This is a genomic window from Coprococcus sp. RTP21204st1_G4_RTP21204_210225 (genome assembly GCF_040915385.1).
Taxonomy (GTDB): Bacteria; Bacillota; Clostridia; order Lachnospirales; family Lachnospiraceae; genus Allocoprococcus; species Allocoprococcus comes.
The window spans coordinates 1-115,343 of sequence record NZ_JBCPDP010000009.1; the positions used below are offsets into that span (position 1 = coordinate 1).

At 42.1% G+C, this 115,343-nt stretch carries 102 protein-coding genes, 7 tRNA genes, 5 pseudogenes and 1 other annotated feature (1 of these 115 running past the window's edge); of the genes and pseudogenes, 95 read left to right on the forward strand and 19 right to left on the reverse strand.

From position 1 onward, the window contains the following. Window positions 1-293: 293 nt before the first annotated feature. The gene (locus AB5213_RS09830; RefSeq protein ID WP_055156012.1) at window positions 294-812 is read right to left on the reverse strand and encodes a response regulator transcription factor; all 519 of its coding nucleotides are present in this window, start codon (window positions 810-812) and stop codon (window positions 294-296) included. Then, window positions 797-1,885 carry a DUF4118 domain-containing protein gene (locus AB5213_RS09835; protein WP_215634257.1) on the reverse strand — a complete coding sequence of 363 codons (1,089 nt, stop codon included), beginning with the start codon at window positions 1,883-1,885 and terminating at the stop codon, window positions 797-799. Before AB5213_RS09835 ends, AB5213_RS09830 begins: the two co-directional genes overlap by 16 nt. A gap of 195 nt (window positions 1,886-2,080) precedes the next feature. On the opposite strand from AB5213_RS09835, the gene AB5213_RS09840 reads away from it, so the two are divergent. Next, window positions 2,081-2,539 (forward strand): Rrf2 family transcriptional regulator, encoded by a 459-nt coding sequence (locus tag AB5213_RS09840; RefSeq protein ID WP_055247597.1) that lies wholly within the window; start codon window positions 2,081-2,083, stop codon window positions 2,537-2,539. Further along, entirely contained in the window at window positions 2,530-2,838 is a 309-nt protein-coding gene (trxA, locus tag AB5213_RS09845; protein WP_055247598.1) for a thioredoxin, read from the forward strand. The genes AB5213_RS09840 and trxA overlap by 10 nt, the downstream gene beginning before the upstream one ends. 726 nt (window positions 2,839-3,564) lie before the next feature. Here the strand turns inward: trxA and AB5213_RS09850 are convergent. The 3 genes and pseudogenes from AB5213_RS09850 to AB5213_RS09860 all read right to left on the reverse strand — a co-directional run. Beyond that, window positions 3,565-3,897, reverse strand: coding sequence for a DUF3784 domain-containing protein (locus AB5213_RS09850; protein ID WP_005330997.1), 333 nt, complete (start codon window positions 3,895-3,897; stop codon window positions 3,565-3,567). Between the two features lie 50 nt (window positions 3,898-3,947). Continuing rightward, on the reverse strand, window positions 3,948-4,439 hold the full coding sequence (locus AB5213_RS09855; RefSeq protein WP_005330996.1) for a hypothetical protein: 492 nt from the start codon (window positions 4,437-4,439) through the stop codon (window positions 3,948-3,950). A gap of 124 nt (window positions 4,440-4,563) precedes the next feature. Then, window positions 4,564-4,662: pseudogene (locus AB5213_RS09860) on the reverse strand (helix-turn-helix domain-containing protein); the annotation flags it as partial. A 31-nt stretch (window positions 4,663-4,693) separates the two neighbouring features. Here AB5213_RS09860 and AB5213_RS09865 point away from each other — a divergent pair. Next, the gene (locus AB5213_RS09865) at window positions 4,694-5,002 is read left to right on the forward strand and encodes a tyrosine-type recombinase/integrase (protein WP_083804889.1); all 309 of its coding nucleotides are present in this window, start codon (window positions 4,694-4,696) and stop codon (window positions 5,000-5,002) included. Between the two features lie 83 nt (window positions 5,003-5,085). On the opposite strand, the gene AB5213_RS09870 is transcribed toward AB5213_RS09865, so the two are convergent. The 6 genes from AB5213_RS09870 to AB5213_RS09895 all read right to left on the reverse strand — a co-directional run bounded on the left by AB5213_RS09870 (window position 5,086) and on the right by AB5213_RS09895 (window position 5,668). Beyond that, window positions 5,086-5,171, reverse strand: a tRNA-Leu gene (locus AB5213_RS09870). Window positions 5,172-5,197: 26 nt separating this feature from the next. Then, window positions 5,198-5,270, reverse strand: a tRNA-Val gene (locus tag AB5213_RS09875). Between the two features lie 22 nt (window positions 5,271-5,292). Further along, window positions 5,293-5,366: transfer RNA gene (locus tag AB5213_RS09880), tRNA-Asp, on the reverse strand. 20 nt (window positions 5,367-5,386) lie between these two features. Further along, window positions 5,387-5,460, reverse strand: a tRNA-Ile gene (locus tag AB5213_RS09885). A gap of 28 nt (window positions 5,461-5,488) precedes the next feature. Beyond that, window positions 5,489-5,561: transfer RNA gene (locus AB5213_RS09890), tRNA-Thr, on the reverse strand. A gap of 35 nt (window positions 5,562-5,596) precedes the next feature. Beyond that, window positions 5,597-5,668 (reverse strand) — tRNA-Glu (locus AB5213_RS09895). 505 nt (window positions 5,669-6,173) lie between these two features. Between AB5213_RS09895 and AB5213_RS09900 the strand changes: the two genes are divergently transcribed. The 5 genes from AB5213_RS09900 (at window position 6,174) to AB5213_RS09920 (ending at window position 11,724) form a co-directional block, all read left to right on the forward strand. Continuing rightward, a complete protein-coding gene (locus AB5213_RS09900; RefSeq protein ID WP_117824244.1) occupies window positions 6,174-6,515 on the forward strand; it encodes a PadR family transcriptional regulator in 342 nt (113 codons plus the stop codon). After that, entirely contained in the window at window positions 6,502-7,848 is a 1,347-nt protein-coding gene (locus AB5213_RS09905; protein ID WP_173692584.1) for an FtsW/RodA/SpoVE family cell cycle protein, read from the forward strand. Before AB5213_RS09900 ends, AB5213_RS09905 begins: the two co-directional genes overlap by 14 nt. A gap of 27 nt (window positions 7,849-7,875) precedes the next feature. Further along, the gene (locus AB5213_RS09910) at window positions 7,876-8,049 is read left to right on the forward strand and encodes a hypothetical protein (protein ID WP_055247602.1); all 174 of its coding nucleotides are present in this window, start codon (window positions 7,876-7,878) and stop codon (window positions 8,047-8,049) included. 158 nt (window positions 8,050-8,207) lie between these two features. Next, a complete protein-coding gene (locus AB5213_RS09915; RefSeq protein ID WP_055247604.1) occupies window positions 8,208-9,164 on the forward strand; it encodes a glycosyltransferase family 2 protein in 957 nt (318 codons plus the stop codon). Next, window positions 9,151-11,724, forward strand: a complete 2,574-nt coding sequence (locus tag AB5213_RS09920; RefSeq protein WP_215634258.1) for a YfhO family protein — start codon at window positions 9,151-9,153, stop codon at window positions 11,722-11,724. The genes AB5213_RS09915 and AB5213_RS09920 overlap by 14 nt, the downstream gene beginning before the upstream one ends. A 116-nt stretch (window positions 11,725-11,840) precedes the next feature. Here AB5213_RS09920 and AB5213_RS09925 read toward each other — a convergent pair whose 3' ends face one another. Next, complete coding sequence (locus AB5213_RS09925) at window positions 11,841-12,935, reverse strand: DUF4352 domain-containing protein (protein WP_215634667.1); 1,095 nt, start codon at window positions 12,933-12,935, stop codon at window positions 11,841-11,843. A 179-nt stretch (window positions 12,936-13,114) separates the two neighbouring features. Here AB5213_RS09925 and AB5213_RS09930 point away from each other — a divergent pair, with 179 nt between their 5' ends. From AB5213_RS09930 to AB5213_RS09950, 5 genes are all read left to right on the forward strand, one after another. After that, complete coding sequence (locus AB5213_RS09930; RefSeq protein WP_055156020.1) at window positions 13,115-14,140, forward strand: alpha-hydroxy-acid oxidizing protein; 1,026 nt, start codon at window positions 13,115-13,117, stop codon at window positions 14,138-14,140. A 26-nt stretch (window positions 14,141-14,166) separates the two neighbouring features. Next, window positions 14,167-15,198, forward strand: a complete 1,032-nt coding sequence (locus AB5213_RS09935) for a 3-deoxy-7-phosphoheptulonate synthase (protein ID WP_055156021.1) — start codon at window positions 14,167-14,169, stop codon at window positions 15,196-15,198. Window positions 15,199-15,449: 251 nt separating this feature from the next. Beyond that, window positions 15,450-16,049: a DUF3793 family protein gene (locus AB5213_RS09940; RefSeq protein WP_055247610.1), complete on the forward strand. Its 600-nt coding sequence runs from the start codon at window positions 15,450-15,452 to the stop codon at window positions 16,047-16,049. Between the two features lie 53 nt (window positions 16,050-16,102). After that, on the forward strand, window positions 16,103-16,534 hold the full coding sequence (locus AB5213_RS09945) for a flavodoxin (protein ID WP_173687132.1): 432 nt from the start codon (window positions 16,103-16,105) through the stop codon (window positions 16,532-16,534). A 198-nt stretch (window positions 16,535-16,732) separates the two neighbouring features. Beyond that, complete coding sequence (locus AB5213_RS09950; RefSeq protein WP_008369822.1) at window positions 16,733-17,023, forward strand: DUF2325 domain-containing protein; 291 nt, start codon at window positions 16,733-16,735, stop codon at window positions 17,021-17,023. A gap of 200 nt (window positions 17,024-17,223) precedes the next feature. Here AB5213_RS09950 and AB5213_RS09955 read toward each other — a convergent pair. Next, window positions 17,224-17,297 (reverse strand) — tRNA-Arg (locus tag AB5213_RS09955). A 147-nt stretch (window positions 17,298-17,444) separates the two neighbouring features. Then, window positions 17,445-17,945: a DNA-deoxyinosine glycosylase gene (locus tag AB5213_RS09960; RefSeq protein ID WP_008369823.1), complete on the reverse strand. Its 501-nt coding sequence runs from the start codon at window positions 17,943-17,945 to the stop codon at window positions 17,445-17,447. Window positions 17,946-17,997: 52 nt separating this feature from the next. Here AB5213_RS09960 and AB5213_RS09965 point away from each other — a divergent pair, with 52 nt between their 5' ends. Continuing rightward, on the forward strand, window positions 17,998-18,249 hold the full coding sequence (locus tag AB5213_RS09965; RefSeq protein WP_195371376.1) for a hypothetical protein: 252 nt from the start codon (window positions 17,998-18,000) through the stop codon (window positions 18,247-18,249). Between the two features lie 268 nt (window positions 18,250-18,517). Beyond that, window positions 18,518-20,068, forward strand: a complete 1,551-nt coding sequence (locus tag AB5213_RS09970; RefSeq protein WP_368276641.1) for a hypothetical protein — start codon at window positions 18,518-18,520, stop codon at window positions 20,066-20,068. 250 nt (window positions 20,069-20,318) lie between these two features. Here AB5213_RS09970 and AB5213_RS09975 read toward each other — a convergent pair whose 3' ends face one another. Further along, complete coding sequence (locus tag AB5213_RS09975) at window positions 20,319-21,539, reverse strand: 6-phosphofructokinase (protein ID WP_368276643.1); 1,221 nt, start codon at window positions 21,537-21,539, stop codon at window positions 20,319-20,321. A 143-nt stretch (window positions 21,540-21,682) separates the two neighbouring features. Between AB5213_RS09975 and AB5213_RS09980 the strand changes: the two genes are divergently transcribed. The 14 genes from AB5213_RS09980 to AB5213_RS10045 all read left to right on the forward strand — a co-directional run bounded on the left by AB5213_RS09980 (window position 21,683) and on the right by AB5213_RS10045 (window position 37,047). Further along, window positions 21,683-22,699, forward strand: a complete 1,017-nt coding sequence (locus AB5213_RS09980; protein ID WP_173692579.1) for a glycosyltransferase family A protein — start codon at window positions 21,683-21,685, stop codon at window positions 22,697-22,699. 62 nt (window positions 22,700-22,761) lie between these two features. Next, window positions 22,762-23,007, forward strand: a binding site (T-box leader). 122 nt (window positions 23,008-23,129) lie between these two features. Further along, complete coding sequence (locus AB5213_RS09985) at window positions 23,130-24,164, forward strand: bile acid:sodium symporter family protein (RefSeq protein ID WP_008369831.1); 1,035 nt, start codon at window positions 23,130-23,132, stop codon at window positions 24,162-24,164. 67 nt (window positions 24,165-24,231) lie between these two features. Continuing rightward, entirely contained in the window at window positions 24,232-25,986 is a 1,755-nt protein-coding gene (locus tag AB5213_RS09990) for a S8 family peptidase (RefSeq protein ID WP_368276644.1), read from the forward strand. A gap of 159 nt (window positions 25,987-26,145) precedes the next feature. Beyond that, window positions 26,146-26,334 (forward strand): hypothetical protein, encoded by a 189-nt coding sequence (locus AB5213_RS09995; RefSeq protein WP_173685791.1) that lies wholly within the window; start codon window positions 26,146-26,148, stop codon window positions 26,332-26,334. A 50-nt stretch (window positions 26,335-26,384) separates the two neighbouring features. Next, window positions 26,385-27,455 (forward strand): 16S rRNA (cytosine(1402)-N(4))-methyltransferase RsmH, encoded by a 1,071-nt coding sequence (gene rsmH / locus AB5213_RS10000; RefSeq protein WP_055156036.1) that lies wholly within the window; start codon window positions 26,385-26,387, stop codon window positions 27,453-27,455. Between the two features lie 75 nt (window positions 27,456-27,530). Then, entirely contained in the window at window positions 27,531-27,752 is a 222-nt protein-coding gene (locus AB5213_RS10005) for a LacI family transcriptional regulator (RefSeq protein WP_055156037.1), read from the forward strand. A gap of 253 nt (window positions 27,753-28,005) precedes the next feature. Then, on the forward strand, window positions 28,006-28,881 hold the full coding sequence (locus tag AB5213_RS10010; RefSeq protein ID WP_368276645.1) for a YitT family protein: 876 nt from the start codon (window positions 28,006-28,008) through the stop codon (window positions 28,879-28,881). Between the two features lie 15 nt (window positions 28,882-28,896). Then, window positions 28,897-29,568: a response regulator transcription factor gene (locus AB5213_RS10015; protein WP_173700016.1), complete on the forward strand. Its 672-nt coding sequence runs from the start codon at window positions 28,897-28,899 to the stop codon at window positions 29,566-29,568. Further along, on the forward strand, window positions 29,565-30,587 hold the full coding sequence (locus AB5213_RS10020; RefSeq protein WP_173692577.1) for a HAMP domain-containing sensor histidine kinase: 1,023 nt from the start codon (window positions 29,565-29,567) through the stop codon (window positions 30,585-30,587). The genes AB5213_RS10015 and AB5213_RS10020 overlap by 4 nt, the downstream gene beginning before the upstream one ends. A 420-nt stretch (window positions 30,588-31,007) precedes the next feature. Beyond that, the gene (locus AB5213_RS10025; RefSeq protein ID WP_195367959.1) at window positions 31,008-31,775 is read left to right on the forward strand and encodes an ABC transporter ATP-binding protein; all 768 of its coding nucleotides are present in this window, start codon (window positions 31,008-31,010) and stop codon (window positions 31,773-31,775) included. Further along, the gene (locus AB5213_RS10030) at window positions 31,768-33,732 is read left to right on the forward strand and encodes an FtsX-like permease family protein (protein WP_368276646.1); all 1,965 of its coding nucleotides are present in this window, start codon (window positions 31,768-31,770) and stop codon (window positions 33,730-33,732) included. The genes AB5213_RS10025 and AB5213_RS10030 overlap by 8 nt, the downstream gene beginning before the upstream one ends. 217 nt (window positions 33,733-33,949) lie before the next feature. After that, the gene (locus AB5213_RS10035) at window positions 33,950-34,501 is read left to right on the forward strand and encodes a nicotinate-nucleotide adenylyltransferase (protein WP_195255642.1); all 552 of its coding nucleotides are present in this window, start codon (window positions 33,950-33,952) and stop codon (window positions 34,499-34,501) included. Window positions 34,502-34,515: 14 nt separating this feature from the next. After that, window positions 34,516-35,892, forward strand: coding sequence for a 5-bromo-4-chloroindolyl phosphate hydrolysis family protein (locus tag AB5213_RS10040; RefSeq protein WP_070098903.1), 1,377 nt, complete (start codon window positions 34,516-34,518; stop codon window positions 35,890-35,892). Window positions 35,893-35,913: 21 nt separating this feature from the next. Beyond that, complete coding sequence (locus tag AB5213_RS10045) at window positions 35,914-37,047, forward strand: toxic anion resistance protein (RefSeq protein WP_022220821.1); 1,134 nt, start codon at window positions 35,914-35,916, stop codon at window positions 37,045-37,047. Window positions 37,048-37,700: 653 nt separating this feature from the next. On the opposite strand, the gene arcC is transcribed toward AB5213_RS10045, so the two are convergent. Continuing rightward, a complete protein-coding gene (gene arcC / locus AB5213_RS10050; RefSeq protein ID WP_215633596.1) occupies window positions 37,701-38,630 on the reverse strand; it encodes a carbamate kinase in 930 nt (309 codons plus the stop codon). Between the two features lie 278 nt (window positions 38,631-38,908). Here arcC and AB5213_RS10055 point away from each other — a divergent pair, with 278 nt between their 5' ends. From AB5213_RS10055 to AB5213_RS10095, 9 genes are all read left to right on the forward strand, one after another. Then, window positions 38,909-39,166, forward strand: coding sequence for a PRC-barrel domain-containing protein (locus tag AB5213_RS10055; protein ID WP_055156107.1), 258 nt, complete (start codon window positions 38,909-38,911; stop codon window positions 39,164-39,166). Window positions 39,167-39,247: 81 nt separating this feature from the next. Then, window positions 39,248-39,943 carry an NUDIX hydrolase gene (locus tag AB5213_RS10060; protein ID WP_211133753.1) on the forward strand — a complete coding sequence of 232 codons (696 nt, stop codon included), beginning with the start codon at window positions 39,248-39,250 and terminating at the stop codon, window positions 39,941-39,943. 118 nt (window positions 39,944-40,061) lie between these two features. Beyond that, the gene (nrdR, locus tag AB5213_RS10065; RefSeq protein WP_022220817.1) at window positions 40,062-40,511 is read left to right on the forward strand and encodes a transcriptional regulator NrdR; all 450 of its coding nucleotides are present in this window, start codon (window positions 40,062-40,064) and stop codon (window positions 40,509-40,511) included. 14 nt (window positions 40,512-40,525) lie between these two features. Beyond that, window positions 40,526-41,725 carry a bifunctional phosphopantothenoylcysteine decarboxylase/phosphopantothenate--cysteine ligase CoaBC gene (gene coaBC / locus AB5213_RS10070; RefSeq protein WP_008371456.1) on the forward strand — a complete coding sequence of 400 codons (1,200 nt, stop codon included), beginning with the start codon at window positions 40,526-40,528 and terminating at the stop codon, window positions 41,723-41,725. Window positions 41,726-41,781: 56 nt separating this feature from the next. Further along, on the forward strand, window positions 41,782-42,447 hold the full coding sequence (locus AB5213_RS10075; RefSeq protein WP_173700001.1) for an ECF transporter S component: 666 nt from the start codon (window positions 41,782-41,784) through the stop codon (window positions 42,445-42,447). A gap of 3 nt (window positions 42,448-42,450) precedes the next feature. Beyond that, the gene (locus AB5213_RS10080) at window positions 42,451-43,215 is read left to right on the forward strand and encodes a type III pantothenate kinase (RefSeq protein WP_008371460.1); all 765 of its coding nucleotides are present in this window, start codon (window positions 42,451-42,453) and stop codon (window positions 43,213-43,215) included. Between the two features lie 54 nt (window positions 43,216-43,269). Beyond that, a complete protein-coding gene (gene truA / locus AB5213_RS10085; RefSeq protein ID WP_055247643.1) occupies window positions 43,270-44,049 on the forward strand; it encodes a tRNA pseudouridine(38-40) synthase TruA in 780 nt (259 codons plus the stop codon). Window positions 44,050-44,078: 29 nt separating this feature from the next. After that, a complete protein-coding gene (locus AB5213_RS10090) occupies window positions 44,079-44,831 on the forward strand; it encodes an exodeoxyribonuclease III (protein ID WP_055247736.1) in 753 nt (250 codons plus the stop codon). Between the two features lie 205 nt (window positions 44,832-45,036). Beyond that, on the forward strand, window positions 45,037-45,792 hold the full coding sequence (locus AB5213_RS10095; protein WP_368276647.1) for a hypothetical protein: 756 nt from the start codon (window positions 45,037-45,039) through the stop codon (window positions 45,790-45,792). Between the two features lie 3 nt (window positions 45,793-45,795). Here AB5213_RS10095 and fabG read toward each other — a convergent pair whose 3' ends face one another. Then, the gene (gene fabG, locus AB5213_RS10100) at window positions 45,796-46,530 is read right to left on the reverse strand and encodes a 3-oxoacyl-ACP reductase FabG (protein WP_055262155.1); all 735 of its coding nucleotides are present in this window, start codon (window positions 46,528-46,530) and stop codon (window positions 45,796-45,798) included. 156 nt (window positions 46,531-46,686) lie between these two features. On the opposite strand from fabG, the gene AB5213_RS10105 reads away from it, so the two are divergent. Further along, on the forward strand, window positions 46,687-47,223 hold the full coding sequence (locus AB5213_RS10105; RefSeq protein WP_368276648.1) for an HD domain-containing protein: 537 nt from the start codon (window positions 46,687-46,689) through the stop codon (window positions 47,221-47,223). Between the two features lie 29 nt (window positions 47,224-47,252). Then, window positions 47,253-48,254: an asparaginase gene (locus AB5213_RS10110; protein ID WP_173685802.1), complete on the forward strand. Its 1,002-nt coding sequence runs from the start codon at window positions 47,253-47,255 to the stop codon at window positions 48,252-48,254. 75 nt (window positions 48,255-48,329) lie between these two features. Here the strand turns inward: AB5213_RS10110 and AB5213_RS10115 are convergent, their stop codons facing one another. Then, window positions 48,330-49,043, reverse strand: a complete 714-nt coding sequence (locus AB5213_RS10115; RefSeq protein ID WP_242860798.1) for a GTP pyrophosphokinase family protein — start codon at window positions 49,041-49,043, stop codon at window positions 48,330-48,332. 103 nt (window positions 49,044-49,146) lie between these two features. Continuing rightward, on the reverse strand, window positions 49,147-49,989 hold the full coding sequence (locus tag AB5213_RS10120) for a YitT family protein (protein WP_055247647.1): 843 nt from the start codon (window positions 49,987-49,989) through the stop codon (window positions 49,147-49,149). Window positions 49,990-50,207: 218 nt separating this feature from the next. Here AB5213_RS10120 and AB5213_RS10125 point away from each other — a divergent pair. From AB5213_RS10125 to AB5213_RS10395, 55 genes and pseudogenes are all read left to right on the forward strand, one after another. Continuing rightward, a pseudogene (locus tag AB5213_RS10125) lies at window positions 50,208-50,675 on the forward strand (enolase); the annotation flags it as partial. 295 nt (window positions 50,676-50,970) lie between these two features. Then, on the forward strand, window positions 50,971-51,756 hold the full coding sequence (locus AB5213_RS10130) for a ParA family protein (protein ID WP_118142723.1): 786 nt from the start codon (window positions 50,971-50,973) through the stop codon (window positions 51,754-51,756). Then, entirely contained in the window at window positions 51,746-52,651 is a 906-nt protein-coding gene (locus AB5213_RS10135; protein ID WP_368276649.1) for a ParB/RepB/Spo0J family partition protein, read from the forward strand. Before AB5213_RS10130 ends, AB5213_RS10135 begins: the two co-directional genes overlap by 11 nt. Continuing rightward, complete coding sequence (locus tag AB5213_RS10140) at window positions 52,648-52,782, forward strand: hypothetical protein (protein WP_349123855.1); 135 nt, start codon at window positions 52,648-52,650, stop codon at window positions 52,780-52,782. Before AB5213_RS10135 ends, AB5213_RS10140 begins: the two co-directional genes overlap by 4 nt. Before the next feature lie 4 nt (window positions 52,783-52,786). Further along, a complete protein-coding gene (locus tag AB5213_RS10145; protein ID WP_173763281.1) occupies window positions 52,787-52,954 on the forward strand; it encodes a hypothetical protein in 168 nt (55 codons plus the stop codon). Further along, window positions 52,944-53,255, forward strand: coding sequence for a DUF6050 family protein (locus tag AB5213_RS10150; RefSeq protein ID WP_147602059.1), 312 nt, complete (start codon window positions 52,944-52,946; stop codon window positions 53,253-53,255). The genes AB5213_RS10145 and AB5213_RS10150 overlap by 11 nt, the downstream gene beginning before the upstream one ends. Before the next feature lie 129 nt (window positions 53,256-53,384). Further along, the gene (locus tag AB5213_RS10155; protein WP_044921493.1) at window positions 53,385-53,783 is read left to right on the forward strand and encodes a hypothetical protein; all 399 of its coding nucleotides are present in this window, start codon (window positions 53,385-53,387) and stop codon (window positions 53,781-53,783) included. Window positions 53,784-53,796: 13 nt separating this feature from the next. Continuing rightward, window positions 53,797-54,195, forward strand: a complete 399-nt coding sequence (locus tag AB5213_RS10160) for a single-stranded DNA-binding protein (RefSeq protein WP_005344165.1) — start codon at window positions 53,797-53,799, stop codon at window positions 54,193-54,195. 13 nt (window positions 54,196-54,208) lie between these two features. After that, on the forward strand, window positions 54,209-54,601 hold the full coding sequence (locus AB5213_RS10165; protein ID WP_368276650.1) for a hypothetical protein: 393 nt from the start codon (window positions 54,209-54,211) through the stop codon (window positions 54,599-54,601). After that, window positions 54,594-55,475 (forward strand): replication initiator protein A, encoded by an 882-nt coding sequence (locus AB5213_RS10170; RefSeq protein ID WP_177961807.1) that lies wholly within the window; start codon window positions 54,594-54,596, stop codon window positions 55,473-55,475. Before AB5213_RS10165 ends, AB5213_RS10170 begins: the two co-directional genes overlap by 8 nt. A gap of 10 nt (window positions 55,476-55,485) precedes the next feature. Beyond that, a complete protein-coding gene (locus tag AB5213_RS10175) occupies window positions 55,486-56,304 on the forward strand; it encodes a replication initiator protein A (RefSeq protein WP_368276651.1) in 819 nt (272 codons plus the stop codon). After that, complete coding sequence (locus tag AB5213_RS10180; RefSeq protein ID WP_055039904.1) at window positions 56,304-57,098, forward strand: ATP-binding protein; 795 nt, start codon at window positions 56,304-56,306, stop codon at window positions 57,096-57,098. Before AB5213_RS10175 ends, AB5213_RS10180 begins: the two co-directional genes overlap by 1 nt. 82 nt (window positions 57,099-57,180) lie before the next feature. Then, window positions 57,181-57,672 (forward strand): PcfB family protein, encoded by a 492-nt coding sequence (locus AB5213_RS10185; protein ID WP_054752943.1) that lies wholly within the window; start codon window positions 57,181-57,183, stop codon window positions 57,670-57,672. Then, entirely contained in the window at window positions 57,669-58,382 is a 714-nt protein-coding gene (locus AB5213_RS10190; protein ID WP_368276652.1) for a type IV secretory system conjugative DNA transfer family protein, read from the forward strand. Before AB5213_RS10185 ends, AB5213_RS10190 begins: the two co-directional genes overlap by 4 nt. Continuing rightward, the gene (locus tag AB5213_RS10195) at window positions 58,366-60,480 is read left to right on the forward strand and encodes a recombinase family protein (protein ID WP_195656038.1); all 2,115 of its coding nucleotides are present in this window, start codon (window positions 58,366-58,368) and stop codon (window positions 60,478-60,480) included. Before AB5213_RS10190 ends, AB5213_RS10195 begins: the two co-directional genes overlap by 17 nt. 46 nt (window positions 60,481-60,526) lie before the next feature. After that, window positions 60,527-60,910 carry a TnpV protein gene (locus AB5213_RS10200; RefSeq protein ID WP_368276653.1) on the forward strand — a complete coding sequence of 128 codons (384 nt, stop codon included), beginning with the start codon at window positions 60,527-60,529 and terminating at the stop codon, window positions 60,908-60,910. Between the two features lie 9 nt (window positions 60,911-60,919). Next, window positions 60,920-61,099: a hypothetical protein gene (locus AB5213_RS10205; RefSeq protein ID WP_195656036.1), complete on the forward strand. Its 180-nt coding sequence runs from the start codon at window positions 60,920-60,922 to the stop codon at window positions 61,097-61,099. A 15-nt stretch (window positions 61,100-61,114) separates the two neighbouring features. Continuing rightward, on the forward strand, window positions 61,115-61,405 hold the full coding sequence (locus tag AB5213_RS10210) for a hypothetical protein (RefSeq protein WP_368276654.1): 291 nt from the start codon (window positions 61,115-61,117) through the stop codon (window positions 61,403-61,405). A 4-nt stretch (window positions 61,406-61,409) separates the two neighbouring features. Next, on the forward strand, window positions 61,410-61,709 hold the full coding sequence (locus AB5213_RS10215; RefSeq protein WP_195656034.1) for a hypothetical protein: 300 nt from the start codon (window positions 61,410-61,412) through the stop codon (window positions 61,707-61,709). 111 nt (window positions 61,710-61,820) lie between these two features. Further along, the gene (locus tag AB5213_RS10220) at window positions 61,821-62,015 is read left to right on the forward strand and encodes a RepB family protein (RefSeq protein ID WP_195656033.1); all 195 of its coding nucleotides are present in this window, start codon (window positions 61,821-61,823) and stop codon (window positions 62,013-62,015) included. A gap of 17 nt (window positions 62,016-62,032) precedes the next feature. After that, on the forward strand, window positions 62,033-62,485 hold the full coding sequence (locus AB5213_RS10225; protein ID WP_195656032.1) for a very short patch repair endonuclease: 453 nt from the start codon (window positions 62,033-62,035) through the stop codon (window positions 62,483-62,485). Between the two features lies 1 nt (window position 62,486). Further along, a complete protein-coding gene (dcm, locus tag AB5213_RS10230; RefSeq protein ID WP_195656031.1) occupies window positions 62,487-63,512 on the forward strand; it encodes a DNA (cytosine-5-)-methyltransferase in 1,026 nt (341 codons plus the stop codon). Then, window positions 63,493-64,566: pseudogene (locus AB5213_RS10235) on the forward strand (HpaII family restriction endonuclease). Before dcm ends, AB5213_RS10235 begins: the two are co-directional and overlap by 20 nt. A 495-nt stretch (window positions 64,567-65,061) precedes the next feature. Further along, window positions 65,062-66,483, forward strand: a complete 1,422-nt coding sequence (locus tag AB5213_RS10240; protein ID WP_368276655.1) for a serine/arginine repetitive matrix protein 2 — start codon at window positions 65,062-65,064, stop codon at window positions 66,481-66,483. 105 nt (window positions 66,484-66,588) lie between these two features. Continuing rightward, window positions 66,589-67,347 carry a CHC2 zinc finger domain-containing protein gene (locus AB5213_RS10245; RefSeq protein WP_368276656.1) on the forward strand — a complete coding sequence of 253 codons (759 nt, stop codon included), beginning with the start codon at window positions 66,589-66,591 and terminating at the stop codon, window positions 67,345-67,347. Then, window positions 67,298-68,560 carry a virulence-associated E family protein gene (locus tag AB5213_RS10250; protein ID WP_306789340.1) on the forward strand — a complete coding sequence of 421 codons (1,263 nt, stop codon included), beginning with the start codon at window positions 67,298-67,300 and terminating at the stop codon, window positions 68,558-68,560. Before AB5213_RS10245 ends, AB5213_RS10250 begins: the two co-directional genes overlap by 50 nt. A gap of 319 nt (window positions 68,561-68,879) precedes the next feature. Then, the gene (locus AB5213_RS10255; RefSeq protein ID WP_227190465.1) at window positions 68,880-69,062 is read left to right on the forward strand and encodes a transposon-encoded TnpW family protein; all 183 of its coding nucleotides are present in this window, start codon (window positions 68,880-68,882) and stop codon (window positions 69,060-69,062) included. 62 nt (window positions 69,063-69,124) lie between these two features. After that, a pseudogene (locus AB5213_RS10260) lies at window positions 69,125-70,438 on the forward strand (VirD4-like conjugal transfer protein, CD1115 family); the annotation flags it as partial. Window positions 70,439-70,559: 121 nt separating this feature from the next. Further along, a complete protein-coding gene (locus tag AB5213_RS10265; RefSeq protein WP_017144663.1) occupies window positions 70,560-70,775 on the forward strand; it encodes a Maff2 family mobile element protein in 216 nt (71 codons plus the stop codon). Window positions 70,776-70,787: 12 nt separating this feature from the next. Beyond that, window positions 70,788-71,657, forward strand: a complete 870-nt coding sequence (locus AB5213_RS10270; RefSeq protein WP_015524554.1) for a VirB6/TrbL-like conjugal transfer protein, CD1112 family — start codon at window positions 70,788-70,790, stop codon at window positions 71,655-71,657. Between the two features lie 23 nt (window positions 71,658-71,680). Next, complete coding sequence (locus tag AB5213_RS10275) at window positions 71,681-72,145, forward strand: PrgI family protein (protein WP_349123859.1); 465 nt, start codon at window positions 71,681-71,683, stop codon at window positions 72,143-72,145. Further along, window positions 72,027-74,198, forward strand: a pseudogene (locus tag AB5213_RS10280) (VirB4-like conjugal transfer ATPase, CD1110 family); the annotation flags it as partial. The gene AB5213_RS10275 and the pseudogene AB5213_RS10280, both read left to right, overlap by 119 nt. 278 nt (window positions 74,199-74,476) lie before the next feature. Beyond that, complete coding sequence (locus AB5213_RS10285; RefSeq protein WP_368276657.1) at window positions 74,477-74,821, forward strand: conjugal transfer protein TraE; 345 nt, start codon at window positions 74,477-74,479, stop codon at window positions 74,819-74,821. Window positions 74,822-74,837: 16 nt separating this feature from the next. After that, the gene (locus tag AB5213_RS10290) at window positions 74,838-74,948 is read left to right on the forward strand and encodes a hypothetical protein (RefSeq protein ID WP_008688066.1); all 111 of its coding nucleotides are present in this window, start codon (window positions 74,838-74,840) and stop codon (window positions 74,946-74,948) included. An 18-nt stretch (window positions 74,949-74,966) separates the two neighbouring features. Then, window positions 74,967-77,768, forward strand: a complete 2,802-nt coding sequence (locus AB5213_RS10295; protein WP_368276664.1) for a CD1108 family mobile element protein — start codon at window positions 74,967-74,969, stop codon at window positions 77,766-77,768. 42 nt (window positions 77,769-77,810) lie between these two features. After that, window positions 77,811-78,104 (forward strand): DUF4315 family protein, encoded by a 294-nt coding sequence (locus tag AB5213_RS10300; protein WP_055180622.1) that lies wholly within the window; start codon window positions 77,811-77,813, stop codon window positions 78,102-78,104. Then, window positions 78,067-79,488 (forward strand): CD1107 family mobile element protein, encoded by a 1,422-nt coding sequence (locus AB5213_RS10305; protein WP_368276658.1) that lies wholly within the window; start codon window positions 78,067-78,069, stop codon window positions 79,486-79,488. Before AB5213_RS10300 ends, AB5213_RS10305 begins: the two co-directional genes overlap by 38 nt. Next, a complete protein-coding gene (locus AB5213_RS10310; RefSeq protein WP_195548780.1) occupies window positions 79,489-81,561 on the forward strand; it encodes a DNA topoisomerase 3 in 2,073 nt (690 codons plus the stop codon). 69 nt (window positions 81,562-81,630) lie between these two features. Then, on the forward strand, window positions 81,631-87,924 hold the full coding sequence (locus AB5213_RS10315; protein ID WP_368276659.1) for a SpaA isopeptide-forming pilin-related protein: 6,294 nt from the start codon (window positions 81,631-81,633) through the stop codon (window positions 87,922-87,924). A gap of 96 nt (window positions 87,925-88,020) precedes the next feature. Next, complete coding sequence (locus AB5213_RS10320) at window positions 88,021-88,161, forward strand: hypothetical protein (RefSeq protein ID WP_173763164.1); 141 nt, start codon at window positions 88,021-88,023, stop codon at window positions 88,159-88,161. Between the two features lie 6 nt (window positions 88,162-88,167). Continuing rightward, entirely contained in the window at window positions 88,168-89,256 is a 1,089-nt protein-coding gene (locus tag AB5213_RS10325; protein WP_173763165.1) for a DUF5688 family protein, read from the forward strand. A 945-nt stretch (window positions 89,257-90,201) separates the two neighbouring features. Continuing rightward, window positions 90,202-90,546 (forward strand): TnpV protein, encoded by a 345-nt coding sequence (locus tag AB5213_RS10330; protein WP_070102393.1) that lies wholly within the window; start codon window positions 90,202-90,204, stop codon window positions 90,544-90,546. A 431-nt stretch (window positions 90,547-90,977) separates the two neighbouring features. Then, window positions 90,978-97,001, forward strand: coding sequence for a DEAD/DEAH box helicase family protein (locus tag AB5213_RS10335; RefSeq protein WP_368276665.1), 6,024 nt, complete (start codon window positions 90,978-90,980; stop codon window positions 96,999-97,001). 80 nt (window positions 97,002-97,081) lie between these two features. Then, window positions 97,082-99,841 carry a YodL domain-containing protein gene (locus tag AB5213_RS10340; RefSeq protein WP_368276660.1) on the forward strand — a complete coding sequence of 920 codons (2,760 nt, stop codon included), beginning with the start codon at window positions 97,082-97,084 and terminating at the stop codon, window positions 99,839-99,841. Window positions 99,842-99,868: 27 nt separating this feature from the next. Then, window positions 99,869-100,075 carry a PIN domain-containing protein gene (locus AB5213_RS10345; RefSeq protein ID WP_055059678.1) on the forward strand — a complete coding sequence of 69 codons (207 nt, stop codon included), beginning with the start codon at window positions 99,869-99,871 and terminating at the stop codon, window positions 100,073-100,075. A gap of 283 nt (window positions 100,076-100,358) precedes the next feature. Next, window positions 100,359-100,598, forward strand: a complete 240-nt coding sequence (locus AB5213_RS10350) for a helix-turn-helix transcriptional regulator (protein WP_054337273.1) — start codon at window positions 100,359-100,361, stop codon at window positions 100,596-100,598. An 87-nt stretch (window positions 100,599-100,685) separates the two neighbouring features. Beyond that, the gene (locus AB5213_RS10355; protein WP_015528430.1) at window positions 100,686-101,423 is read left to right on the forward strand and encodes a LytTR family DNA-binding domain-containing protein; all 738 of its coding nucleotides are present in this window, start codon (window positions 100,686-100,688) and stop codon (window positions 101,421-101,423) included. Next, complete coding sequence (locus AB5213_RS10360) at window positions 101,420-102,715, forward strand: sensor histidine kinase (RefSeq protein ID WP_015528431.1); 1,296 nt, start codon at window positions 101,420-101,422, stop codon at window positions 102,713-102,715. The genes AB5213_RS10355 and AB5213_RS10360 overlap by 4 nt, the downstream gene beginning before the upstream one ends. A gap of 101 nt (window positions 102,716-102,816) precedes the next feature. Further along, window positions 102,817-102,975: a cyclic lactone autoinducer peptide gene (locus tag AB5213_RS10365; protein ID WP_015528432.1), complete on the forward strand. Its 159-nt coding sequence runs from the start codon at window positions 102,817-102,819 to the stop codon at window positions 102,973-102,975. Continuing rightward, window positions 102,975-103,574 carry an accessory gene regulator ArgB-like protein gene (locus AB5213_RS10370; protein ID WP_054337272.1) on the forward strand — a complete coding sequence of 200 codons (600 nt, stop codon included), beginning with the start codon at window positions 102,975-102,977 and terminating at the stop codon, window positions 103,572-103,574. Before AB5213_RS10365 ends, AB5213_RS10370 begins: the two co-directional genes overlap by 1 nt. A gap of 89 nt (window positions 103,575-103,663) precedes the next feature. Continuing rightward, window positions 103,664-104,383, forward strand: coding sequence for a thioesterase II family protein (locus tag AB5213_RS10375; RefSeq protein WP_179961046.1), 720 nt, complete (start codon window positions 103,664-103,666; stop codon window positions 104,381-104,383). A gap of 10 nt (window positions 104,384-104,393) precedes the next feature. Beyond that, window positions 104,394-105,080 (forward strand): 4'-phosphopantetheinyl transferase superfamily protein, encoded by a 687-nt coding sequence (locus AB5213_RS10380; protein WP_015528434.1) that lies wholly within the window; start codon window positions 104,394-104,396, stop codon window positions 105,078-105,080. A 1-nt stretch (window position 105,081) separates the two neighbouring features. Beyond that, window positions 105,082-106,671, forward strand: coding sequence for a (2,3-dihydroxybenzoyl)adenylate synthase (locus tag AB5213_RS10385; protein WP_015528435.1), 1,590 nt, complete (start codon window positions 105,082-105,084; stop codon window positions 106,669-106,671). Between the two features lie 14 nt (window positions 106,672-106,685). Beyond that, window positions 106,686-114,356 (forward strand): amino acid adenylation domain-containing protein, encoded by a 7,671-nt coding sequence (locus AB5213_RS10390; protein ID WP_368276661.1) that lies wholly within the window; start codon window positions 106,686-106,688, stop codon window positions 114,354-114,356. Next, window positions 114,356-115,343, forward strand: partial view of a condensation domain-containing protein gene (locus tag AB5213_RS10395; RefSeq protein ID WP_368276662.1) — the 5' portion only. It continues 422 nt past the right edge of the window; only the first 988 of its 1,410 coding nucleotides appear in the window; its start codon is at window positions 114,356-114,358; the stop codon falls past the right edge of the window. Before AB5213_RS10390 ends, AB5213_RS10395 begins: the two co-directional genes overlap by 1 nt.

Below are 115,343 nucleotides of genomic sequence, written 5' to 3' on the forward strand. Positions count from 1 at the left end.
AATTTTACCACAAAAATAGGACCTTTCGCATGAACGAATGGTCCTATTTCTTTTAGGAACTTATTTCACAGCCCCTTCTTATTTGGAATTAGGATGTTAAACGAAACAGCTATTTCATAATCGGGATGCCTTTTGCAACCCGGCGATAAATCTTCCATATAATGGTGAATGGAAGACTGATACAAATATAAAGTGTAGAAAAAAGACCTGCAAAGCCTCCAATTATAACCAAAAGTAACATTCCAATATTCATGCCTCTCTCACTCCAGTTCTTTGTATTTCTTTTGATAAAGTCATTTTATGAGAAAATATGTAATTTGAAAAGAGATTGGAGTCAAATGAACGATATTTCCACTGATAGTCAGGGTACGTTTTTCAAAATCGAGTATTAGCTCACCACATTTGTAAGGGTGGAAGAGTTGATCTGAAGAGGTATTCATCCGGGTACTGTGTCTGAGTGAGGTGCGGATACGTGCAAGGAGTTCGGCGGAACCGAATGGCTTGGTGATATAATCATCCGCGCCAAGATCGAGAGCTTTTACCTTTTCATGTTCATTTGTACGGGCAGAGATGACGATGATTGGACAGTCGGACCATTCACGAACCTGCCGGATGATTGTCTGACCATCCATATCCGGGAGCCCAAGATCAAGGAGAATGAGATCTGGACAGATAGAATTTATCAGCTGAAGACCTTCAGTACCGGTTATGGCGGTTGTTACTTTATAATTGTGCCCATATAACAGCTTTGTAACAAAAGTAAGGATATTTTGTTCGTCTTCTATAAAAAGGATATTTACTTTTGGCTGCATGGAATGTTTTCCTCCTCTTCTTTTGGTAATGTAAACAGAAATAAAGCACCATTGGTGTGGTTTTTGGCTTCGATATAACCATTGTGTGCGTCAATGATCGTTTTGCAGATTGATAAGCCGATTCCCATACCCTTGTGGGAGTCAACGGAACCAGTATTGTGGCAGATGCCACTGAAAATATCCGGAATAACGTTCGGGTTCAGACCATGTCCGAAATCTTTGGCACAGAAGGTTACGTGGTCTGGATGATCAGTGACGGTAAGCTCCAGAGAATGGCTGCTTCCAGAATGGATCAAAGCGTTTTCAAGAAGGTTGATTAGAACCTGTTCAATCAGAATTGCGTCCATTGGAATCAGTAGATAATCGGTTGGAACATGGACAATAATACTGGCTGAAGGAAATCTTTTTTTCAGACGTTGTACAGCTTCAGCAACAACTTCTTCTACAATTTCAGGCGTTTTGTTAACCTGATGTGTAACCGTATCATTGATTCTTGTTACACTGAGAAGATTTTCAACCATATTGAGGAGCCAGCTGGAGTCATTTTCAATATTTTCAAGAAGTTCTCTTTTTTCTGCATCTGATAAGATGGAACCATCAGACAGAAGAGAGGAAGTGGTTCCAATAATGCTGGTCAGTGGTGTACGCAGATCATGGGAAACTGCACGGAGCAGGTTAGCACGAAGGGATTCCTGACGTGCAATCTGTACTTGTTTTTCCTGCTTTGCAAGAATTTCTGTCTGTTTCTTCAGACGGGAAGTGGTTGCTGTGGTGAGCAATGTAATGATCAACATTCCGATAAATGTGACCGGATAGCCGCTCAATGTGAAATTCAGTCGGAAAAACGGATAGGTAAAGAAGAAATTGATACAGATTACGGAGAAAACAGAAGAAAAGAGCCCGTGCAGGTATCCGTTCGTATATCGTGCAATCAAGATTTGGGCAATAATATAAAGTAATGCGATGTTTGCAGTATTTTCAGAAACGAACGAGAAAAAAAGAAAGGCAAGTGCGGTCGCGATGCCAAGTAGTGTGAGTGTAAAAAGTGTATTGTTATGTAATAATTTATTCATAGCAGATAATCCTCATAAATAAACAAAATTTTCACAAAAAACTATCATATTTCCTCGCAAATGTCAACAGAGATAAAAAATCATAACAAAATCCAGACAAAGAGGTTGACATGGCAAACTGTATGTGATATTGTTACAGTATAAACTGTAATTAAAAAAAATACAGTTCAATATATAAGAAATGAGGGGAGAAGCGTGACAAGTGAATTTGCAATAGCGGTTCATGCACTTGTATTTCTGGATCGCAGCAATGCTACTATCGCAAGTGAAGAACTCGCAGATAATGTATGTACAAATCCTGTATGCATACGCAGAGTGATGGGAAAACTAAAAAAAGCCGGTCTGATCGAGACAAGAGAAGGCATGGGAGGCGGTTACCGGATCGCAAAAGCAAATTCGGATATTACGCTGAGGCAGATCAGTGATGCGCTGGAGAATACGCTTGTAAAAGCATCCTGGCGTTCAGGAAACCCGGATAAAAAGTGTTTGGTTGCAAGTGGGATGTCTGTAGTTATGGACGAACTTGTAACAGGGATGAACAGGAGCTGTAATGATTATCTGGAAAGAATCACGATCCAGAAAGTAGAGGAACGGCTTACTGCCCTTAAAGAAGAAAAAGATAATGAAACAGGAGGATGTCTATCATGTCAGTAATCAATTTAACAACAGAGAATTTTGAAGAAGAAGTATTAAATGCAAAAGAACCAGTACTGGTAGATTTCTGGGCAACATGGTGTGGACCATGCCAGACAATGGGACCGGTTGTTGATGAACTCGCACAGGAGCTTACAGATGTAAAGGTAGGTAAGGTGAATGTGGATGAGCAGATGGCGCTTGCCAGAGAATATAAGGTAATGTCAATTCCGACATTTCTCGTATTCAAAGATGGAAAGGTCGCAGAGAGAACTTTAGGAGTTCAGGAAAAGAGTGAGCTGGAACAGCTGATTCGGTAAGCAGAATATAGAATAAGTTATCTAAGGATGTGCCAAGGCACATCCTTTTTGTAGTTTGCGCGCCATGGGCGCGCTCTAACGGGTGAAAGTCCCGAATACGCCTAGGTAACAAGGAAGTATATAGCTGAACAGCAGGGGTGTCCATTGTGAGGTGGAATCTGAAGGAAGCTGTAGTAAAGAACTAGATGCAAGAATTTGTTATAGGCTGCATATGTGTATCTGGAAGCAATGGAAAACCCCACAGAATTGTATAAAGAATTTGATAAAACTCGGAGTTGATAAGGATACAGCTTGGATTACGGCATACACAGGTAGTCGAATCGCTTACATGTGTCAACGAAGAGTTATGAATTTTGCAATAAACAAAGAAAGATTAACCCGATTTGGACTACTGGGACTTATGGCAATTGATTATAAGAAGCCGGTAAAAGTTATTTCAGAAGATGAGAAATTTATGAAACAGATTGAGAAATGGGCTGTTGAAGAATAAGAATGGATGAACTGAAAGATGGGAGAGCATGGGGATTTTGCGCTCCCGTTTTGTTGCGAAAAAAAGAGAAACGCTGTAAATTCAACGTTTCTCCTACTTTTTACTAATGCCGCAGACCGGAATCGAACCGTTTTAAGTAATCAAAAATACTGATAGAAAGGGGCTTTGGAGACTTCATCACGGTTGCGGTGTTCAAAAAGTGTTCAAACGTTTGTCGCATACAAACTAAAAAGTTGTTACTTTCTGCATAGTGTATTTCCTAAAATGATAATTACTACGACATCAACCAAAATAATCCCCAATGCAATATATACAAAAAATGCAGGCAAAATATTTTCAAGCAAGCCCATTGTCAATGCAAGAATTGCTATAATAGACATTCCAATTCCCATTGTTCTGCATAACTTCTTTTCATCATATTTTTCCTTTTCTTCTTTTGAAGCCGTATTATATCCGGAAATAAACCAACTCCCGTGTCCAGAAAGTAAAATAATAGAAAATACAGCAAATATCACAAAGACAATCCACACTATCCAATCAGAACCTGTTGCTAAATCTACTAATTTCATTTATAAGCACCTCCTTAAATTCCGTTTTTCTTAATTCGATAAACTGAAATTTATAACAGTCCTTCTGCTTTTACCCGAATTGCATAAAACTCTTGGAATGTATCTGGTTCGTCCATTATTGTTTCTTTCATAATTTTTAATCTCCGTTTACCAACTCGTCTATCCAATACAGCAAATATTTTTACGATTAAATTTTCACTTTTAAGGCTTGTTTCAATATCTTGATTATCAAACTCTGCAAATGCATTATAAAAACAGCGTTGGTCAAAAATTCCCAATTTTATAGCTACATCGTCCATATACGCATTTTCTACTTTTATGCGTTTCTCATATTTTTCGTCTTGGGGAAACATGCCTGCTTTCGACCAATTGTTCCAATAGCATCCTTTGATGATTTCTTTTCCATCATATCTTATTGCCGCCCGTCCCTCATGGTCGGGACTCTTACTATATGATGTTACATAATACTGAATATGACCTTGCAGACTTTGAGCCAGATATTCCGTTTCCAACTTTTTTCTTATACCACTCCATGTTGCCATTCATTATTCTCCCCAAATACCGATTTGTCTGTTTCATGTTATACACAGTATAATTCCATTTTATAAAATATTCAATTAAAAAGGTATGCGAATATTTTTTATTTTCGCATACCCTTTTATCACTTTATTCTTTTACATATCGAATTAACTCACCAATTTCACATTCAAAATAGTTGCATAGTTTACAGATTAAATTTGCGTCCAGTCTTTGAAATGGATTCCGTAAACAGTTCCTTACAGACGAAGCACTTAAAATTCTTCACAAAGCAAAGGAATTAAATCCAAATGGAATATATGTCTTTGAACCCAACGGCGAGATTATGACAACAGACAGCTTTAATCGCCGTTTGAAGAAATATTGCAAAGAAGCCGGTGTTCCTTATCATTCCAGTCATAAAATCCGCTTTTACAATGCTTCAACAGCTTTTGACGGAAATAATCTTACAACCCTTAGTTATTTAATGGGACATAGTGAGACAGCTACAACATTGCATTACTTGCGGAATGTCAATAAGAGGAAGAATGACAGGCTTGCTTTTCAGAATCTTGGTATTTCATCATAAAGTGTTCAAAGGTGTTCAAACATTTTAAAACAAAAAAATAAGAGAAACGCTGTAAATTCAACGTTTCTCCCATTTTTAACTAATGCCGCAGACCGGAATCGAACCGGTACGGGTATCACTACCCACGGGATTTTAAGTCCCGGGCGTCTGCCAGTTCCGCCACTGCGGCATATCATTATGAAATTATAATGAAAATGGGACCAATAGGGCTCGAACCTATGACCCTCTGCTTGTAAGGCAGATGCTCTCCCAGCTGAGCTATGATCCCGAAAACTGAATAATCAGTTAAGCGACCCGAATGGGACTCGAACCCACGACCTCCGCCGTGACAGGGCGGCGCTCTAACCAACTGAGCCATCGGGCCATATGAAATTGTTAAAAAAGTGGACCTTCAGGGACTCGAACCCGGGACCGATCGGTTATGAGCCGATTGCTCTAACCAGCTGAGCTAAAGGTCCAAATTAAATACGTCCCACTAAGGACAAAAGCCGATGATCGGACTCGAACCGATAACCTGCTGATTACAAATCAGCTGCTCTGCCAATTGAGCCACATCGGCATATTGCTGTGTATATACAATTGGCTTAAACCAAGTGACTCCGACGGGAATCGAACCCGTGTTACCGCCGTGAAAGGGCGATGTCTTAACCGCTTGACCACGGAGCCAAAACTATTTTGGTGAACTGTTTTATAACAGTGACCGAAAATTATAATAGCATAACTATATGATTTTGACAAGTGTTTTTTTGAAAAAAATAAAATTTTTCGGCTGAATTTTTAGCTTAAGGAGAAAATGAGGAATATCTGTGTCGGAAAGCTGAAAATTCATAAGCTGAAAAAAAGAGCCGATACAAAACTGTATCGGCAGAGTAGAGAGAAGATATATATAAAAGGTATAGGTCAAAGACATATGCCTGATTTTTTAGGCGGACATCCTGATAATCTTACAGAGTTTATATCATATAGGATTACCGGCGTCCCTTAACTTTATGCATTTAGTATAACGGGAAATTATGGAAAGAATGTGACGGGCGGATAAAGAAATCCTGAAATATCTTAAAAACTTCTGAAGAAGAGATAAATTTCAGCAAAACAGTTGACGTATATAGATTATCGATATAATATGAAGGTACAAAGTATATAGGTAATCGATATAAGGAGGGAGAAAGAAATGGCAGTTGATAAAAGTCTGATATCAGGGAGTACGACTCTTTTGATCTTAAGCCTTCTGGAAGAGAAGGATATGTATGGATATGAGATGATCGATACGTTGAAAGGAAAGTCAAACAATGTATTTGAACTAAAAGCGGGAACCTTATATCCGCTACTGCATTCTATGGAAGAAAAAGGATGGCTTAGCGTATATGAGCAGGAAGCCGGCGGAAAGATGAGGAAGTATTACCGGATTACCAGAGATGGGAAAAAGCAGTATCAGGCAAAAAAGAAAGAGTGGAAAGAGTATTCGGAGGCTATTTTACAGGTGATCGGAGGTGTGTGTTTTGGAACGGCGTGATTATCTGGAATTGATGACCGGTCAGATCCGCTGCAAGAAAATGTGTCCGGTTATTACAAAGGAAGTAGAAGATCATATTGAAGATCAAAAGCAGGCTTTTATGGCAGAAGGGATGAAGGAAGAAGAAGCTGAGAAGGCAGCTGTGGAGGAGATGGGTGATCCGGTGGAAGTCGGAGTGGAGATGGATCAGATCCACAGACCGAAGATGCCATGGAAAGCAATTTTTGTAATCGCTCTGATGCAGATTTTAAGTGGAATGTTTGCAGCTTTCTTTTTGAAACAGAATGAAAGTTATGGATATATCGCAGGAATCCGGCAGATATTCCGGCTTGCGATGGCATTTTCGGTTATGATCCTGGTGTGTTATATGGATTACAGCTGGATCGGGAAGCACGCAAGGCTTTTGGCAGGAAGTTATCTGTTGTTTATGGTTCTGATGAGACATTTTTTTGCCCTTCAGATTAACGGTGCAGTAAGATGGATTGGAGTCGGCGGCTTCATTGTAAGTCTTTCGCTGATGAGCTGGCTGTTTCTTCCATTGTATGGTGCAGTGTTGTATAGGTACCGGGGAGAAGGATATGGTGCTGTTCTTAAAGCCATAGTCTGGATGCTGCTTATCGCAGGGATCCTGATCACCTGTCCGGATCTTGTGATGGCAGGGACGGTTGGACTTTCCTGTGTCTTTATGCTGATGCTGGCACTGGAAAAGGGATGGTATCAGGTTGCGGTTACAAAGGTGATGACCGGAATAGGTATCAGTGTTGTTGGAGTTCCGGTTGGCATACTGGCATATTTTTTCTTCTTTGGTGCGGAATATCAGAAAAGCCGTATCCTGGCGATGTTTGCAGTGAATAAGTCACAAATGATGGAAGGAACAACGCTTGGGGCAGTACGGGAACTGCTGTCGAAATGTATGGCAGTTGGACGTGCCACCGGAGTAGAGGACTTTTGGACTGGGGACCGTATCAGTTCCGCGGATTATATGATGCTTGGAATTGCGGGGTATTGTGGAATTCTTGTGATGGTTCTTTGTATTGCAATAATTGCCGGTTTGCTGTGCTGGTTTTTAAGAAGCGCGCTGAAGCAGAAGAACCAGCTTGGTATGATGATGGGATTTGGCTGTGTGATGGTTCTGGCAATTCAGTTTCTGTTATCACTGCTGGCGAACATTGGGGTATCCAGGTTCGGTCAGGGAGCCTGGTGTCTGTTCTTCGGATATGGACGAAGTGGCCAGATGGTTTCAGCAGTATTGATGGGAATTTTGCTGAGTATTTACCGGCATCAGAATGTAACTCCTGAGCTTGTAGTTGAAAAAAGAGCGGTGGCGAGCTAAGATAGAAGAAAAAAGAGGAGGAACAAGATGCTGGTTTGTGATTATATTGTAGAGAGAATCGATGGAGATTATGCGATGCTGAAGCGGACCAATCTGCCGGAGGAAGAGGCAAAGATGGTAGCAAGAGCACTTCTTCCGGAAGAGATCCGGGAAGGAAGCCGCCTTCATTATGAATTACTTCAGTATACAATTGTTGAATAAAGGTATGGAAAATGTGTGTGCCCTGGGACTGGAAAATGCCGGAGCACACTTTTTTCAAAGTGTAATTTTCTGTTTAGAAATTTTTCAGAAAATATTAAGGAAAATGGATGTGCATATTTAATAAAAAGAGAGTAAACTCTACTTTCGAGGTGAAGAATATGGATAAGATTTCGGTAGTAGTACCATGTTATAACGAAGAAGAGGCATTGCCTGTTTATTATAAAGAAATGTGCCGTGTAATGGACGAGATGAAGGATGTTGTATTTGAACTGATTTTTGTAGATGATGGTTCATCAGATGCGACGCTTGGTATCATGAAAGACCTGAATGAAAAGGATAGCAGGTGCAGATATCTTTCATTTTCCAGAAACTTTGGAAAGGAAGCTGCGATTTATGCAGGACTGAAAGCATCGGAAGGCGATTATGTTGCACTTATGGATGTAGATCTTCAGGATCCACCGACGCTATTACCTGAGATGTATGAGATCTTGCAGGAGGATGGATACGACAATGTAGCGACAAAAAGGGTCACAAGAACCGGAGAGCCACGTATCCGTTCTTTCCTGTCAGAAAGCTTTTACAAATTTGTCAATGCTATTTCAAAGACAGAGATTGTAGATGGAGCGAGAGATTACCGGCTGATGAAGCGGAAGATGGTGCAGGCAGTTCTGGAAATGAGCGAGTATAATCGTTTTTCAAAGGGAATCTTCGGCTGGGTTGGATTCCGTACAAAATGGCTGCAGTACGATAATATTGAGCGCTCTGCCGGAAAAACCAAGTGGTCCATGTGGAAGCTGTTTAAATATTCGGTGGAGGGAATTACCGGATTTTCAGTGGCACCGCTCTCACTGGCGTCGGTAGTGGGTGTACTGTTCTGCGTGCTTTCCTTTATTATGATCGCAGTGATCGTAGTAAGGACGCTGGTCTGGGGAGATCCGGTATCTGGCTGGCCGTCACTTGCCTGTATTATTTTCATGGTCAGCGGAGTACAGCTTCTCTGTACCGGAATTGTAGGGGAGTATCTGTCAAAGACTTATCTTGAGACGAAGAAACGTCCGATTTTTATTTTAAAGGATTCCAGCGATGATAAGGAGCAGAAGCATGAAAGAACGTAGAAAAGGTCTGCTATGGGAAATGGCACTGATCCTGCTTACGGTTGCCGCCTGTCTGTACTCTACAGGCGCAGGAAATATTTTCGGGGCAAAGGTGGACTGGAGCAGTCAGCACAGTGTGTTCCCGGAATATTTTCGACAGCAGTTTTATCGTACAGGGCAGTTTTTTCCTGAGTTTGCATTAAATATTGGCGGTGGTCAGAATATTTACAATTTTTCTTATTATGGATTGTTTAGTCCGGTCGTTTTGATCGGTTATCTTCTGCCGAATGTGAAGATGTCGGATTATATGATGGTGGCAAGTATTGTCTGTCTGGCAGCAGCGGTTATAATTTTGTACCGGTGGCTGAAAAGCCGGGAATTTACAGCTGCGGTAAGCGGGATGACAGCGCTGATGTTTCTTTTCGCAGGACCTATGATCTATCAGTCGTCGCATCAGATTATGTTTGTAAATTATATGCCATTTCTTTGTCTGACATTTTGCGGAATCGACCGATATTTTGAACAGAAAAAATCTGGTCTGCTGATCGGCGGAACCTTTCTGATGATCATGACAAGCTTTTATTTCAGCATCGGTGGAATACTGGCGCTTGGTCTATATGGAATTTACCGGTATGCAAGGACAAAAGAGCGGGCAGAAGAGATGATTACGGTAAAAGGATTTCTAGGTGACGGACTGCGGTTTGCAGGAAGGATTCTGACGGCGATCATGCTTGCAGGAGTTCTTCTTGTGCCGACTGCGATGGCTCTTCTCGGGAGAAGCGGAAGCAAGGGAGAAAAAACAGATATCTGGCAGCTTCTGACACCGCAGATCAATTTGGAAAAATTTCTGTATGGGGCATATGGACCGGGACTTAGCTGTCTGATGCTGATTATTTTGCTGACCGGACTTTTTTATAAAAAGGCTTATGAGAAGATCCTGTCGCTTGGTTGTCTGGTGGTGCTGACAGTTCCGTTTTTTTCGTATCTGCTCAATGGTGCACTTTATATCAGACCGAAGTCGCTGATCCCGTTTTTGCCGCTTCTGTGCTATCTTACGGCAAAATATCTGGAGAAGCTGAAAAATCAGAAAATAGCGAGAATCTGGATGCTTCTTCCATGTCTGGCAATTATCATATATATTTATCTGAAGAAGGATGATGTGAAAAGCGAAGTCCTTTGGAAACTACTTTTGCTGGATGCGGTCATAACACTGTTGATCTGCGTGGCACAAGCGTATAGTGCATGGATTCGGAAGTATCTGACAGTAGCCGTTCTGGGACCGGTGATCCTGAGCCTTATTGTTACCGGAAGCTATTCCTGGGAAAAGAGTGGAAATCTGGAGAGCAGGAAAGCATATGAGGAAGATACTAGCCGGTCTATCGGGAAAGCTGTGGACAAGGCAATTACATCAGATAGTGGATTCTACCGGGTCGAGCAGGTTGGAAATGAAGAGGAAAATGCGGAAAATCTGAATCGTGTGTGGAACAGTGAACAATATATTACATCCCTGTATTCGTCTTCCTATAATGCTGATTATCAGAATTTCCGTAAAAATGATTTTCAGGTAGAGCAGCCGTACCGAAATTTTCTGATGCAGTCGGTTTCGCAGAATCCGGTATTCAGACAGCTGATGGGAGTGAAATATCTGATCTCCAGTCAGAATATACCGGGATATGAGAAAAAGTGGATGACCGGGGGAGGGGATGTGTACTGTAATGAAAATGCAGCACCGATTGCCTATGAGACGGATCAGACGATGTCGGAAGCGGAATATGACAGACTGGATTTCCCATATAATCAGCTGGTATTTACCAGATATGCTGTGACAAAGGACGGAACTGTATCGGCAGGACAGGTGAAAGAAAAACTGGCAGAAGACATAGAGAAATGTGATTTTCGGATTCCGGAAAAGAATAACGGGATTTCACTGGTTGTCCCGACTGAAAACGGATATCAGGTGAAAATGAAAAAGGAACAGGAATTCGAAGTGGCTGTCCCGGAACAGGAAGAGAAAGATGGAGTTCTGTTTGTACAGTTTCGAATCGAAAATAAAAAACCGAAAGAGGATATCGAAATATCCCTGGAAGGAGAGCGCAATAAACTTTCGTCAATCCAGCATGTGTATTATAACAGAAATACCGTATTTACCTATGCAGTAGGACTGGAAAAGGGGCAGAAAACGGTCCGTTTATCTCTTGGAAAAGGAGAGTATACGATTAAAGATATGAGTGCATATAACGGCGTATTAAATGAAGATACCGGCCTTTATCAGAGTGTATTCAGGGTGGATAAAGAGCAGACGAAAGGGAATCTGATCCAGGGGAGAATTAAAAGTCAGAAGGATGGAATGTTCATTACGTCCATTCCGTTTGATAAAGGGTTTGAAATGACGATAGATGGCGTAAAGGTGAAATGTGAAAAAGTGAATAAAGCGTTTCTGGGATTTCATCTGGAAGCAGGAAAACATAAAATCAGAATTTTGTATCATGCGCCTGGAGTGACAGCAGGAAAGATACTGACAGGTCTTGGCGTTCTGATTGTGATCGCAGGGGCAGTAAGAAAGAAAAAATGCGCGGAGTGAATCTTTAAGATTCTGAAATAAAAAAGGATACAGTCTTAGAGCTGCATCCTTTTTTTATTTGACAGAGAATTCCGAAGAAGCTTGTTTTTGTCATCCATGTATCTGCAGGTAGTAGTTTACTCCTGGCGCTTGATCTGAAAATGAACGGCATCATCAGACCAGATCTTATCGGTATATCGGATTTCGATGGTAGACCAGTTCAGTGGGACTTCCAGAGAAAGATATCCTTCCAGGGTTTCGCCGGGAGCGATCGTTCCATCGAGCTTTGGCTGGTCGCTTGTGGTTGCAAGAGCAGTAAATGCAGCTGCACTGTAGTCAAGTTTGGTATCGTTACAATAATTTTCAAAGCTTGCCATACTGCTGATGACCAGATCATCAGATGTCTGATTGACAATTGTCATATGGACAAACATAAATTCATTGCCTTCTGTCGGGACAGACCAGTCATCTCCTTCGGATTCTACGTAGCTGTCCATCGTGATCTCAATGCCATTGTATGCGGCGGTCTCATTTTGCTTATAGATCTCTTTGGTGGCATCAGCTGTCTTCTTCGGTGTTGAAGTGCCGGAAGAATTGTCAGAAGAAGTGTGCATTTTGGAAAAAAGGAATATAACCGCAATAATGATCAGGATGAGAATCAGGATGATAAACGGCAGACTTTTTTTGTGTTTCTTTTTGGGGGGTGTTAGCTGGTCTGGTGAAGTTACATCATCAGAAGATACATCGGACTTTGTGCCTGCAGTATCGTTTTTGGAAACTGGCGCTGGTTTAGCAGCAGGTTCATCTGCCTGACCGGAGCTGATAACTGGTTCTGGAACTGGAGCATGCTCCTGTACGGAGGATTCATTTCCGGAAAAGGGTTTGTCTGTAGAAACTTTTTCAGTCTCTTTTTTTTCAGTGGCTTTCTTCTGAGCTTCTGCTTCTTCTACATCCGGAACATTTTTACGCATGCTGCGCATGGCAGCAGCTGTGCTGTGGTAGATCTCCGGTCCGTTCAGGGGATCGTCGAAAAAAGCCTGCTGTCTGGCAGCCGGGCGCTTTTTTCCGGAAACAGATCCATGCTTATGAGCAGAAGATCTGGCACTTCGGGTATCTGTATCATCCGGAATTACAGCGGATGCCGGAAATCTTTTACGGCAGGTATCACAGAGATATTTGCCGGGATATTTTTTGCTGGGGCGGACTTTGTGACCGCATACAGGGCATTTCATTCTAAGTTAAGTCTCCTTTATGATTCAAGTGTTCTGTTTTTATTATAGGGGAAAATCCTGTCAAAAACAAGGAGGTATTCTTGTCGAACAGACAGAAAAGTGATATCATACTGACTAAGTAACGTGGCAGAAAGTCGAAGCTGTCAGATACAGGAAAACAAAAGAAAGCAGGGAATGATATGACATATCAGGAAATGATGGAAAACGCAAAATTATCTATGGGGCTTTACTGCAAAGCCTGTCCGGTTTGTGATGGAAGAGCATGTAAAAACCAGATACCGGGACCGGGCGCAAAAGGTGTTGGTGATACTGCGATCAGAAATTATAAAAAGTGGCAGGAGATCCGCGTGAACATGGATACGATCTGTGATGGCGGAGAGGCAGACACTTCTGTGAATTTATTTGGAAAGGAATTTAAGATGCCGTTCTTTGCAGGACCGGTTGGAGCCGTGAATCTGCACTACAGTGACAGGTATGATGATGTTTCTTATAATAATGTACTGGTATCAGCCTGTGCAGATGCCGGAATTGCCGCATTTACCGGAGATGGAGTGAATGCAAAGGTAATGGAGGCTGCAACGGAGGCAATCCGTGAAAATGATGGATGCGGGATACCTACAGTAAAGCCTTGGAATCTGGATACTGTCCGGGAGAAGATGGAACTGGTGAAGAAGTCAGGAGCATTTGCAGTAGCGATGGATATTGATGCGGCAGGACTTCCGTTTCTGAAAAATATGAATCCGCCGGCAGGAAGCAAGAATGTACAGGAGCTTTCCGAGATTGTGAAGATGGCTGGAAGACCATTTATCGTCAAAGGCGTGATGACAGCGAAAGGCGCGAGAAAAGCAAAAGAAGCAGGTGCCGATGCGATCATCGTATCTAATCACGGAGGAAGAGTGCTGGATCAGTGTCCGGCAACTGCAGAAGTGCTGGAAGAGATTGTAAAAGAAGTGAACGGTTCTATGAAGATTCTGGTTGACGGAGGGATTCGCTCCGGTACAGACATTTTCAAGGCACTTGCACTTGGTGCTGACGGTGTACTGATCTGCCGGCCGTTCGTTGTAGCGGTCTATGGCGGTGGAGAAGAAGGTGTGAAGCTTTACATTGATAAGCTGGGAGCAGAACTCAAAGATGCCATGCAGATGTGCGGTGCACATTCTGTTTCAGAAATTACAAGAGATATGGTAAGATATTATCAGGACTAGAAAAATACATGCAGGAGGATAATACAATGGGAATGAGAGTGAACGCAGAGCTGCCATTACCGGCAGACCTGAAAAACGAATATCCGTTATCGGATAAATTAAAAGCTATCAAGGCGAAGCGGGATGAGGAGATCCGTGATATTTTTACAGGGAAATCAGACAAATTCGTGGTGATCATCGGACCATGTTCGGCGGACAATGAAGATTCGGTATGTGAGTACGTGAACAGGCTTGCAAAGTTAAATGACAGAGTATCGGATAAGCTGATGATCATTCCAAGAATCTACACGAACAAGCCACGTACAACCGGAGAGGGATACAAGGGAATGCTGCATCAGCCGGATCCGGAGCAGGCACCGGATCTGCTTGCCGGAATCATTGCAATCCGTAAAATGCATATCAGAGCCATGCAGGAGACTTATCTGACAGCAGCAGATGAGATGCTTTATCCGGAGAACAGAAGTTATCTGGATGATATTCTTTCTTATGAAGCGATTGGTGCGCGTTCGGTTGAGAACCAGCAGCACCGTTTGACTGCGAGCGGAATGGATATCCCGATTGGGATGAAGAATCCGACAAGTGGAGATTTATCGGTAATGCTCAATTCTGTTGTTGCAGCACAGGGACCGCACCGCTTCATTTATCGTGGGCAAGATGTGACGACAGGTGGGAATGATCTGGCACATGTGATCCTGCGGGGCGGCGTGGATAAATATGGCACAACGATTCCAAACTACCATTATGAGGATTGCAAGAGACTTCTGGATATGTATGAGCAGAAGAATTTGAAGAATCCTGCAGCGATCATTGATGCCAATCATTCCAATTCTAACAAGCAGTACAAAGAACAGCTCAGAATCGTAAGCGAAGTGCTGCACACAAGAAATTATGATTCAAAGCTGAAAAAACTGATCAAAGGTGTAATGGTAGAAAGCTACTTGGTAGAAGGAAGACAGGATATCGGCGGAAATATGGTATACGGTAAATCGATTACGGATCCGTGTATTGGATGGGAAGATACAGTGAGACTGATTGATAAGATTGCGGAAGACTGTTAATTGTAAAAATACAGTGTATCAAGGTTGAAAAACTTTGATACACTTTTTTTTGCAGAAATGATTACAAAATTACAGTAAGATATATTTCCAGGACAGATAGAATGTATGTTGTAAAAACATAAATTACGGGTTAATGAGAAAACTTCTCAAAAATTCCTATAGACAAAATCCCACTAATATAGTAGACTATAAATAGTTAGAAAAAGCTAACTAAAATAAATTTAAACAAACTCATACAAGAGGAAAACAACATGAACTGGATGCAGAAAGATGTACAGACATCTGCTCAGATGGAAATTGCATGGCAGTGTGCTCCGGTATTGACCGGTGTAAAGCCATCCAATATTCTGACCTTGAAAAATGTAAGTGAAAAGGAAGTTGCGGAAAGTCTGAAAGAGATGGGAATTTCATACAGCATGCTTTGCGACAGCGGAGTCCGAAAAGTATGGCTGATCTACAGAGAAGAAGAGATTCTTGAAATCCTTGGAAAAAAAGAATACAGCGAATTTCTTGATACACTTGGCTATCGGGGATTTGAGTTTCCGCAGATGCTTCAGATCATGAATCTGAGATTTGAAGGATATCAGCATGGAAGTGCAGAATTTCCACATGAACTTGGAATTTTCCTCGGATATCCACTTGCAGATGTGAAAGGGTTTATTGAGCATAACGGAAAAGATTTCCTTTATCAGGGATACTGGAAAGTGTATGAGAACGTAGAAGAACGCAAGAAAATGTTTTCTATCTACAACGTTGTAAAAGAGGAATTTATCAGGGAAATGCAGGCAGGGAAGGATCTGTGGCATGCAGCAAGAAGCGTGAGACAGCCATTTGACATACAGCCTGCATAAAGGAATAAAACCTGGTAGATGATAGAAAGAAAAAAGAAAGGAAGAATTTAAAAATGAGTGATATTTGTGTAGCATACTGGAGCGGAACAGGAAATACAGAAGCAATGGCACAGGCAATTGGAGCAGGAATTACAGCAGCAGGGAAAAGTGCTGATGTAGTACCGATGGAAACTATTTCGCCTGCTGATTTAAAAGATCAGGATGTCTGGGTACTTGGATGCCCTGCAATGGGAGCTGAAGAACTGGAAGACGGAACGGTAGAACCGTTTGTATCTGAACTGGAAGGATTTGCATCAGGAAAAAAGGTTGCCCTGTTTGGATCCTATGACTGGGGAGACGGTGAATGGATGCGTACATGGGCTGAAAGAATGGAACAGGCTGGCGCACAGATCGTCGGCGGAGAAGGACTTATCTGCCACGGAACACCGGGAGCAGATGCAATAGATGAGTGTGAGTCACTCGGCAGGGAGGTGGCTGGCTTATAAGAAATACGAATACCTTTTAAATAAAACAGAAAACCGAAAAAGCTAAATAATCAAATAAAATTATAATCAAATCAAAAACAAATAAAAATCAAAAATTAAAAGCTAAATAATCATCAAAAAAGAGCCGCTCCGTTTCTGCGGGGCGGCATACAAAAAAATCACAATCGTTATTAGAATGAATTAAGGAGATGGATAAGAATGAGCGTTGTAATTGTAGGAGGTCATGACAGAATGGTCTGTCAGTATAAAAAAATATGCAAACAGTTTAAATGTAAAGCTAAAGTATTTACGCATATGTCTGCCGATCTGAATAAGCAGCTTGGACAGCCTGACCTGTTTGTACTTTTTACAAATACAGTATCGCACAAGATGGTAAAAACCGCGCTTGATGAGGCAAAAAGAAGCAATGCGAAGGTGGTTCGCAGTCATACAAGCAGTGGTGCGGCTCTGACAGAGATTTTAACACAGGAAGCAGGAGCAGCAGTTTAAAGCATGAATTTATTTACCGGGATCATGATCCCTTTTATTGGAACGACGCTGGATGTGGCACTTGGATAGAATGCAGAGTGGAAAAGCGAAAAGAAATGAAATGAATGTGTTCTGGTATGAAAATTATCTGGGCACTTTTTATATGTGCCCAGCTTGGCAAATATAAAAAAGAGGTCTTTCTCACGAAAGACCTCTTACAGCGTGCGTTAGAGGATTCGAACCCCCGACCTTTTGGTCCGTAGCCAAACGCTCTATCCAGCTGAGCTAAACGCACATTTATATCGTGTGTTGAACTGTGTTGCTCAACAACAAAATCAAGTATACATCAGAAAAAATAATATGTCAAGTATTAAAATGAAAAAAGTTCAAAAAATCTTGACCTCATTTTTGAACGGGGCGATGAAAGCCGGTTTGCTGGTTCTTATTCGAGATAAGGACAGATCTGATTCCATTTGGTAAGCAGGCGTTTCTTTGACCAGGCTGCATTTGCCGGACTTGTGGATGGCAGACAGATTGCTTTTTGCTGAGTTTGTGGAAAACAGTATTTTTTATATAAGCGGTATGCAGTGCCACCGTTGGTGAAAATCTGCCGGATGGATGCCGTCTGAAGAATCTCTGAAAGGTCATTGGGAACGACATTGTGGATACTGCTGTCACTGGAGCCTTCGATATCACAAGAGGCGATCACATCCCAGACGGCAATGTGGTGTGCAAGGAGCAGTGATTTTTTCTCTTCTATGCCGGCAGGAAGTGGTTCACCTGTAAGTGTGGCAAGAAGATCCCAGAAACGGTTTCTTGGATGCCCGTAGAAAAACTGACTTTCCCGTGATTTTACAGAAGGGAAGCTCCCAAGGATCAGAATGCGGGAGTCTGTGTTAAATACAGGATGGATTTCGTGAAGTACATGTGAAGATTGAGCCATAGGTATGCCTTCTTTCATAAATATATTCAATAAAAGGATAAGCGATACGGGAGTGAAAATCAAGTGGGAAAAAGTACAGTCCGGGTTCCTGTTCACTCCCGTGTCAATCACTACGCTGATTGGCACGGAGGATGCACGTTTTATCTTGAATGGCATCTCGCCCATCGCCAAAGGCGATTTAAAATGGCGAGATGCGTTGCTGGTCACAGGTACTGTGAACAGTAACCAGTCTGGCAGAATGCACAAGACAGGGAATCCTTGTGACTGTCAGAGGATTATAGAAAATAAAAAGATCAGTGACTGATTTTGGAACAAAAAGTTTGTGAATTATTAAAAAAAGTTCTGCTTGTAAAGTGGCAGATGTCAGTGTATAGTGAAGTCACTCTAATTCGATTCTAATTTTATTTTATAGGAAATTGCATCCGGTATAATGAAATACTCTGAAGATACACCGGGTGACATTCTCTGCTTTGCAACAGATCACAAGAAAAGTATATGATATCAGACACATGATTCGATGTGGCATTTTCAGGACAAGTTAATATGAATGAACAGACACAGGGAGGAACAGGATGGAAGAAAGAAGAGACTATGCGGTACTCCGTTTTGTGGATCAGAATGGCTGGAGTTATATGGTAAATGACTATGCAAAAGGCTGTTCTTTGATGGAGTATATCAAACAGGGGATCCGGGTGGAAAAAGAAACAGTATTTGATTGGATCAGACAGCTTTCAAAACAGCTGGAACAGTATTATCGTTGTGGAAATGAGGATGCGGCGTATGGATATGTGAACCCATATGCAGTGATCATAACCGGAGACGGAATGCTTTGTCTTCTGGATATCAATGAACCGGAAAACGAGGAACTTTTAAAGCAGATGAAGAAGAAAAAGCTTCGTATGCTTTTTGTAAGGAAAGAAAGGGTTCTTTCGCAGAAGACAGAACGGTCGGATGATCTGTATGGTCTGGCAAAGATAATGGAATTTACAGTAGAAAAATGTCTGGATCCAAAGGCATTTACACGGAAAGAAGAGCGAGTCTGGAAAAGAATGCTTGGAAAGTGTTATAGCAGTGGGAAAAATGCCATAAAAGTATTAAAAAATATGCAAAAAGAAATTGGTTTTCTGGAAAGGGAAATGGAAAGACCGAGGGATAATGTTTCGGCAAAAAAGATTTTGCTTGCAATTCTGGCGGTTTGTATCATGAGTGCAGCAATCATCGGAGGGACAGTGAAAAAGCCGGAAACAAAAGCGATTGCAGCGGATCAGGATCAGCCAGAGGCGGGAGTTCAGGAAGGAGTAAAGGAGAAAAAGGAGACAAAAGAGGTTGTGGAACAAAATGGGGACAGTCCTTATCTGGAAATGGGACTTATTTATTATGTAGCGTGGGAAGATTATGTGAATAGCCTGGATAGTCTCGATAAGGAAATGCAGGAGACAGAGTTTTCCGATGCATACCGGGTAGTCATAGCGAGTCTGGAAGAAGGGAGTATACAGCAGGAGGATGGATTAAACGCAGAAGATGCAGTAAAAAAAATATTAGATGAATTGGAGAAACGTGCAGAAAAAATACAGATGAAAGTGTATTTGTACCAATACCCGCTATTGAAGGTAAGTGTTCTGGAAGAGAGTGAAAAATGGCACAGGCTGACAAAGAGAATTGGTGAGGAGATGATTAGAAGACAGGCGTGGTACCGGTGGGATACAAATGGAGAAAAGGAGTGTGAAGTCAGAAAATATCTTGCAGAAAGCTATTTTAAACTTGGTGAGAATTTAAAAGCAGCTGAACAATATGAACAGATCAGAAAATTAGAATCGAATGAAGAAGAATTAGAAGAGATTTATGAAAAGCTGCAGTTGATTTATGAAGAAGCGCAGGAATATGAGAAAGTGTGGGAGATCAGCAGAGAGGCGGTTGAAGTATTACCGGATTCAGAAAGGTTGTGGATGAACTATCTGGAGCGTTATTGTGAGAATCCGGAAATGGAAAGAGAATTATGTGCAGAAGCAGTAAAAAAGGCCATCCAGGCAGTTCCTGAGCTTGCAGAATCAGAAGCGTTTAAACAGCTTCAGGGAAAATATAAAATTGTGATCGATGGAGAAAATATCCGGGTTGGAGAATAAAACGCTGAAAGAAATTTTTGAAAAAGTCCCATAAAAGGGAGGATGCCGGGTGACTTAAAAGCCCCCGGCATGTATTATGAAAAAGTTATTCTATTATTAACTTCTGCACGTCTTATTAAATGATTTGTTTGAAATCTTTTATCTTTTATGTTCTTCATTTGATGATTCTAGTATATAAAACACTTGTGAAGAAAGAGTGTTTAACAAATGAAGGTTTTTTGAAAGATAAATGAACAAATTGTGAACAAGACTATTTGCGGAATGCGAAGTATGGAAGTCCATCTTTCATAGGTACTTCTACACTTCCCCGGATCAGTGGACGGGCATAAGCGATGAATTCATCTCCGATGTCGGAACCGTCTTTTGTGATCCATTCTTCAGGAACAGCTTTTTCTTTATTGCAGATTTCGTTTACGTCTGCAGTTCCGAATTCAAGGATGTATGGGTCATCACTCTTACGGATAAAATTGATCATCTTTCCTGTTTCACCATCTAAAGCGGCACTTACAGCAAAACGGCCGGAAGCAGCGGCTTCGTCCAGATCTGTGGCAGATAAACAGGAGGAAGAGCATCTCTGGCAGACATTGAGTTCCACAGAGCGTACTTTGATACCAAGCTTTTCTTTTACGAGATTTTCAAGATACTTTCCGGAGCCAGTCAGCATTTTATGACCGAAAGTATCTGTGCCGACATCACTTGCAAGCTCGCAGACAAAGGTTCCGTTACCATCGTTGATTCCTTCGGAAATGCAGACAACGAGATTAGAAGTTTTAGTAAGCTTTTCTTTTACCTTTTCGATAAATGTATCCGGGGAGAAAGCAACTTCCGGAAGATAAATAAGAACCGGATTATCGCCTTCAAATTTGCGGGCAAGAACGCTTGCGGCGGTCAGCCAGCCGGCATGGCGCCCCATGATCTCGACGATGGTGACAGATGGTTTATTATCATAGACAGAGGCATCAATTGCAATTTCGCGTACTGTAGAAGCAACATATTTGGCAGCACTTCCGTAGCCCGGGGTATGATCGGTCAGAACCAGATCGTTGTCGATGGTTTTTGGAACTCCGATAATGCGGATATCACTTCCGACTGTTGCTGCGTAGCGGGATAATTTACTTACGGTATCCATAGAATCATTTCCGCCAATATAGAAGAAATAGCTGATTTCTTTTTCGGTAAATTTCTGGAAAAGTTCAGGATAAACCGGATCGGAAAGATCTTCCGGTAATTTATAACGGCAGGAACCAAGATATGAACCCGGTGTGGTGCGGATACGTTCCAGTTCGCCATTTTCTTTTAAAGGTGCCATGTCTATTGTGTGATCGGCAAGAAAACCTTCGATACCGTTGACCATACCGATGACATTATCAATCTCCGGATTTGCCAGACCTTCTGAGACAACACCATAGAGACTTCCGTTGATTACAGCAGTAGGACCACCTGATTGTCCGACCAGTAAATTGTGATTCATAGTTGAAATCCTCCTCTTTATTCATAGTAATCATATAGCTTTAACTATAGCTGAAAAATGTGAAATTTACAATATCAGTTGGAAAACAAAAAAAATTAGGCTATACTAGGAACGTGAGCTTTAAATTGAGAAGGAGAATACACATGAAATATATATCGTTTGCGATTCCGTGTTATAACTCGGCAGCTTATATGGACCGGGCAGTGGAATCTATTTTAAAAGGTGGAGAAGATGTAGAGATCATCATAGTTAATGACGGATCAAAGGATGATACTTCAAAGATTGCACATGAGTATGAAGAAAAGTATCCAACGATCGTCCGTGCAGTTGATAAGGAAAATGGTGGACACGGAGATGCGGTCAATGCAGGTCTTGACCACGCAGAGGGAAAATATTTTAAAGTTGTGGACAGTGATGACTGGGTAGATGAAGAAGCACTGTACAAGATTCTGGATGTTCTGAAAACGTTTGAAGAGGAAGAAAAGCAGGTGGATATGCTGCTTGCCAATTATGTATACGAAAAAGAAGGAATGGAGCACAAGAAAGTGATTGAGTACAAGAATGTGCTTCCACAGGAAGAGATTTTTGGCTGGAATGATGTGAAACATTTCCATCTGGGACAGTATATTCTGATGCATTCTGTTATTTACCGGACAGATTTCCTGAAATTATGTCAGCTCAGGCTGCCGAAGCATACGTTCTATGTGGACAATATTTATGTTTACTATCCACTTCCGCATGTGCGTAAGATGTATTACATGGATGTGGATTTTTATCGTTATTACATTGGAAGAGAAGATCAGTCTGTCAATGAAAAGGTGATGATCAGTCGTGTGGATCAGCAGATCTTTGTCACAAAGAGCATGATTGATATGTATGATATGCGCAAGATTTCTAATAAAAAACTGCGGACCTATATGACTAATTATCTTGCAATTATGATGACGGTGTCTTCGATTCTTCTGATTCGTTCCAAAAATGCAGAGAATCTGGAAAAGAAACGGGAGCTGTGGCAGTATCTGAAGAAGAATCACTACGGAACTTATTGGAAGATCCGTTACGGAATCCTTGGACAGACCATGAATCTTCCGGGCAGATCAGGAAGAAAGATTTCGTCTCTGGCGTACATTGTGGCGAGAAGAATTGTCGGATTTAATTAAAATTCGTTCTTGACATTTCCGAAGAGAAGACTATAATAACTGTTAAAGAAAATATGGTTCACCAAAATTCGTTGATGAGAACAAAGTCGTATCCGTCATTATTTTCAGAGAGCCTGTGGATGGTGTGAACAGGTAATAACCGGATAAGGATATCCTCTCTAAGAAGCGGGTCCAAAGCAGAAAAAGTATCTGCAAGTAGACTTTGCCGGGATCCACCGTTATATGGATAGCATATGTTGGTATGTGAAGTGCCGCAGATTATTATCTGTGGAATTAGGGTGGTAACGCGGATTTTATTCGTCCCTTTTCAGATTGATTCTGGAAAGGGACTTTTTTGTTGCTGTGTATACAAAAAAATCCTGTGAATTTTGTTATCGAAAGATTAGAAGAACAGTTTTGCGTGGACGAAAAGAAAAAGGAGGAAACTGTAATGAAAGCATTACAAAAAGCAAGCAAATTTTTATCAGACTATACATCATTGGTGGTAATCGCTATTGCAGTAGTCACATTCTTTGTACCGGCAATGATGGGATGGGTAAATAACCCATTGTTCGTTGATCCGGTATCCAACAAGTTCACCTGTCAGTCGATCATCATCGGAATCATCATGTTCAGCATGGGACTGACACTGACAACCGAAGATTTTAAGATTCTGGCACAGAGACCTTTTGATATCTGTATCGGCGCAATCGCGCAGTATCTGATCATGCCATTTCTTGCATTTGCACTGACGAAAGTACTTCAGCTTCCGGATGGAATTGCACTTGGTCTGATCCTTGTAGGCTGTTGTCCGGGTGGTGTATCCTCCAATATCATGTCTTATCTGTGTGGCGGAGATGTGGCATTTTCCGTAGGAATGACTACGGTATCCACAATCATTTCACCGGTTATGACACCGCTTATGGTTTCACTTCTTGCAAGCGGAACGCATATTACGATCAAAGGACTTCCGATGTTTGTATCTATTGTTGAGACCGTTATTGTTCCGGTAGCTTTTGGATTTTTACTGAATTATCTGTTTGGAAAGAAAAAAACATTTACAGAGCTTCAGAAAGTGATGCCTGGAGTTGCAGTACTTGGACTTGCATGTGTAGTTGGCGGAGTGGTTTCTTCGCAGGGAGACAAATTCTTTGAATCAGGAGTTGTAATTTTTGTGGCAGTATTTCTTCATAATGGACTTGGATATCTGCTGGGATACGGCGCAGGAAGACTGACTGGTATGAATACTGCAAAGAAGAGAACAATCTCCATCGAAGTTGGAATGCAGAACGCCGGACTTGCTACCAACCTTGCAACCACAACGGCACAGTTTGCGGTGGCACCGGAATCCGCAATTATCTGTGCTGTATCCTGTACATGGCATTCTATTTCAGGAACACTTCTCGCAGGATTATTTGCAGCATATGATAAGAGAAAAGCAGGAAAGCCTGCAAATAAAAAGCAGGCTGCAGAAAATGTAGCATAAAATACAGAAATAATTTCGGAATGGTCATCATAAAATATCAGGAATAACTTACAGGGCGTAAGAAGATATGGAAGATCAGAAACTGGAAAATCTTTTAAATCTGGCACTTGGAGCGACGGAAGAAGAAAGAGAAAAATCATTGAACCTGGATGTCGGGTATCATCCGATTGACAGGGAATGGGAATTGATTATTAAATATTCGGGCAATCTGGATCAGGTAAGAGCCCTGGCAATCCAGGTGGTTGAACTTCAGAATGAGTACGCGATCATTCGGATCAGCCAGTCCAGGATTGATTTACTTTCAGATATTCCTGAGGTAGAATATATAGAGAAACCGAAACGTTTATTTTTTCAAATAGCAAATGGGAAGCGGGTATCCTGTATCAATGAGGTGCAGGATACCCGCTTTCTTGATCTGCGTGGACAGGGTGTCCTTGTGGCGATAATTGATTCGGGGATTGATTATGCGAATGAAGATTTTCGGAATGCAGATGGAACGACGAGAATACGGGTGATGTGGGATCAGTCATTAAGACCGAATGCGGATGAAGAGAAGAATCCACCAAAAGGGTATCGGATGGGAGTGGAATTTACCAAGGAGCAGATTAACAGGGCACTTGAGACTGACTCGTCAGAGGAAAGGAGAAGAATGGTACCAAGTCAGGATATATCCGGTCATGGGACTGCAGTTGCAGGGATTGCTGCCGGAAATGGGCGAGGAAGCGGAAATCTGTATGCCGGTGTGGCACCGGAGAGTGAGCTGATTGTGGTAAAAATGGGGTCGCCTATGCCAGACGGATTTCCACGGACGACAGAACTGATGCAGGCGATGGATTATGTGGTGAGGAAAGCACTGGAATTTCGGATGCCGGTGGCGATCAATCTGAGTTTTGGAAATACATATGGTTCTCATGACGGCAGGAGTCTGGTAGAACGGTATATTGATGATCTGTCGAATTTCTGGAAGAGTGTGATCTGTGTGGGGACCGGAAATGAAGCAGCAAGTGCCGGGCATACTTCTGGAGTGCTGCAGAAAAGAAAAGAAGAAAGAATACAGCTCGCAGTACAGGCAGATGAACCAACATTGAATATTCAGATCTGGAAAGCGTATACGGACGAAGTGGAAATTTCATTTGTATCTCCTGCGGGGACGCGGATCGGTCCAATACAATCTGTTCTCGGTTCGCAGAGATTCCGGATCGGGGAAACGGAGATTTTATTATATTATGGAAAACCGAGCCCGTATAATGTCGCGCAGGAGATTTATATTGATATGATTCCGGTGACAGATTATATTACGTCGGGAGTCTGGCAGATCATTTTGAATCCGACAAGGGTTGTGGAAGGGCAGTATGATCTGTGGTTGCCAAGTGAGAATGTATTGAACCGGGGGACAGGATTTTTGTATCCGGATGAAGAAGTGACCTTAACGATTCCTTCGACTGCAGATAAAGTGATATCGGTTGGGGCGTATGATGCGCTTACTTTTTCCTATGCATCTTTTTCAGGAAGAGGATATACCTGGCAGGATGAAAGGACGAAACCGGATCTTGTGGCACCGGGAGTGAACGTAAGGACGACAGCAGTTGGCGGAGGGGTGACAGTGGTGAGTGGAACTTCTTTCGCAACGCCGTTTGTGACAGGAGCATCGGCACTTTTGATGGAATGGGGGATCGTAAGAGGAAATGATCCGTTTTTGTATGGGGAGAAGGTGAAGGCGTATCTCCGGCGCGGGGCGAGAGAGTTGCCGGGATTTGGAAAGTATCCGAACCGTGAGGTGGGATATGGACGACTCTGTTTGGAGAGAAGCCTGCCAGATTAAAATGTTATATTTATAATAACACCTCGAAAAACAACCTGAAAACATATCTTTATTCAGTTGTTAACCTTAAATTTGTTCAGTTAATAGGTAAAAAGAAAAATTATGCAACATGCACAACTCAAAACTGTATATGCACAAAAATAGGACGATTTGTAAAAAATGCTTTACGCTGATAGAGTGATAGAGTATAGTGAGTTTAAACAAATTAATATTTTGAAGAAAGAAGGCAAAATGGATGGTCAGTTAAAAGTAGCAGCTGTTCAAGTTACAGTCGAACAAAATAATATTAAGAAAAATGTGGAAAACGTTGAGAAAATGGCAATGAGTCAACAAAATCGATGGAGTTGACCAGAGATTCGAAAAAACCAAAAATAAATTAACAAGTAAGGAGACAATGCATGTCAGAACAGGAAAAGAACACTGAACAAGGTGTTCACAAGCGCCGCACAAGGTACAAGGGGAAATATCCACGAAAATTTGAAGAAAAATACAAAGAATTACAGCCGGAGAAATATCAGGACATGATTGCCCATGTCATTCAGAAAGGAAATACACCTGCTGGAATGCACATTTCGATCATGGTGCAGGAAATTCTTGACTTCTTGAAGATCCAGCCGGGAGAGGTGGGATTTGATGCAACGCTTGGCTATGGTGGACATACAAAAGCGATGCTGAAATGTCTGGAAGGAAAGGGGCACATTTACGCGACAGATGTAGATCCGGAAGAATCTGCAAAGACAAAAAAACGTCTGGAAGAACAGGGATTTGGGGAGGATATTTTAACAATCCGTCTTCAAAACTTTTGTACTATCGATGAGATTGCAAAAGAAGTTGGGGGATTTGATTTTATTTTGGCTGATCTGGGTGTGTCTTCCATGCAGATTGACAACCCGAAGAGAGGATTTTCTTTCAAAGTGGACGGACCTCTGGATCTGCGACTGAATCAGGAAAAAGGGATCAGTGCAGCCGAGAGACTGGATACAATTTCAAGAGAAGAACTTGCCGGGATGTTATATGAAAATTCGGATGAGCCGTACTGTGAAGAACTGGCAAAGGCAATCACCGAAGAAATCCGGAAAGGACACCGGATTGATACTACGACAAAGCTACGTCAGGTGATCGAACAGACCTTGTCTTTCCTTCCGGAAAATAAGGAGAAAAAAGATATCATCAGGAAGACCTGTCAGCGGACTTTCCAGGCACTTCGAATTGACGTGAATCATGAATTTGAAGTACTCTATGAATTTATGGAAAAACTGCCGGGCACTTTGAAACCGGGGGGAAGAGTAGCAATTCTGACATTCCATTCAGGAGAAGACAAACTGGTGAAGAAAGCTTTAAAAGCAGGATATCGCGAGGGAGTTTATTCCGAATATGCCAAAGATGTAGTCCGACCTTCGGCAGAAGAGTGTGCACAGAATGGGCGTGCAAGATCTACGAAGATGCGCTGGGCTGTGAAGGCGGAGTAAAAGTAAGTGTAGGCTGATTAGAATATTGACAAAACAAAAATCAAGGATCATAATGCGGTGCAGGAAGAAAAGTTTTTGAATGTGTTAAAATCCAGAATGGTAGATGGGATCATTTATGTCAGTTCGGATTATGCGACCAGTAACAAGCTACTTGCAGATTTATCAATCCCAGTTGTATTTATTGATCGTAAGATTGAAAAGAGTGGTAATATGGGAAGTGTGCAGATTAATAATTATCAGGCTATGAAGGAAGTCGCTGAGTATATCAGTAAAAAAGGATGCAATGGATCGGATTGAAAATATTCTTGGATTTAAGAGATTTGAGCGTCACGTTGGATAAAAAAAGAAGAGTAGAAAGATGCTGCAAAGTTATCAAAACAGATAACAGAGCGGCATCTTTTGTTATTTGAAAAATGATTAAAATATATAACAGAAAATTATAAGCCGATTTGTACTTTAGTCTACAAATTCAGATGCCGGCGTGATATACTGTATGGAAAAGTTATGAAATATCTGGTATCAAAACGGAAGCAAGGAGGAAAGAAAAAGTATGAACAATTTTTTGCCACAGAAGAGGGGAATGCAGGTTGTCTGGATCATAGTGGGCTGTCTGATCTACGCAGTTGGTCTGAATGTATTTATTATCCCTATGAATTTATACAGTGGGGGAGCAGTCGGTCTTGCACAGCTGTTAAGTTATGGAGCAGGACAGATCGGGATTAAGGAAATTGCAGGTCTGAACCTGTATGGTATCATTTATTTACTGCTCAACATTCCGATTTTATTTATTGCATGGTTTAAAATCGGAAAGACATTTTTTATAAATACAATCCTTGGAACGGTAGGAATCAGTTTATTTACTTCAATCGTACCAACTCCGGCAACAGCATTGATCGCTGATCCGGTCATTGGAATCATCATCGGTGGTGTTGTAACCGGAGCCGGAATCGGAATCATGCTGACGGCAAAAGGAAGCGGTGGTGGAATCGAGGTTATCGGTATCTGGATGGCGAAAAAATATGCGGGAATGTCCGTTGGAAAACTGGGAACCATCTTCAATCTGATACTGTATGCCATTTATCTTTTAGTTTTTGATATCTCAACGGTGATTTATTCGGTCGTCTACCTGTTCTTCTACACGGTAACTCTGGACAGGATGCATTTTCAGAACATCAATGTGAGAATGCTGATTTTCACGAAGAAGAAGGGAATCGCAGAGGCAATCATGAAAGAAACCGGACGTGGTGTTACGCAGTGGAATGGTGAAGGTGCATTTACGAGTGAACACAATTATGTTCTGGTGACGATCGTGAATAAATTTGAAGTAGAAGATATCCTGAACATGGTGTATTTACTGGATCCGGAAGCATTTACTACGGTAGATGAAGGGGTTAAGGTGTACGGAAACTTCCAGAAGAGAGTTTAGGAGAGTCAGGAATAAATGTATAAAATACTGATTGTTGAAGACGATAACACGATCGCAGAGCGGCTGGCATCGCATTTGAAAAAGTGGAATTATAAGACAGTATGTGTACGTGATTTCAAAAATGTAATGGAAGAATTTAAAAAGACAGATCCACAGCTTGTAATCCTGGATATTGGGCTTCCGTTTTACAATGGATTCTACTGGTGCCAGGAGATCCGAAAGCTGTCCAATGTGCCGATCCTCTTTCTGTCATCGATGAATGACAACATGAATATCGTGATGGCAATGAACATGGGCGGAGATGAGTTTATCGAGAAGCCGTTTGATCTGAATGTAGTGACAGCAAAGGTGCAGGCGGTGCTTAGAAGAGCATATGCACTTCAGGGAACGGCAAATATCATTGAGCATGGAGAAATGCTACTGAATCTGGGAGATGCATCACTTACAATAGCCGGGCAGAAGATTGAACTCACCAAGAATGAGTTCAAGATCTGTCAGATGTTTTTTGAGAGCGCAGGAAAATTTGTGACCAGAGATGCGATCATGACCAGACTCTGGGAAAGTGACGAATTCATCGATGATAATACACTTACAGTAAATGTGGCGAGACTTCGGAAAAAGCTGGAGGAAGCCGGAATGCATGATGTGATCCGGACCAAGAAAGGAATCGGGTACATGCTGGTATGACAGAGATTTTAAGGGCATTTTGGAAAGAAAAAAGACCGGAGAGAATAGCGGTTCTTGTTTCGGGCATTCTCTTTGCAGTCATCTTCTGGATCTATGAAATTCCGGTGGAGATTGCAGGATATGCGTTCCTTCTGGTGATTTTATGGAATGTGATCTGGTTTACACTTGTTTTCATACGATATGAAAAAAGACAAAGAATACTGGAAGAAAATCAGGGAAAAATCCGGACAGAGGCAGGAGGATTTCCGGAGGCAGAAAGCCGGGAAAGCGAAATGTACCAGGAATTGATCCGGCAGCTTTACGAAGAGAAAAAAGAGCTGGAATCCTCTGTGCAGATTGAAAAACAGGAGCTGTCTGATTATTACAGCATGTGGGTTCATCAGATCAAGACTCCAATTGCAGCACTCGGTGTCCTGATCCAGAGCGGGGAAGAACTGGAAGAAGTACAGGAAAGCCCGAAAGCACAGGAACTTACCCGAAGCATGAAAATGGAGGTGTTCCGGATTGAACAATATGTGGATATGGTACTCACCTATCTCAGAATGGGTTCCGCAACCTCCGATTACGCCTTCCGGATCTGCAGCCTGGAAGAAATCGTCCGCCAGGCAGTCCGCAAATATTCCCAGATGTTCATCATGACCAGAACAAGACTTCACCTTGAAATCCAGGATCAGAAGATCCTGACCGATGAAAAGTGGCTGACCTTCGTCATCGAACAAATTCTCTCCAATGCAGTTAAATACGCAAGAGGCGGAGAAATATCAATCTACACAGAAGACAAAACTCTGGTAATTGCTGACGATGGAATCGGAATCGCCGAAGAGGACCTCCCAAGAATCTTCGAAAAAGGCTTTACCGGTTACAATGGAAGAGCAAATAAAAAGTCCACTGGAATAGGATTATATCTCTGTAAGACAATCATAGATCGTCTCCATCATACTATCTGGATTGAATCAAAACCAGAAAAAGGAACAAAAGTATACTTAAATTTTGACCGTGAACATCGGCGGATAGAGTAAAAAATTCAATCGGTGAAAGATTTAGAAAACCTTCAACAACGGAATCAAACTATAATTTACTTTTTGGCAGGGATCGACCAATCGAAAATGCTCATCCATTTGAACTACACAGCCGCCAGAAAAAATAAATATGGAAAATTCCATGTTTGTGCAATGGAGATGAAACACAGGAATCATGGAGGCCATTGCCGAACATGATTCCCGTCCTAAGTGGTTCATCGGAATGGTTTGCACAAAGGAATTTGGAATATTTATTTTTTCTGGCGGCGTCTCTTTCACCAAAATGAGTCTTTTCCAACCCGATCCTTACAAAAATGTAAGAAACCCCACACAAATTGTCATTTACTTCGATGGAAGGAAATCCCTTACTTTTTTATAATGACTTTATCAAATAAAAAAGAAGGGCAGGTCATAAAAACCATGGCATTACTTGACGTAAAGAACGTAAAAAAGATATACACAACCCGTTTCGGAGGAAACCAGGTAGAGGCGCTGCATAACGTCAGCTTTTCCGTAGAAGCAGGCGAATATGTAGCAATTATGGGAGAAAGCGGAAGCGGCAAAACTACACTTCTGAATATCCTGGCGGCACTTGATAAGCCGACTGGTGGAAAGGTTTACTTAAAAGGGAATGATCTCGGCAAGATCCGGGAAAAAGAGATGGCAGCATTCCGGCGGCAGAATCTTGGATTCGTCTTTCAGGATTTCAACCTTTTGGATACACTGACCCTGAAGGATAATATTTTCCTTCCGCTGGTCCTGTCTGGAAAGAAATACACGGAAATGGAGAGCCGGATCGCGCCGATCGCAGAGCAGCTGGGGATCAGTAAGCTTCTGAACAAATATCCATATGAAGTATCCGGTGGGCAGAAGCAGAGAGCAGCCGTTGCACGTGCTCTAATCACACAACCGCAGCTGATCCTTGCCGATGAACCGACCGGTGCGCTGGATTCCAGATCGACGGATGAACTTCTGGGACTCTTTAATGCGATCAACGATAACGGGCAGACGATTGTCATGGTAACGCACAGTGTCAAAGCAGCGAGCACGGCAAAGAGAGTCCTCTTCATCAAGGATGGGGAAGTTTTCCATCAGCTTTACCGTGGCAATCTGACCAGTGACGAGATGTACCAGAAGATCACTGATACCTTGACGGTTCTCACAACAGGAGGTGAGCACCGTGAATAGATCGATTTACACAAAGCTTGCCATTTCCAATCTGAAAAATAACCGGAAGTCATATATTCCCTATGTATTGACGGCCATTTTAACGGTGATGATGTATTATATGATGGCAAATCTGGCGGCAAATTCGCCAATGAACCAGGAAGCATTACAGATCATTTTAAGTCTGAGTGTTCATGTAATTGAAATATTTGCACTGATCTTTCTATTTTACACCAACAGTTTTCTGATCAAAAGAAGGAAAAGAGAAATCGGAGTGTATCACATTCTCGGAATGGGGAAACCGCAGCTTGCGAAAATGCTGGTGATTGAGACGGTTGTAACCGGTGCGGTCAGTATTCTGGGTGGAATCTTTTTCGGAACTGCGCTTGCAAAGCTGATGTATGCACTTCTGAAAAGAATGATTCATTATGACGATAAACTGGCATTTCGGATGTCATGGGAGATTGCCGGAAATACCGTTCTCTTTTTCACGCTGATCTTTGCATTGACTCTGATCTATAATCTTTTGCAGATCCGGCTTGCCAATCCGATCGAGCTTTTGCATGCGGGGAGTCAGGGCGAGCGGGAGCCGAAAACCAAATGGCTTCTGACTGTGGCTGGCATCATTTTCCTTGGGATCGGTTATTACATTGCGATTACGACAAAAGAACCACTTAAGGCGCTTCAACTTTTCTTTGTCGCAGTAATCTGTGTCATTATCGGAACCTATGCACTTTTTACAGCAGGGAGTATAGCTTTTTTAAAGCTGCTTCGGAAAAACAAAAATTTCTATTATAAAACAAAGCATTTTATATCCGTATCCGGCATGCTTTACCGGATGAAACAGAATGCAGTCGGGCTGTCAAATATCTGTGTGCTCAGTACTATGGTTCTGGTGACCATTTCGTCTACCGTATCTTTGTACATCGGAAAGGAGGATGTCTTAAGAACAAGGTATCCACAGGAAGTGTATATTACAAATTCAGTATCTGATGATGCGGAAAATCAGAAGCTGCACGACATGGTGGAAAAGATCTGCCGAGATAATCAGGTAGAGATCACAGATGAGAAGAGCTGGCATCTGGCAGAGCTTGTTAAGATAAAAAACGGAGAAGAATATACCTCTGCGATGATAAAGGATTATTCGTCATTCGATGTGGTGTTTTTTGATGTGATTAGGTTGGCAGATTATAATCAGCTGACCGGCGAAAGGTTGGAGCTTGGGGATAAGGAAGCCATTCTTTTTACAAATGGGGAAAATTATGGAAAGGATACGATCCGGATTGATGAGGAAACATGGATGGTTAAGAAGGAACTGGATACTGCACCTTTTGGAAAGAAGAGTGATTCTAATACAGAAAATGTATATTATATGATCGTCAGTGATGAAAAAGAGTTTATGAAAGATTATCTGGAAAAATACCAGCTCGAGGCAGAGGACAAACCGGTAAAATGGAGGGAGTCATTCAATTTAAGGGGCAGCGAAGATCAGAAGCTGAAAGCTGTCAAAGAGCTGAAAGCACAGGCAGAAAGTGAATTTGAAAATACTGGTGTACAGGGAAGATATCTTGAAAAAGAGACTTTCTTTGGTCTGTATGGCGGTGTGTTTTTTATTGGGATGTATCTTGGAAGCCTGTTCCTGATGGCAACGGTGCTGATCATTTATTACAAACAGATTTCCGAAGGCTTTGATGACAGAGAACGCTATCAGATCATGCAGAAGGTAGGGATGAGCAAACGCGAGGTCAAAAGTTCGATACGCAGCCAGATCCTGATGGTATTCTTCTTGCCGCTTGTGATGGCGATCATTCATATTGCAGTTGCATTTCCGGTGATCACAAAGCTTTTAGCCGTATTTTATCTGAAAAATACAAAGCTGTTCTTCGGATGCACTGCCGGTACAGTGGGAATCTTTGCCGTCTTTTATGTGATCGTATTTGTGATAACAGCAAAAGAATATTATAAAATCGTTGAATAGAAGAAAAAGACAAAAAGGTGACGAAAGTCATCTTTTTGTCGTATATAGAGGTATTTCTTGCTAAGAACGACCGTTCTGTAGTAGAATACAGATAGACTAATTGAAAAGGATTGCGAGAGTGCAAAGCACGTAGCAATCTGGTATCAAAAGGGTTAAAATACCTTTTGACCTCAACATCATTGAAAAGATAAAATTACAGAAAGCAAGGGACGTATAAATGATAGAAAAAGGGCTGGTATATGGAAGATTTCAGATTCTGCATCTCAAACATGTGGAATATATTCTGGCGGCAAAGATGCGCTGCAAAAGGCTTTATATAGGAATCACTATGTCGGATGATCTGCACGTATCAGGGGGTGAGGAAGACAATTACCGGGTAAGACGGAGCGCTAATCCTCTGACTTATATTGAGCGTTATGAGATGCTTCGTGATACGTTGCTCAGTTTCGGAGTGCCAAGAGAAGAGTTTGAGATCATCCCATTTCCGATTGACAGAGTGGAATATCTGGGGCAGTATCTGCCGGAGGGGGCGGTCTGCTTTATGAGTATCTGTGATGAATGGACTGCGAACAATGAGAAACGTTTTGAGAAGCTTGGAATTCCGGTGGAAGTTCTCTGGAGAAGGACCAAAGAGGAAAAAGGGGTATCAGGTTCCCAGATCCGGCAGAGGATCCTGGCAGATGAAAAGTGGGATGATCTGGTGCCAAAGACCGTTTTTGAGTATGTTCTTTCGCACGGAATTGACGACAGAATCAAGTTTTCAAAATAAAGGAGAAGCTGAAAATGCAGGATTGGGAAAGATTTGGAGAAGAAATCAGACGAACCGTGCAGGATGCTGTAGACTCGCAGGATTACCGGAAGCTGAACCAGACGATCACAGATACGATCAACCGGGCAGTGAACGGTGCAGTAAATGGCGCGGAACAGGGCATGCGTTCTTTTGGAAATGCGTTTGATCAGGCAACGAGAAATATGGGAAGAGGTCCGGGAGGACCGCGTGGAAGATATGGACAGATGGGCGGGGCTGACAGATGGGGAAGAACGCCTGGAGGAGGTGTACCTCCGTTTGGAACTTACAGGTGGAGCGGAACGGATGGAAATGGAAGAGCATGGAATCCGGATATGCAGGACTATAAGGCGGAATCACAGGGCAGCAGCCGGTATGGATACAGCAATGCACAGCAGTCACCTGTCTTGTATGGATCGACGACGGGAACAAAGGCAGGCGGAATTGTCATGATCGCAGCAGGCGGAAGCATAGCACTTATATTTCTGATTCTGTTCCTTGCATCTTGTATTGCTTCTTTGCCGGAAAGTCCGGGGGCTTTATGGATCATGCGAGCGGTATTTGGACTGTTTACGGCAGCAAGTGGCATGATCACAGGATGGGGCATTAAGCTTCTGAAACAGGTTGGAAGATTCAAGAACTACAGCCGCAGGATTGCAGGCAGAGAGTATTGCAATATTTCGGAGATCGGAAGCAATTCCGGAAAATCCATAAAATTTGTGACAAAGGATCTGGAAAGAATGATTTCTAAAGGCTGGTTCCGTCAGGGGCACATGGATGGTGAGAAGAAATGCCTGATCCTGTCAAACCGTGCTTATGAAGAATATTTACAGATCGAAACCCGCAGACAGCAGTCGAAAGCGGAAGAGCCGGTAAAGAAAGAAGAGAAGACACAGGAAAATACAAAAGAAAAAGAAGCAAAGAATGAAAAGCTGGCACCGGAGGTGCAGAAGATCATTGACCAGGGGGATGCTTTTATCAGAAAGATCCACGAGTGTAATGAAGCCATTCCGGGAGAAGAGATTTCCGCAAAGATCAGCCGGATGGAGATGCTGGTAGACCGGATCTTCGACCGGGTGGAAGAAAATCCACAGTCAGTTTCGGATATCCGTAAGTTGATGGAATATTATCTTCCAACGACGATCAAGCTTCTGGAAGCATATGAACAGCTTGACAGACAGCCGGTTGATGGAGAAAATATCCAGACTGCAAAACGTGAGATTGAGGCAACGCTCGATACTTTAAATACGGCGTTTGAGAAGCTTTTGGATGACCTGTTTCAGGATACCATGTGGGATGTCTCATCGGATATTTCCGTATTGAATACCATGCTTGCACAGGAAGGTCTGAAAGAGGACGGAATGAAAAAATAAAGTCGCAGGAGGAAGAAGAGTATGAACGATTTTGAAGAATTTAATGTGACACCGGAGCTGACGCTGGATCCATTCCAGGAAGAAAAAAAAGAGACTCCGCAGATTTATCAGGAGACAGAACCGGAAACACCGGAGATCGTCCTGACACCGGAAGAAAAGAATATGGTCAGTGCATTTGCAGAAAAAATTGATCTCGCCAATTCGAACATGATTCTTCAGTACGGAGCCGGAACCCAGAAGAAGATCGCAGATTTTTCAGAAAAAGCACTGGAAAATGTAAAAACAAAAGATCTTGGAGAGGTTGGCACACTGTTAAGTGATGTGGTGACAGAACTGAAAGGATTTGATGAGGAAGAGGAAAAAGGATTCCTCGGAATTTTCAAAAAAGGCGGAAACAAGATCCAGGCAATGAAAGCCAAATATGCAAAAGCAGAAACCAATGTAAACAATATTGTCAAAGCACTGGAATCTCACGAAGTGCAGCTTATGAAAGACATTGCGCTTCTGGACAAGATGTATGAAGTGAACCTGACATATTATAAAGAATTGGCCATGTATGTGCTTGCCGGAAAGCAGAAGCTTGCCGAGACAAGAAACGGCGAGCTACAGGAACTGAAGAATAAAGCGATGGCAAGTGGACTTGCCGAGGATGCACAGGCAGCAAAAGATCTGGATTCCAGATGTGAACGTTTTGAGAAAAAACTGCATGATCTGGAACTGACCAAGACAATCGCCATGCAGACCGCACCACAGATCCGTCTGGTACAGGGAAACGACACAATGATGGCAGAAAAAATCCAGTCTACACTCGTCAATACGATCCCACTCTGGAAAAGTCAGATGGTACTCGCCCTTGGTGTAGAACATTCCGCACAGGCAGCCGCAGCCCAGAGAGAGGTCAACGATATGACCAATGAACTCCTGCGCAAGAACGCAGAAAAGCTGAAGATTGCTACTGTAGAGACTGCCAAAGAATCCGAGCGTGGAATCGTAGATATTGAAACCTTAAAAGCAACCAATGAATCGCTGATCGCAACTTTCGATGAAGTCATGCAGATTCAACAGGAAGGCCGCCAGAAACGTCAGCAGGCAGAGGTGGAAATGCAGCGCATCGAAGCTGAACTGAAAGCGAAGCTGTTACAGGTTCAGGGGTAAGCATTTGGTGGATGACATACAGGCCGGAACAAGTAGATTCTGTTTTTTTATGAGGAGAAAGCGGCGAAGAGTCCGTAGGTAAAAAGGCAGCCGGTAATTTTGGATACCGGACTGATTCGCTGAATAATCTTGATGATTATTCGGCTCAGCAGTCCTCTGGATTTCGTGTATGAAACACGAAACCAGATCCAAATTACCGGCTGCCTTTTTACAACGGACTCTAATCGCCGCTTTCTAACATAAAAAAACAGAATTTACTTGTCCCTGCCTTGCTGTATTCCACGGGGGGACGCCTGGAGGCTGCCCCCGTTATGGGGTGGGTGCGAGTGGAGGAGATGACAGGCGGTAGGAATAATAGGATACTTGGTGAGGAGCTTCTTAAAATTAAAAGTTTGCCAGCGCACAGACATAAAGAGCTCCGTTTTCTGTGATTAGAAACGGTGCTAGAGTCCGTTAGAAAAAATGCACCAGTAATTCGGATCTGGTTTCGTGCTACAAGCACGAAATCCAGAGGGCTGCTGAGTGGAATAATCATCAGGATTATTCCGCGAATCAGCCCGGTATCCAAATTACTGGTGCATTTTTTCTCTACGGACTCTTCACCATTTCTACCCACAGAAAACGGAGTCCTTTATGTCGTCCCTTTTGTACATTTATTCAATAACAGTTCCGGTTTTACCCTTCAGAGCATCTTTCAGAGTATCAAAAGAAGTAATCAGAGCACTTCTTCCCTCTTTCTTTTCTATGAATCCTACGGATGCCTGGAATTTTGGAAGCATATTGTAGATTCCGAAGTGTCCTTCATCCATGTACTGCTTAGCCTGTTCTACGGAGATAGTATCGAGTTCTTCTTCATCTTCTTTTCCGTGGTTTAAGCATACCTTTTCTACACTGGTCAGGATGATGAGTTCATCAGCATCAATCTGTTCAGCAAGCTTGCCGGCAGTAAGATCTTTTTCGATGACTCCGCTGGCACCTTTGAGATGATTGTTCTGCTGGAGTACCGGGATTCCGCCACCACCGCAGGCGATTACAATATGTCCTGCATCGGTAAGGGTGCGGATGGCATCAACTTCTACGATATCAACCGGGTTTGGAGAAGCAACGACACGGCGGAAGCCCTGACCAGGAACTTCTACTACATAATTGCCCTTTTTACGTTCAGCGGCAGCGTCTTCTGCGCTCATGATACGTCCGACAATCTTGGTTGGTGTATAGAATGCTTCGTCATATGGATCAACAGTTACCTGTGTGATAACGGTGCATACGCTGCGATAGATGCCGCGTCCGATCAGTTCTTCGCGAATCGCATTCTGCAGGTCGTATCCGATGTAACCCTGCGACATAGCAGAGCAGACTGACATCGGAGAAGCGGTATAATCCGGATGATTGGTGCTGAATTCGTTCATAGCAGTATGGATCATACCAACCTGAGGTCCATTACTGTGTGTGATTACTACCTGGTATCCTTCTTCAACAAGATCTGCAATGGAAACTGCAGTTTTTTTAACGGCAACCTTCTGCTCCGGAAGTGTGGTTCCGAGTGCGCGGTGTCCTAATGCAACAACAACTTTTTTCTTCATATTACATCCCTCTGTTTCTCAGAATTTGAATTGTCTGCCTATGAAAAACATATAACGCAGACAACAGCGATAAAAAATATATAAAAATTATAGTATTTTTTTATGGAAATTGCAATCATTAGTTGGCAAAAATGCACAGTATAAAAAGGAATTACTGGTGGGCAGAAGCTAAATGGCACAAGGACGGGGATTTTTAGAAAACATGCTGACAACAAGGGGAGATGTTCATATAATATAATAAGAAGTCCGATGGATGGTGCAGTATGAAAGAGGAACGGATTCGATTTTGCGGATTAAAAGAGCGTGAGGTCATCAACATATGTGACTGCAAGCGGCTCGGGTTTGTTGCAGATCTGCAGATCAATATCTGTTCAGGGTGTGTGGAGGCATTAATCGTACCGGGACCGGGAAGAATCTGTGGATTTCTTGGGTATGATGCGGAGTATATTATTCCGTTTGAGTGTATTCGCAGGATTGGAGAGGATATTATTCTTGTGGAAATTAAAGAGGACAAATGTCTGAAGCCGTGTAAATAAGAATAGTAAAAGAGGAAGAAGAGTACAGACTGCTCAGTGAAATAAATGAGAACAAGTAAAAAGACAAAGGAGAGAAGAAAAATGACAGCATTTTTTAAAGAAATCGAGCCATTCCGGGGAAACGGAAACGAAAATGAAAAGGGACAGACGCTGGAAGAATTTCTGGAAGAGTATGATCCTTATAAATATAAGAATCCTTGTGTGACAACCGATGCAGTTATATTCTCCTGCAAAAGAAAGGTAGTGGACGGAGAATGGAAAGTTCTGATGGTGAAAAGGCGGAATCATCCGAGCATTGGCTGGTGGGCGCTGCCGGGTGGGTTTATTGAACTTCATGAGAATCTGGAAGATACGGCAAGAAGAGAACTGACCGAAGAGACCGGCGTGGCGGATCTTCCGATGGAGCAGTTTGCAGTCTATGGGAATGCGACCCGTGATCCGAGGGCACGGATTATTACATCGGCATATCTTTCGGTTGTGGATGAAGGGCAGGTAAAGGTGCAGGCTGGTGACGATGCGGCGGATGCAAAGTGGATGCAGCTTCATTGTCAGACAGAATCGGTGAAGGAGGATGGAGATTGGAAGAGAACCATTTATCGACTGGCATTGGAAAATAAAGAAGCAGAGCTTACAATTTCGGCGATCGTTGAAAAAAAGGAAAGAAGTGGACTGGTAAGAGAGACTTATTATAAGGTAAAAGAATCGGACCGGATCGCCTGTGACCATGCGGCACTGATCGTACAGGCATGGAAGCTGGTGGAAAGCCGGCTTATATAGCCTTTTGATAAAGTGTGAATTTGTTGACAACCCTGTATACAGGATTTATACTATAGACATTAAAAATGTGCGTGATTCGGCAGTAGAATCAATCAAGAACCAGGCAGGAGGAAAAAAGATGAAGTGCCCATATTGTGGTAACATTGATACAAGAGTCATCGACTCAAGACCGGCAGATGACGGAACGACAATCAGAAGGAGAAGATCCTGTGATGCGTGCAACAAGCGTTTTACAACCTATGAGAAGGTGGAGACCATACCGCTGATCGTGATCAAGAAGGACAACAACCGCGAGCAGTATGACCGTACTAAGCTGGAAGGCGGAGTACTCCGGGCGTGCTATAAACGTCCGGTAGCGGCAGCAGATATTCAGGCAACGATCGACTCGATCGAGACAGCGATTTTCAGCCGGGAAGAGAAAGAAATTCCGAGCAGCCAGATCGGTGAGATTGTTATGGAAAGCCTGAAAAAGCTGGATCCGGTTGCTTATGTACGTTTTGCATCGGTATACAGGGAATTTAAAGACGTGAATACCTTCATGGATGAACTGAAGAAAATATTAGAATAAAAGGGGAAAGACAAATGGAACGGAAAAAGACAGTATTGCTCTGCGTGACCGGCGGTATCGCGGCGTACAAGATTGCAACACTGGCAAGTATGCTGGTAAAGACAGGATACGATGTGAAAGTTGTGATGACACAGAATGCAACGAATTTTATCAATCCGCTGGTATTTGAGACGCTGACACAGCATAAGTGCCTGATCGATACATTTGACCGCAATTTTGAGTACAGTGTGGAGCATGTGACACTGGCAAAATGGGCAGATATTGTGATGATCGCACCTGCCACGGCAAATGTGATCGGCAAGCTGGCACACGGGATTGCAGATGATATGCTGACTACGACTGTGATGGCATGTGCCGAATGTAAGAAGATCCTTGCACCGGCGATGAATACAAGAATGTATGAGAATCCGGTCGTACAGGATAATTTAAAACTTCTGGAGCATTATGGATATGAAGTGATCCAGCCGGCAAGTGGACATCTGGCATGCGGAGATAACGGAGCCGGGAAGATGCCGGAAGCGGAGACTTTGTATGAATATATTTACCGGGATACTGCTTATGAGAAAGATCTGACCGGAAAGAAAATTCTTGTCACAGCAGGACCGACAAGAGAAGCAATCGACCCGGTGCGCTACATTACGAATCACTCATCCGGTAAGATGGGATATGCTCTTGCACGCGTTGCTGTGGCAAGAGGAGCGGATGTTACGCTTGTCACCGGACCGACAGAGATCAAAAAGCCGATGTTTGTGAAGATTGTTCCGGTCACGACTGCAAAGGAAATGTTCGAGGCGGTAAAGGAAGAGGCAGCAGATGCAGACATTGTGTGTAAAGCAGCAGCGGTTGCAGATTACCGGCCAAAGCATATTGCGGATGAAAAGGTGAAAAAATCGGACAGTGAGATGAGTCTGGAACTGGAAAAGACAGACGATATTCTGAAATATCTCGGAGAGCACAGAAAAGACGGACAGTTCCTGTGTGGATTTTCGATGGAAACCGAGAATATGGTTGAAAATTCCAGAAAGAAGCTTGAAAAGAAGAAGCTGGATATGATCGCGGCAAATAATCTTAAAGTTGCCGGAGCAGGATTTCAGGGCGATACAAATCAGATGACGCTGATCACGAAGGAAGATGAGACTGCACTTCCAATGATCAGCAAGGAAGAGACAGCAGCTTGTATTCTTGACAAGATTCTGGAGTGTATGAATAAATAAAAAAGCCAAAATGTATTGTATCTCGTAAAGAGAATAGTAACAGGAGGAAAAGAAAAATGAATCAAGGCAATGAACGTACTACATCCATGTCCAAAACAAAAGGACTCGTACAGATGGCAATCTTCGCAGCACTTATTGTAGTGCTGGCATTCACCCCGTTTATCGGATATATCCCATTGGGATTTACAAGGGCGACGATCATCCATATCCCGGTGATCATGGGATCGCTGATGCTTGGACCGAAGAAGGGCGCAGCGCTTGGAGGCGTGTTTGGTTTTACAAGTTTTATCAATAATACGATAAATCCGACATTGACATCATTCGTATTTACCCCATTTTACAGTTTGGGTGAATACAGTGGAGGGATCGGAAGTCTGATCATCTGTTTTGTGCCACGTATTTTGATCGGTGTAGTACCGTTTTATGTTTACCGTCTGGTTAAGAAGCTTTCAAAGAATAATGGAGTATCCTCTGTTGGACTGATTGCGGCAGGACTTTCCGGAGCACTGACCAATACGCTTCTTGTCATGAATCTTATTTTTGTATTTTTCAGAAATGATTATGCGGCAGCCAATGGTATTACCGTAAAGGCGGTATATGGATTTATTCTGAGCATTATCGGAATCAATGGGATTCCGGAGGCGATCGTAGCGGCGGTGATCACGCTGGTACTTGGGAAAACACTGATGAAAAAAGGGGTACAGGAAAGATTAGGAGTGTAAAAAATGATACTTGCGATTGATATAGGAAATACAAATATTGTACTTGGATGTGTGGATGACAACAAAACCTATTTTATCGAAAGACTTTCCACGATCAAGACAAAGATGGAACTGGAATATGCGATTGATATTAAGATGGTTCTGGATATTCACGGAATCAAACCGGAGAAGCTGGAAGGAGCGATCATCAGCTCGGTAGTTCCGCAGATTACATATGTCGTAAAAGAGGCGGCAGAAAAGATTCTGAAAAAAGAGACACTGGTCATCGGACCTGGCGTGAAGAACGGACTCAATATCCTGATGGATAATCCGGCACAGCTCGGAAGTGATCTGGTGGCAAATGCAGTTGCCGGAATTGCAGAATACAAAGCACCGATGATGATTTTCGATCTGGGAACGGCGACAACAGTCAGTGTGATCGATGAAAAGAAAAATTATATCGGAGGCATGATCTATCCGGGAGTGAATATTTCACTGAACGCCCTGACGGAAAATGCATCCCAGCTTCAGGGAATCGGTCTGGAAGCACCGAAGCGGATTGTCGGAAAGAATACGATCGAATGTATGAAGAGTGGTGTTCTCTATTCCAGTGCAGCGGCAATTGATGGAATTATTGACCGGATTGAGGAAGCGATTGGACAGCCGATGACTGCAATCGCAACAGGTGGACTTTCCAAGAAGATTGTTCCGTACTGCAAGAGAGAGGTCATACTGGATGACGATCTGCTCCTGAAAGGACTTCTGATCATTTACCGGAAAAACAGATAACAGAAAGGTGACAGGGACGAGGACTTATAAAGTTTTCGCCCCTTTTATAAAAGGATGAATACTTACCGGATAACAGTTGCCTATGATGGAACGGCGTATCGTGGATGGCAGAGACAGGAGAATACGGAACTTACTGTACAGGGAATTCTGGAACGGCGGATTTCAGAAATTGCAGGGAAAAAGACGGTGGTCAGTGGTTCAGGAAGAACGGATAGTGGTGTACATGCGTTAGGGCAGGAGTGCAGTCTGTATCTGGAACAAGAAATTGATATGGACAGTTTTAAGAAGCAGTTAAATGCACTTCTCCCGGAAGATATCAGAGTGCTGGATATCAGCAGAGAAAAACGGGATTTTCATGCAAGAAAGAGTGCGGTCGGGAAATGCTATGAGTATCAGATTGATCTGCGTGACAAGATGGAAGTATTTCATCGGAAATACCGGTTTCATTTTCCACATCCGGTCGATATCGCTGCGATGGAAAAAGCAGCAGAGTATCTGATGGGAACCCACGATTTTTCCGCCTTTACGGATTTGAAAGAGGACAAAGATACGGTACGGACGATTTATGCGGTCGGGATCGTGTATGAAAAGGATACACTTACGTTATCGTGGATCGGAGATGGATTTTTATATCATATGGTCCGGATACTTACCGGAACGCTTCTGGATGTGGGAATCGGGAAAATAAAAGCGGAAGAGATACCGGAGATTCTGAAAGCGAAAGACCGAAAGAAATCTGGTTTTCCGGCACCGGCGAAGGGTCTGTTTTTAGGCCGTGTTTTTTATACAGAAGCGGAGCTTAAAAAAGCGGTACAGAAGATCAGCGAAAAATAAAAACCAAAGAAATGGAGGAAAGAGAAGAGATGAAGTTTATTTCATGGAATGTAAATGGAATCCGTGCATGTGTGCAGAAAGGATTTATGGATTTTTTTAAAGATGCAGATGCGGATATTTTCTGTCTGCAGGAGACAAAGATGCAGGAAGGGCAGCTTGTACTTGATCTGCCGGAATATCACCAGTACTGGAACTCGGCTGTGAAAAAAGGATACTCAGGGACTGCAATTTTTACAAAGAAAGAGCCGTTATCGGTTACTTACGGACTTGGGATAGAAGAACATGATCAGGAAGGGCGCGTGATCACACTGGAATTTGAGGATTTTTATTTTATTACCGTGTATACACCGAACTCCCAGAGCGAACTGGCAAGACTTGACTACCGTATGACCTGGGAAGATGCGTTTCTTGCTTATCTTAAAAAGCTGGAAGAGACAAAACCGGTGATCTTCTGTGGAGATTTGAATGTGGCACACAAAGAAATTGATCTGAAGAATCCAAAGACCAACCGGAAGAATGCCGGATTTACAGATGAAGAGCGAGCAAAATTCTCAGCACTTCTGGATGCTGGATTCATTGATACTTACCGCTATTTCTATCCGGATAAAGAAGGAATTTATTCCTGGTGGTCCTACCGGTTTAAGGCAAGAGAAAAGAATGCAGGTTGGCGTATCGATTACTTCTGTACATCAAAAGCACTGGAAAGCAGATTGGAAGATGCGAAGATTCTGACAAATGTATTTGGGTCTGACCACTGTCCGGTGGAACTGGATTTTAAGTAGGGGTGAGATCGATAAGCTGCGACATCAAATTGTAAAAAAATAAACTGATCAGATTCACTTTTGTGCGATGGAATCTGATCAGTTTATTTTTTTGAAATTTTTTGTTCAGGGATAGTGGATGATTCTGTTTGAGGGAATATATAAAATTCTGCCTGCATATAAATATACATGGGTAATTTAGCTTTTGGGATGAGGAGGGACATGTATGGAACGGATTGGAAGTATCTGGACGATGATAGTTCGGTATTTGCTGCTGGTGATGTTTGGTGGAGTGATTGTCTGGGCGTGCAATAGTGCAGGAATATCGGTTTACGCAGATGATGGGGAGACACCGGATGGAGCAGAGCTGATCCGGTTTGATTTTCACAAGTCGGTAAATCAGGAGGTTGGGATCCCTGCAGGAATACCAGGATTTTTCACTTATTTTTATGAAGGAAAAGAATACCATTACGGATTCCGGTTTGACAGAAATGGGACAGGACCAGAGACAGAAAAGTTTGGTACGGCATATGTCTGGGCACCTTATACGGTTATTTATTATGATGCTGCAGGTGGTGAGATCGAGAATTACGGTACGGCAACAGCAGGCGGAAGAGGGCTGTTTGCGACAAGGGGAAATGGTGAAGAGCTTGAAGCCGGGCAGAATAAAGGAAAGAACAAAAGAAAATTTGCGGCAGACTATACTGTGTATGGGCAGAGCCTTCGGTTAAGTGAAGGATGTATGCCAACGGCAGTGAAAGACGGATATCGATTTGAAGGATGGTATGCGTGGACTGATGCTGGAGTTGTGCAGGAAAAAGAACTGGCAGAGCTTGCAAAACAGGAGCAGTATGGGACTCTTGAAGATGAGCTGAATGAGAAATATACGGAGCAGACAAAGCTTCTGGAAAACCGGGAATCCGAAAGATACCCGGCATCCAGTATCACACTTTACGCGAAGTGGGACAAGATCTGGGAGTAGGAGTTAGATATATCCTCCGTCCATACCCAGTATCTGCCCGGTAAGATAGGCAGGGGCATTTGCAAGCTGCCATGCGAGAAGCGCGACTTCTTCTGGTGTCCCGAAACGTCCGGCAGGGATTTCTTCTGCGAGGGCAGCTTTTTCTTCCGCATCCAGAAGATCGTTCATTACGGTATCGATGACACCACAGGCGATCGCATTGACCTGGATATTGCTTGGCGCAAGTTCCTTTGCAAGTGCGCGGGTAAGACCGTTCAGACCGGATTTGGTGGCAGAATAAGCGACTTCACAGGAAGCACCGACAGTTCCCCACATCGAAGAAATATTGATGATACGTCCCGCTTTCTGATGGATCATGTAAGGAAGTGCTGCGCGGCAGCAGTAAAATGCGGAAGAAAGATTAGTGGAAATCATTCGGTTCCATTCTTCAATGCTCATATCCGTCAGAAGTCCCATCCATGCGATTCCGGCATTGTTGATGAGTACGTCAAGACCGGAGCCGGACATTTCAATCTGGTCAAAGATACGTCCGACTTCGGATGGAACACCTACATCTCCTGGGAGGATTTCGCAGGAACCGGAGGTTTCCTTTGTGATAAAATCAGCAGTAGCCTGCAATTCACTGATGGATTTGCTGCAGTTTAAAAATACATGCCATCCCTCTTTTGCAAAGTGGATAGCGCAGGCTTTTCCGATTCCACGGGAAGCGCCGGTGACAAGAATCTGTTTTCTGTTCATTTATAAAAACTCCTTTTGCTATTTATAAGAATTACTTTACAGTTATTTTTTTCTACATAATCAGACAATATTATACACTGATTTTCTTGTGATTTAAAGACGCTGGTGTTATGATAAATATTGAAAAAATGTCATACAGATGCGAGGAGGAAAAACATGGTACAGAAAGCCATTGATTTTGCCACCAAGGTACATGAAGGTCAGTATCGGAAGGGGACCGACAGACCGTATATTGTACATCCGATGGAAGTAGGAAAGATAGTATCCACGATGACACAGGATGAGGAGATCATCAGTGCAGCAATCCTGCATGATACGATCGAGGACTGTGAGGGTGTGGATGCAAATGTGTTAAAAGAGATGTTTTCAGCAAGAGTTGCGGGAATCGTATCACAGGAAAGCGAAGATAAATCCAAGACCTGGATGGAAAGAAAAAGTGCAACCATAGAAAGGCTTAAGACAGCACCAATTGAGGTTCAGATGATCGGACTTGCGGACAAGCTGTCGAATATGCGGGATATTGATCGGGATTATCCTGTATGTGGGGAGGAATTGTGGAACAGATTCCGAATGAAAGACAAAGCAACGATCGGATGGTATTATAAAGGCGTCAGAGAAGCATTACGGGAAGCATTTGCAGAGACGGAAGCATTTGAAGAATACTGTAGTCTGATTGACAAAAATTTTGGATAATAATGAGGTAGAAGAGAGGAAAATCAAAGATGAAGAAGATTTTGATGTTAGGTACAGGTGGGACGATCGCATCCCGTCAGACAAAGGATGGACTGGCACCGGGACTGACACCGGAGGATATTTTATCTTATATTCCGGCTGTAAAAAATGTATGTGAGGTTCAGACAAAGCAGGTGTGTAATCTTGACAGCACGAATGTAACACCGGAACACTGGAAAATGATGGTAAAAGCAGTGGAAGACAATTATGCATATTATGATGGGTTTGTAATCTGCCACGGCACGGATACGCTTGCATATACAGCGGCGGCACTTTCTTATATGATACAGAATTCAGCCAAGCCGATTGTTGTTACAGGCGCGCAGAAGCCAATCAATATGGATGTGACAGATGCGAAGACAAATCTGCTGGACAGCTTTATTTATGCGGCGGATGATGATTCCCAGGGGGTCAACCTTGTATTTGACGGAAAGGTAATTGTCGGAACACGTGCAAAGAAAGAGCATGCAAAGAGTTACAATGCATTTTCGAGTATTAATTTTCCGTATCTTGCAGTTATTCAGGATGGTATCCTGGTCCGGTATATTCCGGAGATCCCGTGCCGCCATGCAGTTAAGTTTTATTATGATATGAAAGACAGTGTATATGTATTAAAGCTGATCCCGGGAATGAAGCCGGATATTCTGTCTTATCTGTTTGAACACTATGACTGTCTGGTAATTGAAAGCTTTGGCGTAGGTGGTATTCCGCAGACGCTTGTTCAGGAATTCTATCAGGAGATGGAAAAATGGTCAGGTAAGGGTAAATTTGTCGTGATGACAACACAGGTTGCCAATGAGGGAAGTAATATGACAGTCTATGAAGTCGGGAAAAAAGTGAAGCAGGATTTCAATATGATCGAAGCCTATGATATGACGCTGGAAGCAGTGATCACAAAGCTGATGTGGCTGATGGGAAGAGAAGAACAGAATATGCAGAAAGCATTCTACACGCAGATCAATCACGATATCCTTTTTACAAAGAGAGGATAAAGCAGATGCAAATAAAAGAGGAAGGGTTCCGGATGAATGGAACACCTTCCTCTTTTTGAATATTTAATTTTCCGGTTAGATTTTTTCAAAGTCGCCGATCATGTCTTTGATCTCTTCCATGTGGCAGTCAGTCTCGCTTACAGTTTGTGCACATTTCAAAAGTTCGGCTTCGATAGCCTCGATATCTTTGTCAGCACCGATTGTTTTTTTGTAACGAAGCTGATGATCTACACTTGCCCAGAAATCCATTCCGATCGTGCGGATCTGGATTTCGGCGCGCATTGGAAATTTTCCCTCTGTAAAGAAAACCGGAATCTCAACGATCATATGATAGCTTCGATAACCGTTTGACTTTGGTGCTTTTATGTAGTCTTTGATCTTAAGAACAGTAATGTCATCCTGTGAAGTGAGCAGGTTGGCAATTGTATAAATGTCACTGATAAACGGGCAGATCACCCGGATTCCGGCGACATCGTCCAAATTCTTGACAATACTATCCTCTGTAAATGGCAGATCACGTCTGCGCAGCTTTTCATAGATGCTGGCAGGACTTTTTACACGGGATTTGATAGATGAGATTGGATTGCGTTTGTTTACTGCAGAAAACTCATCATCCAGGACTTCAAGCTTTGTCTGGATCTCGCGGATCGCACAGCGATACTTCATCATCAGAACATCAAAGTTCTTATTATTATTGATAAAATCAGCCGGACTAATCGCATTTAGCCACTGTGATTCCAGTGCAGTCGGATGCTCAGAAGCCGGAATCAGGTTAAGTTGTGTCTCCATATGATTACTCCTCTTTATTCTGGTTGCTTATATTATTATAGCATATCTGGGGTAAGGTGCATAGTATACAGAGTATGGAAAATGTCTTAAAAATAACAATCTTTTAAATGCTATGGAATCCTTTTCCGATAATCTCGCTGGTGTTGGAAATCAGAATAAAGGAAGAAGGATCATTTGCCTTGATAAAGTTACGGAGTTTGATTGCCTGCTGACGGTTCAGCGCTGTAAAAATAATGTATCTCTGTTCACCGGTAAAGGCTCCGTGTGCTTCACAGATTGTGGCGCCTCGACCGAGTGAGTGGACGATATAATCGCAGATCGGTTCCGGATTACTGCAGACAACGTTGAAATATTTGGAAAGGTTCAGACTTTCAATAAAGCTGTCTACAAGGAAGGAACGGATGATCAGTCCGAAACAGGAATAAAGTCCTGTTTTTACGTCGAAGATAAAGAAACCTGCAACGGTGATCGCAATGTCGGAGCAAACCAGTGCACGTCCGATGTCAACACTTGTAAATTTCTTCAGGATCATGGCAATGATATCTGTACCGCCACTGGAAGATCCGATATTGAAGAGGATTGCAGAACCGAGTGCCGGGAGTGCAATCGCAAACATTACCTCAAGCATAGGCTGATTGGTAAATGGCTGGTTCATTGGAAAGATTCGTTCAAATAAAGAAAGCGCAACAGAAAGCAGGACACTGCAGTAGGCTGTCTTTGCAACGAATTTTTTACCGAGGATCACTGCGCCAAGAATCAGAAGTGACATGTTGGCAACGAATGAAAAGTCGGCAGCAGAAATAAGTCCGGTTTTGGCAATCAGTACGGCAAGACCGGTGATTCCGCCAAATGTGAAGTTGTTTGGAAACTTAAAAAAATAAGTTCCTACTGCGATCAGCAGAGTTGCTCCGCTCATTGCAATAAAATTTTCGATTTTTTCTCTCATTTTATATTCCCCGATTGATTCATAAAGTTTTAGAAAACGGATGAAATACTGAAAAAATATCACCCGATTTCCGTTGGTATTGTAACGCCGAAAATGTATGAAGTCAACCGTTTTAGAGCATTTTCGTAATGTATACGATGATACGAAAATACGGGGATTTTCGTGCATGATTCAGCGCCCGAAAGGACATACTAAAAGACAAAAAAGGAGGATGGATTATGGAACAATATATACCGGTTACAGATATTATTGCGCGGGAAATTCTGGACTCGCGCGGAAACCCGACTGTAGAAGTAGAGGTGCTTGCAGGGAGTCATTTTACAGGAAGGGCGATGGTTCCTTCCGGGGCATCGACAGGAAAATATGAAGCAATTGAGTTAAGAGACGGGAAACACCGCTATCAGGGACTTGGTGTCAGACGCGCGGTAGAGCATGTGAATGACCGGATCATCCGGGAAATTCTGGGAATGAACGTGCTGGAGCAGGCGAAGCTTGACCGGATGCTTCTGGAGCTTGACGGGACAGACAATAAGATCAATCTGGGGGCAAATGCAATGCTTGGAGTGTCTCTTGCAGCAGCAAGGGCAGCAGCAGATGCGCTGGAGATTCCGTTGTATCAGTATCTTGGTGGTGTAAATGCAAAGCAGATGCCGGTTCCGATGATGAATATCCTAAATGGGGGTGCTTGTGTTATTATAATGACACAAGGCAGAACCCCTTATAATACAAGGGCTCTAGCGATTTAGTCCTAAATAAATTTCGCAACCAATCAACGAATTTATGAAGGAAAGGCCTCTCTTTTATAAATAACACAGTACAGAAGTAATAGAATTTCAGAACTCTGCTGAGATGTATTTACTATATCACGAAAGCGGTGATAATTGAATAAAAATATATTTTGGACTGAATTAGCTCGCATGAGATTTATATCTCAGCTGTCTGATTCAGTCTTTTTATTTAACAAGAAAGAAGGGAAAGATTATGGCAAAAGTAATTTCTATTGTAAACCAAAAAGGGGGAACGGGAAAATCAGCATGTACAGCTAATTTAGCAGTAGGATTAGCACAAAAGAATATGAAAGTGTTAATCGTTGATGCCGATCCACAGTCTGATGTATCCGCAGGATTTGGATATCGTGATTGTGATGAAAGTAATGAAACACTTACAGCTCTTATGGATACAGTAATGAAAGATGAAGATATTCCTTCAGACTGTTATATCAGGCATCAGGCAGAAGGAATAGACATTATCTGTTCTAACATTGGACTGGCAGGTACGGAAGTACAGTTGGTAAATGCAATGAGCAGGGAATATGTATTGAAACAGATTTTATATGGTATCAAGGATCAATATGATGCAATTATCATTGATTGTATGCCATCATTGGGAATGATCACAATCAATGCACTGGCTGCATCAGATGAAGTACTAATTCCGGTTGAAGCGTCTTACCTGCCAATCAAAGGATTGCAGCAGTTATTAAAAACAATCGGTAAGGTCCGTAAGCAAATCAATCCGAAGCTGCAAGTCGGTGGAATTCTGTTTACGATGGTCGATGCTCATACGAATGATGCCAGGAATAATATGGAACTTCTCAGAAATGTATATGGAAGTCAAATTCATATCTTCGATAATTATATTCCATTTTCTGTAAGAATGAAGGAAGCAGTCAGAGAAGGACAGAGTATTTTCTCTTATGATCCGAAAGGCAAAGCTACGGAAGCTTATCGGAGAGTGACGGAGGAGGTGCTGAAAGATGCCATCTAAAAAAAGAGCAACTCCCGTTTCCTTACAGCCGCTTGATGCATTGTTTGGAACAAACGAAGAGACAACCAATGGAATTAGTGAGATAGCAATAGGAAGTCTTCATCCATTTACGAATCACCCGTTTCAAGTAAGAGATGATAAGAAAATGGAAGAATTAGCAGAAAGTATTACACAATATGGCGTGTTGGTTCCTGGTATTGTGCGTTTGAGAGAGGCCGGTGGTTATGAGCTGGTAGCTGGTCATCGGCGAAAACGAGCATGTGAACTTGCTGGACTAGAGAAAATGCCGGTTATCATCAAAGATCTTACGGATGATGAAGCGACGGTGATTATGGTAGATTCCAACATTCAACGAGAAGAGCTGCTGATCAGTGAAAAGGCATTTGCTTATAAAATGAAATATGAGGCGTTAAAGCGTCAGGGAAAACGGTCTGATTTAACTTCTTGCCAAGTTGGCAAGAAGTTGGCGGCAGAAGAAGTCAGTCAGAATACAGGAGATAGTTCCAGACAGATTCTTCGATATATTCATCTGACAGAGTTAGTAGCAGAGCTATTAGAATTGGCAGACGAGAAGAAGCTTCCCTTTAACACAGCTGTTGAAGTTTCTTATTTGAGAACTGAAGAGCAGCAGATATTACTTCAGTATATGAGTAATCACAATATGGTACCCTCCATGAAGCAGGCAAAGGAATTGAAACAAATTTCAAAAGAGCGGATGTTGACGTATTCAGAGATTAACCAGATTTGCATGAATGAAAATACTGAAAAAGTTCAGGTGCAGATTCCGGCGAAGAAATTGAAACAATATTTTCCAGAGACATATACAAAGACTCAGATGGAAGAAATTATATTTATGCTTCTGGCATCGTGGGCAGAAAGAGAGGGTAAAGAATGAGCAATGAAGATATGGCAAGTAGAATACAAGTCTATATGAAAAAGATAGAAAAGATACGTGTTAAACGGATGAAAAGAGAGAAGTTTAAACATTTGTTGAAAACATTAGGATTATCAGCAGGAAGGAAGTGAAAGGATGGCTTTAAAAATTGTACGAAGATATGATGCGAATGGAAGGGAGCTTACGGAGAAAGATCTGGAAAACTTTCGATTGGATTCTCCTGTGGTTAGAGAAATATTGGCAAACCTTAATCGGGAGGTGGCGGAAGGAATCAGACAGAGGGAGAAAAAAGGTGACGATTGAAGACGTAATTAAAAAATCAATTCTGCCGCTGGCATTTATGGTATTCTGGTTTTGGATGACAAAAACAATTATGAAAGTCAGCGGACAGACGGATTGGTTCTGGTGGATATTTATTGCCGGATTACCATTTGGAATACATAAAATGCGGCTGATTCTAATCCCAAGAGGAATGGATACCACAGCAACACTTGGTATGGCTGCATTAAGTGTCATCATTGGAGCATTGATCGGAAGTATCATGATTCCAGTGTATGTGATCAGAGCGATATACGTTTTTATACGATATATCATTGAAAGGTAGAAAATTAGTTTGATAAGAGGCAGGCTTGCGAAAACAAAAATCGCAAGTCTGCCTCTTTTTTTGTGCTTAAAACCAGGCAATTCAGGGGAAGTCCCTTTTGCAAATATATATTCTTGGAGGATTTTTAATATGAGAGAGCGAATTGAAAGTAAGCATGTAACTAAGGAAATCAAAAGTCAGATGCCAGTAATTCCGGTGGAAATTGTTAAAGAAAGAGGCTGTACGTTCTGCCCGTATTATCTGGGCAATTATGAGAAACAGCCACGTTGTATGATGAAAACCTGTGCCTGGGATGATGAAAATGAACGTTTCCATCCAGTTCTTCGTGAACTGATCCCATTTTATAAAGAGAAGATGGAAAAAGCAGAAGAAAAGTTCCTTGCAATGAAAAAGATTTATACAACACTGTTAGGAATGTTTGCCGATGAAATGAAGCAAGAAGAGTTGGAAAAAGATGAATGTTACGGATGTGCCTATGGAAAATGTGGACCATGTATCGGCATCTGTTACAAATCAATGAAAGCATAGGAGGGTTAAGCCAATGAATACAACAGTTATTTCCGGGCGATTGGTAAGAAATCCCGGATACAACGAAGTGGAGAATGAAAAAGGACTTCATAAGATTGCCAAGTTTGTTCTGGCAGTCAGAAGAAATTATTCCGATGAAGTCAGTTTCATTCCGGTAAAGGCTTTTGCAAAGAAAGCAGAATTTGCCAGAGATTATCTGATGCAGGGCACGAAGGTCATGGTGGAAGGCGAGATTGTCACAGGTAATTATGAAGATAAGGATACCGGGAAAAAGATTTATACCACCGAAGTGTATGCAAACCGGATTGAATTCGCAGGTGCAAAAATGGTTGACAGACCACCGTTTCCAGAAGATGCGGAAGGGTTCTTAGAGATCCCAGAGGGCATGGAAGAAGAAATGCCGTTTAGATAGAGGAGGATAAAAGATGGTTTCAGTAGATCAGGCGTATATGGTAGGGCATATGAAAAATGCCGATGGAAGTATCAATAACAAAAATGTAGTGCTGTCAGCAGCATGTGAAGCAGCGGAACTGTTCCAGTGCATGATGTCAGTAAATCAGAAACTGGAGGACTGGCAGAGATTTAACCACACCTTGGAGCAGCATCTTAGAAGTGTGGAATGTGAGAAAATCCATGATATTTGTCAGGCAGTATATGGAATGAAACATCCGTCCGATGAACTGGAAGGATTGTATCTGGCAAGAGAGGATGAACAGATATGCCTTCTGTACTATCAGGTATTTGTAGGGATGTTGGAAATCAATATTACTTCAGCCGAAGTGCTGTACAAACAGAAGGAGGAAACAATCAATGAGTAAGATGGAGTATATGCCGGTAGATTGTCTGCAGGTGCCAAAGATGCTGTTCCAGATGGATAAATACAAGAATCTGTCAAATACAGCAAAGATTTTATACAGCTTATTTCTGGATCGTTTAAAATTTGCGGTGCAGAATGGCTGGGTAGATGGTGAAGGGGATTTGTTTGTAATCTATCCGAAAAGTGAAATGAAAAAAGACCTGAATACGACCAGATATGGAGTAGATCAGGCAGTACAGGAACTGGTTCAGATTGGTAATCTGGTGCGTATCATTCCAAACAATGGAAAGGCGAACCACTTTTATATCAATGATATTTATGAAAATGAGATGGAGGAAGAATCAATGATGACATTAGACAGAATTATGGCAAATATGCCGATGGAAGAAAGAGAAATTATCATGGACAAGATGGTGAAAGCATCCAGAGATATTCTGGGAACAATTGCAGATATGGGATATCTGGATGAATATGAGACACCACTGACTCCTATGGAAGAGCGTGGCTATTACGATGAAGAAGGTAATCTTGATATTGATGCCGTAGAAGCCGATGGCTATGAGTTTGGTATGGATCTGGCATTTGGCGTGTTATCTGTTTTTGATGGAAAGCCTGAACGTGTACTGGAAATTCAGAAATATGTAAATGAACAGTATGAGTGCTGCTCTAATAAGAAGTTTATGAAAGTTCTGGAAACGATCGCACGAATGAATGGAAACGAAGAGGTTTATATCGAGGATATGTATGCCTGCAATAAAGAAGCAAGAAATTATTATCTGAGCGAGTTAATGATGTGCTTCAACTTTGTGTTTAATGAGATGTGTCATGGAACAGGCAGTGCAGCAGGGTGTGATTTTAATAATGAGGAAGAATAGGAAATAAGCTATGGCAGATTTTGAATATTTCAGAGCAGAAGAATCTGACCAGTTTTCTTTTTTTCGGATACCAAAAGCTCTGTTCACAGAAAAAGAGTTTGCAAGCCTGTCTACAGACGCAAAGCTCCTTTACGGAATTCTGCTTGATCGAATCAGCCTATCCAAGAAAAATGGCTGGATTGACGGTGATGGTTATGTCTATATCATTTACACGATTGCAGAATTGCAGGAACTATTGCGAATGTCGCATACGACAGTGACAAAGCTTCTTTATGAGCTTGACAGTGTGCATGGGATTGGATTGATTGAACGGTATCGGCAGGGGAATAATCGTCCCTCTGTCATATACGTGAAAAATTTTGTGAAACGGATTAGAGGAAAGCCCGTAAGATACTTTGCTTCTGGAACGCCAGAAACTGGAAATCCGGACTGCAAGGAATTGGAAATCCGGATTGCAAGAAACTGGAAGTCCGGAACGCAAAAAAATAGAAGTCCGGACTGCAAGAATCTGGATGGAAGTAATACTAAGATAAATAAGACTGAAAAGAATCATACTGATAAGAGTAAGGGCAATACTCCCGCTCTGGAAGAAAAATTCAGTCAGTATGGTAGATTTAAAAATGTTGTTCTGTCGGAAGCTGAACTGCAGGAGTTGATGACAATATTTCCATGGGATTATCAGAAACGGATTGATCATCTTTCTGTTTATATGAAATCCAGTGGAAAAGAGTATCAGAATCATTTTGCAACAATCTGTCTTTGGGCAGAACGGGATGGAGGCAGGGGAGAAATGGATAAATATGAATTTCAGGAAGGAGAAAGCCTGTGATGGAAAATAAAGTAACAGCAGATTATCTGGATGAAGAGGGATGTCTTCATTGTGGTATCTGTGGAAAAAGAAAACAGATGAAAGTTAGTCTGATGGGATTTGAGCATGTAGTGTCCTGTTTGTGTGAATGCGAGGTAAAAGCCAGGCAGGAACTTGATGAAAAGATGCAGCGGGAAGAAGCACAGCGATTGCTTTATCAGAGAAAATCCGTCGGACTTCGGGAAAGAAGATTCTGGGAATGGAAATTTGAAAATGACAATGGAAGCAACCAGAAGATACTAATTGCCAGGCAGTATGTAGAAAACTGGACAGATATGAAGAGAAAAAATGTAGGATTGCTTTTGATGGGACCAGTTGGAACCGGGAAAAGTTTCTTTGCAGGCTGTATTGCAAATGCACTTTTGGAACAGGGAGAACGTGTCATGATGACGAATTTTTCCAGGATCTTAAACGAAATGACCAGCTATCAGGCAGATAAGAACCAGATTATACAAAATCTTGTGGATTATCCGCTGCTGATTATTGATGATTTAGGAATAGAACGAAATTCCGAGTTTGCTTTGGAGCAGGTCTATAATGTGATAGATAGCCGTTATTGTAAAATGCTTCCGCTGATCGTAACAACGAATCTGGGACTGAATGAAATGAAATCCACAGATTTGGATACTGCCCATCAGCGTATTTACAGCAGAATACTTGAAATGTGTGTTCCCATCTATTGTGGTGGAGAAGATAAGAGAAAAGAAGAAGGGACAGAAAAACTCGTACAGGTGCAGAACCTGATTACCGGTTAATCTGTCTTTTTTCATTAAAGGGGGTGATTGCCATGATTACAGATCTGGACAGCAGTTGAATCGCTGAAAGGAGGGAAAAGTCATGCAGGAAGAGGTAACTCAGAAAACGGTCACGTTCTGTATTCGGGCAACTAAGATTACAGCAGACCTGTTGAAAAAGGTTCTTGTTGCGTATCTGCGTCATCAGAAGCAGAAATCAGTAGAGAAGAAAGCACAGAAAAATCAGCCGAAACAGGGAAAGGTCACGGTAAAAGAGCTGGCAAAACAGAATGCCGGGATGGTCAATATCGAGATCACGGACAAAAATATCAAGTCCTTTGAACGGTATGCTAGAAAATACGGGATCAATTATGCTTTGAAAAAAGACAAGAGCAAAGAGCCTCCGGTTTATCTGGTATTTTTCAAGGGACGTGATCAGGATGCCCTCAATGCTGCTTTCCGTGAGTTTTCCCAGAAACAGATTCAAAAAGCGAATAAGCCTTCCATTCATAAGCGTCTTGCAGCTTACCGGGCAATGATGCCAAAGAAGACGAAGGACAAAGTAAAGAACCGGCATCAGGAGCAGAGTCGATGAAAAAGAAAAGCGGCAAAACTCTGATGCAGAAGTGGAAGAATAAAATCGGGGGTAAGCTGTCCGCCCTGGATAAAAAGAAACTGGTTCTTACAAATATCCCTTATGCTCTGGCTGCTTTCTATGCAGACCGGGCATTTTTTCTTTACCGGAACAGTCCGGGAGAAGATATGGGGAACAAACTTTTATATGCAATGGAACACGCAGACCGGATTTTTGCTGGTTTTGTGTTAAGCAATAACTGGAAAGATCTGCTAGCAGGTATTGTTGTTGCAGTCGTTCTGAAAGTGTTGGTCTGGCAGAAACAGGCAGACGCAAAGAAATTACGGAAAGGCATCGAGTATGGTTCAGCCAGATGGGGAACCGCAGAGGATATCAAGCCTTATATGTCGGAAGATCCATGGATGAACATTCCATTGACAGCAACAGAAGCACTGACCATGGAGAGTAGACCGAAGCAACCGAAGTATGCAAGAAATAAAAATATAGTGGTCATCGGCGGCAGTGGTTCCGGTAAGACACGTTTTTTCGTAAAACCATCGGTCATGCAGATGAACTGTTCCATGGTCATTACAGATCCGAAGGGTTTAATATATAAAGTACAGAGAAACAAACGTTGCTTCATAAACAGAAGTTGCGAAGAAACGCTTATTTGTCTGTATTTGCAGACATTTTCGCAGGAAGGAGGTGGAAAGCGTGGCACAGCGAAATAACAAGCTAACAGCTCTCTATGAGAGATTGTCAAAGGACGATGAACTGCAAGGGGAATCAAACAGTATCACGAATCAGAAGAATTATCTGGAAGAATATGCACAGGCAAAGGGACTGACGAATATCCGGCACTATACAGATGATGGATTCAGCGGAGTTACCTTTAACCGTCCTGGATTTCAGAAAATGATTGCTGATGTGGAAGCAGGACTGATTGATACCATTTGTGTAAAGGATATGAGCCGACTGGGAAGAAATTATCTGAAAGTCGGATATTATACAGAAATACTGTTTCCAGAGAAAGATGTCCGTTTCATTGCAATCAACAACAGTATTGACAGTGCAACACCAACGGATAATGATTTTACACCATTTCTGAATATCATGAATGAATGGTATGCAAAGGACACAAGCAAGAAAATCAAAGCTATTTTTCAATCCAGAATGAAATCTGGCAAGAGATGCAGTGGTGCAATTCCTTATGGGTATAAGCATGATCCAGAAGATAAAAACCATTTGCTGGTCGATGAAGAAGCAGCAAAAGTTGTAAGAAAAATATATCAGCTTGCAATCGAAGGAAATGGTCCGGCACAGGTAGCAGATATTCTCACAAAAGAGCATATCTTAATTCCTTCGGCATATCTGGAACGGCATGAGGAAGGCGAAGTGAGTAGGAATCACAGTTACCATGATCCTTATATCTGGAATGCTACCGCAGTCAGCGGGATTCTTGATAAGCGGGAATATATGGGGCATACGATTCTTGGAAAAACAATCTGTGATAACTTCAAAACAAAGAAACGAAGAAAAGCCAGACCAGAGGAATTGATTATCTTTGAAAATACACATGAAGCGATTATTGATGAAGATACTTGGAATCAGGCACAAAAGTTTAGAAAAAGAGTGACAAAGCGTGTGGCAAATGGCACGTACAAACACAGGTTATCAGGGCTTGTCTATTGTGCAGACTGTGGCAGCAGAATGTCTTACAGAAGCCCAGAAGCACAAAAGAGAAAAGATGGGAAACGCTATGATTCAGACAGTAGTTTTTCATGCTCGGCATATGGAAACAAATATAAAGAGTGTACATTCCATTTTATTACGTCATCGGCACTGGATCAGCTTGTTGATGATTCTATCCGCAGAGTTGCCAGATTTGTTCTGACGAATCAAAAAGAATTTCTGGAACAGGTGGGACAGCTGAAAGAAACTTACAGTGAAAAGTTCCTGCAAGAATCACAAAAAGAGGTCAAATCAGCTAAGAACAGGATTCAGGAGTTAGATACTTTGATAAAGAACCTGTATGAAGGAAATGTACTGGGGAAAATCCCGGACAGGCATTTTAATCGCATGATGAAAGAATATGACGATGAACAACAGGAACTGGAAGCAAAGGTGGCAGAACTGGAACAAGAACTCGGTCAGAATCAAAAATCGGAAGATGGTGGAGATCGGTTTGTCCGGCTTGTAAAGAAATATCAGGACTTTGAGGAAATTACCCCAAGAATGCTAAATGAGTTTGTAGATAAAATTATGGTTCATGAAGCGGTAGGAAAAGGTCTTGATCGGACACAGCGGATAGATATTTACTTCAATTTTATCGGACAGTTTGCAGTTCCTTTTTCGGAAGAAGAACTGAAGGCGGAAAGAAAAGCCCGACAGGAAGAAGAACAGCGTAAAGCAGAAGCCAAAAGAGAAAGACAGAGGATAGCTGCTAGGAAGTGTTCACAGAAGCGTAAAGAAGAACGTGCCAGAATCAAAGCAGCTGCGGAAGGTGGCGATGAAGAAGCAATCAGACAGTATGAAGCAATTCTGGATAAGGAGAGGGCAAGACGGGAAAGAGACCGGGCAAGCCGAAAACGGAGTTATCAGAAACAGCAGAAAAAAGCAAAAGAGATTGAAAAGGCTGCACAGGCTGGTGATCCGAAGGCTATGAAGGAGTATGAAAAGATTCTGGAAAACAGAAAGAAAGCTACTGCCAGTACACAGAAATGGAGAAACAAGCAAAAAAAGAAGGCTCTGGAGCCTACCTACCAAATAGAACCAGAGCCAACTGAACTCGAACCGGAGCAGGAATTACCTGTCACCGCTTCGGCTTGATCGTACCACAAGGACAGGAAGAAAACAAGCAGAGAGGTTATCGAATATGAAAAAATTAGCACCATTGATTCATGATACAGAGAATGGACTGGATTATATCCTTGTTGGAGAGATTTATTTACCGTTAATTGCAGTACCAGAAGAGACACGTGATATTGGATTTTATGGAAGTCTCCGCAGAAACTATCTGAGAGATTACAAGAGTGGACTGTATTCTTACTTGTCACTCAGTGGAAAACTCTGGACGCATCTTGCAGATGTAAATGAGCAATGCGTACAACGTAGAGATTTACTTATGGAGCAGATAATGAAACAGGAAGACATTACAGAAGAATTGAAAGTCAGAAATCAAATGGAATGGGTTCGCCGGGCAAATAATGTAAGAAGCCAGGTAGATGAAATGATACTGACTGAAATGGTGTACGTGTAGGAGGGGCTTATGAGATACAGGATTGAATATGCAGATGGAAGATGCTGTAATTTCGCAAACAGCAGAAAAGACCTGTTGGACTGGCTGAAACTGCTGAAACATGAAAAAATCGCAGATATCCGTAAAGTATATAAAAATGGTGTTACGGATTCTGTTCTGGATAATTACCGTAGATATTTAAAACAGTGAAAGGGGCGGACAGTCATGGCAGTTGTAAGAATTATTATAAAAATTTTGTTATTGCCGGTGCGTATATGCCTGACAATCATACAGCTGGTGGTTATGTTCATCACATGGCTGTCTGCAACGGTATTTCATATCCTGTCGGGAATCATCTGTATCACAGCTGTATTGGGGTATGGATTCGGACAGGAAACAGGCACAGAGGCATTCAGAATGCTTGCAATGGGCTTTATACTGTATGTTTTGCCTATCCTCGCAGGCTGGATTGTGGTGTGGCTGGAAGCAATCAAAATTAGACTGATGGGAGATTAAAAAGATGGAATTAACAGGAAAAATGGAAGAATTTATGAATGATCTTATCGGAGAGAGAATGGAGCAGGTCTATCAAGAAAAAGACGGACAGCAATATGATCCATTCAACGAAAAATTGGAAATGAAATTGCAAAAGATGTTTCAAAAACTTTCAGACAAACAGAGAACAATTTTATTTGATTACATGACTGAAACATCAAATAAATGCAGTGATCTGAATGAATTCTATTACCGTATGGGATTAAGAGATGGATTGATGTTGAAAGAAGTAATTCAAGTCATGCTGGATGCATTGATTGAATAAGTGGGGGCTTGAACAACTAAAAACAAACATACATTCTGTTTGGTGGGTTGAAAACGGTAGCTTTAAGTAGTATAATGTAGCTGTTTATAGCTTAGACGGAAGGAAGATAAAATGGCAAGACAAAAGAAAAATGGAACATACTTAAACGTATGTATCGATTCAGAAATATATGAACAACTTAGCCAATTTTGTGATAAGGCTGGGCAAACTAAAACAGTTGCAGTAGAAAGAGCCTTACTCGAGTACTTTGAAGAATATACAAGAAAACAACGAATGCTCGAAAAATTGGAACAAGGTAATATTTAGCGATAGAAGGAATTAAAATGGATCGTTTGACACCTGAACAAAGGCATAAAAATATGAAAAGCATAAAGTCCAAAGATACGGAAATAGAACGTATTTTGCGTAAAGCACTACGTGATAAAGGATATGGATATAGAAAAAATTATAAGGCTTTACCAGGGTGTCCAGATATAGTTTTAACGAAATATCGGATTGCAATTTTTTGCGATAGTGAGTTTTTCCACGGTAAAGATTGGGAAGTTCTTAAACCTCAATTAGAAAAAGGGAAAAATGCGGATTTTTGGATTAATAAGATAAGCAAAAATATTGAGAGAGATGATATTGTCAATAAAGAATTGCTGTATTTGAACTGGACGGTTATTAGATTTTGGGGAAAAGAAATAAAAAAACACCCTGAAATATGCATTCAAGTTATTGAAGAAACGATATTTGAAAATAAGCTAGATAGAATGGAACTTGAGGAGGAATTATAGAATGCATAAATCTATAGATTTATTTGCAGGCATTGGAGGTATCCGTAGAGGATTTGATAATGCGTTTAAAGACGATATAGAAACCACATTTGTATCGGAATGGGATGAACCAGCACAGAGAACATATAAACTTAATTATCCTGGAGCAGAAATTGCAGGAGACATTACACAAATTGATGAAAAAGATATCCCAGAATTTGATATATGTCTTGCAGGTTTTCCATGCCAGGCATTCTCTATGGCTGGAAAACATGGCGGGTTCGAAGATGATTATAAAGGACGTTGTAGAGGAACTTTATTCCAAGATGTAGTACGTATTTGCGATTACCATAAACCAAAAGTAATCTTTTGCGAAAATGTTAAAGGTCTTACTATCCATGATAGAGGGAGAACATTTAAAGTAATAAAAGGAGCATTTGAAGAAATTGGATATACGGTTTTTCATCAGATTTTGAACAGTAAGGATTTTGGTGTTCCACAAAACAGAGAAAGAATTTATTTAGTATGTTTTAGAAATGATATTGCGCCAAAAGAATTTCTCTTTCCAGAAGGAGATAAAAAAGATGTTAGCATTAGAGATATATTAGATGATGCACCAATACCTTCAAAATATTATTTATCAGATGTGTATGTAAATACTCTTAGAGCCCATAAAGCTAGACATGAAGCTGCTGGACATGGATTTGGATATGTTATCAGGGAACTCGATGGAATTGCCGGAACAATAGTGTGTGGTGGTATGGGAAGAGAAGGAAATCTTTTGATAGATCACAGGGAACATTCCATGATACCAACAACGCATATAAAAGGACATATAAACACAGAAGATATTCGTAAAATGACACCAAGAGAGTGGGCACGGTTGCAAGGATTTCCTGATGATTTTAAATGGGATCTTGCTGATACACATATGTATAAGCAATTTGGAAATAGTGTGACTGTTAATGTCATAGAGGCAATTGCTCAAAAGATAAAAGAAGTTTTGGACGAAAGTGAGGAGGAGAAACATGAAACTGTCGGGCAATAAAGGTGAGTGGAGTGAACTGTATGTGCTTCTGAAGTTATTGTCAACGGGCGAATTGTATGCTGCTGATGAAAAACTACAAAAAATCAAGGATGTGTATTATCCCATTTTAAAAATTATAAGACAGGAAGATGAAAACAAACATTTAGAGTATGTGATTGTTTCAGAAGAGCAAGGAATTGAGATACACTGGAATGCAGAAATTATAAGATCAATTACTCAAAAGGAGATGGCAAAAAGAGCAGCATACCTGTATGAAAAAATAGTAGAAGGTGGAAGTCGTGCTTTTGAGATTCCAGGGTCGGATACAATTATGAATGAATTAGCATGTACAAAAATATCTGCCCCGTCAACGGATAAGACAGATATAACGATGCAAATTCATGATATCAACACTGGATATGAGCCGATATGTGGATTTAGTATTAAATCAGAATTAGGAAGTGCGCCTACATTACTGAACGCATCAGGTGCTACAAATTTTGTTTATGAAGTTTCAGGCATATCGGATGAATTGGCTGAACAGATTAATGCAATAGATAGTAAAACAAAAATTCTCGATAGAATACAGATGATAACTGAAAATGGAACTATGAAATACAGTCATATGAAGAATAAAGTTTTTTCAGGAAATTTGATGCTGATTGATACCTACATGGAAGAAATCATAGCACACTTGTTATTGCTGTATTATCAAAATTAAGCAACTGATAGTGATAAGTTAATCCGAATCATTGAAGAACAAAATCCTTTGGGATATCCAAGAAAAGGAATTTATGCTTACAAATTTAAGAAATTTTTATGCTCGATTGCTTTAGGAATGATGCCGTCAAAAGAATGGGACGGACACGATGAAGCTAATGGCGGATACGTTATTGTAAAAGATAATGGTGAAGTACTTGCATATCATATTTACAACAGAGATGCTTTTGAAAAATATCTTTTAAATAATACAAAGTTTGAAAGAGGGTCTACAGGAAAGCATGGGTTTGCAACATTGTATATGGAAAATGGAAAAAGATATATAAATTTAAACTTACAGATTAGATTCATATAATGATTAACCCAAAGGGCATTAACCGTAAAAAGTTAGTGCCTTTTGTTTTGCTCATTATTAAAAATGGACTGTATGAGCCAGTCAGAAAAAATGAATAATGACCGATCAGGTCAAAGGATTGAGCCGATGTATTTGGACTTTTGTAAAAGTTGAAATTGCGTCGGCTTTTTTATTTTCACAAAATCCGATATAGAGGATTTTTGAAAAACAGACAGAACAGAAAATCTTGCTGAAGGGACAGCGGCAGGAGTTATGTTTTGTCTGCCGGGAGTACAGAGGGCTGGAAGTCCTTTGGGGCAGAATTGCAAAGGGTGGCAGCACCTTGCTGGGGTTAAGGGGCAAAGCCCTTAGCAGGTTAAGGGCGGCAGCCATTGCCCAGTTAAGAGGCGTTTCGCCACTTAGTACTGGGTACTGTCTGTAACGGAGACAGAGACTTTTAGCAGCTTCGCTGCAATTCCATTCGGGGAAAAACTTGAAAGAAAGGGGAAATGTGAATTGAAAGGAACAAGGCATAACGGACGATCTGGAAAAGATGGAGTTTATAATCCGCTTCACAATGATCGGAGATTTGATCCAGAACACAGTGAGCATATCGACAATGAAAGAGTCCGCCAAAATATTTACTGGGACTGCTATCAGGGATATACCACAATGGAAGACCGGGGAAAAGAGGATAATTTTTCTTTTAGCCAGATTGAAATGGCTTACTATTCGGAGCATTACAGTGACTATGTGATTAACCAAAATAAGCGACATGAGAAAGCTCGACATCCAGACAGATGCAAAGGTGTGGAAGAGATTTTGAAAAATAAAAAGACCTGCCCTGAAGAAAGTATCTATCAGCTGGGGACGATAGATGAACATGCTTCTGTAGAGACATTGATCAGGGTTTTTGATGAATTTAAAAAAGAATTTGATGAGCGGTTTGGCTCTAATGTTCATATCATTGACTGGTCACTGCATATGGACGAAGCAACTCCTCATATCCATGAGCGTCATGTATTTGATGCTACAAACCGATATGGAGAGATTGAGCCAAAACAGGAAGCAGCACTGGAAGAACTTGGCTTTGAACTTCCAAATCCAGAAAAGAAGAGATCAAAGACAAATAACCGTAAGGTCGTTTTTGATTCTGCCTGCCGGGCGATGTTTCTGGATATCTGTAAACGGCATGGATTGGAACTTGATGAAGAACCAGCTTATGGTGGGCGACAGTATCTGGAGAAACAGGATTATATCCGTATGAAGCAGAAAAAAGAGATTGCAGACCGACAGGAAACAATCCTTATGCAGATAGATAAGGTAAATGAAAATCGTCTGGAACTTGCAAAACAATCAAGTCGTGTAAATGCAAACGAAGAAATTATCCAGTCACAGGAAGAAAAAATAAAACAGCAGGACAAAGAATTTGCAAATAATTCTGATCGGATATTTAAACAAGGTGATCTGATTGAAGAACAGAAACAGGAGTTGCAACAGCTTACAGTTCGTATTGAAGATGTAGAAACTTTGCTTGATGAAGTCTCCAGTGAAGCATATGACAAGGCTGTGGAGAAAGTAGCAAAAGAAGCAATGCTGGCTACCAGAAGAGATGATATCCGTCTGGCGGAAGATTCAAAAAAGTGGATTCAAGATCCGAAGCATAAAGCTTCCAGAAGAGAAAAGGAATATGCAATAAAAAGATTGGATGGTTTGATACAGAAAATTGAAACTGCGATGGAGAAGATAGTCATAAGGATTACCAGCCAGTTGAAACAGCCGGAAAAGAAAAAAGCGGTTGTGGAGGAAATCAAAAAAGAAGTGAAGCCATCTATCAGAGAAAAACTTGCACTGAATGTAGCAAAGATTCAAAGAGAAGAGGCGGAGAGAAAACAACTGAAAAAAGGAAAATCACATTCCAGAGATTTAGAGATGTAGGGCATTTTGTTGATTCCGTAAGGATAGGACAGAGTGCTTTTTTGTTTTTATTGAAAACTTGCTTCCCAGATTTGGGAAGCAGATTTGAGAAAGTGAGGAAATGAATTGGGATTATTTGATGAAGTGAAACAGAATGTAACCGTCCGACAGGCTGCGGAGATGTATGGATTGAAGCCAAACAGGAGTGGGCTGATTCGCTGTATTTTTCATAATGATAAATCGCCCAGTATGAAAGTAGACCGAAGATATTACTGCTTCGGCTGTGGCTGCACAGGAGATGCGATTGATTTTACAGCACAGTTATTTGGACTGGGATTAAGAGATGCGGCAATGAAACTGGCAGATGATTTTGGAATTAACTACTCTGCCAGAGGAAGAGATTCCTTGGAAAGCAGAAGAAACATTTTGGTGAGAAAGCCAGAACCGACACCAGAAGAACAATGGGAAAAAGAATATATGAGATGCCTGAAAGCTTATCTGGATTATCGGATTATGTTGCTGGAATGGAAAGAAAAGTACAGACCCAAAACAAGAACAGAAGAATGGAACGATAGATTTACAACTGCCCTGAGAGAACTTGTGATTGTTAATTATTATCTGGATACCTTGCTGTTTGGAGAGCCTGCGGACAAAGAAACAATAGTGAGAGAAAAGCGAGAGGAGATAGAGAATATTGAGCGAAAATGTAAAAGATATTTCAATGAAAGAGGAAAAAGATTTGATAAAGAAAATGATTCTTATGGTGAACCCAGGGGACTGTCGGGAAATCAGAGAAACCCTGAATATGACGGAAAAAGGGACAGTCAAAAATTCAATGGAGAATTATGTGACCGTATTAAGAAAAGATCCGCTGTTAGTAGGTAGTCTTCGATATAACCGATTGACAGAGAAAATTGACGTAACAAAAGTTCTCTGGTGGAATAAAGAACCATGTGTATTAACGAACAAAGGAAGAAAAGCACTTCGGTATTTCTTTGAAAAATATTATGGTCTGTTCAATGAAAGTGTTATGGACGATGCATTGGATCTGGAAGCATACAGTAAAGAATACCACCCCATTTGTGAATATTTAGAAACTCTTGAATGGGACGGGAAAGAAAGAATCCGTAATGTATTGAAAGTGTATATGGGTGCGGACGATTCGGATATGGTTTATGAAATGCTGAAACATTTTATGATGGGAGCCTTAAACCGTATCTACTGTCCAGGGTGTAAATTTGATGAAATGTTATGTCTGGTAGGACAGCAGGGGGCGGGAAAATCCACTTTTTTCCGCTTTCTGGCACTGGACGATCAGTGGTTTTCAGACAGCTTGAAAAACCTGAATATGGAAAAACCTTATGAATTACTTCGGGGACACTGGATTTTGGAGATGTCGGAGATGACAGCTGCAATCAGTGCAAAGAGTATCGAAGAAACAAAATCTTTCTTATCAAGAATGAAGGAAACCCACAGAAATCCTTATGAAAAATATGAGGAAGACAGACCAAGGCAATGTGTGTTTGCTGGATCATCAAATAACCGGCAGTTCATTCCGTTTGATCGTACCGGGGCAAGAAGATTTCTGCCGATTGAAATTGATAGCAGCAAAGCAGAGAAGCACATTCTTGATGATGAGCCAGAAGCCAGAGAGTATTTTGACCAGCTGTGGGCAGAAGCAATGGTATTGCTTAATGCAGCTGAAAATAAATCGGAATTACTGCGGTTTGACAGTGAGATGGAATTTAATATCAATGAATATCGGAAACAGTTCATGCAGGAAGATACAATGGCAGGAATGATTCAAGGGTGGCTTGACAGCTATGACGGAAATTATGTCTGCTCTATTCAGCTTTGGAAAAATGCCTTTAACCATTATGACGGAGAGCCGAAGAAATTTGAGACAAATGAAATCTGTCAGATCATGGATACTCAGATTATCGGGTGGAAGAGAGGCGGATATCATCGCTTTACAAAGGAAGGGTATGGGAAGCAGAGATGCTGGATTCGGGGAGATACAGATGGTGGCAACAACGAAGGAGGAGAGGGATTTATTGACCTTTCCGAAGCCGAACAGATGGCACTTCCTTTTAACTAGCCCGACAGAGAAAGAGGACAGTTTTTGAAGCCGGAAGGCTGATTTTTACCCGGTTGGTTATCGGTTGTTGCCACTATTGTATCCGCCGAAAACCACTGATTTTAAAGGCTTTACAGCTATTTTTACTAGGTGGCAACAAGATATTTCAAAAAAGAAAATAGTAGTGTTATAAATTGGGAAAATGAGTGGTGAAAAACACTTGAAAGAAAGTTTCAACCATGTTGTTGCCAGTTGCAAATTAAAGCTTTAAATGAATACGTCCGGCAGAGACAAAACAATCCTTCTCTCTGTCGGGCAATTTAGCGAAAGGAGAAAATTTATGGAAGATAAAAATATAGTTCAGACTACAAAAGAAAAAAATCCAGATTATGAAAAGAAAATCGGGAATACCTGTTATCAGGTTAATTACTATTTTAATCAAAACTCTAGCATGACCATGCAGGAAAAAGTAATGAAAATTATGAAGGCAGAGTTAGATATGGAAGTCCGTAATCCAGCATAAATACTGGGCTTGCTGGCATTTAGAAAAAAAATAAGCATTTATTGAAATTCCTACTTGACGAAATAGTACCCAAGGGCACTCTGATCGAGGAGTGCGGAAAGATGTTGACAAAAGGACCACCAAAGAGGGATAAAGATGAAAATGTCATCAAAGATAAATCCGGAAAAGTGGTGCATGAGCCTTATGTGATTAAGGTTCTGAATACCATTAACTTTTCCAAATCCCTTCATTACAATCCGTTTGCTTATATACGGTCTGAAAAAGATATCTTAAAGCTGGTGACGACAATTATTGCCAATACCAAAGGGGAAGGTGAAAAATCTTCCGAAGATTTTTGGGTGAAAGCAGAGAAATTGCTCTACACAGCACTGATTGCTTTTATCTGGTATGAAGGGGATGAAGAGGAAAAAAATCTGAATACCCTTCTGGATCTTTTGAATGAAAGCGAAACCCGTGAAGAGGATGAAACTTACCAGAATCCAGTGGATATGATGTTCCAGGAACTGGAAGAAAGAGATCCGCAGCACTTTGCGGTCAGACAGTATAAAAAATACAAAATGGCCGCCGGCAAAACCGCAAAATCGATTTTGATTTCCTGTGGAGCCAGACTTGCCCCATTTGACATCGCAGAGCTTCGTGAGATCATGTCTTATGATGAAATGGAACTGGATAAGATCGGTGACAGGAAAACAGCCTTGTTTCTGATTATGTCCGATACAGATACAACCTTCAACTTTGTGATTGCGATGCTGCAGTCGCAGCTTTTCAATCTGCTTTGCGATAAGGCAGACGATGTATATGGTGGAAGACTTCCGGTGCATGTACGTGTCATCGCTGATGAGTTTGCCAACATCGGGCAAATTCCTCAGTTTGACAAGCTGATTGCAACTATCCGAAGCAGGGAAATCTCTGCTTCTATTATTTTGCAGTCACAGAGTCAGCTCAAGGCAATGTACAAGGATAGTGCAGATACCATTCTGGGTAACTGTGATACTACACTATTTCTTGGTGGAAAAGAGAAAACTACCTTAAAGGAAATGAGTGAACTTCTGGGTAAGGAAACCATTGATCTGTATAACACTTCGGAAACGAGGAGCAATCAGAAGTCCTTTGGATTGAATTACCAGAAAACAGGCAAACAGCTGATGACAGAAGATGAGATTGCAGTCATGGATGGAGGAAAATGTATCCTGCAGATTCGTGGTGCCAGACCATTTTTCTCAGACAAATATGATATCACGAAACACAAAAATTATCGGTTTCTTGCAGATGAAAATGAGAAAAACCGATACAAAGTAGAAAAAGAGTTAAATCCGCAGTACACACCGAAACCCGAAGAAGAGGTGGAGGTAATTCAGGTGGAGCTGTCGGAGTAACCTTGGGAATGAACGAAAAATAATGAGGAAAGGAATAACTGACATTAGGTGCGCCGGCTTTTTAGTCGGTGTTTTTTCATTCCCGTAAACACCTGAAAGAAGTCAGTTTTGGTGAATGTATATGGCATTTTTTAGCAGTGCAATTACAACTTTAAAAACTCTTGTAGTCGCAATCGGCGCAGGTCTTGGCGTGTGGGGTGTCGTAAACCTTCTGGAAGGATATGGAAATGACAATCCCGGCGCTAAGAGCCAGGGCATCAAACAGCTGATGGCTGGTGCCGGAATCATGCTGCTGGGAACTACCCTGATTCCACAGCTGGCAACATTGTTCTCTTAAGAGGAGTGGTAGATGAACACCATCATTGAGAGAATTACGGAAGCGATAAAGGATATCCTGATCGGGCTTATTAAGTCAAGTTTGGATAACATGTTCACGTCTGTCAATGAGCAGGTGGGAACCATAGCCGGGCAGGTGGGACAGACACCGCAGGGATGGAATGCAGGGATTTTTAATCTGATTCAGAATATATCCCAAACGGTGATTGTCCCCATTGCGGGACTGATCATCACCTTTGTCCTGTGCTATGAATTGATCACGATGGTAACACAGAAAAACAATTTCCATGAATTTGAGACTTATAACATTTTCCTCTGGATCTTCAAAGCGTATGTAGCCATTTATCTGGTGACAAATACGTTCAATATCACGATGGCGGTCTTTGATGTTGGCCAGCATGTGGTCAACAATGCCGCCGGGGTGATATCAGGAAACACTGCGGTGGATGCAACAGAAGCAATTTCACGGATTGTGGATGCCCTGGAGGATATGGAGTTAGGGGATTTGTTCCTGCTATCCATGGAAACGATGTTGATCAGTGTTACCATGCACATTCTGTCAATTATCATTACGGTAATCTTGTACGGAAGAATGATAGAAATTTACCTTTATACTTCCATAGCACCAATTCCGTTTGCCACCATGACCAATAAGGAATGGGGTAATATCGGAAACAACTATTTAAAAGGCTTGTTCGCACTGGCATTTCAGGGATTCTTCATGATGGTCTGTGTGGGAATTTATGCAGTTTTAGTAAATGCAATGACCATATCCAGTGACCTTCATGCAGCAATGTTTTCAGTAGCGGCTTATACCGTGATTCTTGCATTTTCATTATTCAAGACCGGAAGCCTTAGCAAATCAATATTCAATGCCCATTAGCGGGCAGGAAAGGAGCGCATACCATGGCGTATGTACCAGTACCAAAAGACCTTACCAAGGTCAAAACAAAAGTAGCATTAAATCTGACAAAGCGGCAGTTGATTTTCTTTTCACTTGCCGCAGTTGTGGGAATTCCGTTTTATCTGGTCATGAGAAAACCAATCGGTTCTAGTATCGCAGCCATCCTGATGGTAACGATCATGCTTCCGTTTTTCTTCATGGCAATGTATGAAAAAGACGGTCTTCCCTTTGAAAAAGTGGTGGCAAATATCATTCGACAGAAGTTTATCTGTCCGGCAGTAAGACCATATAAGACAGAAAATTTTTATCAGGAGATTTCCACCCTTGTGAAAAAGGAGGGTGTGCCGGATGGCAAAAAAGACAAAGCAGGAGGCTCAGCAGGAGCGTCTGTCCGTGGCGGAAAAAAGAAACCGTCAGGAAAGAAGAAACAAAAAAAGCAGAAAAGAAAGAGAACAGGAAAAGCGTAAGAAGAAACAGGAGCGGGACCGCAGGAAACAGAAAAACATTCCTACAACTGCACAGCAGAGTATTCCGTATATTCGGATGCTGCAGGATGGTATCTGCCAGGTGACAAAGACCTTTTTCTCCAAGACGATTCAGTTTTATGACATCAACTATCAGCTTGCTTTAAATGAGGATAAGACCACGATATTTGAAAATTACTGTGATTTCTTAAATTACTTTGATTCTTCCATCAGTGTGCAGCTGTCCTTTATCAATCAGCAGGTGGATGTGGCAGAATTTGAGAAAAGCATTGACATTCCTGATCAGAACGATGACTTCAATGCCATTCGTGAAGAGTATCGTACTATGTTGAAAAATCAGCTTTCAAAAGGAAATAATGGTCTGGTAAAGACAAAGTATATCACTTTTGGAATCGAAGCAGAAAGCCTGAAGGTGGCAAGACCAAGGCTTGAAAGAATCGAAACAGATATCTTAAACAACTTTAAGATTCTGGGAGCACAGGCACATTCACTAAATGGTCTGGAAAGGCTGGAGATTATGTATCATGTGTTTAACCAGGATCGGATCGAACCATTTAAGTTCCAGTATAAGATGCTGCCGGAAACCGGATTAAAGACCAAAGATTTTATTGCACCGGCTTCCTTTAACTTTTCCAAGAATCAGACATTTATGATGGGAAGAACGATGGGGAGTGTGAGTTACCTGCAGATTCTTGCACCGGAGCTGACAGACCGGATGCTTGCAGACTTCCTGGATGTGGATGACAGCATCAATGTCAACATTCATATCCAGTCCATTGATCAGAGTTCAGCAATCAAAATGATTAAGAGCAAGATTTCAGATCTGGATAAGATGAAGATTGAAGAGCAGAAACGGGCGGTACGTTCCGGTTATGATATGGACGTGCTTCCATCAGACCTTGTAACCTATGGAGAAGAGGCGAAGAATCTGCTGGAAGATCTGCAGTCCAGAAATGAGAGAATGTTCCTTGTGACAGTTCTGGTAATGAATACCGCAAAGAAGCGTCAGAAGCTGGATAATAATATTTTCCAGGTACAGGGAATCGCACAGAAATATAACTGTTCCTTAAAACAGCTGGATTATCAGCAGGAAGCAGCACTTATGTCCTGTATTCCGCTGGGAGTCAATCGGATTGAAATCCAGAGAGGGCTTACCACATCTTCAACAGCGATCTTCGTGCCATTTACGACACAGGAACTGTTTCAGGAAGGGGAAGCTCTTTATTATGGATTGAATGCATTATCCAACAACATGATCATGGTTGACCGGAAGCGTCTGAAGAACCCGAACGGACTGATTCTTGGAACACCTGGTTCCGGTAAGTCCTTCTCAGCAAAGAGGGAAATTACAAACTGCTTCCTGATTACGGAAGACGATATCATTGTCTGTGATCCAGAAGCCGAATATTCGGCACTGGTGCAGGCACTGCATGGGCAGGTAGTTCGGGTTTCTCCAGTATCTGACCAGTATATCAATCCAATGGATCTGAACCTGAACTATTCCGAGGAAGACAATCCACTGTCACTGAAAGCAGATTTTATTCTGTCTTTGTGTGAATTGATTGTTGGAGGAAAGAATGGACTGGAGCCGGTAGAAAAGACCATCATTGACCGTTGTGTACGGTTAGTCTATCAGGAATATCTTGCTGATCCAGTACCGGAGAAGATGCCAATCCTGGAGGATTTATATAATCTGTTGCGGAAACAGGAAGAGCCGGAAGCACAGCGTCTTGCAACTTCATTGGAGATTTATGTTACAGGCTCCCTGAATGTATTTAATCATCGCACAAATGTAGATATCAACAATCGTATCGTTTGTTTTGATATCAAAGAGCTTGGAAAACAGCTGAAAAAGATTGGGATGTTGATTGTGCAGGACCAGGTATGGAACCGAGTGACTATCAATCGTTCCGCTCATAAATCTACCCGTTACTATGTGGATGAATTCCATCTTCTATTAAAAGAAGAGCAGACAGCAGCTTACAGTGTGGAAATTTGGAAGAGGTTCCGTAAATGGGGAGGTATTCCAACTGGTGAACTGGTTTGTTACTTGTTAGTCGCTTAAAGTGCAAACTATCGCCGTTCTGACTGAAACCGGCAAGTAAGTCAGAAGTATCAATGCGGAAAAAAACGGGAAAGGGGTAGCGACCTAATCCGAGTGGAAGGCTATTCATAATAGAATAGCCACACGCAACGCATAGAGCTTGAACCTGCATAAGCAGAATATAACAGCTCCAAGAGGCCGCATTGCCAGCCGGTACGATATAATCGTGGTAAAAAGATATGCTATGCTGAGCGTGAAATGACACGCTGATGAAAATGGGCGAAAGCCCCAGAGAGGTGGATAAAAAGCCGCCTGATAATAACAATCAGATAACACAGAATATCAAAGATTTATTGGCTTCCAGGGAAATCGAGAATATTTTTGAAAACTCTGATTTCATTTATATGCTCAACCAGGCTTCCGGAGACAGGCAGATTCTGGCAAAACAGCTGAATATCTCACCAACCCAGCTGTCCTATGTAACCAACAGTAATGAGGGGGAAGGACTTCTGTTCTATGGAAATGTCATTATCCCATTCGTAGACAGATTCCCGAAGAATTCCCTCTATAAAATCATGACAACCCGCTTGGAGGAAACTTCTGAAGCAGAGTAAATCAAAGGAGAAAACAATGTTACGAGCAATTTCATATGTATTAACTTTTAGTGGCGGTGCTGTTTTTGGCATCGCTTTTCTCTGTTTATTACAGGCAGGGAAAGGGTATCCGAAGAAGGAGGAGTAAGTAGTGGCAGAACAGAGAATGAAAGTCAGGGATAAGAAAGTCCAGAAGATGACCAAGGATGGTCTTGTGGAAGAAAACCTGACGGATAAATCTTCTGTTCGTGTCAGTAACCGTGCCAGTGATGTGCAGATGGGAGGAAAACAGGGGGAAAAAGAATTAAGCCTTGTGGATAAGTCTTCCCGCCAGTCTGAACGGAGTGGGAAAAATATTCGTCCTTCTGTGCAAAAATCCAGAGATGCACCGGAACTGATACGGACAGAGAAGCAAAGTGAGGATTTTGGACAAAATAGAAAACAGCAAAAACGGAAAAGGATTCGTGCTGAAGTCGGAAAAGAATCCAGACTTGCAGGAAAATCTGAAGCCGGACAGTCAGGGAGACTGAAAGAAAAACGTGCTGATCTATCAGAAAACAGAGGAGACAGCAGGAGAAATCAGACCGGCGGCAGCAAAAAGCCAAAACAAAAGCAGCGTTTGAAATTTGCTTATGAGGAAACTGGTGCTTCTGTGAAAAATGACAAAGATATGGAGAAATTGAACCAGATGGATACGGATGGAGTCAATTTCCGCCATCAAAAACAGAAGGAAAAAGCCAAAAAGTTTTCTTATGAGGAAGCAAAAATGAAAAAGGAAGCTAAGCAGCATTCCAAGAAGGCACAGGTCTATCGGGCAAATGAAGGGGAAGCTCCTGGAAAGAAGAAATCCCGCTTGAAGTTTGGCGAAGGGGAATCTGTGAAAACAGAAAAAACTTTTGTTGTTAAGAAAGCAGGAAGTGCAACTTCCGCAGCATTGCACCGTGAGATCAGTAAAAATGAAGACGATAATGCGGCAGTAGAAGGTGCCCATAAGTTGGAAGAAGGCTGCGAAGGTATTTACCGGCTGGAACAGAGAAGTGCCAGACGAAGGAAACAGAGGGCTTCCAGAAAGAGAAGCAGACTGGAGAGACAGGCAGAGAAACAGACACAGGCTGCAGCCCGTCAGGAGCAGAAGAAACTGAAAAAACAGATTCAGAAGCAACAGATCAAATGGGATTATGCCAAAGCGAAGCGAAGTGAACAGACAGTAGGAACAGCTACAAAAGGTACGATTGATTATATTAAGAAGATTGGCGGTAAGGTCACCAACTTCTTTAAAGAAAACCGGAAGGTGTATATCAGTGTAGCAGTTCTGATCGGATTGATGTTTCTGATCATAACGAATGTCACGTCTTGTTCTGCAGTGTTTTTACAAAATGTGATCACTTATACCGGAACCAGTTATCTGTCATCGGATCAGGCAATCCGGGAAGCGGAACTGTATTACACACAGCTGGAAGCTAATCTGCAGGAGCGGATCAACAACATGGAATCTGAAGAACCGGGACATGAGGAATACCGATATAACATCGGACCTATTGAGCATGATCCGTTTATCCTGATCAGTTATCTGTCAGCAAAGTATGAAGAATTTACCTTTGAACAGGTAAAGCCAGAACTGGATGCTCTTTTTGCATTGCAGTATCGGTTAGAAACAGAAGCAGTCAATGAGATTGTGACAGAGACAGCAACTGTAAGAGTTGGAGAATCTTTGGGACAGGTTGTGACCAGTGGGTATTGTAACTGCCCAATTTGTTGTGGTATTTGGAGCGGAGGACCGACTGCCAGTGGAGCATATCCAACTGCCAATCATACCTTAGCGGTAGATGCTTCCAATCCGTTTGTACCAATGGGAACAAAGGTAGTTATGAATGGTGTCGAATATACTGTAGAAGATACCGGAGCTTTCGCAAGATACGGTGTACAGTTTGATGTCTATTATGACAGTCATGCGGCAGCATCTGCACATGGACATCAAACATGGGAGTGTTATCTGGCAGATGATAATGGAAGCAATGAAGTGGAAGTGACCAGGACAAGAGATGTAGATGTGCTGAATGTCACCTTAAACAGCGGAAATCTGATGTCGATCTGTCAGGACAGGCTGGGATTTTTCCAGAAAGAACTGTTCAGTGCCTACAACGATACAAAAGGCAACTTGCAGATGTTTGCGACACCGGTTGATTTTAACTGGTATTCCAGTGTGACCAGCTATTATGGATACAGGATTCACCCGATTTCTGGAGCAAATCAGTTACACAATGGCATGGATATCGGGGCACCGGAAGGAACAAAAGTGATGGCAGGACTGACCGGAACAGTTACAACTTCTGCTTATAACGACAGCTATGGCAATTATGTTGTTATCAAGGACAGTAAAGGCTATGAACTGCGGTATGCACATTTAAGTAGCCGGAGTGTATCTGCAGGAACATCTGTCACGAAAGGTGACGAGATTGGTCTTGTAGGAAATACCGGAAATTCCACGGGAAGCCATCTTCATATTGAACTTCTGAAAAATGGAGAGCGGTTAAACCCAATCTTTTATCTGGAAACAGGAGAAGGGGCAGGCTTTGGCGGTAATGAATATACCAGTGAAGCAGCACAGCGTTTGTTAAATGAAGCAGCGAGATATCTTGGAACACCGTATGTATGGGGCGGATACTCTCCTAGTGGATTTGACTGTTCTGGATTTGTAAGTTACTGCCTAGTTCATTCTGGTGTTAGAAACACCGGAAGGTTGACAGCACAGGGATTGTACAACATTTGTACACCTGTATCACAGTCAGATGCACAGCCGGGAGATCTGATCTTTTTTACAGGAACCTACGATGCAGGAGAACCAGTAACGCATATCGGAATCTATGTGGGCAATGGTCAGATGATCCATTGTGGGCATCCGGTGCAGTATACGTCCATCAACTCTCCATACTGGCAGAGTCATTTCTATGGATTCGGACGATGGTAAGAAAAAAGGGCGGCTGCATCAGCCGTCCGGAAAGGAGAACCGATGAAAAGTCTTGAAAAAGCAACGGCAGATTATGAGAAAGCCAAGGAAAAAATGGAAGCATCCAAAGCCAGATATGAAGCAGATTTAAAGCGGTTCAAGGCTGCGGAGATTGCAAAAACAGAAGCGGAAAATCTGGAAATTGTAAAAATTATCCGTGCGATGGATATGAGCATTCCAGAGCTGGAAGCTTTCAAAAAGAGAATGAAAAATGAATTACCCGGCAGGGTAGAAATACAGAAGGAGGAAACAGGGTCTGATGATGAATTTAGAGAAGATGAAACAGAAGAAATCTAAAAATAGCGTGAAAAAAGGATTGCTTGCGGCAACAACGATTCTTTGCCTGACATCGCCTATGTTGCAGGCACAGAGTGTGTTAGCGGCAGAGAATACAGCACCAGCAATTACGATTGAAAAGCCAGATGGCTGGAGACAGGGGGAAACGACAGTCGCAATTACTGTGGATGCCAGTCATATGCCAGAAGGATTTTCTATCACAAAAATTGAAGCGAAAGCTGGGAAAGACGGAAGCTGGCAGGATGTGACAGGGAATGGAAGTATTTCCATTACTGGTAATCAGACGGTCTATGTGCGTGTGACAGATGGTAATGGAAAGGTGTATGAGCAGAATCGTTCTATTAAGTGTTATGACACAGAAAAGCCTACGCTTTCTGCATCTCTGACAGATGGTGTACTGACGATTCAGGGAAATGATACCGTTTCCGGCATTACTTCTGTGACAGTTAATGGCACCACTTATACAGATCTGAAGGATGGAATGCTGAGAGTGCAACTGACACAGAAAGATTTTACAACAAAACAGATTGAAATCACGGTAACGGATGGTGCCGGAAATACTTCTGAAAAGTATGTGTTGCAGAATCCTTATTATGAATGGGCAAAGAAGCAGGCAGAGAAACAGAAAACTTCCATTGACAGTAATGGTGCAATGGCAACCACGACCAGTGCAGATGCAACTGGGACTGAGAAAACAACGACTTCACCGCTTCCGCAGGATGCACAGGCTTCTGAGCCGACAGATGCAAAAGGAACCGTGGATGATCGGACAGTGACAGGTATTGAGGAACAGCTTAATAAAGAAGGCGAGACAGCAGATTCTGTTACTAAAACAGCTACGGAAGGCACAAAAGAGTTTTATACCATTTCAACTAAGAGTGGTAAGATTTTCTATCTGATTATTGACAATTCAAAATCTCAGGATAATGTGTATTTTCTTACAGAAGTCAGTGAAAAAGATCTGATGAACTTCACACTTTCTGATTCGGTGACACTTCCGGAAGTGGATACGGTTTATGCAGAACCAGAGAAAAAAGCAGAGGAAGAAAAACCGGAAACGACAGAGACAGATGAGAAAGATAAGGTAGAGGATGATATTCAGATGCCTGAAGATAAAAGTCCATTTGGAACGTATCTTTTGATTGCACTGGTTGCAGTCGGAGCTGCGGCAGGAGGATATTACTTCAAAGTCTATAAACCAAAACATGAATATGATGACGAGGATGAGATGGAAGAGGATGAAGATGAATCCGAAGATTCAGAGTCAGAAAAACGGGAAGTAGATGATGCAGATGAGCAGGAAGAAAGTACAGAACCGGAAATCCTGAGAGATGAAGATTTTGACGATAATGTGCTGGAAGATGAAGAAGAGGAGCAGGAGTAAATGAAATTAGTGATTGCAGAAAAGCCATCGGTTGCGATGGCACTGGCTTCCGTTCTTGGAGCCAGAACAAGAAAAGATGGCTACGTGGAGGGAAACGGTTATATCGTTTCCTGGTGCGTAGGACATCTGGTGGGATTATGCGATGCATCGGAATACGATGAAAAATATAAAAAATGGAGATATGAGGATCTGCCGATTGTGCCGGAATGTTGGAAACACAAGATTTTGGAGGGCACAAAGAAGCAGTTCGGAATCTTAAAGAAACTGATGAGAGATTCCAAAGTAGATGAGGTGATCTGTGCTACTGATGCAGGACGTGAAGGTGAGTTAATCTTTCGTTTGGTATATGAGCAGGCAGGATGCAAAAAGCCGATGAAGCGGCTCTGGATCTCATCTATGGAAGAACAGGCAATTAAAGATGGATTTGCGTCATTAAAAGACGGTTCGTGTTATGACAGTCTCTATCAGTCAGCACTTTGCAGGGCAAAGGCAGACTGGTTGGTGGGAATCAATGCGAGCCGTCTTTTTTCCGTTCTGTATAACCAGAATCTGAAAGTCGGAAGAGTGCAGACACCAACACTTGCCATGATCGTGGATCGAAATCAGAAGATCAAGGAATTTACCAAAGAAAAATATTATATGGCTCATATCAAGTTTGATGATATGGATGCAGTTACAGAGCATTTTCAGAAAAAAGAGGATGCAGATAAAGTGGCTGCGGACTGCATGGAGCGGATGTGCGAAGTGGAAAAGGATGATGTGAAAGAGAAAACAGTCCGCCCTCCGAAGCTTTATGATCTGACCACCCTGCAGAGGGAAGCAAACAGAATATTTGGCTATACCGCTCAACAGACATTGGATGCCGTGCAAGAGATGTATGAGCAGAAGCTTGTCACTTATCCGAGAACAGACAGCCAGTATCTGACAGATGAGATGGGAGAAAGCACAGAAACTCTGATTCAGATGTTACTTGGGGAAATGCCTTATGCTGAAAGCCTGGAATATCAGCCGGACGTGAGTAAGGTATTAAATTCAAAGAAAGTATCTGATCACCATGCGATTATCCCGACCATGGAAGTAGCAAAGGCAGATATAGGTAAACTGAAAGAACGAAACTGCAAGATTTTGTACCTGATCAGTGCCAGGGTACTGACAGCAACCGCAGATCCTTATATTTATGAGAGTCATAAAAGCCAGATTACCTGTAATTATCATACGTTTTATCTCACGGCAAAGAAAACAAAGCAGGAAGGATTCAAGGCAATCGAAAATAAAATGAAACAGTTCTTTGGCGTAAAGAGTGAGAAAGAAGAGCCGGAGCTGGATATCTGGGCAGGCAAGCATTATGGTCCCTGTGATTCTTTTGTATCGGAGCATTTTACACAGCCACCGAAACAGTACACAGAAGATACCCTGCTTTCTGCGATGGAACGTGCAGGGAATGAAGAAATGACCGAAGATACAGAAAAGAAAGGACTAGGTACTCCAGCAACAAGGGCAGCAATCATTGAAAAACTGATTCAGTCTGGTTTTGTGAAAAGGGAAAAGAAAAATCTGGTGCCGACAGATGATGGCAATGTGCTGATTACGGTTCTGCCGGATGAGATTAAATCTCCGAAGATGACAGCAGAGTGGGAAATGGCATTGAATCACATTGCCCAGAATACAGAGACAGCAGATGAATTCCTAAATGGGATTACAGAGCTGATGCAGGAACTGGTTGCCAGATATCAGGGTATTTCAGAAGAAAAGAAAGAGCAGTTTCAGGGAAAAGCAAAAGGAGAAGTCATTGGCAAATGTCCCCGTTGTGGAGCTGATGTAAGGGAAGGAAAAGTAAACTTTTACTGTTCTGATCGGAACTGTGCTTTTACCTTGTGGAAGAATGATAAATTCCTTGCAAGCCAGGGAAAAAAGATGGATAAGGCGGCAGCAAAGAAGTTCCTGTCTAAAGGAAAAATCCATTATAAAGATCTGGTATCCAGAAAAACAGGGAGACAGTATGAAGCAACTGTGGAAATGGTTGATCCCGGCGAGGGGAATGTGCAGTTCAATCTGATTTTCCCACAACGATAAGTAGTGTATGGCAGGCAGTCTAAGGACTGTCTGTTTTCATACAAATATTATGAAAGAGAGGACCTTAGCATGAAGAAAAAAGGTAATTTTAGAAAAGTAGTATCTGGCTTGCTGGCAGGCATGACAATGCTTAGTACCGTGTTGTCTCCGATGACTGCATATGCAGCGGAGATTCAGCCAGAGGAAAAACCGCCACTTTATGAGGAAGTGAAAGACCTTCTGGATGAAGATGAGGTGGTGACTGCCAAAGATTATGAAATCGAAACAGGCAGTGTATTTGATGTGAAATCAGACTACACAGGACTGGAAATCAAGGATGCTGACAAGGTTAAAGTCACATTCGAGGAAGCAAAGAACGACAAGGATGAGGATTTTACGACAGATCATGCGGACACTTACAAAGCGGTCTATTATGTGGAACCGGTAAATCAGGAGCATCCGAAGTATCAGATCAGCCGAAAGCTGATTGTGCGTGAGAAAGAAACAGAAGTGCAGACAGAAACTGCAGGGAGTGAAGCGGTAACCGAATCCGAAACAGCTGGCAGTGAACAGCAGACAGAAGAAGCGGAGGATTCCGAAGCAGACTCGGAGATTACCGATATTGATGCTGATGAATTTGATGATTTAGTAGAGCAGGCACAGAATCAGGATACCTATGATGAAGAATCAGGGTTAGAGCTTCACGATGTTTTGGAACAGGCAGGAGACGAAGGGGTGGATCTTGATTCTATGGAAGAGGGAGAGATTGCAACATTTGAAGCAGTTTCGGCTTATTCAGCAAGAACTACACAGCAGGTAACGATTGAAAAAGGACCTCTGTATAGATATGCAGATTATAATCTTGGAACCTATCTGACAGAGCCGTACTATATCAGCTACGGAAGCGTCAGAGCAACTGCGTATTGTGTACAGCCAGCAAAACCAGGACCAGGATCTGGAAATTATACAATCACAAAGATCGGGGACAATCAGGCGTTAGCAAAAGTGTGTTATTACGGTACAGATGCCGCAGGGAGCGAAAGTTTTTTTGCGAATAAACACACGGATTTCTCAGAAGGAAAAAGATTCATCATTATTCACATGGCTGCATCGTATGCCAATGGAAGCAGTGATGCATTCTATGGAACAAATGCTACAGGCGAGGCTTTGGCAAAAGAACTCTATAATTATTGTGTGAATAAGCCGGAAATACCAGATGTAGCGATGTCATTTTCAAAACCGAATGTAAAAGCTTATGTAGATGGAAATGTTCAGAGAACGGAGAACATTAAGTTCAATGCATCTTCCCAGCAGAAAATTACAATGGACTTACCAAAGGGAGTAAAGCTCCATAATGTATCTACTGGAAATGTAAGTGCGGCAGGTGCAAGCGTAACAATTGGAGGAGGAACCACGTTTTATCTCTCAGCTCCTCTGACACAGACAAAAGATGTAAGTGCTTCTTTTTCTACAAAGATGAAGGGAAGTATTACAAAAGATTATTCAGCATATAAATTGACTACGAATGCAAGTGTTCAGGATCTGGCATTTGTGTTTGGAGAAGGTGTCGCTGATGAAAAATATGTAAGCTTAAAGGTGTCCTGGATTGAACAGGCTACGATCGAAATCGTAAAGAAAGACGATACAGTGGATGTCAATCTTGCAGGTGCAGTATTCGGTGTATACAGCGATGAGGCTTGTACAAAGCTGATCACTCAGATGCCGGCAACAGATAAGAATGGAAAATCTTCTGTTACGATCATCAAGACACAGGATACTGTTTATCTGAAAGAGATCACAGCACCACAGGGATATGTAGTAAATGCAACGGCAACAAATGTAAAACTGGTAGCAAGTAAGACCTCAGCTGTAACCGTGGAAAATAAGGAACAGCTGGCAGAGCTTACCATTTACAAAGAAGGACAGGTTCTGACCGGAGCAGAGGTCAGTGAAAATGGAACGGTATTTCAGTATGAAAACCGCAGACAGAAAAATGCAGTGTATAACGTGTATGCCGGGGCAGATATCGTAACTGCTTATGGTACAAAAGTGTACAGCAAAGGTGACCTTGTAAAAGAAAACCTGACAACAGGTGAGAATGGTTCTGTCACACTGAAAAACCTGCATCTTGGAACCTACGTGGTAAAAGAAACAAAAGCACCGGACTCTTTCTATAACGGCAGCGAAGAAAAGTCAGTGACTCTAACTTATGCTGGTCAGAACAAAGAAGTTGTATTTGCAGATGTGACTTTTAACAACGAGAGACAGAAAGCAGATGTTTCTGTAGTAAAACAAGATAAAGACACCAAGAAACCACTGAAAGGCGGTATTTTTGCTCTGTATGCATCCGATGATATCAGAAATGCAGACGGAAGCGTTGTTGTGAAAAAAGGAACGCTGATTGAGAAAGTAACTACTGGCGCAGACGGAACTGCAAAATTCACAGCAGATCTTCCGATTGGATATTCCTATTCCGTAAAAGAAGATCAGGCGCCGGAAGGCTATGTAAGAAATACAGAAGATGTGTATACGTTCAAGTTTTCTTACACCAATGATAAAGAAGCAACCGTATTATTTGCCCATACCTTCAGCAATGACCGTGTGACAGCAAAGATCAATTTATTCAAAGTTGATAAAGAAACAGGAAAAGCAGTATCACAGGGAGATGCCACACTGAAAGGTGCAGTTTATGGTCTGTATGCCCGTGAAGATATCGTGCATCCGGACGGAGCAACCGGAACTATTTATAAAGCAGGAGAACAGGTAGCATCTCTTACAACAGATGACAAAGGACAGTCTTCTGTAAAAGGTTTATATCTTGGCAAATATTATGTCAAAGAGATCACACCGCCGACCGGATACCTGGCAGATACAGAAGAGCATGATCTTGTGTGCAGTTATGAAGGAGATATGACAGCAGAAGTAAAAAGAGAGTGCACTTCCAGTGAGCAGGTCATCAAACAGCCATTTCAGAGCATCAAAGCAGCCAACAATGGAAAGACCGATGCAGATCTGTTATTCGGAGCCGGATTTACAGTTTATCTGAAATCTTCTCTTACAAAGAAAGCAGATGGAAGCTATGATTTTGATTCTGCCAAACCAGTAGTGAGTGGAGAAAATGGAGCAACTGAGATTTTCACAGATGAAAAAGGGTATGCCTGCAGTATTCCATTACCATTTGGAAGCTATATCGTGCGTGAAACTACAACACCGCACAATTACAAGCCAGTCGATGATTTTGAAGTGAATATCACAGAACATCATCCAAACGAGCCACAGATCTGGCGAGTGCTTCTGGATGAAGAGTTTAAGGCAAAACTGAAAATCGTGAAAAAAGACGATGAAACAAAGAAATCTGTATTGATTGCCGGAACAGAATTTAAGGTATATGACCTGGACAACAAGAAGTATGTGGAGCAGGTAACAACTTACCCAGTGACAACTACTCACAAGTCCTATTTTACGGACAGCCATGGATATCTGATCATGCCGAAGAATCTGAAGATCGGACATTACCGGATTGAGGAAGTCAATGCACCGGAAGGGTACACAATCAACAAGAACTATGTAGAGATTGCAGTAGATGCAAACACAGCATACCAGATGGATTCTGAGAGCGGAGATGCCATTATTACGGTAGATTACGAGAACCATCCGGTAAAAGGAAAGCTGACGATTTATAAAAAAGGTGAGATGCTGACCGGATTTAAGAAAGATTTTGTTTATGAAGAAAGATACCTGAAGGGTGCAGCATTTAATGTCTATGCGGCTGAAAATATCTATACACCGGATTACCAGAAAGATGAAAACGGAAACAGACAGCTGATCTATGCAAAAGATGCACTGGTAACAACGGTAACGACTGGGGAAGACGGAAAAGCAGTTGCTGATAACCTGCCGCTTGGTTCTTACTATGTAGTAGAAAAGACTGCACCGGAAGGATTTGTCCTGAACCATGACAGATCAGAAGTCGCATTTGTCTATGCCAATCAGGATACACCTGTGATTGAACAGGAAGTGACTGTTGGTGATGACCGACAGAAAGTTGCAATCCAGATAGAAAAACAGGATGCAGAAAATGGTGCAACCGTAGCAGGAGCTGTCTTTGGTATCTATAACAAAGAAGATATCAAGGCAGATGGAAAAGTAATCGTGAAAGCAGACACACTCTTACAGGAAATGACTTCTGATAACGGTGGTCTTGCAGCATGTACGCTGGATCTGCCACTTGGACAGTATTATGTAAAAGAGTTAAAAGCACCGGCGGGATTTGTATCCTCTGATGAAGTTCTGAATCTGGATGCTTCTTACCAGGGACAGGATGTGAAGACAGTAAAACTGAAAACAGTGAAAAAGAACCAGCCGACAACAGTAGAAATCACGAAATCTGATGTAACAACAGGTGTGGAGCTGGATGGGGCAAAACTCACCGTTCTTGATAAAGAAGGAAATGTTGTGGATCAGTGGACTTCTGTAAAAGATCAGCCACATGTGATCAAACGACTGACAGTTGGTGAGGAATACACCCTTCGTGAGGAAATGGCACCTTATGGTTATCTGAAAGCAACGGATGTGAAGTTCACGCTGGAAGATACCGCAGAGATTCAGAAAGTAGAGATGAAAGATGAAGTACCGACAGGACTTCTGATCATCAACAAAAATGGAGAGTTTTTGGATAAAGTGACACTTCTGGACAATGTAAAAGGTACTGTGGATCATCTCTTTGAATATGTAACTGGAAGTCTTACAGATGTAACTTTCGATGTATTTGCTGCGGAAGATATCAAAGCGGCAGATGGTGTCAGTGAAGATTATTTCAAAGCAGATGAAAAAGTAGGAACCATTACTACGGATTCTAATGGTATTGCACAGATGGAAGATCTACCGGCTGGCAAGTACTATGTGAAGGAAGTAAAAACTGCCCATGGTTATGTGCTGGACGGAGAGCCGAGATATGTTGATCTTTCCTACCGTGATCAGGACACACCAGTCATTACTTATGATGAGAAATGGCAGAATGCCCGTCAGAAAGTAAAGGTTACGGTTGTGAAGAAAGAAAAAGATACAGACCGTGTCCTTGCAGGTGGTGTCTTCGGTCTTTATACCAGTGAAGATATCAAAAATGCAAAGGGCGAGGTACTCCTTGAGAAAGACAGTCTGATCGAGCAGCGAGTAACGGATGAAAAAGGACAGATTACTTTTACGGCAGATCTTCCGGTAGATGGAAAATACTATGTGAAAGAAATCTTTGCGCCGGACGGATTTGTTACAACAGAAGAAGTACAGGAATTTACCTTTGAATATGCCGGAGAAGACCAGGCAGAAGTAAGCTACGACTTTACTTTTGAAAATCAGCCAACCACAGTGGAGCTGTCCAAAACAGACCTGACAACAGGTAAAGAACTTCCAGGTGCACACCTGAAAGTAACGGATTCAGATGGCAATACAGTAGATGAATGGACTTCTACGGAAGAATCCCATGTAATCAAAGAACTGGTTGTTGGTAAGAAATACACCATGACAGAGACAAAACCGGCAGATGGATATGTCACTGCAGAAAGTATTACTTTCACAGTAGAGAATACAGCAGAGGTTCAGAAGCATGAGATGAAAGATGATGTGACAAAAGTAGAGATCAGTAAGACTGATATCACAGGAGAAACTGAGATTCCAGGTGCGAAACTGACGATTCTCGATAAGGATGATCAGGTAGTAGAGAGCTGGACTTCCACAGAGGAAGCACACTATATCGAAAAACTTCCAATCGGTAAATATACCTTACGTGAAGAGCAGGCACCGAAAGGATATCTTCTGACATTTGATGTGACATTTGAGGTGAAGGATACCGGAGAAATTCAGAAAGTGGCTATGAAAGATGATACTGCCAAGGGAAAAGTGATTCTCAATAAGGCAGATAAATCGTCAGGAGAACCGCTGAAAGGGGTAGAATTTGAAATCCGTGACAGCAAAGGAAAGGTTCTGGAAACCTTAAAGACAGACGCTGCCGGTCATGCAGAAAGTAAGCTGTATGAGATTGCCACATTTAAGAACGGCAAATATGATACAGCAATCAAGTATTATCTGGTGGAAACAAAAACACTGGATGGATACACACTGGATCAGACCAAGCATGAAGTGACATTTGCTTATGCGAATGACAGTACACCAGTCGTGGAAGTTACTTTCAATCTGACAAATGAGAAACCGGAAGTTCCAGAAACACCGAATACACCGGATACACCACAGTCCCATGAAGAGACAAAGGTATCAAATGCACCAAAAACAGGTGACAGCACGAATATTTGGCTGCCGATTCTGCTTCTGGTAATCTCCACAGGAGGTATGGCAGGACTTTATATCTGCAGAAAAAGGAAAAGCAAATAAGGAAAAGCAAATAAGGAAACCAACGGTTATGATTGGGAGCTTCTATTTGAGGCTCCCTTTTTCATACAAAAAAATCACAGAAAGGAATAAAAAACTATGATGAAAGCAATGGAAAAAAGACAGGAAGCACAAAAAAACCAGGAGAAAACTTTAAAGAGAATGATGGCTTATCAGAAGAAAGCCGAGCAGATGGTCAGCAGAAAAAGAATGAACCATCACATGATCAGAAAGGGGTAAAAGCGTATGATGAACAGAAAAGAATTTTATGAATATGTCAAAGACAATGTAAAGGAGTATCTGCCAGAGTCTTATAAGGACGCAGAAATCAAACTGCAGGAAGTAGAAAAAAACAACGGGTTGAAGTTGACAGGTATTACGATTCCAAACGGAGATCAGAGAATCGTACCGACAGTCTATCTGGATTCCCTCTACCAGGAATATATCCATGGAAAAGATGTAGACTCTTGTGTTGGCGATGTGGCTGATATGCGTATTGAGGCACAGGGAAAAGCAGAATTTTTTGATATGGGAGTTCCGGATATTCTGGATTATGAAAAGATGAAAAATAAGTTACAGGTAAGAATTTGTGATAAGGAATGGAATACCGATCGTCTTGCAGATAAAGTAGTCACAGAACACGGAGATTTTGCAGCTTATTATGCAGTAAACCTGGAGGAAAATGGAGAGGGAATCAGCAGTATTCCAGTAACTGTTTCTCTGATGAATGAATGGGGAGTATCTGTCGAACAGATTCAGGCAGATGCGATGATGGCAGATAAGAACAGAGGTGTGCAACTGGTGGATATGACACAGATTGTCGAATCCATGATTTTTGGAGGAACACCAAAGAATCTTTTGAATGAAAAACTGGATATGGAAACTGTGGAGAATCCAATGTTCTGCCTTACCAATGAATCTAAGATGAATGGGGCTTCCCTGTTACTGCAGGAAGATATTCGTAAACAGATTGGGGAATGTTTGGGAAGTGATTACTTTGTCATCCCATCTTCCGTTCATGAAGTGTTGATTCTCCCTGATAACGGAATTTTTCAGGTTCCAGAATTAAATGCGATGGTACAGGAAGTCAATGAGACACAGGTGGAAAGACAGGAACAGCTTTCTGATAAGGTTCAGTTCTGTGATAAAAAGACAGCAGTAATGGAAAATGCTGAGCGCAGGGAAGCACGTCTGGAGAAAGAAAAAGCAGCTGAAAAAGCGGAAGTAAAAGGTGGAATCCATGGAAGATTGGAGAAAGCTAAGGCAGAAATCAAGGCAAAAGAGTCAGACAAAGTGCCAAAGAATAAGTCAAAAGATCTTGCCACAGCATTATAAAGAGTAACAATGATGATTTTAAGGGGACTGTGCCAAGCAGTCCCTTATTTTATGAAAAGGAGTAGCACATGGCAAATAAATTATATGCAATGGAACAGCTGACGGAAGAGGTGGCAAAAGATGTAGCTGCCAGTCCGCAGGAATGGATGCGGTTCCTAAACACGGCATCCAGACTGTACAAATACACTTTTCCAGAACAGCTTTTAATTTATGCACAGCGGCCGGAAGCAACTGCCGTAGCATCCATGGAAATCTGGAATCAGAAGATGTACCGCTGGATCAAAAAGGGATCTAAGGGGATTGCCTTGATTGACAATACTTCCGGACCGAAAACAAAACTTCGTTATGTATTTGATGTGCAGGACACTTATAAAGTGCGGAATCTTGGAAAGGATCCTCAGTTATGGAATCTTCCGGTGGAAGGAGAACAGCTGGTGGCAGATTATCTGCAGGAGCAGTTATCACTGGAAGATATAGAAGGAGGACTTGCTGAAAGTCTGCATCAGGCAGCGAAGGAGAGTATGCAGGAATGGCTTCCAGATGCATTGGAAGAACTGAGACTGGATGTAACAGGGACATTTTTGGAAGAACTGGACGAACAGAATCAGGAAGTAGAATTCCGGGAACTGATGACCAATAGTGTCTGGTATGTATTACTAAACAGGTGTGGACTGGATGTACAGGAATATCTGGATGCAGAGGATTTTCGGCATATAACGGACTTCAATCAGCTGAAAATATTAGGACATCTGGGAAGTGCAGTCAACGAGATCAGCAGACCAGTTCTGATGCAGATTGGACGATATGTTCTGAATGATCTGGAAAATGACCTGAAAACGGTTGCAAAAGAAAAAGAAGTAGCTTATAATGAATTTAACACGTTAATTCGTGAAAGTAATACAGATAACACAGAAGATAGAGAAGAAAAAAAGGAGGAAACAGACTATGAGAGAGATCAGTTACAGCCAGAACGGAGAGTATCAGATTCCAGATATCAGCCTGGAAGAGACGAGAGGAACCATCGGCAAGTACGGAATGATGCGGAAAGAGTATCTGAGAAATCACAAGGTAGCCAGGTTCAACATTCTGACACTGCAGAACCGTCTGGACAGTCATCTGATGGAGATCGACAGCCAGGCAAGACAGAGAGTAGACGACCTGATGAACGAACTTCTGGAGAAAGATCCGGCACCGGACAAAATGGCAGACGGGATGGCATGGACCAGACACATGAACCAGATCAAGGCACAGGCAGAGGAGCTGGTGATTCAGGAGATTATTTACAGTTAAGTCTGTTCCCAACAGAAGAGGAACAGTTAGGAGAAATAAGGAAAGCGGCAGCTGCATTGGAACAGCCAGCCGCTTTTCTTATTTCCGATGAAGTGGTAAATGATATTCTCCGCACGGGAAGCGGACAGAAAAATACACTGTTTCATATTACAGCAAGACTGATTGAAGGTCTGGATAATGAAGAAATGCGGAGTTTTCTGAAAGATGAATATGGAACTGGTGGCAAAGGATTTACCATAGATGGTCAGAAAATCAGTATCTGGTATGACAATGATGGTATCCGTATCCGGCGAGGGGACTCTGCCAGAAGAAACTTTGACCGCATGGTTACGTGGGAAGAAGCAGCGAACAGAATTCGGGATATGTATGAGGATGGAAATTACGTGGATAATTTGATTTCCAATAATGCCATTGAACAGGAGCAGGAAGAAATGACCAATCTTCTTGCACTTCATTTTCGGGATACTTGCAGAAACTGGGAAAAGAAACAATCATATTCAGACTGGCAGGATGTAGTGAGTGGAGCATGGACAGATCAAGAGGAAGCAGATGCGATTGTCTATCGTTTTGAATGGCTGCAGAAATATATGGATGAGAATCCGGGAGATTATCACCGCTGGGAGATTCAGCATAATCCGGAATATTTCCAACGCTTTCAGGATCTTCAGAGGGAGCGTTCCTGGGTAGACCAGAAATTTACGGTCGAACGTCCGGCACTATCCTTTATCACTCAGGATGAAATTGACGCAGTGTTAAGAAGAGGCGGCATTACTGCAGGAGGACGTAACCGAATCTATGAGTATTTCATGGAACATCATGATATGAAAGATGCAGCTGAATTCCTGAAAAATGAGTATGGAACAGGTGGTTCCTCACCCGGAATACCAGGAGCAGATGCTTCCGACGCATCCCATGATGCAAAAGGATTAAAACTTGCAAAAGGGAAAATTGGCAGTCCAGAGGTAGAAGTTTTATTAAAGTGGAACAAGGTTGCAGAACGTGTTCGCCAGTTAATCCGCACAGATGATTATTTGTCACCGGAAGAAATGGAAAAGTACGAAGAACGACAGGAAGCACAAAGACTGGCAGATTTGGAAGAAGCACAGCAGATGTTAGGAGAACAGCTGGAGCAGGATACTTTGACAGCGGAAGATATAACTGATTTGCGATTAGTTGATTCAGAATATATGTCTGGTACCAGAACAAAAATCCACGATTTTGATTGCAAAGTTAAGGGAGAAGCGAATCGACTTCAATACACATTAGAATATCATGATGATGGAGAAGGTTTCACGATTCATACGGAAAAAGATGATATTTGGAATCGAATGTCAACACAAGAATTGGAACGTCTGGATGTAAAACTCGGACAAGAAGTACTTTATTATCATTATCACAACAAAACTGTAAATGCGGATACTTTAGATGAATTACGGGAAATCAGGGAAGAAATTATGGAGGAAGAGTCCTCGTATTTTACTGCTATTTCTCAACGTGTGTGGACAGATTATGATAAAAAGGAAAAAGAATTATCGGGAGAAGCTGAGGTATCGGAAGAAAAAGAATCTTTGGAAGAGATTAACGGAATAGCAGAACCGATTCCAGCAACGAACTTCCGCATCACAGATGATGAACTTGGACAGGGAACACCGAAGGAGAAATTCCGAGCCAATATCATGGCTATCCAGTTGTTAAAGAAATGTGAGGATGAGAACCGCAATGCGACATCAGAGGAACAGAAAATCTTATCCAGGTACGTCGGCTGGGGAGGTCTTGCAGATGCATTTGATGAGACAAAAGCTGCATGGGAGACAGAATATCTGGAATTAAAGACGGTTCTTACACCAGAGGAATATGCTGCAGCCAGAGCTTCCACCTTAAATGCTCATTATACACAGCCGATTGTGATTGAAAGTATGTATCAGGTGTTGGAGAATCTGGGATTTACAAAAGGAAATATCCTGGAGCCATCTATGGGAGTCGGGAACTTCTTTGGAATGCTTCCAGAGAATCTAAATCAGTCCAAACTCTATGGTGTGGAACTGGACAGTATCAGCGGTAGAATTGCAAAGCTACTCTATCCAGATGCCAATATTCAGATCAAAGGTTTTGAGAAGACAGATTATCCTAATGATTTTTTTGATGTGGCGATTGGAAATGTGCCATTTGGTGCATACAAGGTCAATGACCGTCAGTATGATCGCTACAATTTCATGATCCATGATTACTTTCTCGCCAAGACGATAGATCAGTTACGTCCAGGTGGCGTGGCGGCACTGATCACAACAAAGGGAACTATGGATAAGGCGTCACCGGAAGTCCGGAAATATCTGGCAGAGCGGGCAGATCTGTTGGGAGCAATCCGACTGCCGAACACAGCTTTTAAGGCAAATGCGGGAACAGAAGTCAGTGCTGATATCTTGTTTTTCCAAAAGAGGGAAAGCCTTACGAAAGAAATGCCGGAATGGATAAATCTGGATAGTGATGTCAATGGAATTACGGTCAATCAGTATTTTGTTCAGCATCCGGAAATGATTCTGGGTGAGATGAAAGAAGTGTCCGGTCCGTATGGTATGGAAACAACCTGTGCTCCAATGGAAGGAGCTGATTTGGAATTACAGTTACAAGAAGCTGTGAAACAAATTAAGGGAAGCATGGTACCGGCAGTAGATGTGGAAACAGAACTGGATGAGATGCCAGAGAGTATTCCGGCTGATCCGAATGTTAGAAATTACAGCTATACGGTGGTAGATGATCAGGTATATTATCGTGTCAACTCTTTGATGAATCAGGTGAAAATGCCTGCAGCCACTGCAGAACGTGTAAAAGGCATGGTTGCAATCCGTGATACCGTTCGTGAGCTGATCGCCATGCAGATGGAAGAATTTGTCACAGACGAAGAAATCCAAAAACAGCAGGAAAAACTGAATCAGGTGTATGATACCTACACAGCAAAGTATGGAGTTATTGGAAGTAATGCTAATAAACGGGCATTTTCTGATGACTCTTCTTATTGTCTGCTGTGTTCCCTGGAAGACTTGAATGAAGATGGAACATTGAAGCGGAAAGCGGACATGTTCACCAAACGAACCATCAAAAAGGCGGTTGCTGTGACAAGTGTGGAGACAGCCACAGAAGCACTTGCTCTGTCTTTAAATGAAAGGGCTAAAGTAGATCTCCCATATATGGCACAGCTGACCGGAAAGACCGAAGAGAAAATTACAGAAGAGCTGGTTGGAGTTATCTTCAAAAATCCACTGACAGACCAGTGGGAAAGCGGAGATGAATATCTCTCCGGAAATGTTAGGGATAAATTAAATACTGCGAGAACTTTTGCAGAGAATCATCCGGAATTCACATCGAATGTGCGTGCACTAGAGGCAGTTCAGCCGAGAGATCTGGAAGCATCGGAGATTGAAGTGCGTATTGGAGCTACCTGGATTGAACCTTCGGATTATCAGGATTTTATGCAAGAAACATTGCATACACCATGGTATCTGCTTCAGAAAGAAATACAGGTGAAATTCTCTGAGGTAAATGGTGAGTGGAGGATTACAGGAAAGAATGCCGACAGTCCCCAAAATGCGTTTGCCTATGCAACGTATGGAACTGAGAGAGCAAATGCCTATAAGATTCTGGAAGATACCCTGAACCTGAAAGATGTACGCATCTATGATAAGAGTGTCAATGAAAATGGTGATGAGATCCGTGTCCTTAATAAGAAAGAAACCATGCTGGCATCACAGAAGCAGGATGCCATGAAAGCAGCATTTAAGGACTGGATTTTTAAAGACCAGCAGAGACGTGAACGACTGGTAAAGGTGTACAATGAACGATTTAATAGCATCCGTCCCCGTGAATATGATGGCAGTCATTTGACTTTCCCAGGAATGAATCCGGAAATAGAACTTCGTCCGCACCAGAAAAATGCAGTTGCACACCAGCTTTACGGAGACAATGTACTTCTGGCACATGTAGTAGGAGCTGGGAAGACCTACGAAATGGTAGCGGCGGCAATGGAAAGTAAAAGACTGGGATTATCACAGAAGAATCTCTTTGTCGTGCCAAACCATTTGACGGAGCAGTGGGGTGCAGAATTCCTACAGTTATATCCGGGAGCCAATATCCTGGTTGCAACCAAGAAAGATTTTGAACCAGCAAACCGAAAGAAGTTCTGTGCCCGGATCGCTATGGGAAATTATGATGCTATTATCATTGGACATTCCCAGTTTGAGCGTATTCCAATCTCTGATGAACGTCAGGAAGCCATGTTACGGAAGCAGATTGATGATCTGGAAATGGCAATTCAGAGTGCAAGGTATGAACAGGATGGCGGACATTATACCGTCAAACAGATTGAAAAGACCAGAAAGACACTGCAGACAAGGCTGGAAAAACTGAATCAGAAAGAGAAAAAAGATCAGGTAGTTACGTTTGAAGAACTGGGAGTGGATCACTTGTATGTAGATGAAGCACACAGCTATAAAAATGCGTTTCTTTATACAAAAATGAGAAATGTAGCCGGGATTGCACAGAACGAAGCACAGAAGTCGGCAGATATGTTCAATAAATGTCAGTATCTGGACGAGATTACCGGAGGAAAAGGCATTACTTTTGCTACAGGCACACCAATCAGTAACAGCATGACGGAATTATATGTTATGCAGCGGTATCTGCAGAACAGTAAATTACAAAATATGGGACTTGGACTGTTTGATTCCTGGGCTTCTACCTTTGGAGAAGTTGTCACGAGCATCGAACTTGCACCGGAAGGAACTGGATATCGAGCAAAATCAAGATTCGCCAGATTCTATAATATCCCAGAACTGATGAATATGTTTAAGGAGATTGCAGATATCAAGACTTCCGATCAATTAAAGCTTCCAGTGCCGGAAGTGGAATATGAAACAGTGGTGTTGAAACCAACGGAACAGCAGAAAGAAATCGTAGAAAGTCTGGGAGAACGTGCAGAAGTTGTCAGAAACGGCGGGGTAGATGCCTCGGTTGATAATATGCTGAAAATTACCAATGATGGAAGAAAGTTAGCATTGGATCAGCGTTTGGTGAATGAATTATTGCCAGATAATCCGGAAAGCAAAATAGCAGTCTGTGCAGAGAAAAGCTATGAAATCTGGAAAGATACAGCAGCACAGAAATCAGCACAGTTGATTTTCTGTGATTTGAGCACACCGAAAGGCGATGGCAGTTTCAATGTTTATGATGATTTGAAGCAGAAACTGATAGAGAAAGGTGTACCGGAAAAAGAGATTGCGTTTATTCATGATGCAAATACAGAAGCAAAAAAGACGGAGCTGTTTGGGAAAGTGAAATCCGGACAGGTTCGTTTTTTGATTGGCTCAACAGCAAAGATGGGTGCAGGAACCAATGTGCAGGATCGTTTGATTGCCCTGCATCATCTGGATATTGGTTGGAAACCATCTGACTTGGAACAGAGGGAAGGACGTATTATCCGTCAGGGAAACCATAATAAAAAGATTCATATCTTCCGGTATGTAACTGAATCCACATTTGACAGCTACATGTGGCAGTTGATCGAAAACAAGCAGAAGTTTATTTCCCAGATCATGACCAGCAAAGCACCGGTCAGAAGCTGCGAAGATGTGGACGAAGCGGCACTGTCCTATGCAGAGGTCAAAGCACTGGCAACCGGAAATCCAGCAGTAAAAGAGAAGATGGCATTGGATGTGGATGTGGCGAAATTAAAGCTTTTAAAAGCGAACCACATGAATAACCAATACCGACTGGAAGATGATATTGCAAGGAATTTTCCGCAACAGATTGCAAAACTGATGGAGATCATTGACAGCTATAAGGCAGATATCGCTCATTTTTCTGAGCATAAAATTACAGATCCAGAGCAGTTTTCTATGGAAATCAGTGGCAAAGTGTTCACAGAAAAGAAAGAGGCAGGAGCGGCTCTTCTGGCGGTCTGCAAAGACATTAAGTCTGTAGATGCAGCTATGGACATTGGAAGTTATCAGGGATTTAACATGAGAATCCAATTCGACAGCTGGAGCAAAGAGTTTATCCTGTCTGTAAAGCATGAATCGGTAGCTAAAGTTCGGTTGGGAGCCGATGCCCTGGGAAATATCATTCGTATCAATAATCTTTTAGAAAGTTATCCGGAAAAACTGGCAGAAGCAGAACAACGGCTGGAAACGGTACAGGAGCAGATGACAAATGCCAAAGAGGAAGTCGGGAAGCCATTTCCAAAAGAAGAGGAGTTGAACCAGAAACTGGAGCGACTGTCAGAGTTAAATGCACTTCTCAATATGAATGAGCGGGAAGATACAGAAACAGAGCAGTCGGAATCAAAAGAGAAAGAAGAAAGACCGGCACGAGGTTCTATCCATGAGAAGCTGCAGATTTATAAAGAAAAGAGTCAGCGGGAAAGTGGCAAGGAAACCAGAAAACAGGACTTCGGTTTGGAATAAGTAAACAGGAAAGATGGCATAATTTGGTAGAAGAAGGTTCTGCCGGTTATGCCATTTTTTAGAACACAGGAGGAATTTGAATGGCGAGAAATATGATAACAGGAAAAGAAACGCAGAAAATGCAGGAATATACGCAGGAACAGATAGATCGTGCAGAACACATGGGAATAGAGATTCCAGCGGATGTAAAGGAACAGATTTTTGAATATGCAAATCTGATTGGCGAGGAAGAGAAAGTAAGGACGTTGGTAAGAAATCTGACAGATGCAATCAATCAGGCAGATGAAGATAAAGTAGAGGAACTTCTGGATGATGCAAAAATGGATATTCAGGACTTACCAGATCCAACCATAGGCAAGCTGGAATTACGTGACTATGGATATACAGCAGAGGATATGGTACCGCTCAGAAAAGAAGCAGCCTTAGATTATCACAGGATGGGTTCTAAGATTTATTGCTTGGGCAGCGATGGCGGTAAGGGAGAGTATGCAAGTAAAGAAATGATACAGGCACATGAAGGTCTGTTTGGCATGGAATCGCAGATGTGGGAACGGATAAGGGATCAGGATCTGGATTATGCCGATGAAGATTTTGGAGCATTTCAGGAGCCTATGAGTGTCATTGAGCAGGAAGAAGCACTGAAATTATACGATGCCGGAGCAGATATTTATCTGATTACTAATTTTTCGTCACCAATCTATGTCACGGAACGCATGGAAATCGAACGAGGACCGGAGCATTATCAGATGTCCATGGCAGAACGGGAGCGTTTCCGTAACCTGGAATGGGAAATGCAGAAATATCCGCAGATTCAGTCTTTGAAAGAGGCAAACCTGTTGTTAGGAACAAGGCGAACCTTTGGTATTTATCAGATCAAAGATGATTCACCGGGCGAAAATTATGCATTTATGAATATGAGTTTTATTGAAAGTCATGGTATGCAGATAAAAAAAGAAGATTATGAGCTGGTCTATGTTGGAGAATTACTGGGAAATACGTCACTGGATGATATTTTTGAAAGGTTCAACATTGATAGACCGAAAGACTTCCGTGGGCATTCCCTGTCTGTCAGTGATATCGTTGTTTTGAATGATGGGGAAAAAGTAACAGCTCATTTTGTAGACAGTATCAGTTTTGAACAGCTGGATTCTTTCCTGAATCTGGAAGAACAGGTTCTTAGTGAACTGGCATATGAGGTAGGAGAACGGTATTTTGCTATTCAGAGGACAGAAGAAGGATACGATTATTCCTTTTACGATGAAGATTTCCGTCTGATGGATGGTGGCGTCTATGAAAATGATGAAATTTCTATTGAAGAAGCGGCAGAGGAACTTTTGGAAGACGAAGGCTGGACTGGAGAACGCATCCGTGGGGATTATGATCAGTTGATGGAAAAAGTGAAAGAAATGGATGAGGTTGTAATGGCAGAGATTCAGAAAAGCCAGGGCGAATATAAGCCACTGGCTAAGGTAGAAGAACTGGAAGAGGCGAATTATAACATGATTGACAATGTACTTAACAATATGCCACTGAAGAAAGAACCTTATCTGGAATACTTTGCCACAGAATGTGATGAGTTCCATGATATGGGAGCTTATGAAAAAAGTACCGATGTTAATCAGATAGCTGCAGTCTATGAAAAATATAAGGAGAATCCAGAAACTGCGTATCTGGGATGCTCGATGGGAATTATCTATCGTGATCCGGAAGACAGTTACTACGATGATGCTGAATTTGCAATCGTAAAAGGAAATACAGTACTTGGAAATCTGATGGATGATGTTCGGTTTTATGGAGAGCTTGCACTGGTACGGGAAGGGATTGAGAAAATTCATGAAGCATTGCCGGACTACAAGTATGTACCGATGAGGGATGTTCGAGAAGCAATGTATCCAGAGAAGATGACCACAGAACAGCTGGCAGAGGCACTGGATGAGATTGCAGAAGCATTTGATCCGTATGATTACCGGGATCATGTAGAACCAGGGCAGGATACCTTACAGGAAGTCATGCTGGATCTGCAAAGTGGAAATGTTGGTTCTTATATTTCCTTTCTGAAGGATGTGATTGAAGAAGACTGTGAGCAGTCCGTGTGGGCAGGTGTTTTGCTGGAACGGCTGAAATCCTACGAACCAGATATATCCAAAGAAACAGAGCCGATGGTGTATGTGAATTACTGTGAAAAGCGGGAGCTGATGGAACCACGCTGTCAGAAGCTCTCAGATCTGGATTCCCGTACTGCACAGAAGGATAAGGAATGGTACGCAGACCGTAATCCGAGGACGGATGAGCCGATGGTAACAGCCCAGATGTTTTTTACTATATATTATGCGGAAAAAGGCGATAAAATGCTGCAATATTTCAAAGGGAAAATAGATATTGGAACAGGAAATGGCGGTATTTTAAGTCAGCTGAAACTCCAAAATGAACTGAAACTTACGGATGAAAGTTGGATTGGTTATCTGAAAAACAAGGGAAATGAAGAGTTTCAGAAGTGTATGGAAGATCTGACCGATATGCAGAACCATGTGCTGCCATATTTGCAGAGCTTTTGCAGTCTGGAAGAAAAAAGTGTGCAGGAAAAGCAGGAACGGCAGGTTGCAGAAAAGCAGGACAGCAGAGTAGAAGCGTCAAGAGCAGCGAATGTGACAAAAGGGGATAATGACAAAGCTGTGAAAAAGGTAGTTTCGAGTATGCAAACAGAAAAGAATAAAGCAACTACGAAGGCAAAGAAGCCATCTATTCATGAACGACTGGAAATCAATAAGAGAAAAATCCAAGAAAAGCAGGGAAAAGATGACCCGGAGAGAGGAGCTGATCGGGATGTAAGAACGGTATAAATTTATAGAAAGGCACTTGGCTCCGTTTTGGACATAGCAAAAGTGCTGACAGTGACGAACGAAGATGTGCTGCCTGCTTATTTGCAGAGAGTATCTGATTTTGAAGACTGCCTGCTTGCAACTTGTACGAAGGCGAATCAGTGTGATGCGATTGTGACAAGGAATAAAAAGGATTTTCTTTCCTTTTGGATTACACTGCTTTCTCCGGAAGAACTGCTGAATATTTATTCGTAAAATATGTTTTTACAATCGGTAGCAGAAGGAAAGTTGAATGATAACTCCGATCCAGCATACTGGAAAATATAAAAATTTTATAACAAAGTGGAAAACCCTGCGTAGGATCAGAAATGTTCTCACAGGGTTTCATGTATCTAATAAAATATAGAAATTTAGCTGATTTCTGCTAGAATAAGAAAAACTGTTAAAAAAATATCGTACATAGATCAAAAAGACTATATATGGGCGACCTTTTAAAGCCGATTTATATAAAATAGAAGAAAAAAAGGTGGTCGATACCGTGGATATAAAAACAGCGGTCATATATCGTTTAAACGATCTGATTAATCAGAAAGATATCACAGTGAATGAGGCGGCGGTATGTTCTGGCGTTCCTCCTTCGACATTAAAGAATATTTTGTATGGTCAGAGTAAGAATGCTGGCGTAGTTACAATAAAAAAGATATGCGATGGATTGGATGTCACAATACAGGAATTTTTTGCTGATCCCATCTTTGCAGATTTGGAACCCGAACTATAGGAAGAGTAAATGCTCATAGGATTCAGATTCTGCAGGATGGATTTTTTATGAAAAAGAGTTAGGAAAAACTAACCTATGAGGACATAGATGTATAAAATAGCAATTTGCGATGATGATAAAAATTATAGGGAGAAAATAGAGAAGGTTATAGAAACGGAAGGGATTCTTCCTAAGAGCGAGATACGGTTTTATGAATACGAGTCAGGAAAGGAACTACTGGAAAATGCTGATATTTTGCATGATTTGGTCTTTATGGATATGCGTATGCCCGGATTGGATGGGAATAAATCGGTACTGAAGCTGAGGGAATACAATAGGGCAGCGATATTGGTGTTCTGCTCCGGATACTTTGAACCGACTCCAGATAGCATCAATATTGGGCAGCCGTTCCGTTATATTATGAAAGACTTGCATGACAGAAGTCTGAAAAGGGAAATCCCTGCGATTTTATCAAAAGTAAAATTGCACTGTGGAGATTATTCCGTGACGGTTACATCAGCGGGAAGAGTAATTCGTATCTATACGGAAGACATTTTATATATCTGTCTGGCGAAAAGGGGTTGCTCTATATACGTTGCTAGGCAGGGGGAGATAGATGAGATGCATTGTAAGGAATCTTTAGGCGATTTATATGAACGTCTGGCCGGAAGGGGATTTGAGTATGCACATAACAGTTATATTGTAAATCTGGCGAAAGTGGAAGGATTGGAAAAGAATGTGGCGCTGCTACAGATGGGAATCCAATTGAATGTTTCAAGGTCGAGAAAAGGTCAGTTTGCTGACGCTCTGATCATGTTTCTTGGGGAAAGGAACGGCATGGTATGATAGTAAGAGATTTTTTGATCTGCCTTCTTCAGATGTATCTGTTGGAAGATCTGGAAAAGAACATGCTCCCATACAGAAGAGAAAACTTTTTGGGAAAATTTCTCGTATATTTTGTCATAGCGCTGGTAATGCTCGGAATCAACCACTTGGAATCCTCAATATTTAATATGGTAATGATTCCGGTAACGTATATGATTGTGTCAATGGTTGTGTTCCGGGGAAATATATGGAAGAAGCTGGTTATAGTATGCTGCTATTATGTGCTGGCAATTATTCCTGAATTTCTCTTTGCAACGCTTACGAATGCGTATGGCGTGACAGGTGCATCTGAGGGTTTTGGGACGGAAATAGAAAAGACATTAGCGCTACTACTGATGAGTACCATGACATTTCTGTTTATTAAATGCATTAATCAGGTAACGAGAAAAAGGGATTATCTGACGATTGAGAATAAAACTTTTACTGTGCTGCTCATGCTGCCAACCGCTACGATCATTATATTAGGATGTGTGTTTTATTCAAATATTTCTTTTGAAGGAATGAACAGGGTTATGGTTCCGGTAGGAGCTTCACTGCTGCTATTGACGAATATCTTCATTTTCTCAGTGTTTGACCGGTTTGTAGAGAAATCAGAAGAAGTGAAGAAGATGGCCCGGCTTTACCAGAAAAGCAGGGCGGAGATTGCTAATTTACAGTATATGAATAAGGTCAATGAGGATAACAGGGCATTCTTACACGATATAAATAAATTTATTTGTACAGTAGCCGGTTTGATGGAAGAAGGAGAAAATCAAGAGGTCAAGGAGATTATGGAACATTTAGGTGTCCGGATTCAGAGCCTTCAAAAAGGTGTGTATTGCGAACACCCGATCTTGAACAGCATCCTGTGCGAAAGGAAATTCCTTGCGGAATCTAAGAATATTTCCTATAAGATTACCCTGGGTAATGATCTCAGGCTGGACTTTTTGGAAGAACTGGATATGATCTCAATCGTAGGTAATCTTTTGGATAACGCACTGGAAGCGGCAGAAAAGACAAAAGATGGCCGATATGTAGAATGCAGGATGTATATGGGAAATGAGGAACATTTCCTTGTTATGGAATTTTGCAACGGGTATGTTGTTCCGCTGTTAAAGGACAAGGACCGGTACATAAGCACCAAAAGAGATGCAGACAGTCACGGGATCGGACTGCATACGGTTGGAAAACTGGTTAAAAAGTATGCTGGAATTATGAGAGTGGAGGTCGGAGAACAGGAGTTCTCTGTTAAGCTGATCTTTACAATAAAATAAAGATGTGCAAAAATCGCCCAAAAAGTTACCGTTTTTGCCACGGTAATTGAAAAGAGGGCGATTTTTGTGTAAACTTTCGAAAAAAAAGGAGGCATGTAACTATGAAAAAAACAATCAGAAAAAGCTTGGGTATCAAAGTACTTGGAGTTGTAAACTGTCTTGCACTCTGCCTGACGGCATATACGGCAAATCTGGCGTGCAACTGGCTGTACTATCAGGAAGAAGAGCCGGAAGAAGTTAAGAAAATGAGGAAATTCTAGTGTGGAAAAAAACTACCGGCTGGCTTTTTGAAGTGCAAAAAAGGAACGGGATTCTTGAAGAAAAAGACCGCAGGTTGTATGAATATGCTTACGGTGTACTGCTGGGCAGGGTCGCGATATACCTTATCACTGTCATACTTGGCATCGCAACGGGGAATTGGCTGGAGATGCTAGTCTTTTTATTGCCCTTTACTGTTCTAAGGCAGTATGCCGGAGGAATTCATTTAGAAAAAGCAGGGAGCTGCATGATTGTTTCCAGTATCCTTGTCCTTCTATGCAGTCAGTATCTGGCATCTGACCTAATTGTGACGTGGCAAATGCGGATTATATGGCTTGTCGCAGTTGGATTCATATTTGCTATGGCACCGGTGGATGCCAGCAGCAAGAAACTGGATGTGAAAGAGAAGAAAGTTTATGGGATGCGCGCGAGGGTAATTTTAGTGATTGAATGTGCGATAGCAGGTGTTTTTTCTGTGACCGGATATTCCCTGATCGTAAAGGGGCTTATGGTAGCGCATATTGTTTTGGCGTCCGGTTTGATATTGGGATGGATCAAAATTTTTTTTGACAAAGAGTTAGAGGTAACTAATTACAGGTAGAAATAAGAAATGATTGAGAAAAACATATTACAAAATGATGGTAAACAGAGAGAAAAAGAACATTATGCCAGAGGAATATAAAAGTGAATATGAAATTGATAAAAAATACGGAAAACATTAGTAAAGAGAAAATAACCTTGTTTTGTCTGCCATTTGCGGGAGGCGGTGCTTCTGCTTATAACCAGTGGGCGAAAAAGATGCAGGGGAAAGTAACGGTATGTCCAGTTCAGCTTCCGGGAAGGGAAGAACAGATCATGGAGAAACCGTATATAGATATGTCGGTTATGTTAGATGACCTGGAAGAGGCTGTAAGAAAGGTTGTGTACGGACCGTATGCCTTATGGGGACACAGTATGGGTGGGAAGATCGCCTATGAGCTGGAAAAACGGTTGGAGGCAGCGGGATATACTGCAAAATGTCTGTTTATTTCCGGCAGCCGGGTTCCTAGTATTCCGGAGCCAAATCCAATATATCATCTTCCGGATGAAGAGTTTAAGAGGGAACTGGGGAGATTTGAAGGGACGCCAAAGGAGGTACTGGAGAACCAGGAATTGCTGGATTTCTTTCTGCCTATGCTGCGGGCAGATTTTACCATGGATGAAACGTATTATGACAAGGCGGGAATAGTGCTGCATACGCCTATCGCTGCATTTGGCGGAGAAAAGGACGGAGAAGCGGATGAGAGTGCGATCTTGGAATGGGGAAAGTATACGGACAATGATTTTAACTACAGGATATTTCCGGGAGGACATTTTTATCTGCGGGATTGTGAAGACGAAGTAATAAGTGAGGTCATGAGACTGCTTTAGAGAATGAAAAATGGAGATTAAACGATACGGAGAAAAGGAATTTCTGTCAGCAGACAAACTTTATATCCGTGAAAATGAGATACATATATGGTGTATCCGCTGGTCTGAAATGACAGATTTCTGGAAGAACCATGAATATATCCTGAGTGGGCAGGAATTGGAGCAAGCCGGAAGATTCCGTTTTCCTGAAGACAGGATGCGTTATATAGCCGGGAAGGTTGTCGTGCGGATCCTCTTAAAAAGATACTTAGATATGGAAACGATTGATTTTTCTGTCAATGAACTGGGTAAGCCTTATCATAAAAAGATTGCAGGAAAGCGGACAGTGGATTTTAACATTTCGCACTCGGGTGAATTCATACTGGCGGTATTCGCTGTCGGAATGGATATCGGAGTGGATGTGCAGGAGATGGCAGAGTGCCCGGACTATAGGGAGATAGCGGAAAATTTTTATACTGCAGAAGAAGCGGAAGATGTAAAAAATGAAGGACCGGATCTGTTTTTCCAGTACTGGGCGGCGAAAGAGGCATATGTAAAGGCGCTTGGGATTGGATTAGGAAGAGGAATGGATTTCTTCTCTGTCAGAAACGGAAAAATTGCAGAAAAAGATAAGAAAGATCAGGACTGGTTTCTGTATCCGGTCAGGATCAAAGGATATGCTGCGTATGTGGCGGCGCATAAGAAAGGAGACAGATAAAATGGGTTATAAGAAAGATATGAGCAAATATGAGAATCTGGAAGGCTGGGAGAGATGTGGCTTTGGAGAACAGCTTGATAGGTGGGCGGAAAAATATGGAGAAAGAACTGCGGTCACGGACAGTGAAGACGAGATCAGTTATATGGAATTAAAGCAAAAAGCAGATTGTCTTGCGGCAGCTTTTCTGCGTAAAGGGATTTTAAAGGGAGATAAAGTGCTTGTGCAGCTTCCGAACAGGATTTCTTTTGTGATCGTGTTTTTTGCGCTTTCCAAGATTGGGGCGGTGCCAATCATGATGCTGCCGGCCCACAGGGAGGCGGAACTGGAAGGAATTATTGAACTGGCAAAGCCGGCCGCTTATATTGTGGTGGAGAAATATCTGGGATTTTCATATGTGCCGATGGCAAATGCGATGAAAGAGAAATATTCATGTATCCGGCATATATTTATAGATAGCGAATCCGGGGATATCAGTGGAATGATTGCGGAAACGTGTGGAGAAAATGGAGCATTTCCGGCTGTGGATGGGTATGAAACGGCGGTGCTTTTGCTGTCAGGCGGGACGACAGGGGTTCCGAAACTGATTCCGCGCACCCATACGGATTACATGTATAATGCCCGCATGTCCGCGAAGAGATGCCGCCTGGATAGCAGTGACGTTTATCTGGCGTCTCTTCCGGTAGCTCATAATTTCCCGTTATGCTGCCCGGGGCTTTTAGGCACGCTGGACGTGGGAGGAAAAGTTGTGCTTGCGTCTGCGACCAGCCCGGATGATATCCTTGACGCAATTACAGAGGAAGGTGTCACGATAACGGCATTGGTTCCTGCTATGGTTACTGTGTGCATGGAAATGCTGGAATGGGATGAAGATTATGATATATCCAGCCTGCGGATTTTGCAGGTGGGCGGCGCAATGCTGGAAGATTCCCTTGCGGATAAGATCATTGAAGAATGGCCGTGTAAACTGATGCAGGTATTTGGTACGGCGGAGGGGCTACTGTCCTTTACTAGCCCGGAGGATGAAGGTTCCCTGATCGCAAGATGCCAGGGAACTCCGGTGTCTCCTGCGGATGAAGTGAAGATTGTGGATGAAGAAGATAAGGCCGTACCGGAAGGAGTTTTTGGGGAATTATTATCCAGAGGCCCGTATACGATTGATGGTTATTATATGGCGGAGGAAGCGAATAAAAAGAGCTTTACGCCGGACGGATTTTACCGGACGGGCGATAAAGCTATGTGGACGAAAGACGGAAGGTTACGTTTGGGCGGGAGGATCAAAGAGCAGATTAACCGCGCCGGAGAAAAGATCATGCCTTCAGAGATTGAAGCTTACCTTTGCAGGCATTCGAAAATCAAAGAGGCAGCCGTTGTCGGCGTTCCGGATGAAACCCTTGGAAACCGGATATGTGCATTCCTTGTGACCGATGATGAAGCCGGGATCGATTTACAGGAAATCCACAGGTTCCTGCGGGAAATAGGCGTTGCGGCGTATAAAATGCCGGATCAGATAGAATGGGTAGAGACATGGCCGCTGACCAGCGTAGGAAAAATAGATAAGAAAGCATTAGAACGGATGGCACAGGAAAAATAGAAGGAGACAGAATTATGGAATATATAGAGATAAAGGAACAGATCAAACAAAAGCTGCCGGTAGCCAGAGATTTGGGAGATTCCGAAAATCTGCTGGAGCTTGGGCTTTCATCCCTGACGATCATGCGTCTGGTAAACCAGTGGAGAAAACAGGGGGTTAAGGTTTCATTCGGTTCATTGATGGAAAATCCTACCCTTGAAGGCTGGTGGGCGCTAATCCAGCGCAGCATGAAGAAAAAAGCGGGCAAAAAACGGGCGCAAGAATCTAAGATAACGCCGGAAAAGGATATGAAACAGCCGTTTCCTTTAACAGACGTACAGTATGCATATTGGGTTGGCAGGGATGAAGAACAGGCTCTTGGAGGAATAGACTGTCATGCGTATTTAGAGTTTGATGGGGGAAATATAGATCCGGAGCGTCTGGAAAAAGCATGGAATGTGCTGCAGTATCATCATCCCATGCTGCGTGCCTGCTTTCTGGAAGATGGGACACAGAAAATCCTGGATAAGCCGTATTGTGAAAAAATAAAGGTTCATGATTTTTCACGGATGCCATCTGAGGAAGCCGAGGCAATGGCAGTATCTGTCAGAGAACGTTTATCCCATCGGAAGCTAAAAATCGAGGAAGGCGAAGTGGCAGGAATAGAGCTTACGCTTTTTCCTGAAAATAGGGCACGCATGCACGTGGATATGGCACTTTTGGTTGCCGATGTACAGAGTTTGCAGATCTTATTGAGGGATTTGGCGGCTGCCTATCGCGGAGAAAGCCTTCCGGCAGAATCAAAAGGGTGGAATTTTGCTTCTTATCTGGAACGGCAGAAAGAGGAAGATAAGGAAGAGAGAAACAATGCAGAAGGATACTGGAAAAAACGCTTGGAGCATTTGCCGAAAGGGCCAGGCCTGCCACTGGCAAAACGGCCGCAGGAAGTGACAAAGACTGTATTCAACCGCAGGATTGTAAGGATTGGCAAGGAAGAGTGGGCTCATCTGCAAGTACGGGCAAAGGAATACCAGACAACTCCGGCAATGGTTCTTCTTACTGCATATGCGACGGTTTTGGAACGGTGGAGCAGGAATCATCGTTTCCTTATTAATATTCCATTTTTTAACCGGAAAACAGAGCAGCAGGGATTGGAAGACGTGATAGCAGATTTCACTACACTGTTATTGCTGGAGATTGACTGCGAAGGGAATCCGACGTTTGCAGAATTGCTAGACAGGATCCAGAAGCAGCTCCATGAGGATATGAAGTATACGGCATATTCCGGCGTGCAAGTCCAGAGAGACCTTGCACAGATGTATGGAGACGCATCGGCAGTGGCGCCGGTTGTTTTTGCCTGCAATCTGGGAACGCCGTTGGTAAATGATACGTTCCGGAAAGAACTGGGGCAGTTTTCCTATATGATTTCCCAAACGCCGCAGGTGTGGAATGACTTTCAGAGTTATGAAGATGAAAATGGCGTACAGCTTACATGGGACAGCGTGGATAAGTTATTCCCGGAGAATATGATCCCGGATATGCTGGAGTGTTTTGAGAATCTTCTGCATGAATTGGGAAAGAAGGACTGGAATCAGCGATTTGATGTGCTTCCTGAAAAAAGAAAAAGAGAAATTGAAGATACAGCGCGTACAGGAGTGCCGGAGCGTGTGGAATGCCTGCATTGGGCTGTTATGAACCATGCGGAAGTTTGCCCGGAAGATATTGCGCTTATTGATGCGGGAAGCGGAAGATCGGTTTCCTATGGGGAATTAAAAGCACGGGCGACAGCAGTGGCGGCAGGGATTTCAGAAAAGGATATTAAGGGAGTCCCGGTTGCACTTACCCTGCCGCGCGGGATAGAACAGATCGAGGCGGCATTAGGAATTTTGCTTTCCGGAAATTCATACCTTCCGGTCAGCTTAAGCCAGCCTAAAGATCGGAGAGCGTTAATCCATGAGAAGACGGGAGTCCGCTATGTGGTCACGAATCGGGAATTATCCGAAAAACTGGACTGGCCGGAAGGTACGGAAATCCTTGTGATGGAAGGTATGGAAGAGGGACAGGAAAATGTGAGACTGCCAGAGGTGTCGCCGAAGGACAGCGCCTATATCATCATGACGTCAGGCTCTACAGGTGTTCCGAAGGGTGTAGAGATTGCGCATGAAAGCGCATGGAATACGGTTCAGGATATTAATGAAAAGTACCATGTGACAAGTGCAGATCGGGCGCTGGCTGTATCAGCTATGGATTTTGACCTGTCGGTATATGATGTTTTTGGAATTTTAGGCGCAGGAGGAACATTGGTATTGCTTCCAGAGCAGGAGAGAAGGAATGCGGATTACTGGCTGGAACAAGTGTTGAAATATCAGATTACCGTTTGGAATTCAGTGCCGGTGCTTCTGGATATGCTTTTGATACGGGCGGAATCCATGAAACAGAAACTGCCGATCAGGGCGGTTATGCTTTCTGGAGATTGGATTGGGATGGATCTCCCGCAGAGGGTTGCGGCATGGACAGAGGATTGCCAGTTTGTCGCTATGGGAGGAGCTACAGAGGCAAGTATCTGGTCCAATTATCAGAATGTTACCCTGCCGATGCCGAAAAACTGGAAATCTATTCCTTATGGAAAGCCACTCAGATATCAGGCATATCGTGTTGTGGATGAGTATGGAAGGGATTGCCCTTACTGGGCAGAAGGTGAACTCTGGATTGGCGGTTTTGGTGTAGCAAAAGGATATAGGGGAGATTCTGCGCTTACGGGGCAGAAATTTATCACAGATCAGTATGGAAGATGGTATCGGACCGGCGATCTCGGAAGAATCTGGGATGATGAGACAATTGAATTTTTGGGAAGAAAAGACCATCAGGTAAAGATTCGCGGACACAGGATTGAATTGGGAGAAATTGAACATGCGATTCAGGAGTTTCCGGGTGTGGCTCATGCAGTTGTTGATACAGTTAGTGATGGTCATGGCAATAAAACGCTGGCTGCTTATATCGGAGCGCCGATACAGGAAGATTCTAAAGTTACAACGTATTTGTACGGCACAGATATCTTTGGCGGGGGCTGGAAAGAACTGAAGGATGATGTCAGCAATTGGCAGATGCAGCAGGAACGGAAGACAGCATACAAAAATTTCCTTGCCTATGCAGACCAGAGATGTGTACAGCTTATGCTGGAGACACTCATAGAGTTAGGCATTTTTGTATCAGAGAAGGAAGTTCTTTCGCAGAAGGAAATTTTTGAAAAAGGGAGCATTACGGAAACACAGAAGAATACTGTGGCAAGATGGTTGGAAATTTTAAAGAAGGAAGGAATCCTGAGAGAAGAGGACGGCAGACTATCGCGTACCGGGAAGGAAGTGGCTGTACCGGAAAAAGCTGGAGATACGGAAACGTATTTTAATAAACTGAAGCCGTATCTGAAGCATATGGTTACTGGGAATGAAGTTCCGCTGGACGTATTCTACCAGAAAGAGCCGGCTTTGGCTCCGAATATGCTGCTTCGGAGGATTCCGGGCTGCGAGGAAACAGTGGAAAGACTGGTGCAGGGATTAAGGCTTCTGGCAGAAGAACGCAGAAAAGAGCCACTCCAGATTATAGAAATTGGTACAAGGGACACTGCAATTACAAGACAGTTTTTGAATGCACTGGAAGATGTAAGCGTGGCTTATACTTATGCGGATTCTTCAAAATATTTTCTGCAGGAAGCAGAGAAAGAACTTGCGGGATATGAGAGAGTCGAGTTTGAGATGCTGAATCTGGAAGAAGGCATGGATAAGCAGCAGATGTCCTTGCATAGTTATGACGTTGTGATATCGGTAAATGCTTTACATAGAAATATTGATGCTGCGGATGCGGTAAAGAAAGTAGCGGAATTACTGAAGCCAAACGGAATATTGCTGATGACTGACCTTGTGGTAAGGACATACCTTCAGGAACTTACAGCGGCTTTTTTGGAAAATGGTTTTGCGGATATTCGGGACAAGAGAAAAGAAGCAGGGCTGGTTACCCCGGATTGCCTGCTGTGGAGAGAATGTTTATCAGAGGCAGGATTGGGCGAAGACTGTGCTGTGACAGAGAGATATGGAAGATGTATATGCTGCAGCAGACAGCAGGCGTCTGTCCTGTCCTATCATAATGGAGCACTAAGGGAATATCTGTCAGAAAAACTGCCGGAGTATATGGTTCCACAGAACTATCATTTCATGGAGCAGCTCCCAACATTGTCCAATGGGAAGATTAACAGGAAGCAATTGCGGGAAGATTTTAAAGAAGAAACTGCGGTTATCCGATTTTCAAAGGCAACGACAGAAACAGAAGAAAAGCTTTTAGATATCTGGAAACAATTATTTGGATATGAAAATATCGGAATTGAAGATAATTATTTTAGCCTTGGGGGAGACTCGCTGATTGCCACAAGGTTGATCTCGGAAGTACAGAAAACCTTCGGCTGCAAAATAACGATCAGCACGATTTTTGAAAATCTGACCGTAAAATCTCTGGCAAAAGCTATTGAACAGTCCGAACAGAAAGAAGATACACTGCAGATCAAACCGAATCTGGAGGAAGCATATCATCCGTTCCCATTAACCGATGTGCAGTATGCTTACTGGCTTGGCAGAAGCGGATTGTATGAATTGGGAAATGTTGCAACGCACTGTTATTTTGAACTGGATGCAGACGGCCTTGATACTGAGTGCGCAGAGGCGGCATGGAATCTGTTGATACAGAGGCATGGGATGATGCGTGTTATTATCCAGCCGGATGGTATGCAGCGCATACTGGAGAATACTTCACAGTATCATATTGACGTGACGGATATCCGACAATTGGAAGTGACAGAAAAAGAAAAGGCATTGGATGAAAAACGGGCAGAGATGTCTCATCAGGTAATTCAGACAGATGAATGGCCTCTGTTTGATGTGCGAATCACTAAAATAGAGGACCAGAAGCATAGAATCCATATCAGTTTTGATAATATTATCTTTGATGGCTGGAGTATGTTCCATCTCTTAAATGAGTGGGCAGAAGTATATCGAAATGGAAAAGCGGAAATGCCGATTACTTTGTCTTTCCGGGATTACGTGCTGGGACTGGAGCAGATAAAGTCTACCTCTGCTTATGAGAAAGATAAAAAATATTGGGAAGACCGGGTGGAGACTTTTGCGGACGCACCGGATCTGCTGCTTGCAAAGAACGAAAGCCAGATTACAGAGCAGCGTTTCTGTCGCCGGAGCGCAAAACTGTCACAGAAAGAATGGCTGTCTGTAAAAGACGCGGCGGGAAGACTGGAGGTAACGCCTTCTGTTCTTTTGATGAGTGCTTATGCGGAGACTCTCCGCTTGTGGAGCAGTAATAAGGATTTTACACTTAATCTGACGCAGTTTGACCGGAAACAATTGCATCCGGAAGTGAACAATCTGGTTGGAGATTTTACAACACTGACATTGCTGGAGATAAAGAATGCAGGGAATAATTTTGCGGAAAGGACAAAGGCAATTCAGAAGCAGCTTACAGAAGATCTGGAGCATACAGCTTATGGCGCGGTTGAACTGGAGCGCGAATTAAAGAAAAAGACTGGAAATATGCGGGGCGCTATTATGCCGGTAGTGTTTACCAGTGGTCTTGGCGTGGAGCAGTGGAATGAAGGCAAGTGGCTTGGAAAACTGAATTATAACATTTCACAGACACCGCAGGTGTGGCTGGATCATCAGGTGGTTGAAATGGATGGCAGCTTATGCCTGTTCTGGGATTCTGTAGATGAATTGTTTTATCCGGGAATGCTGGATGAGATGTTCCGGGCATATACCGGCCTGCTTCATACGCTGGCAGTTCATCCGGAGATCATGCAGGAAAAAACGGCAAGTTTGGTAACAGCGGAAATTTCAGATAAACGGCGTCAGGCGAATGAAACGGCGATTGAATTTGAAGAGAAAACATTGGATGGATTATTTTTGGAGGCGACAGACAGATTCCCGGATAAGGAGGCGCTGGTAACGTGCAGCAGGCGGATGACATATAGGGAGATAAAAGAAGAGGCGTTTTACATTTCCGGGCAGTTGAAGAGCATGGGAATAAAAAAAGAAGAGACGGTAGCTGTATTTATGGAAAAAGGGTGGGAGCAGGTAGTTGCTGTTTATGGAATCATGTTTGCCGGAGCCGCATATCTTCCGATAGATATCCATAATCCGAGAGAACGAGTTGAAAAGATTCTCCGTGACAGTGGAACAAGAATCATTCTTGTGCAGAATCAGGCGGATGAGCAGGATACCGAATGGATGCACGAGTGGGATTGTATTCCTGTGTCGGGATTAAAAGGTAATTCTGAATACAAAGCACAGGAGAATAAGGTGGGAGATCTTGCGTATGTGATCTATACGTCGGGAACAACCGGGACGCCGAAAGGAGTAATGATTACCCACCATAATGCAGTTAATACAATACTGGATATCAATGCACGCTATCAGATTACTGAGCAGGATACTGCGTTTGGAATTTCTAATCTTCATTTTGACCTGTCTGTTTATGATGTTTTTGGCATTTTAGGCGCAGGCGGAAAATTGGTCCTTCCAGATCCGGAATATGGAAAAGATCCGGCACATTGGATTCAGTGGATGAATCATGAGAATATTACCGTATGGAACAGCGTGCCAGCTTTTGTAGAAATGCTGGCAGAATATGAGGAATATCAAAGGCAGGTAACTTCACAATCGTTGCGGTTGGTAATGATGAGTGGCGACTGGGTTCCGGTTTCACTTCCGGGGAGAATCCGTAATCTGTTTCAGAATGTTGAGATTGTTGCACTTGGAGGAGCGACGGAAGGCAGTATTTGGTCCAATCATTTCGAGATTCCAGAAGTTGTGCCGGAAGATTGGAAGAGTATTCCGTATGGGAAACCGCTTGCAAACCAGAAGTATTATGTTCTGGATCAGCATATGGAAGATTGCCCGGACTGGGTACCGGGAACGCTTTATATTGTCGGAGATGGCGTTGCACAGGGATATTTAAACGATAAAGAAAAAACAGAGGATAAATTTGTTGTTTTAGATAGAACTGGGGAAAGGCTGTATTGCACTGGAGATATGGGACGGTACTGGAGTGACGGTAATATTGAGTTCCTTGGGAGATTGGATAATCAGGTAAAAATCAATGGTTATCGGGTTGAACTTGGGGAAATTGAAACTGCATTGAGAAAAATTCAAGGAATAACGGAAGCGTTTGTTTTGGTAAGAATGGAAAATAAAATAGAAGACTTATGTGCTGTATTGGTAGAGGAAGAAGAGTATCGTGACCGACAAGATAGGTTTTATAAAGAAATGTTACAAAAAGAGCTTCCTCTTTATATGATTCCTAAAGGCTACATAAAAATGAAGACTATTCCACTTAATTCAAACGGAAAAAAGGATATTCATAAAATTTTGAATGTTGTAGAGCAGAATAAAAAGCCTATTCCTAAAAAGAGTAATAACGAGAAAGAACTCACTCAACTTCAGAAGCGATTGCTTGCAATCTGGAGAAAAATTCTGAAAAGTGAAAACATTGATATAAATGATAACTTTTTTGAAATAGGTGGAAATTCAATACAGGCAATACAAATTACTAATCAAATGACGGAGGAAATAGAGCATTTTATAGATATCGGTAAATTATTTGAGCATCCGACTATCAGTGAAATTGAAAGATACATATTAGAGGAAATGTAATGAGCAAATACATATTTAATAATGATGCGGAAATTTTGGAGTTTTTGGAGCAACTTAGAGAAAAAAGCATCCAAATTTGGGCGGAAGGAGAGAAAATTCGATATAGATCTAAAAACGGACAATTAGCACCGGAAATATTAGGTACTTTAAAAATGGCTAAAGGTCAGATTTTAGATTTTCTTCGAATGGTTGAAAAAAATGTAATTCCATTAACAGCAATACAAACGGCTGGGTGTGAGTTGGGAAATGTAAATGCGCATTATTACATCGAATATACAATAGAATCATTGAATGTTGAACGACTTGAGCAAATGATAAATTTGGTTATTTCTAAAAATGATGTATTACGGTTAATTGTAACACATGAAGGGAAAGCGAGCTTTTTAGATAATGTACCATATTATTCTGTGCCAATTTATTCATTATATGATGAGAATGTTAGAGAACAAAAGCGATTAGAAAGAAGTCATCATAGATATAATTATTATAAATGGCCTATGTTTCATTTTTGTGTCGGGAAGACATCAGGAAAGACAAGTGTTTTACATATAGATTTTGATTGTATTATTTTGGATGCGTGGAGTGCAAAGTTACTGTTGGACGAGATTTTTAGCTTATATTATGGAGAAGATGTTAAATTTCCACGAATCTCTTTTATGAATTACATGAGATTAAAAGCAGATAAAAAGGATTTAAAGGCTGAAAAATATTGGAAAGAAAAAATAAAAAATATGCCGAACTTTCCCATGCTGGATTATCAAAAAAAATTTACAGAAGTGCAGAATATAAGGTTTGATAGAATTGAATATGATTTTTCTTTTGCAGAAACGCAACGATTATATGAGAAAATAAGAAACTATCATTTTACTCCAGCAGCAGTAATTTCTACAATTTTTATGAAAACACTGGCTCAATATAGTGAGAACCCTGCATTTACTATAAATGTGACATTATTTAACAGGCAGTTATTGCATGAAGATGTAAATG

Bases quoted from the DNA above. Each gene is read 5' to 3' on its own strand.
- AB5213_RS09830 (WP_055156012.1), bottom strand. From the start codon at position 812: ATGCAGCCAAAAGTAAATATCCTTTTTATAGAAGACGAACAAAATATC.
- AB5213_RS09835 (WP_215634257.1), bottom strand. From the start codon at position 1,885: ATGAATAAATTATTACATAACAATACACTTTTTACACTCACACTACTT.
- trxA (WP_055247598.1), top strand. From the start codon at position 2,530: ATGTCAGTAATCAATTTAACAACAGAGAATTTTGAAGAAGAAGTATTA.
- AB5213_RS09850 (WP_005330997.1), bottom strand. From the start codon at position 3,897: ATGAAATTAGTAGATTTAGCAACAGGTTCTGATTGGATAGTGTGGATT.
- AB5213_RS09855 (WP_005330996.1), bottom strand. From the start codon at position 4,439: ATGGCAACATGGAGTGGTATAAGAAAAAAGTTGGAAACGGAATATCTG.
- AB5213_RS09900 (WP_117824244.1), top strand. From the start codon at position 6,174: ATGGCAGTTGATAAAAGTCTGATATCAGGGAGTACGACTCTTTTGATC.
- AB5213_RS09910 (WP_055247602.1), top strand. From the start codon at position 7,876: ATGCTGGTTTGTGATTATATTGTAGAGAGAATCGATGGAGATTATGCG.
- AB5213_RS09915 (WP_055247604.1), top strand. From the start codon at position 8,208: ATGGATAAGATTTCGGTAGTAGTACCATGTTATAACGAAGAAGAGGCA.
- AB5213_RS09920 (WP_215634258.1), top strand. From the start codon at position 9,151: ATGAAAGAACGTAGAAAAGGTCTGCTATGGGAAATGGCACTGATCCTG.
- AB5213_RS09925 (WP_215634667.1), bottom strand. From the start codon at position 12,935: ATGAAATGCCCTGTATGCGGTCACAAAGTCCGCCCCAGCAAAAAATAT.
- AB5213_RS09930 (WP_055156020.1), top strand. From the start codon at position 13,115: ATGACATATCAGGAAATGATGGAAAACGCAAAATTATCTATGGGGCTT.
- AB5213_RS09935 (WP_055156021.1), top strand. From the start codon at position 14,167: ATGGGAATGAGAGTGAACGCAGAGCTGCCATTACCGGCAGACCTGAAA.
- AB5213_RS09940 (WP_055247610.1), top strand. From the start codon at position 15,450: ATGAACTGGATGCAGAAAGATGTACAGACATCTGCTCAGATGGAAATT.
- AB5213_RS09945 (WP_173687132.1), top strand. From the start codon at position 16,103: ATGAGTGATATTTGTGTAGCATACTGGAGCGGAACAGGAAATACAGAA.
- AB5213_RS09950 (WP_008369822.1), top strand. From the start codon at position 16,733: ATGAGCGTTGTAATTGTAGGAGGTCATGACAGAATGGTCTGTCAGTAT.
- AB5213_RS09960 (WP_008369823.1), bottom strand. From the start codon at position 17,945: ATGGCTCAATCTTCACATGTACTTCACGAAATCCATCCTGTATTTAAC.
- AB5213_RS09970 (WP_368276641.1), top strand. From the start codon at position 18,518: ATGGAAGAAAGAAGAGACTATGCGGTACTCCGTTTTGTGGATCAGAAT.
- AB5213_RS09975 (WP_368276643.1), bottom strand. From the start codon at position 21,539: ATGAATCACAATTTACTGGTCGGACAATCAGGTGGTCCTACTGCTGTA.
- AB5213_RS09980 (WP_173692579.1), top strand. From the start codon at position 21,683: ATGAAATATATATCGTTTGCGATTCCGTGTTATAACTCGGCAGCTTAT.
- AB5213_RS09985 (WP_008369831.1), top strand. From the start codon at position 23,130: ATGAAAGCATTACAAAAAGCAAGCAAATTTTTATCAGACTATACATCA.
- AB5213_RS09990 (WP_368276644.1), top strand. From the start codon at position 24,232: ATGGAAGATCAGAAACTGGAAAATCTTTTAAATCTGGCACTTGGAGCG.
- AB5213_RS09995 (WP_173685791.1), top strand. From the start codon at position 26,146: ATGCTTTACGCTGATAGAGTGATAGAGTATAGTGAGTTTAAACAAATT.
- rsmH (WP_055156036.1), top strand. From the start codon at position 26,385: ATGTCAGAACAGGAAAAGAACACTGAACAAGGTGTTCACAAGCGCCGC.
- AB5213_RS10010 (WP_368276645.1), top strand. From the start codon at position 28,006: ATGAACAATTTTTTGCCACAGAAGAGGGGAATGCAGGTTGTCTGGATC.
- AB5213_RS10015 (WP_173700016.1), top strand. From the start codon at position 28,897: ATGTATAAAATACTGATTGTTGAAGACGATAACACGATCGCAGAGCGG.
- AB5213_RS10020 (WP_173692577.1), top strand. From the start codon at position 29,565: ATGACAGAGATTTTAAGGGCATTTTGGAAAGAAAAAAGACCGGAGAGA.
- AB5213_RS10025 (WP_195367959.1), top strand. From the start codon at position 31,008: ATGGCATTACTTGACGTAAAGAACGTAAAAAAGATATACACAACCCGT.
- AB5213_RS10035 (WP_195255642.1), top strand. From the start codon at position 33,950: ATGATAGAAAAAGGGCTGGTATATGGAAGATTTCAGATTCTGCATCTC.
- AB5213_RS10040 (WP_070098903.1), top strand. From the start codon at position 34,516: ATGCAGGATTGGGAAAGATTTGGAGAAGAAATCAGACGAACCGTGCAG.
- AB5213_RS10045 (WP_022220821.1), top strand. From the start codon at position 35,914: ATGAACGATTTTGAAGAATTTAATGTGACACCGGAGCTGACGCTGGAT.
- arcC (WP_215633596.1), bottom strand. From the start codon at position 38,630: ATGAAGAAAAAAGTTGTTGTTGCATTAGGACACCGCGCACTCGGAACC.
- AB5213_RS10060 (WP_211133753.1), top strand. From the start codon at position 39,248: ATGACAGCATTTTTTAAAGAAATCGAGCCATTCCGGGGAAACGGAAAC.
- nrdR (WP_022220817.1), top strand. From the start codon at position 40,062: ATGAAGTGCCCATATTGTGGTAACATTGATACAAGAGTCATCGACTCA.
- coaBC (WP_008371456.1), top strand. From the start codon at position 40,526: ATGGAACGGAAAAAGACAGTATTGCTCTGCGTGACCGGCGGTATCGCG.
- AB5213_RS10075 (WP_173700001.1), top strand. From the start codon at position 41,782: ATGAATCAAGGCAATGAACGTACTACATCCATGTCCAAAACAAAAGGA.
- AB5213_RS10080 (WP_008371460.1), top strand. From the start codon at position 42,451: ATGATACTTGCGATTGATATAGGAAATACAAATATTGTACTTGGATGT.
- truA (WP_055247643.1), top strand. From the start codon at position 43,270: ATGAATACTTACCGGATAACAGTTGCCTATGATGGAACGGCGTATCGT.
- AB5213_RS10090 (WP_055247736.1), top strand. From the start codon at position 44,079: ATGAAGTTTATTTCATGGAATGTAAATGGAATCCGTGCATGTGTGCAG.
- AB5213_RS10095 (WP_368276647.1), top strand. From the start codon at position 45,037: ATGGAACGGATTGGAAGTATCTGGACGATGATAGTTCGGTATTTGCTG.
- fabG (WP_055262155.1), bottom strand. From the start codon at position 46,530: ATGAACAGAAAACAGATTCTTGTCACCGGCGCTTCCCGTGGAATCGGA.
- AB5213_RS10105 (WP_368276648.1), top strand. From the start codon at position 46,687: ATGGTACAGAAAGCCATTGATTTTGCCACCAAGGTACATGAAGGTCAG.
- AB5213_RS10110 (WP_173685802.1), top strand. From the start codon at position 47,253: ATGAAGAAGATTTTGATGTTAGGTACAGGTGGGACGATCGCATCCCGT.
- AB5213_RS10115 (WP_242860798.1), bottom strand. From the start codon at position 49,043: ATGGAGACACAACTTAACCTGATTCCGGCTTCTGAGCATCCGACTGCA.
- AB5213_RS10120 (WP_055247647.1), bottom strand. From the start codon at position 49,989: ATGAGAGAAAAAATCGAAAATTTTATTGCAATGAGCGGAGCAACTCTG.
- AB5213_RS10130 (WP_118142723.1), top strand. From the start codon at position 50,971: ATGGCAAAAGTAATTTCTATTGTAAACCAAAAAGGGGGAACGGGAAAA.
- AB5213_RS10135 (WP_368276649.1), top strand. From the start codon at position 51,746: ATGCCATCTAAAAAAAGAGCAACTCCCGTTTCCTTACAGCCGCTTGAT.
- AB5213_RS10140 (WP_349123855.1), top strand. From the start codon at position 52,648: ATGAGCAATGAAGATATGGCAAGTAGAATACAAGTCTATATGAAAAAG.
- AB5213_RS10145 (WP_173763281.1), top strand. From the start codon at position 52,787: ATGGCTTTAAAAATTGTACGAAGATATGATGCGAATGGAAGGGAGCTT.
- AB5213_RS10155 (WP_044921493.1), top strand. From the start codon at position 53,385: ATGAGAGAGCGAATTGAAAGTAAGCATGTAACTAAGGAAATCAAAAGT.
- AB5213_RS10160 (WP_005344165.1), top strand. From the start codon at position 53,797: ATGAATACAACAGTTATTTCCGGGCGATTGGTAAGAAATCCCGGATAC.
- AB5213_RS10165 (WP_368276650.1), top strand. From the start codon at position 54,209: ATGGTTTCAGTAGATCAGGCGTATATGGTAGGGCATATGAAAAATGCC.
- AB5213_RS10170 (WP_177961807.1), top strand. From the start codon at position 54,594: ATGAGTAAGATGGAGTATATGCCGGTAGATTGTCTGCAGGTGCCAAAG.
- AB5213_RS10175 (WP_368276651.1), top strand. From the start codon at position 55,486: ATGGCAGATTTTGAATATTTCAGAGCAGAAGAATCTGACCAGTTTTCT.
- AB5213_RS10180 (WP_055039904.1), top strand. From the start codon at position 56,304: ATGGAAAATAAAGTAACAGCAGATTATCTGGATGAAGAGGGATGTCTT.
- AB5213_RS10185 (WP_054752943.1), top strand. From the start codon at position 57,181: ATGCAGGAAGAGGTAACTCAGAAAACGGTCACGTTCTGTATTCGGGCA.
- AB5213_RS10190 (WP_368276652.1), top strand. From the start codon at position 57,669: ATGAAAAAGAAAAGCGGCAAAACTCTGATGCAGAAGTGGAAGAATAAA.
- AB5213_RS10200 (WP_368276653.1), top strand. From the start codon at position 60,527: ATGAAAAAATTAGCACCATTGATTCATGATACAGAGAATGGACTGGAT.
- AB5213_RS10205 (WP_195656036.1), top strand. From the start codon at position 60,920: ATGAGATACAGGATTGAATATGCAGATGGAAGATGCTGTAATTTCGCA.
- AB5213_RS10210 (WP_368276654.1), top strand. From the start codon at position 61,115: ATGGCAGTTGTAAGAATTATTATAAAAATTTTGTTATTGCCGGTGCGT.
- AB5213_RS10215 (WP_195656034.1), top strand. From the start codon at position 61,410: ATGGAATTAACAGGAAAAATGGAAGAATTTATGAATGATCTTATCGGA.
- AB5213_RS10220 (WP_195656033.1), top strand. From the start codon at position 61,821: ATGGCAAGACAAAAGAAAAATGGAACATACTTAAACGTATGTATCGAT.
- AB5213_RS10225 (WP_195656032.1), top strand. From the start codon at position 62,033: ATGGATCGTTTGACACCTGAACAAAGGCATAAAAATATGAAAAGCATA.
- dcm (WP_195656031.1), top strand. From the start codon at position 62,487: ATGCATAAATCTATAGATTTATTTGCAGGCATTGGAGGTATCCGTAGA.
- AB5213_RS10250 (WP_306789340.1), top strand. From the start codon at position 67,298: ATGGAGAATTATGTGACCGTATTAAGAAAAGATCCGCTGTTAGTAGGT.
- AB5213_RS10255 (WP_227190465.1), top strand. From the start codon at position 68,880: ATGGAAGATAAAAATATAGTTCAGACTACAAAAGAAAAAAATCCAGAT.
- AB5213_RS10265 (WP_017144663.1), top strand. From the start codon at position 70,560: ATGGCATTTTTTAGCAGTGCAATTACAACTTTAAAAACTCTTGTAGTC.
- AB5213_RS10270 (WP_015524554.1), top strand. From the start codon at position 70,788: ATGAACACCATCATTGAGAGAATTACGGAAGCGATAAAGGATATCCTG.
- AB5213_RS10275 (WP_349123859.1), top strand. From the start codon at position 71,681: ATGGCGTATGTACCAGTACCAAAAGACCTTACCAAGGTCAAAACAAAA.
- AB5213_RS10285 (WP_368276657.1), top strand. From the start codon at position 74,477: ATGAAAATGGGCGAAAGCCCCAGAGAGGTGGATAAAAAGCCGCCTGAT.
- AB5213_RS10290 (WP_008688066.1), top strand. From the start codon at position 74,838: ATGTTACGAGCAATTTCATATGTATTAACTTTTAGTGGCGGTGCTGTT.
- AB5213_RS10295 (WP_368276664.1), top strand. From the start codon at position 74,967: ATGAAAGTCAGGGATAAGAAAGTCCAGAAGATGACCAAGGATGGTCTT.
- AB5213_RS10300 (WP_055180622.1), top strand. From the start codon at position 77,811: ATGAAAAGTCTTGAAAAAGCAACGGCAGATTATGAGAAAGCCAAGGAA.
- AB5213_RS10305 (WP_368276658.1), top strand. From the start codon at position 78,067: ATGATGAATTTAGAGAAGATGAAACAGAAGAAATCTAAAAATAGCGTG.
- AB5213_RS10310 (WP_195548780.1), top strand. From the start codon at position 79,489: ATGAAATTAGTGATTGCAGAAAAGCCATCGGTTGCGATGGCACTGGCT.
- AB5213_RS10315 (WP_368276659.1), top strand. From the start codon at position 81,631: ATGAAGAAAAAAGGTAATTTTAGAAAAGTAGTATCTGGCTTGCTGGCA.
- AB5213_RS10320 (WP_173763164.1), top strand. From the start codon at position 88,021: ATGATGAAAGCAATGGAAAAAAGACAGGAAGCACAAAAAAACCAGGAG.
- AB5213_RS10325 (WP_173763165.1), top strand. From the start codon at position 88,168: ATGATGAACAGAAAAGAATTTTATGAATATGTCAAAGACAATGTAAAG.
- AB5213_RS10330 (WP_070102393.1), top strand. From the start codon at position 90,202: ATGAGAGAGATCAGTTACAGCCAGAACGGAGAGTATCAGATTCCAGAT.
- AB5213_RS10335 (WP_368276665.1), top strand. From the start codon at position 90,978: ATGACCAATCTTCTTGCACTTCATTTTCGGGATACTTGCAGAAACTGG.
- AB5213_RS10340 (WP_368276660.1), top strand. From the start codon at position 97,082: ATGGCGAGAAATATGATAACAGGAAAAGAAACGCAGAAAATGCAGGAA.
- AB5213_RS10355 (WP_015528430.1), top strand. From the start codon at position 100,686: ATGTATAAAATAGCAATTTGCGATGATGATAAAAATTATAGGGAGAAA.
- AB5213_RS10360 (WP_015528431.1), top strand. From the start codon at position 101,420: ATGATAGTAAGAGATTTTTTGATCTGCCTTCTTCAGATGTATCTGTTG.
- AB5213_RS10365 (WP_015528432.1), top strand. From the start codon at position 102,817: ATGAAAAAAACAATCAGAAAAAGCTTGGGTATCAAAGTACTTGGAGTT.
- AB5213_RS10375 (WP_179961046.1), top strand. From the start codon at position 103,664: ATGAAATTGATAAAAAATACGGAAAACATTAGTAAAGAGAAAATAACC.
- AB5213_RS10380 (WP_015528434.1), top strand. From the start codon at position 104,394: ATGGAGATTAAACGATACGGAGAAAAGGAATTTCTGTCAGCAGACAAA.
- AB5213_RS10385 (WP_015528435.1), top strand. From the start codon at position 105,082: ATGGGTTATAAGAAAGATATGAGCAAATATGAGAATCTGGAAGGCTGG.
- AB5213_RS10390 (WP_368276661.1), top strand. From the start codon at position 106,686: ATGGAATATATAGAGATAAAGGAACAGATCAAACAAAAGCTGCCGGTA.